99 protein-coding genes, 1 tRNA gene and 3 pseudogenes (2 of these 103 cut by a window edge) are annotated in these 115,343 nt (G+C 42.7%); 54 read left to right on the top strand and 49 right to left on the bottom strand.

The annotated features are described in order from the left end of the window. Positions 1 to 228, top strand: the 3' portion of a protein-coding gene (locus ACYQ28_RS11065) for a hypothetical protein (protein WP_460049908.1). It extends 87 nt beyond the left edge of the window; 228 of the gene's 315 nt are visible here — the last part of the coding sequence; its start codon lies off the left edge, out of view; the stop codon is at positions 226 to 228. Between the two features lie 128 nt (positions 229 to 356). Here ACYQ28_RS11065 and ACYQ28_RS11060 read toward each other — a convergent pair whose 3' ends face one another. From ACYQ28_RS11060 to ACYQ28_RS11020, 9 genes are all read right to left on the bottom strand, one after another. Beyond that, positions 357 to 1,136, bottom strand: a complete 780-nt coding sequence (locus tag ACYQ28_RS11060; RefSeq protein ID WP_460049910.1) for a putative metalloprotease CJM1_0395 family protein — start codon at positions 1,134 to 1,136, stop codon at positions 357 to 359. 89 nt (positions 1,137 to 1,225) lie between these two features. Then, positions 1,226 to 1,570, bottom strand: a complete 345-nt coding sequence (locus tag ACYQ28_RS11055; protein ID WP_460049912.1) for a hypothetical protein — start codon at positions 1,568 to 1,570, stop codon at positions 1,226 to 1,228. A gap of 355 nt (positions 1,571 to 1,925) precedes the next feature. After that, positions 1,926 to 3,596, bottom strand: a complete 1,671-nt coding sequence (locus ACYQ28_RS11050; protein WP_460049914.1) for a metallophosphoesterase family protein — start codon at positions 3,594 to 3,596, stop codon at positions 1,926 to 1,928. 303 nt (positions 3,597 to 3,899) lie between these two features. Beyond that, positions 3,900 to 4,307 carry a roadblock/LC7 domain-containing protein gene (locus tag ACYQ28_RS11045; RefSeq protein ID WP_460049916.1) on the bottom strand — a complete coding sequence of 136 codons (408 nt, stop codon included), beginning with the start codon at positions 4,305 to 4,307 and terminating at the stop codon, positions 3,900 to 3,902. A 143-nt stretch (positions 4,308 to 4,450) separates the two neighbouring features. Continuing rightward, entirely contained in the window at positions 4,451 to 4,843 is a 393-nt protein-coding gene (locus ACYQ28_RS11040) for a roadblock/LC7 domain-containing protein (RefSeq protein WP_460049918.1), read from the bottom strand. 3 nt (positions 4,844 to 4,846) lie between these two features. Continuing rightward, a complete protein-coding gene (locus ACYQ28_RS11035) occupies positions 4,847 to 5,374 on the bottom strand; it encodes a GTP-binding protein (RefSeq protein ID WP_460049920.1) in 528 nt (175 codons plus the stop codon). Further along, a complete protein-coding gene (locus ACYQ28_RS11030) occupies positions 5,367 to 6,053 on the bottom strand; it encodes a hypothetical protein (RefSeq protein ID WP_460049922.1) in 687 nt (228 codons plus the stop codon). The genes ACYQ28_RS11035 and ACYQ28_RS11030 overlap by 8 nt, the downstream gene beginning before the upstream one ends. Before the next feature lie 1,230 nt (positions 6,054 to 7,283). Then, positions 7,284 to 7,724 (bottom strand): VOC family protein, encoded by a 441-nt coding sequence (locus tag ACYQ28_RS11025; protein ID WP_460049924.1) that lies wholly within the window; start codon positions 7,722 to 7,724, stop codon positions 7,284 to 7,286. A 496-nt stretch (positions 7,725 to 8,220) separates the two neighbouring features. After that, complete coding sequence (locus tag ACYQ28_RS11020; protein ID WP_460049930.1) at positions 8,221 to 8,619, bottom strand: MAPEG family protein; 399 nt, start codon at positions 8,617 to 8,619, stop codon at positions 8,221 to 8,223. A 1,500-nt stretch (positions 8,620 to 10,119) separates the two neighbouring features. Here ACYQ28_RS11020 and ACYQ28_RS11015 point away from each other — a divergent pair. Next, complete coding sequence (locus ACYQ28_RS11015; protein ID WP_460049932.1) at positions 10,120 to 11,046, top strand: DMT family transporter; 927 nt, start codon at positions 10,120 to 10,122, stop codon at positions 11,044 to 11,046. A 350-nt stretch (positions 11,047 to 11,396) separates the two neighbouring features. Here ACYQ28_RS11015 and ald read toward each other — a convergent pair whose 3' ends face one another. Next, a complete protein-coding gene (gene ald, locus ACYQ28_RS11010) occupies positions 11,397 to 12,512 on the bottom strand; it encodes an alanine dehydrogenase (RefSeq protein WP_460049934.1) in 1,116 nt (371 codons plus the stop codon). A gap of 269 nt (positions 12,513 to 12,781) precedes the next feature. On the opposite strand from ald, the gene ACYQ28_RS11005 reads away from it, so the two are divergent. Further along, complete coding sequence (locus tag ACYQ28_RS11005; protein WP_460049936.1) at positions 12,782 to 13,261, top strand: Lrp/AsnC ligand binding domain-containing protein; 480 nt, start codon at positions 12,782 to 12,784, stop codon at positions 13,259 to 13,261. A 129-nt stretch (positions 13,262 to 13,390) separates the two neighbouring features. Here ACYQ28_RS11005 and ACYQ28_RS11000 read toward each other — a convergent pair whose 3' ends face one another. Then, positions 13,391 to 16,369, bottom strand: coding sequence for a TonB-dependent receptor domain-containing protein (locus ACYQ28_RS11000; protein WP_460049938.1), 2,979 nt, complete (start codon positions 16,367 to 16,369; stop codon positions 13,391 to 13,393). 830 nt (positions 16,370 to 17,199) lie between these two features. Here ACYQ28_RS11000 and ACYQ28_RS10995 point away from each other — a divergent pair. Next, the gene (locus ACYQ28_RS10995) at positions 17,200 to 17,664 is read left to right on the top strand and encodes a Tse2 family ADP-ribosyltransferase toxin (protein ID WP_460049940.1); all 465 of its coding nucleotides are present in this window, start codon (positions 17,200 to 17,202) and stop codon (positions 17,662 to 17,664) included. Then, entirely contained in the window at positions 17,664 to 17,876 is a 213-nt protein-coding gene (locus ACYQ28_RS10990) for a hypothetical protein (protein ID WP_460049942.1), read from the top strand. Before ACYQ28_RS10995 ends, ACYQ28_RS10990 begins: the two co-directional genes overlap by 1 nt. A gap of 398 nt (positions 17,877 to 18,274) precedes the next feature. On the opposite strand, the gene bioD is transcribed toward ACYQ28_RS10990, so the two are convergent. The 4 genes from bioD to bioB form a co-directional block, all read right to left on the bottom strand. Then, positions 18,275 to 18,955 carry a dethiobiotin synthase gene (gene bioD / locus ACYQ28_RS10985; RefSeq protein WP_460049944.1) on the bottom strand — a complete coding sequence of 227 codons (681 nt, stop codon included), beginning with the start codon at positions 18,953 to 18,955 and terminating at the stop codon, positions 18,275 to 18,277. 111 nt (positions 18,956 to 19,066) lie between these two features. Next, on the bottom strand, positions 19,067 to 20,737 hold the full coding sequence (gene bioC / locus ACYQ28_RS10980) for a malonyl-ACP O-methyltransferase BioC (protein WP_460049946.1): 1,671 nt from the start codon (positions 20,735 to 20,737) through the stop codon (positions 19,067 to 19,069). An 11-nt stretch (positions 20,738 to 20,748) separates the two neighbouring features. Next, positions 20,749 to 21,930 carry an 8-amino-7-oxononanoate synthase gene (gene bioF, locus ACYQ28_RS10975; RefSeq protein ID WP_460049948.1) on the bottom strand — a complete coding sequence of 394 codons (1,182 nt, stop codon included), beginning with the start codon at positions 21,928 to 21,930 and terminating at the stop codon, positions 20,749 to 20,751. A gap of 113 nt (positions 21,931 to 22,043) precedes the next feature. Continuing rightward, positions 22,044 to 23,138: a biotin synthase BioB gene (bioB, locus tag ACYQ28_RS10970; RefSeq protein WP_460049950.1), complete on the bottom strand. Its 1,095-nt coding sequence runs from the start codon at positions 23,136 to 23,138 to the stop codon at positions 22,044 to 22,046. Positions 23,139 to 23,304: 166 nt separating this feature from the next. Here bioB and ACYQ28_RS10965 point away from each other — a divergent pair, with 166 nt between their 5' ends. The 3 genes from ACYQ28_RS10965 (at position 23,305) to cysE (ending at position 26,129) form a co-directional block, all read left to right on the top strand. Beyond that, positions 23,305 to 24,090, top strand: a complete 786-nt coding sequence (locus ACYQ28_RS10965; RefSeq protein WP_460049952.1) for a phosphoribosyltransferase family protein — start codon at positions 23,305 to 23,307, stop codon at positions 24,088 to 24,090. Between the two features lie 50 nt (positions 24,091 to 24,140). After that, positions 24,141 to 25,127 carry a serine/threonine protein kinase gene (locus tag ACYQ28_RS10960; protein ID WP_460049954.1) on the top strand — a complete coding sequence of 329 codons (987 nt, stop codon included), beginning with the start codon at positions 24,141 to 24,143 and terminating at the stop codon, positions 25,125 to 25,127. A 180-nt stretch (positions 25,128 to 25,307) separates the two neighbouring features. Continuing rightward, the gene (gene cysE, locus ACYQ28_RS10955) at positions 25,308 to 26,129 is read left to right on the top strand and encodes a serine O-acetyltransferase (RefSeq protein ID WP_460049956.1); all 822 of its coding nucleotides are present in this window, start codon (positions 25,308 to 25,310) and stop codon (positions 26,127 to 26,129) included. A 119-nt stretch (positions 26,130 to 26,248) separates the two neighbouring features. On the opposite strand, the gene ACYQ28_RS10950 is transcribed toward cysE, so the two are convergent. Further along, positions 26,249 to 27,127, bottom strand: coding sequence for an RNA polymerase sigma factor (locus tag ACYQ28_RS10950; protein ID WP_460049958.1), 879 nt, complete (start codon positions 27,125 to 27,127; stop codon positions 26,249 to 26,251). A gap of 1,038 nt (positions 27,128 to 28,165) precedes the next feature. On the opposite strand from ACYQ28_RS10950, the gene ACYQ28_RS10945 reads away from it, so the two are divergent. The 3 genes from ACYQ28_RS10945 (at position 28,166) to ACYQ28_RS10935 (ending at position 30,829) form a co-directional block, all read left to right on the top strand. Continuing rightward, entirely contained in the window at positions 28,166 to 29,530 is a 1,365-nt protein-coding gene (locus ACYQ28_RS10945) for an aminotransferase class I/II-fold pyridoxal phosphate-dependent enzyme (RefSeq protein WP_460049960.1), read from the top strand. A gap of 11 nt (positions 29,531 to 29,541) precedes the next feature. Continuing rightward, complete coding sequence (locus ACYQ28_RS10940) at positions 29,542 to 29,970, top strand: cupin domain-containing protein (protein WP_460049962.1); 429 nt, start codon at positions 29,542 to 29,544, stop codon at positions 29,968 to 29,970. Positions 29,971 to 30,073: 103 nt separating this feature from the next. Further along, the gene (locus ACYQ28_RS10935; protein ID WP_460049964.1) at positions 30,074 to 30,829 is read left to right on the top strand and encodes a class I SAM-dependent methyltransferase; all 756 of its coding nucleotides are present in this window, start codon (positions 30,074 to 30,076) and stop codon (positions 30,827 to 30,829) included. A gap of 207 nt (positions 30,830 to 31,036) precedes the next feature. On the opposite strand, the gene ACYQ28_RS10930 is transcribed toward ACYQ28_RS10935, so the two are convergent. Both ACYQ28_RS10930 and ACYQ28_RS10925 read right to left on the bottom strand, forming a co-directional pair. Then, the gene (locus ACYQ28_RS10930) at positions 31,037 to 32,761 is read right to left on the bottom strand and encodes a hypothetical protein (RefSeq protein ID WP_460049966.1); all 1,725 of its coding nucleotides are present in this window, start codon (positions 32,759 to 32,761) and stop codon (positions 31,037 to 31,039) included. Positions 32,762 to 34,031: 1,270 nt separating this feature from the next. Further along, complete coding sequence (locus tag ACYQ28_RS10925; protein ID WP_460049968.1) at positions 34,032 to 34,499, bottom strand: GNAT family N-acetyltransferase; 468 nt, start codon at positions 34,497 to 34,499, stop codon at positions 34,032 to 34,034. Positions 34,500 to 35,131: 632 nt separating this feature from the next. Here ACYQ28_RS10925 and ACYQ28_RS10920 point away from each other — a divergent pair. The 6 genes from ACYQ28_RS10920 (at position 35,132) to ACYQ28_RS10895 (ending at position 38,733) form a co-directional block, all read left to right on the top strand. Continuing rightward, on the top strand, positions 35,132 to 36,010 hold the full coding sequence (locus ACYQ28_RS10920; protein ID WP_460049970.1) for a hypothetical protein: 879 nt from the start codon (positions 35,132 to 35,134) through the stop codon (positions 36,008 to 36,010). Between the two features lie 141 nt (positions 36,011 to 36,151). Continuing rightward, positions 36,152 to 36,496 (top strand): hypothetical protein, encoded by a 345-nt coding sequence (locus ACYQ28_RS10915; RefSeq protein ID WP_460049972.1) that lies wholly within the window; start codon positions 36,152 to 36,154, stop codon positions 36,494 to 36,496. 623 nt (positions 36,497 to 37,119) lie between these two features. Then, the gene (locus ACYQ28_RS10910; RefSeq protein WP_460049974.1) at positions 37,120 to 37,662 is read left to right on the top strand and encodes a hypothetical protein; all 543 of its coding nucleotides are present in this window, start codon (positions 37,120 to 37,122) and stop codon (positions 37,660 to 37,662) included. A gap of 109 nt (positions 37,663 to 37,771) precedes the next feature. Next, positions 37,772 to 38,191, top strand: a complete 420-nt coding sequence (locus ACYQ28_RS10905; protein ID WP_460049976.1) for a Tse2 family ADP-ribosyltransferase toxin — start codon at positions 37,772 to 37,774, stop codon at positions 38,189 to 38,191. Beyond that, entirely contained in the window at positions 38,184 to 38,399 is a 216-nt protein-coding gene (locus tag ACYQ28_RS10900) for a hypothetical protein (RefSeq protein ID WP_460049978.1), read from the top strand. Before ACYQ28_RS10905 ends, ACYQ28_RS10900 begins: the two co-directional genes overlap by 8 nt. 112 nt (positions 38,400 to 38,511) lie before the next feature. Then, positions 38,512 to 38,733, top strand: a complete 222-nt coding sequence (locus ACYQ28_RS10895) for a hypothetical protein (RefSeq protein WP_460049980.1) — start codon at positions 38,512 to 38,514, stop codon at positions 38,731 to 38,733. 62 nt (positions 38,734 to 38,795) lie between these two features. Here the strand turns inward: ACYQ28_RS10895 and ACYQ28_RS10890 are convergent, their stop codons facing one another. Beyond that, positions 38,796 to 39,404 (bottom strand): glutathione S-transferase family protein, encoded by a 609-nt coding sequence (locus tag ACYQ28_RS10890; RefSeq protein ID WP_460049981.1) that lies wholly within the window; start codon positions 39,402 to 39,404, stop codon positions 38,796 to 38,798. 108 nt (positions 39,405 to 39,512) lie between these two features. After that, on the bottom strand, positions 39,513 to 41,342 hold the full coding sequence (locus ACYQ28_RS10885; RefSeq protein WP_460049983.1) for a CRTAC1 family protein: 1,830 nt from the start codon (positions 41,340 to 41,342) through the stop codon (positions 39,513 to 39,515). 846 nt (positions 41,343 to 42,188) lie between these two features. Between ACYQ28_RS10885 and ACYQ28_RS10880 the strand changes: the two genes are divergently transcribed. The 7 genes from ACYQ28_RS10880 (at position 42,189) to ACYQ28_RS10850 (ending at position 50,560) form a co-directional block, all read left to right on the top strand. Beyond that, positions 42,189 to 43,760 carry an anthranilate synthase component 1 gene (locus tag ACYQ28_RS10880; RefSeq protein ID WP_460049985.1) on the top strand — a complete coding sequence of 524 codons (1,572 nt, stop codon included), beginning with the start codon at positions 42,189 to 42,191 and terminating at the stop codon, positions 43,758 to 43,760. Continuing rightward, the gene (locus tag ACYQ28_RS10875) at positions 43,757 to 44,374 is read left to right on the top strand and encodes an aminodeoxychorismate/anthranilate synthase component II (RefSeq protein ID WP_460049987.1); all 618 of its coding nucleotides are present in this window, start codon (positions 43,757 to 43,759) and stop codon (positions 44,372 to 44,374) included. The genes ACYQ28_RS10880 and ACYQ28_RS10875 overlap by 4 nt, the downstream gene beginning before the upstream one ends. Continuing rightward, entirely contained in the window at positions 44,343 to 45,416 is a 1,074-nt protein-coding gene (locus tag ACYQ28_RS10870) for a hypothetical protein (protein WP_460049989.1), read from the top strand. The genes ACYQ28_RS10875 and ACYQ28_RS10870 overlap by 32 nt, the downstream gene beginning before the upstream one ends. Before the next feature lie 101 nt (positions 45,417 to 45,517). Continuing rightward, entirely contained in the window at positions 45,518 to 46,318 is an 801-nt protein-coding gene (gene trpC / locus ACYQ28_RS10865) for an indole-3-glycerol phosphate synthase TrpC (protein ID WP_460049991.1), read from the top strand. Next, complete coding sequence (trpB, locus tag ACYQ28_RS10860) at positions 46,318 to 47,514, top strand: tryptophan synthase subunit beta (protein ID WP_460049993.1); 1,197 nt, start codon at positions 46,318 to 46,320, stop codon at positions 47,512 to 47,514. Before trpC ends, trpB begins: the two co-directional genes overlap by 1 nt. Next, positions 47,507 to 48,316, top strand: a complete 810-nt coding sequence (gene trpA, locus ACYQ28_RS10855; RefSeq protein ID WP_460049995.1) for a tryptophan synthase subunit alpha — start codon at positions 47,507 to 47,509, stop codon at positions 48,314 to 48,316. Before trpB ends, trpA begins: the two co-directional genes overlap by 8 nt. A 363-nt stretch (positions 48,317 to 48,679) precedes the next feature. After that, positions 48,680 to 50,560, top strand: coding sequence for a DNA recombination protein RmuC (locus ACYQ28_RS10850; protein ID WP_460049997.1), 1,881 nt, complete (start codon positions 48,680 to 48,682; stop codon positions 50,558 to 50,560). A gap of 98 nt (positions 50,561 to 50,658) precedes the next feature. Here ACYQ28_RS10850 and ACYQ28_RS10845 read toward each other — a convergent pair whose 3' ends face one another. Continuing rightward, entirely contained in the window at positions 50,659 to 51,258 is a 600-nt protein-coding gene (locus tag ACYQ28_RS10845) for an endonuclease dU (protein ID WP_460049999.1), read from the bottom strand. 417 nt (positions 51,259 to 51,675) lie between these two features. Here ACYQ28_RS10845 and ACYQ28_RS10840 point away from each other — a divergent pair, with 417 nt between their 5' ends. Further along, on the top strand, positions 51,676 to 52,230 hold the full coding sequence (locus tag ACYQ28_RS10840; RefSeq protein ID WP_460050001.1) for a TMEM165/GDT1 family protein: 555 nt from the start codon (positions 51,676 to 51,678) through the stop codon (positions 52,228 to 52,230). A 127-nt stretch (positions 52,231 to 52,357) separates the two neighbouring features. Here the strand turns inward: ACYQ28_RS10840 and ACYQ28_RS10835 are convergent, their stop codons facing one another. Next, positions 52,358 to 52,720 carry a hypothetical protein gene (locus tag ACYQ28_RS10835; RefSeq protein ID WP_460050003.1) on the bottom strand — a complete coding sequence of 121 codons (363 nt, stop codon included), beginning with the start codon at positions 52,718 to 52,720 and terminating at the stop codon, positions 52,358 to 52,360. A 351-nt stretch (positions 52,721 to 53,071) separates the two neighbouring features. On the opposite strand from ACYQ28_RS10835, the gene ACYQ28_RS10830 reads away from it, so the two are divergent. Both ACYQ28_RS10830 and ACYQ28_RS10825 read left to right on the top strand, forming a co-directional pair. Next, the gene (locus ACYQ28_RS10830; RefSeq protein ID WP_460050005.1) at positions 53,072 to 53,827 is read left to right on the top strand and encodes an AHH domain-containing protein; all 756 of its coding nucleotides are present in this window, start codon (positions 53,072 to 53,074) and stop codon (positions 53,825 to 53,827) included. 4 nt (positions 53,828 to 53,831) lie between these two features. Continuing rightward, positions 53,832 to 54,449 carry a hypothetical protein gene (locus ACYQ28_RS10825; protein WP_460050007.1) on the top strand — a complete coding sequence of 206 codons (618 nt, stop codon included), beginning with the start codon at positions 53,832 to 53,834 and terminating at the stop codon, positions 54,447 to 54,449. Between the two features lie 215 nt (positions 54,450 to 54,664). On the opposite strand, the gene ACYQ28_RS10820 is transcribed toward ACYQ28_RS10825, so the two are convergent. Continuing rightward, on the bottom strand, positions 54,665 to 56,776 hold the full coding sequence (locus ACYQ28_RS10820; RefSeq protein WP_460050009.1) for an AAA family ATPase: 2,112 nt from the start codon (positions 56,774 to 56,776) through the stop codon (positions 54,665 to 54,667). A 416-nt stretch (positions 56,777 to 57,192) separates the two neighbouring features. Between ACYQ28_RS10820 and ACYQ28_RS10815 the strand changes: the two genes are divergently transcribed. Then, the gene (locus ACYQ28_RS10815; RefSeq protein ID WP_460050011.1) at positions 57,193 to 57,624 is read left to right on the top strand and encodes a DUF6088 family protein; all 432 of its coding nucleotides are present in this window, start codon (positions 57,193 to 57,195) and stop codon (positions 57,622 to 57,624) included. 184 nt (positions 57,625 to 57,808) lie between these two features. Here the strand turns inward: ACYQ28_RS10815 and ACYQ28_RS10810 are convergent, their stop codons facing one another. After that, positions 57,809 to 58,630, bottom strand: coding sequence for a hypothetical protein (locus ACYQ28_RS10810; protein WP_460050013.1), 822 nt, complete (start codon positions 58,628 to 58,630; stop codon positions 57,809 to 57,811). Positions 58,631 to 59,226: 596 nt separating this feature from the next. On the opposite strand from ACYQ28_RS10810, the gene ACYQ28_RS10805 reads away from it, so the two are divergent. The 5 genes and pseudogenes from ACYQ28_RS10805 (at position 59,227) to tnpB (ACYQ28_RS10785) (ending at position 64,830) form a co-directional block, all read left to right on the top strand. After that, a complete protein-coding gene (locus tag ACYQ28_RS10805) occupies positions 59,227 to 61,623 on the top strand; it encodes a TnsA endonuclease N-terminal domain-containing protein (protein WP_460050015.1) in 2,397 nt (798 codons plus the stop codon). 3 nt (positions 61,624 to 61,626) lie between these two features. Further along, positions 61,627 to 62,664: an AAA family ATPase gene (locus ACYQ28_RS10800; RefSeq protein ID WP_460050017.1), complete on the top strand. Its 1,038-nt coding sequence runs from the start codon at positions 61,627 to 61,629 to the stop codon at positions 62,662 to 62,664. Between the two features lie 2 nt (positions 62,665 to 62,666). Continuing rightward, a complete protein-coding gene (locus ACYQ28_RS10795; protein WP_460050019.1) occupies positions 62,667 to 63,965 on the top strand; it encodes a TniQ family protein in 1,299 nt (432 codons plus the stop codon). Positions 63,966 to 64,180: 215 nt separating this feature from the next. Beyond that, a complete protein-coding gene (tnpA, locus tag ACYQ28_RS10790; RefSeq protein WP_460050021.1) occupies positions 64,181 to 64,477 on the top strand; it encodes an IS66 family insertion sequence element accessory protein TnpA in 297 nt (98 codons plus the stop codon). After that, positions 64,474 to 64,830 (top strand): annotated as a pseudogene (gene tnpB / locus ACYQ28_RS10785) (IS66 family insertion sequence element accessory protein TnpB). The gene tnpA (ACYQ28_RS10790) and the pseudogene tnpB (ACYQ28_RS10785) overlap by 4 nt, the downstream one beginning before the upstream one ends. 652 nt (positions 64,831 to 65,482) lie before the next feature. Here tnpB (ACYQ28_RS10785) and ACYQ28_RS10780 read toward each other — a convergent pair. The 4 genes from ACYQ28_RS10780 to ACYQ28_RS10765 are packed head-to-tail and all read right to left on the bottom strand — an operon-like array spanning position 65,483 to position 75,919. After that, positions 65,483 to 66,037: a hypothetical protein gene (locus tag ACYQ28_RS10780; protein ID WP_460050023.1), complete on the bottom strand. Its 555-nt coding sequence runs from the start codon at positions 66,035 to 66,037 to the stop codon at positions 65,483 to 65,485. After that, the gene (locus ACYQ28_RS10775) at positions 66,025 to 73,227 is read right to left on the bottom strand and encodes a PKD domain-containing protein (protein ID WP_460050025.1); all 7,203 of its coding nucleotides are present in this window, start codon (positions 73,225 to 73,227) and stop codon (positions 66,025 to 66,027) included. The genes ACYQ28_RS10780 and ACYQ28_RS10775 overlap by 13 nt, the downstream gene beginning before the upstream one ends. 54 nt (positions 73,228 to 73,281) lie before the next feature. Next, positions 73,282 to 74,691 (bottom strand): hypothetical protein, encoded by a 1,410-nt coding sequence (locus ACYQ28_RS10770; protein ID WP_460050027.1) that lies wholly within the window; start codon positions 74,689 to 74,691, stop codon positions 73,282 to 73,284. 4 nt (positions 74,692 to 74,695) lie between these two features. Continuing rightward, positions 74,696 to 75,919, bottom strand: coding sequence for a hypothetical protein (locus ACYQ28_RS10765; protein ID WP_460050029.1), 1,224 nt, complete (start codon positions 75,917 to 75,919; stop codon positions 74,696 to 74,698). Positions 75,920 to 76,816: 897 nt separating this feature from the next. On the opposite strand from ACYQ28_RS10765, the gene ACYQ28_RS10760 reads away from it, so the two are divergent. Beyond that, on the top strand, positions 76,817 to 77,050 hold the full coding sequence (locus ACYQ28_RS10760; protein ID WP_460050031.1) for a hypothetical protein: 234 nt from the start codon (positions 76,817 to 76,819) through the stop codon (positions 77,048 to 77,050). A gap of 176 nt (positions 77,051 to 77,226) precedes the next feature. Here ACYQ28_RS10760 and ACYQ28_RS10755 read toward each other — a convergent pair whose 3' ends face one another. Further along, positions 77,227 to 77,394 carry a hypothetical protein gene (locus tag ACYQ28_RS10755; protein WP_460050033.1) on the bottom strand — a complete coding sequence of 56 codons (168 nt, stop codon included), beginning with the start codon at positions 77,392 to 77,394 and terminating at the stop codon, positions 77,227 to 77,229. A gap of 359 nt (positions 77,395 to 77,753) precedes the next feature. Here ACYQ28_RS10755 and ACYQ28_RS10750 point away from each other — a divergent pair, with 359 nt between their 5' ends. Further along, complete coding sequence (locus ACYQ28_RS10750; protein WP_460050035.1) at positions 77,754 to 78,818, top strand: hypothetical protein; 1,065 nt, start codon at positions 77,754 to 77,756, stop codon at positions 78,816 to 78,818. Positions 78,819 to 78,838: 20 nt separating this feature from the next. Here ACYQ28_RS10750 and ACYQ28_RS10745 read toward each other — a convergent pair whose 3' ends face one another. Beyond that, positions 78,839 to 79,624: a 2OG-Fe dioxygenase family protein gene (locus tag ACYQ28_RS10745; protein ID WP_460050037.1), complete on the bottom strand. Its 786-nt coding sequence runs from the start codon at positions 79,622 to 79,624 to the stop codon at positions 78,839 to 78,841. Between the two features lie 152 nt (positions 79,625 to 79,776). On the opposite strand from ACYQ28_RS10745, the gene ACYQ28_RS10740 reads away from it, so the two are divergent. The 3 genes from ACYQ28_RS10740 (at position 79,777) to ACYQ28_RS10730 (ending at position 82,622) form a co-directional block, all read left to right on the top strand. After that, positions 79,777 to 80,538: a hypothetical protein gene (locus ACYQ28_RS10740; protein ID WP_460050039.1), complete on the top strand. Its 762-nt coding sequence runs from the start codon at positions 79,777 to 79,779 to the stop codon at positions 80,536 to 80,538. A 4-nt stretch (positions 80,539 to 80,542) separates the two neighbouring features. Then, positions 80,543 to 81,478, top strand: a complete 936-nt coding sequence (locus ACYQ28_RS10735) for a hypothetical protein (protein ID WP_460050041.1) — start codon at positions 80,543 to 80,545, stop codon at positions 81,476 to 81,478. A gap of 976 nt (positions 81,479 to 82,454) precedes the next feature. Next, complete coding sequence (locus ACYQ28_RS10730) at positions 82,455 to 82,622, top strand: hypothetical protein (protein WP_460050043.1); 168 nt, start codon at positions 82,455 to 82,457, stop codon at positions 82,620 to 82,622. Positions 82,623 to 82,754: 132 nt separating this feature from the next. Here the strand turns inward: ACYQ28_RS10730 and ACYQ28_RS10725 are convergent, their stop codons facing one another. After that, complete coding sequence (locus ACYQ28_RS10725) at positions 82,755 to 82,994, bottom strand: helix-turn-helix domain-containing protein (protein ID WP_460050045.1); 240 nt, start codon at positions 82,992 to 82,994, stop codon at positions 82,755 to 82,757. Between the two features lie 1,046 nt (positions 82,995 to 84,040). Here ACYQ28_RS10725 and ACYQ28_RS10720 point away from each other — a divergent pair. Next, a complete protein-coding gene (locus ACYQ28_RS10720; protein WP_460050047.1) occupies positions 84,041 to 84,229 on the top strand; it encodes a hypothetical protein in 189 nt (62 codons plus the stop codon). Positions 84,230 to 85,098: 869 nt separating this feature from the next. Here the strand turns inward: ACYQ28_RS10720 and ACYQ28_RS10715 are convergent. Together ACYQ28_RS10715 and ACYQ28_RS10710 are read right to left on the bottom strand one after the other, a co-directional pair. Next, the gene (locus ACYQ28_RS10715; RefSeq protein WP_460050049.1) at positions 85,099 to 86,166 is read right to left on the bottom strand and encodes a hypothetical protein; all 1,068 of its coding nucleotides are present in this window, start codon (positions 86,164 to 86,166) and stop codon (positions 85,099 to 85,101) included. Between the two features lie 613 nt (positions 86,167 to 86,779). Then, positions 86,780 to 87,493 carry a Fe(II)-2OG oxygenase family protein gene (locus tag ACYQ28_RS10710; RefSeq protein WP_460164707.1) on the bottom strand — a complete coding sequence of 238 codons (714 nt, stop codon included), beginning with the start codon at positions 87,491 to 87,493 and terminating at the stop codon, positions 86,780 to 86,782. Positions 87,494 to 88,012: 519 nt separating this feature from the next. On the opposite strand from ACYQ28_RS10710, the gene ACYQ28_RS10705 reads away from it, so the two are divergent. The 3 genes from ACYQ28_RS10705 to ACYQ28_RS10695 all read left to right on the top strand — a co-directional run bounded on the left by ACYQ28_RS10705 (position 88,013) and on the right by ACYQ28_RS10695 (position 91,232). Then, positions 88,013 to 88,810: a hypothetical protein gene (locus tag ACYQ28_RS10705; RefSeq protein ID WP_460050053.1), complete on the top strand. Its 798-nt coding sequence runs from the start codon at positions 88,013 to 88,015 to the stop codon at positions 88,808 to 88,810. Between the two features lie 9 nt (positions 88,811 to 88,819). Continuing rightward, positions 88,820 to 89,980 carry a hypothetical protein gene (locus tag ACYQ28_RS10700; RefSeq protein WP_460050055.1) on the top strand — a complete coding sequence of 387 codons (1,161 nt, stop codon included), beginning with the start codon at positions 88,820 to 88,822 and terminating at the stop codon, positions 89,978 to 89,980. Positions 89,981 to 90,065: 85 nt separating this feature from the next. Further along, positions 90,066 to 91,232 (top strand): hypothetical protein, encoded by a 1,167-nt coding sequence (locus ACYQ28_RS10695; RefSeq protein ID WP_460050057.1) that lies wholly within the window; start codon positions 90,066 to 90,068, stop codon positions 91,230 to 91,232. A gap of 97 nt (positions 91,233 to 91,329) precedes the next feature. Here the strand turns inward: ACYQ28_RS10695 and tnpC are convergent, their stop codons facing one another. From tnpC to tnpA (ACYQ28_RS10670), 5 genes and pseudogenes are all read right to left on the bottom strand, one after another. Continuing rightward, entirely contained in the window at positions 91,330 to 92,277 is a 948-nt protein-coding gene (tnpC, locus tag ACYQ28_RS10690; protein ID WP_460050059.1) for an IS66 family transposase, read from the bottom strand. Beyond that, a pseudogene (locus ACYQ28_RS10685) lies at positions 92,195 to 92,428 on the bottom strand (IS66 family transposase); the annotation flags it as partial. The pseudogene ACYQ28_RS10685 and the gene tnpC, both read right to left, overlap by 83 nt. Continuing rightward, positions 92,410 to 92,565 (bottom strand): hypothetical protein, encoded by a 156-nt coding sequence (locus tag ACYQ28_RS10680; protein WP_460050061.1) that lies wholly within the window; start codon positions 92,563 to 92,565, stop codon positions 92,410 to 92,412. The pseudogene ACYQ28_RS10685 and the gene ACYQ28_RS10680, both read right to left, overlap by 19 nt. A 19-nt stretch (positions 92,566 to 92,584) precedes the next feature. Further along, positions 92,585 to 92,908, bottom strand: coding sequence for an IS66 family insertion sequence element accessory protein TnpB (tnpB, locus tag ACYQ28_RS10675; protein WP_460164709.1), 324 nt, complete (start codon positions 92,906 to 92,908; stop codon positions 92,585 to 92,587). Between the two features lie 29 nt (positions 92,909 to 92,937). Beyond that, complete coding sequence (gene tnpA, locus ACYQ28_RS10670) at positions 92,938 to 93,234, bottom strand: IS66 family insertion sequence element accessory protein TnpA (protein ID WP_460050063.1); 297 nt, start codon at positions 93,232 to 93,234, stop codon at positions 92,938 to 92,940. A gap of 71 nt (positions 93,235 to 93,305) precedes the next feature. Between tnpA (ACYQ28_RS10670) and ACYQ28_RS10665 the strand changes: the two genes are divergently transcribed. The 4 genes from ACYQ28_RS10665 to ACYQ28_RS10650 are packed head-to-tail and all read left to right on the top strand — an operon-like array spanning position 93,306 to position 99,022. Then, on the top strand, positions 93,306 to 93,605 hold the full coding sequence (locus ACYQ28_RS10665) for a hypothetical protein (RefSeq protein WP_460050065.1): 300 nt from the start codon (positions 93,306 to 93,308) through the stop codon (positions 93,603 to 93,605). 17 nt (positions 93,606 to 93,622) lie between these two features. Next, positions 93,623 to 94,540, top strand: a complete 918-nt coding sequence (locus tag ACYQ28_RS10660) for a radical SAM protein (protein ID WP_460050067.1) — start codon at positions 93,623 to 93,625, stop codon at positions 94,538 to 94,540. Then, positions 94,524 to 94,907 (top strand): DUF6375 family protein, encoded by a 384-nt coding sequence (locus ACYQ28_RS10655; RefSeq protein WP_460050069.1) that lies wholly within the window; start codon positions 94,524 to 94,526, stop codon positions 94,905 to 94,907. The genes ACYQ28_RS10660 and ACYQ28_RS10655 overlap by 17 nt, the downstream gene beginning before the upstream one ends. An 11-nt stretch (positions 94,908 to 94,918) precedes the next feature. Then, entirely contained in the window at positions 94,919 to 99,022 is a 4,104-nt protein-coding gene (locus ACYQ28_RS10650) for an NACHT domain-containing protein (RefSeq protein WP_460050071.1), read from the top strand. A gap of 171 nt (positions 99,023 to 99,193) precedes the next feature. Here ACYQ28_RS10650 and ACYQ28_RS10645 read toward each other — a convergent pair. The 7 genes and pseudogenes from ACYQ28_RS10645 to tnpA (ACYQ28_RS10615) form a co-directional block, all read right to left on the bottom strand. Then, positions 99,194 to 99,775, bottom strand: a pseudogene (locus tag ACYQ28_RS10645) (IS4 family transposase); the annotation flags it as partial. Beyond that, complete coding sequence (locus tag ACYQ28_RS10640; RefSeq protein WP_460050204.1) at positions 99,774 to 99,854, bottom strand: hypothetical protein; 81 nt, start codon at positions 99,852 to 99,854, stop codon at positions 99,774 to 99,776. The gene ACYQ28_RS10640 and the pseudogene ACYQ28_RS10645, both read right to left, overlap by 2 nt. A 94-nt stretch (positions 99,855 to 99,948) precedes the next feature. Further along, a complete protein-coding gene (locus tag ACYQ28_RS10635; protein WP_460050073.1) occupies positions 99,949 to 100,335 on the bottom strand; it encodes an IS66 family transposase in 387 nt (128 codons plus the stop codon). Between the two features lie 99 nt (positions 100,336 to 100,434). Further along, complete coding sequence (locus tag ACYQ28_RS10630; RefSeq protein ID WP_460050075.1) at positions 100,435 to 100,542, bottom strand: hypothetical protein; 108 nt, start codon at positions 100,540 to 100,542, stop codon at positions 100,435 to 100,437. After that, complete coding sequence (locus ACYQ28_RS10625) at positions 100,515 to 101,117, bottom strand: transposase (protein WP_460050077.1); 603 nt, start codon at positions 101,115 to 101,117, stop codon at positions 100,515 to 100,517. The genes ACYQ28_RS10630 and ACYQ28_RS10625 overlap by 28 nt, the downstream gene beginning before the upstream one ends. Before the next feature lie 19 nt (positions 101,118 to 101,136). After that, entirely contained in the window at positions 101,137 to 101,460 is a 324-nt protein-coding gene (gene tnpB, locus ACYQ28_RS10620; protein WP_460164708.1) for an IS66 family insertion sequence element accessory protein TnpB, read from the bottom strand. A 38-nt stretch (positions 101,461 to 101,498) separates the two neighbouring features. Continuing rightward, positions 101,499 to 101,786, bottom strand: a complete 288-nt coding sequence (gene tnpA / locus ACYQ28_RS10615) for an IS66 family insertion sequence element accessory protein TnpA (RefSeq protein ID WP_460050079.1) — start codon at positions 101,784 to 101,786, stop codon at positions 101,499 to 101,501. A gap of 963 nt (positions 101,787 to 102,749) precedes the next feature. Between tnpA (ACYQ28_RS10615) and ACYQ28_RS10610 the strand changes: the two genes are divergently transcribed. The 8 genes from ACYQ28_RS10610 (at position 102,750) to ACYQ28_RS10575 (ending at position 109,963) form a co-directional block, all read left to right on the top strand. Then, positions 102,750 to 104,033, top strand: a complete 1,284-nt coding sequence (locus ACYQ28_RS10610) for a tyrosine-type recombinase/integrase (RefSeq protein WP_460050081.1) — start codon at positions 102,750 to 102,752, stop codon at positions 104,031 to 104,033. A gap of 636 nt (positions 104,034 to 104,669) precedes the next feature. Beyond that, complete coding sequence (locus ACYQ28_RS10605; RefSeq protein ID WP_460050083.1) at positions 104,670 to 106,109, top strand: DUF3987 domain-containing protein; 1,440 nt, start codon at positions 104,670 to 104,672, stop codon at positions 106,107 to 106,109. 418 nt (positions 106,110 to 106,527) lie between these two features. Then, the gene (locus ACYQ28_RS10600; RefSeq protein ID WP_460050085.1) at positions 106,528 to 107,253 is read left to right on the top strand and encodes a hypothetical protein; all 726 of its coding nucleotides are present in this window, start codon (positions 106,528 to 106,530) and stop codon (positions 107,251 to 107,253) included. A gap of 34 nt (positions 107,254 to 107,287) precedes the next feature. Beyond that, positions 107,288 to 107,758, top strand: coding sequence for a DUF5681 domain-containing protein (locus tag ACYQ28_RS10595; protein ID WP_460050087.1), 471 nt, complete (start codon positions 107,288 to 107,290; stop codon positions 107,756 to 107,758). Continuing rightward, positions 107,755 to 107,946: a hypothetical protein gene (locus tag ACYQ28_RS10590; protein ID WP_460050089.1), complete on the top strand. Its 192-nt coding sequence runs from the start codon at positions 107,755 to 107,757 to the stop codon at positions 107,944 to 107,946. Before ACYQ28_RS10595 ends, ACYQ28_RS10590 begins: the two co-directional genes overlap by 4 nt. Positions 107,947 to 108,189: 243 nt before the next feature. Beyond that, positions 108,190 to 108,672, top strand: a complete 483-nt coding sequence (locus ACYQ28_RS10585; RefSeq protein WP_460050091.1) for a hypothetical protein — start codon at positions 108,190 to 108,192, stop codon at positions 108,670 to 108,672. A 34-nt stretch (positions 108,673 to 108,706) separates the two neighbouring features. Next, entirely contained in the window at positions 108,707 to 108,856 is a 150-nt protein-coding gene (locus ACYQ28_RS10580; RefSeq protein ID WP_460050093.1) for a hypothetical protein, read from the top strand. Positions 108,857 to 109,300: 444 nt separating this feature from the next. Next, on the top strand, positions 109,301 to 109,963 hold the full coding sequence (locus ACYQ28_RS10575; RefSeq protein ID WP_460050095.1) for a hypothetical protein: 663 nt from the start codon (positions 109,301 to 109,303) through the stop codon (positions 109,961 to 109,963). 20 nt (positions 109,964 to 109,983) lie between these two features. Here the strand turns inward: ACYQ28_RS10575 and ACYQ28_RS10570 are convergent, their stop codons facing one another. The 4 genes from ACYQ28_RS10570 to dnaG all read right to left on the bottom strand — a co-directional run. Beyond that, positions 109,984 to 111,084, bottom strand: a complete 1,101-nt coding sequence (locus ACYQ28_RS10570; RefSeq protein WP_460050097.1) for a DNA-methyltransferase — start codon at positions 111,082 to 111,084, stop codon at positions 109,984 to 109,986. Positions 111,085 to 111,201: 117 nt separating this feature from the next. Further along, positions 111,202 to 111,278 (bottom strand) — tRNA-Ile (locus ACYQ28_RS10565). Positions 111,279 to 111,581: 303 nt separating this feature from the next. Further along, positions 111,582 to 113,456, bottom strand: coding sequence for an RNA polymerase sigma factor RpoD (gene rpoD / locus ACYQ28_RS10560; RefSeq protein ID WP_460050098.1), 1,875 nt, complete (start codon positions 113,454 to 113,456; stop codon positions 111,582 to 111,584). Positions 113,457 to 113,664: 208 nt separating this feature from the next. Next, positions 113,665 to 115,343 carry the 3' portion of a DNA primase gene (gene dnaG, locus ACYQ28_RS10555; protein WP_460050100.1) on the bottom strand. It continues 427 nt past the right edge of the window, so only the last 1,679 of its 2,106 coding nucleotides appear in the window; the start codon falls outside the window, past its right edge; it ends in the stop codon at positions 113,665 to 113,667.

Here is a 115,343-nt window from a genome sequence, read left to right as displayed (position 1 = left end):
AAAGAACATGCGCAAGGAGAGTCTGGCCAGTTTTTTGGGGTAAATCCCTTCAAATCTATGTCCAGTTCAAAACCACCAGAAGCACGAACCATGGTCAACGACGAAATTGCCGCCATTGAAAGTCGTAAAAAACCGATCAAGCCGCCCACTAAGAAAATACGTCGTGCCAAAAAGATTTTAATCAAAGACGATTTTGGACAACCATTGAGATGGGTGTGGGAAGAGTAACCAAGAAAAATCTTGACCTTTATACCAAGAAAACACGTTTTTTACAGTGGATCGCAAGCCGGTATAAAGAAATATGCTTTTCTTGTGTACGATTCAGAGGTGCAATATCTGCTGGTAATCAGAGATCACTAGGCTACTGCTGAGATGATTTCACCGATTGCGATCTCATCAAAACCTGAGTTTTCAACAAATCGCTCGATCGCGCGCTCGCTCTGCGAACTGGATGATTGGGCAGTCGAATCATTGCCCTGCTGTTGCTGCTGCTCTTCTTGCAGTCGCTGAGTAGCTTCGACTTTAGCTTGCGTAGCTTGAGCCGCGACCTGTCGATCTTGCGCAGAAGGCTCCGCAGGCGCTAAAGCCGCTCGAATGACCTGGTCAGCTTGACGAATGACCTCTTGAGCGCTGGCAGACTGATTCGGCAATTGAATAGTTACCTCTCCAGAAACTGCATAATTGGTCCCGTCCGGGCCGCGTTCGTACTCGTAAGTTGGAGCGCTGGCGTATCTGCCACCAACGGCTTGATGGGCCTGCTCATGAGTTCTTACTTCTAAATCTCGGGCCTTAAGTTTTCTGAGTGTGGCCAACTCTTGTTCGGTAAATCGAACACTGCTGAACTCACCACTTTCGTCACTGGTCTCGGTTTCAAGTTCATCACCGGAAGCTTCAGACGTCGATAATTCAGACGGACTCGTTGAACCCGTATCGCTTCTCTCTGAAATTCTGCCACGAACATTGGCATTACTACGATCCGGTTGCAGGGAGTTTCTGTTAGTCAGTGCAGGCTGCTGGATAGGAGCAAGAGTGGTACTGTCAGTTGCCACTTCTGGAACTTGAGATAAGGGCTGGATCGAGGAGTTCTGTAGATTTGATGATCCAAAAATAACGGGATTGGCAGGCTGAATATTCATAACAACCACCTACAACAAACGATGCTCAAATAATTGGAGATCCCCTTTTTTATTAAAACAAACCGAATCTGAACCCGAAAGTGCTCTCACTAGGCAACAATATCGATAAATCGGCCCGTATTTTCATTAGCGACAGAAATCACCTCCGCAGAAGCATTGAACACTTGCTGATTTTGCCGCTGCTCAATTAGAGCTTGGTTGATATCCGTTTCGGTAACAGGACGATCTTGTCGAGCGAAATCGAGCTCGGAAGTGGGCGGAACCACAGAAAACGTTGTATTAGCACGAGCGATGGTTTGAGCATTGGCTTGCAGGTCTTCGGAGGATGAACGAAGGCCTCTCGTTGCAGCCGAAATTGCGTCACCGCTGACTCGCTGCGGGTTTACTTCACGCAATGTGCTTATGGGACGAGAAAGATTACCGGGTTCAAACATAGCGTAACCAATATTAATCCTAAGATTTATTAATCACTTTGCGAGTGTTCATCAACGACACAAAGCAGCACGTAGTTTTTTATAGGAAACGCTGATTAACCTAGAGTTTCCAGCAACACAAGCAAGTGTCGCCAATTTCAAAAACGGCAAGTCATTGAAATTGTGAAGAAATTGGAAGTCGCACTGTCAATTTCTGTCCTCTGATCAAATCATGGATGGGTTAATCGGAGGTTTCTGTAGGTTAATTTTAGATCAAGCGGCAATAGGCGGCAAAATGTTTCCGCCTCATAAAAACACAACTTTAAGACTTTTTTTAACTTAGTCTTACGGTTTCAAAAATTAATACTAATAACGTTTATTTACCTTGCATCAGCCGCTCATAAAGAGCCGAGGGGAAATTCAGTCTACGCATATCTGAAACCGTGCGTTCAATATCGTAATCGGTGGAGCAGAATTCAATGATTTTATGTTGCTGATCATAGATGGCATATTCCGCTCTAACATCACCACCCCGAGGTTGACCAACAGATCCCGGACACAACAACGCTTGTTGAAAATCCTGCAAACGCTGCTCTCTACCTGCGACCTTGCCAAGTCCAGATTGATTAGAATCAGCGAAATTAGCTTGAATATGACTGTGACCGTGAAAGGCGAAATCCAAATTGCGTTCTTTTAGCCAATCTAAGTTGGCTTGATACGTCATTTGATAAACATACGCATAAAAAAAGTATTTATCGATTGGAGCACCATGAACCGCCATCCAAGAATCTTGATAAAAAACCGGTTCTAAAAGATTCAACCACTGGCGACGTGTTGCATCTATAGCTTCATGGGTCCATTTGATCGACCACAGCGCTAAATTAGAAAAGCCGCGAGAAAAATCCCCTGTGGCAGCACCATAGTCATGATTACCTTTGATTGACACACAATCTAGTTGCGAGAGGATATCTAGGCATTCATTTGGGTGTGGCCCGTAACCAACCAAATCCCCCAAAATTAAAATCTGATTAATATTTTTCGCTTTTAGCTCAGCTAAGACTTTTTCAAGAGCCGAGGCATTAGCATGGATATCGGCCAGAATGGCAAATTTAGGTGCATCTAAAACAGCCAAACGGGATAACGGCGAAGTTTGGCCGTCATAGTGTTTTGCAACCTGCACGTTAGTAATCGGTACAGCTTCTGATGTTTCCGATACCGATTCTTTCTGAGAATTGGTTGATAGGGTTGTATCATTAGACGGAACAGAAGCGACATTCGGGGTAATTCGATGAATCGATGCTTTTACACCGGCACTGAGATGATTTAACGTAGTTTCTAAACAAAGTTTTTCTAATTCATTAATTGCCGTCAAACTTCTAAACTGAGAATAAACAACCTGCACCATATGGGCTGAGTTATAAACTGTCATCAACGACGAGACCAGATGATCGGTAACTTCACCCCAAAACTCAGGATTAGGAAAATTTAACTGCCGAATCCAAACCACATAAAGATTAATAAAACTTGTAAACTGATCCCACTTATAAACGTCATCATCAACATAAAATAAGCGATTATTTTCATCTAAGCCAAAATTAGAAAGCCCTTCGTCCAAGCGGCTATCAAAATCGCGAGCCGTAGAAAAATACAGCAAAAAAAATGCTTTAAAAATTGCACTAACGGCTCGCCAATCTTTAGGCAGCAACGCTGGAATCAGTGTGTGCAGGGGTTTTAATTGCTGGGTAATACTCCCAACCACCAATTCATCATTAAGGGTCGTATAAAACCAAGTTTTGCTGGGATGATGTACCGATAATTTCAGCTCATGATCTTTGGCCGATTGCGCCTTACGTAACACATCCACATCGCGAAATACAAAATCTGTTCGCAATTTCACAATACAGCCATCGCCAACAAATAGATGCGTAGCTGGACGCCCAGTAAATTCGGCATTACTTTTTAAGATGACTGGGTTTTTAAACGCACTGAAAATATCTGCTTCAGAAAAAAATCGCTCGCCAGACAATGATTCCAGAAGAACAGTCATAAATATTTCCCTAAATACACGAGTCGTAGAGTTATAAATTATTATTAGTGGACTACTGAATATCCCTTAAATTCTATAAGGTATTTTAATAGCAAAGAGATTTTATAACCGTGATCATTGTTGCCAAATTAAAGAAATCAAAAATTTGAGGCAATAAAAAAGCCTGTAGCAAACTACAGGCTTAATCGTTAGTTGCAGCTCTCGTGAACCATAAAATATATTACCCCAAAACGGTAATAGCACTCACGAACCCGAATAAAAGCAACTTAGAGCTATGGTAATTTGGAAATTACCAGATCTGCATTACGGGCAAAGAGGAGATACAACCGGTAAAGCGGTGCGAAGTGCAGACCAACCCATACCCAAGTTTGCTTTACGACCAGTAATCAAAACCATTAAACAGTTTTCCTTACCAGGAACAATACTCATGAAATGGTAAGTGTGATCTGTACTCATTTGTACTTCTTTAATGGAATTGGTAACGGCTGTACCGCGCTGGTTTGAAAGCAGGGTTTCTACCGTGCTTACATTCTTACCACGAAACATATCTACTGCTGCTGCCGCAACCGCATCTAAATAACTTTGGGTGAAGTAAGGAACGTTGTGGTGAGCTGCCAACAACAAACCAGAAGAAAGATCGACAATTGCGGCACCAAGCGCATCACTTACATCGGCAACCAATTGTTGACAAGCAGTATCCAGTTTACTCATAGCTATAATCTCCAGTCGACGCGAAGCAATCCGCATCAATTCGGCATCTGCCGTAAATTATTTGTTTAATTTTAGTTCAATTTACAATTGATTCCAGTTTTAGCGAAATCAATATCCTTAAATTTACCAAAATTAGGGTTATTTTAAACTCTAATTTCTTTTTCGAGGTTTTCAGCAGCAACATTGGTTGCCGAAATTACCATCCCTAGATTCACGTTGTTATTTGCCAAGGTGGTAATAACTAATTTTTTACCCACACGGCGCATAACCAAAAAACCATTGGTGTTTTGGATGATGACAAAATTACATCCCACCTGCTGAGCCTCGATGGCAATTTTTTCACCCAATGCTAAACAAGAGCTAGTCATCGCCGCAAGTCGTGCATCTGACAGCTCATCCACAGCTTTCTTTGCTAAAGCGTGGCCGTCTGTGCTTGAAAGCAACGCAGCGTAAATACCCTTACTGGTCTCTAGCAAATTAGCCAAACTATCATCAACTACTTGCTTTTTGATAACGATCTGTTTTTTATCGGTCATATTTCACCCATATTCCAACATAGCCAGCAATGATAGCATGAGCTGACTCATATCCGACTTATCTCGCGGGTCCACCGCCATAATCGGGTAAAATAGCGCTTCTTTCTCTAAAAAACAGTACAAATCTTCAATGCACTGACCATTAAATTCGTTTATGCGGGTTACACCAATAACGGCGCTGGTTTCATCAATAAAAGTCTTGAAATTATCAATGTACATTTTCAAATCAGCAACAGGATCGTCGCGAGAAGAATCTACCAGAATAATAAAACCAATCGCCCCTTCGGCGACAATTTCCCACATGTGCCTAAATCGCTCTTGACCCGGCGTGCCGTATACATGCACGACATTACCATCGTCTAAGTATATTTCTCCAAAATCAAAAGCGACGGTTGTTGTACTTTTAATTTCCGACAATTCATCGGTAGTCTCAGACTCGGTCGCTATGGGTGGTCTATCACTTAAGGATTGGATCGCTGTTGTCTTGCCAACACCCGCCGTGCCGGTGATGACCAATTTGAGTTCAGACACTGGATCTTACTCCAAACTTCATGCGCAATTTCTCTAGAATTGGATTACCTCGACGCTTAGGCGGCTCAGTAACTTTAGTTGTCATTTGCGCAACCCGTTGTTTAATGTCCAAATACCCGCGCTTACTACAATTCGTAATGAACTGATGAACATTTTCTGTGTTGATTCCAGCCATCTCCGAAATTTCATCCACAGACACTACGCGCTTAAGCATAATGGCACAAATTCGGGTCGCTCCTGGCGTTTCTTTCAAGATGGACGGCTCTGGCCAACGCTTCAATCGGTATCCGGTTGTAACACCACTTGGCTCTGGAGAAGCAACAGTTACCGGCGGGACTCGTGTTTCACTGCGAGTCTCGACATTAGGTTGTTTCGAAACCTCGGCTAAACACCTCAGAATACCGGCGGCGCGCATTGGCTTGTTCAGACGAAGCTCCAAACCGCCAATCCCATCAAAATGGCCGAAGTGTATGATCTTTTGCTTAGAGGCAGTTTGATTTTTAATAAACTGCGCACCTTCAATAGAATCTACATCAACGATTAAAACTTCGGCAGGAACCGAACGAACGGGCACGACATCCCATTGATGTTCAGTTTTATTGGAAAGTAACGAAAGGAGGCTCGTAAAAACCATTTCGTCGTTTTTGTTAAAGCCGAGCAACTGAATAGTTCTCTTCATCACATCACTTAGTTAGGCGCAACGCGCATTGTTGATATAAACGTATTCGTCGACTACCGAGATAAACCTTCAGAATTACCGCAAAAAGTAATCTCAGATGGATAACCGTGATAAATCAAACAAATTCCTTTTTAGATGATCATCCACAGCTTGGTAATCAAGCTCGCCTACCGTAATTTCTTTTGGCTTAACACTCTCAGGCACAACACATTGCCATTCTAGTCTATAAACCGAGAAATGGTTTTATCGTAACAGATACTAACCAATTGGAATTACAACAATATATTTTGATTACCTTAATTCAAAGTTATAGAAAAAATTTTTACAAATCCCCTGACACAAAGCTCAAAATGTGATGCAGAGCATATTTTTTCATTAATACCTTAAATTATTGACAGGTCGATATAACTATTCGCCAAAACTCCAACCGAGCAAAAACATTTTCGGAATTTTAATTGTCGACTGACACCGTCAAAGATTCTCAAAAAAATACCAGCTAGTAATTTAATTTTCGAATTAAAAACCAAAGTAGCTAAAACCCTATATGAGCCAGATATAAGCCACAGCACATAAAACGAAACACTTTAAGTAGCGAATCGCTCTGCATGACCTCACTCTTTAAAACTCTGCGCAAAGTTCAATCTAAGATGTAATCCAGATTCCAATCTTTTGCATAATCCTACACAAAACTTGGACACTAATTTATAGGACATTCTTTTATAGGACACTCTGACCAACTCATCCATGAATTAATCACAGGAGCGAAATTGAAAATACGATTTCTAATTTCTTCACAATTTCAACCACTTACCTTTCTTGAAATTGGCGACACATCCTTGTGCCGTTGGCAACTCTGGGTTAATCAGAGTTGCCCATACTCAAAATAGAGTGATACTTCGAAAACCGGAGCAATTTTAAATTACAAATTTATTAAACTTGCTCACTAGAGCAACCAGCAAAACCGTCTAATTTCGTCAAACTCACCAACATAAAATTTAATAATCAAATTAATGACATTTCCTTATAGCTAAATAACCTGCCGTAGAAATTGCCCAAGTCATCTAATCATAAAAAACTTATTTGACGTTCCTGAAAGTTTATGTACAGACAATTAAACGCAATTAAAACACAAACAGAAGAGCGGCTTTGATTATTATTCAAGGCAGTCAGCAAAAATGCGACCAACACCTTAAATTTAGAGATTAAAATAAACATCGAAAATAATATTGATTACCAATGACCAATATTTTCCATAGACGCCCAAGGCTCTTGAATCTCTAGAGGCTCGCCTTTTTGCAATAGTTCGATAGAAATATTATCGGGCGAGCGAATAAATGCCATGTGGCCATCTCGGGGTGGACGATTAATTGTTATGCCGTTATCCAGCAGTTTCTGACAAAATTCGTAAATATTTTCCACACGATAGGCAACATGACCGAAATTTCTACCTTCACCATACACTTCAGGGTCCCAGTTATAGGTCAACTCAAGTAAAGGAGCGTCGGTGTTTTTTGTAGACTCAAGATCATTAGGTGCAGACAAGTAAACGAGCGTGAATCGTCCGCGTTCACTTTCCATTCGGCGAACTTCAACAAGGCCCAGTTTGTTGCAGAAAAAATCTAAAGACGTGTCAAGGTTAGACACACGAATCATGGTATGTAAAAACTGCATAGCGCTTCCTCATTATAAGCTCAATGAAATCACTGAGCTGTTAGCTTTATGAATTAACAAAAATACTGACAAGTAAACAATACAATTTACAACAATTGGCTATCTCTCTTGCCAGCAACCAAAACTGCATAAAAGACCATCCGACGACTTGAAAGTTTGCTGTTAAAGCATGACGTTCTCGGTATGAGAATCTTTAATTAAAGCTTCGTGATTTAACAGCCTCTAATTTTGGTTTTAAAAAAATACGTCTATTAACCTTAAGAACCTCTGATTAACTCATCCATGATTTAATCAGAGGGAAGAAATTGAAAATGTGATTTCCAATTTCTTCACCATTTCAATCACTTACAGTTCTTGAAATTGGCGACACATCCTTGTGAGGAAGCTCCGATCATAAGATCGCCTGACAGTAAGAACCTCGACAATAAAAGCCTCTGACTAACTTGTCTCAAACTTAATCAGAGGGCAGCGGCAAAACCGAAGATTGCGAAATTTCTTACACAATTCCCAATAAATGTAACGCAAGAATAATCAAACTCACCTGTCCGGTGGCGAACGCTAAAGTTCGAGCAACAGGAATTCCAACGGTATAAATTACTACGTGCGCCAAGCGCGCAAAAAAGTAGACGGCGCAAAGTGTTGCCGTTAGCTCGTTAGACATCCCAGTAACTTCAACGGCCAATGCCAAAGGTGCAAAAATAACCAAGCCTTCGGTTAGGTTTGCATGAGCAGCACGTGCACGAATTGCCCATTGATGCTGCATCACGGCACTGGCGCCGCCATTACCTAAGGTTTCCATCAAACCCAATTCGGCAATTCGGTTCAATACATAAGGCACCCAAAGTACAGCGGCAAGTAAAGCAGTTGCAGTTAACCAAAAAATTTCTGATGACATGATGATCCCCCAATAGAGATTTAACGAATTTCAAATGAACGAGATCAGAGTATCGCAAAAGATTTCGATTATCTACCTATCGGTAGGTAGATAGATCAAATAAACACAAAAATATTGTTTCCGGAGCCACGAGCTTCAAAAACCTTCGGTTAATCGAAGCCGAACAATAGCGTATTTGGTGGCTAAGAATTTGTGCGATCGATTAGATAGCCCTAATCGCGCAACATAAAGTTCCAGAAAGAAAAACAAGTCAGAATGAATATTCATCGACGTTGCTCTAGGCTCTAGGTTAGTAATACCTAAATCTGAATGCAGGAAATTTTCTCCGATGCATGATGTGCTGATAAATATTTCAAGGATGCCAAACCGTCCTGATAAACGGTCGAATTTAAAGCTTTATCTCTAAAGTTCTCATGCGCGCAGAAATACTATTAATACGCAACTTGATTATTTGTCTCGCTCAAGATCAACTACGGTCGTTGTTTAGGAAAAGCGTTGATAACCCAATGCTTCTAGCGACGCATGCTGTGTTAGCAATTTCAAGAACGGTAAGTGGATGGAACTGTGAAGATGTTGATCTGAGATGTTTAATGACTGAAAGCCTATTTTTAACCGATTCAACGACTTAAATTGCCGCTAAATTCAAGAGAAATATTCGCAGCGAAGATTTACAACAAACTAACCAAAATTAGACGATACAAGCTCAACATTCATGCTAATTCATTAAATTCTCTTACCCTAGTAACCACTATTTTTTAAGAATGGTCACTTAACTCGTCTTTGTGTACGAGAAACGACAGATTAATGAGTATTTACTTTAATTAACTCCAGCCTGCTCAATCATTAACTTCCATTCTAGATCGTACAATTTAAACCCATTTTAAAATTTCCGTTTGAATAATACATTCTAATTAATGTTACAAAAAAAGAATTAATTAATTCCTTCAAACTAATTGACACTTGCTAATAATTTTAAAAAATAACCATAGATAGCGCTTCTTTTCAAACCCAAAGCCTAGAAAAATTCACACAATGTAAACTTATTCTCAGTTGATGTAATAATAATATCGATTAACTAGAAAGATTTTCGTTACACAGAGTATACTAATTTAGTCAAATACAAGTGAGAACAATAGTAAGGTGTGCTAACGCTTACTTTATAAATACGTTCCCATCAAACACTATTTGATATTAGTTGAAATTTAGATGTTAACGATAAACCCTGTCCAACTCAGCGATTGTTTTTAAGGATTGAAAATACAATCGAGTCATCCAAAAGACTGCACTATCTTTAAGGGATTCTTCATAAAGTAGTTACTTTATCGATTAAAGCAAAATTGCCTCGATCGATTGGCAGGTTAGAAGATTAATATGAGTAAAAATTATTCGGATAACACAGCTGATTGGGTTCCAAAAATGATAATTCAGAATCCATTTAGCCCTTATGCTTCATGACAGTAATTTGAAATCCTGCCCTTACGATGTAGAGATACCTTTTCGATGCCAACCAATCCCCATGTTCAACCCATGACCCTACAGCAATGGTCTATTTTAGTTTCGCTTTCCATCATCTGGGGCAGCTCATTCTTTTTTGTCGAGATTATCGTTAAAGAAATACCGCCAATAACCTTGGTGGCATTAAGAGTATTGTTGGCTGCTATCATTTTGTCGCTGCTACTATTTATAAAAAAAACTCCATTAACGTTAAACAAAACCACAATCTACATATTTTCAGTAATGGGATTATTAAACTCTGTACTTCCATACGTATTGATTGCCTGGGGACAGCAATATATTAGCTCTGGATTAGCCGCGACACTCAACGCTAGCACACCTATATTTTCTGTAATCGCCGCGCACTTCTTTACCAGCGACGAAAAAATTACAACCAATAAACTTACAGGCGTGGTAATTGGATTTTTAGGTGTTGTGGTAATGCTCTCAGACAGCATCAATGAATCGGAAAACCTGATCATAGGAAAAATAGCGGTCATACTTGCAGCAATCTGCTATGCAACAGGCGCTATATTTTCAAAAAAAGCCAATCACAACAACATAACCCCGTTGCAGACAGCCACCGGGCAAATGACAGCATCGGCCATTTTTCTAACACCCATGGCATTCGTGTTTGAATCACCATGGACGCTTTCGCCACCCAGTTTATTAACCTGGGGATCAATGGCGGGATTGGTTCTGTTTTCGTCAGTACTCGCGTACATTTTATTTTTTCAACTGCTCACCAAAACCGGCGCAACCAATTTATTGCTGGTAGCTTTTTTAATACCGGTAAGCTCAATCGCGCTAGGCGTATTATTTTTAAACGAGATTTTAACCACCAAGCATTTGTTGGGAATGCTGTGTATCGGTGTTGGATTAACTATTTTAGATGGACGTGCGACGCAGGCGCTGAAAAAAAGACTGGCATAAAAAAAGCGGTATAACACAGTGTTGATAAAGCGACTTTGTATAGCGCAACATCTAACCAACGCCTGTGTATACCGCATTAAGCGTCAACACTAAGGGATTTAATCGGTCTACCCGATTGAGGTAAAACTAGAAAAGACTCTTTACGAAACGAAACTACGCCATTTAACACAGCGAACAACAACATCAATAAAGCGACCGTAAACTAAATTACCTATCGCTATTATCTACAAACAAACTTAATAGAAACTTAAGGAAACTCCGAAAAATCCAGAGCTTCCAGCGACACAAAAAATGTGCCGTCAAGGTTTCCCCGGATCAAATCATAAATTAATCCGGGATTTCTAAAAAAATTAAGCTAAAGCGATTTCTGGAGCAACGTATTCATAACCCAAAGCTTCTGCAACAGCTTGATAAGTCACTTTACCCGCGTGAACATTCAAACCTGCCAACAAATGCTTGTTATCCAATACGGCTTTGGCCGCACCTTTATTAGCAATTTGCAACGCAAATGGTAATGTGGCATTGGTTAAGGCCATGGTGGAAGTACGCGCAACACCACCCGGCATATTGGCAACACAGTAGTGAATAACGCCATCAACTTCGTACACAGGCTCAGCGTGAGTGGTTGCTTTAGAGGTTTCGAAACAACCGCCTTGGTCAATTGCAACATCAACAACCACAGAACCTTTTTTCATTTTAGCAATGATGTCACGGGTCAATAACTTAGGTGCTGCCGCACCCGGAATCAACACGGCACCCACCACCAAATCAGCCGCAATGGCTAACTCTTCGATGGCTTCAACGGTTGAATAAACACACTTAACTTTGCCGCCAAACTCAACATCAAGTTGACGCAAACGAGGCAATGAGCGATCAAGAATGGTTACATCTGCACCCATACCCACAGCGATACGCGCCGCATGTGTACCAACAACACCGCCGCCAATAACCAATACTTTACCGGGTGCAACACCAGGAACACCGCCAAGCAAAGTACCCAAACCGCCTTGTGCTTTTTCTAGATAATGTGCACCAGCTTGAATCGACATACGTCCAGCAACTTCAGACATTGGCGCCAATAATGGCAAACCACCAGCGGCGTCGGTCACGGTCTCATAGGCAATACAGGTTGCTTTAGAAGCAATCAACAATTCGGTTTGGGTTGGATCTGGAGCAAGGTGCAAGTATGTGAAAAGAATCTGACCTTCGCGCAGCATTTTGCACTCAACAGGTTGCGGCTCTTTCACTTTAATGATCATCTCTGCGCGCTCAAAAATCTCCTGAGCCGTTGCAATTACCGCAGCACCTGCCGCTTCGTACATAGCGTCGGTAAAACCAATTGAATCACCGCACAGAGTTTCAACAATCACAGAATGACCGCTTTCTACCAGTTCACGGACACCTGCCGGGGTAAGGCCAACGCGATATTCATGATTTTTAATTTCTTTTGGAACACCAATTAACATAGAAACCTCCGACAGGATTAAGACTTTTTAACTTTTATATAGGAGCCATTAAGGCGTTAAAACTATTCTAGAAGGTGTTATTCAGTCGATTTCATGGTATTTTTTTAATTATGAAGACCTTTTAACTATTTGAATTCACTTTTTGAAGGGCAATCCAGTAGAAATCACTGGTTTTCCAAAAGTCAGGGCTAGAAACCGTCTATAAAACCTTCTCAACTGACTTTACTCCGTTAAAACGTACATCTGTATTTAGAATAGAACAGCGCACCATGGCCGACTACGAACTCGACAGAATCGATCGCAACATCATCCGTATACTGCAAAAAGACGCCCGCATCTCATACGCAGAACTCGCCCGACAAATTGGCTTAAGCACCACACCCTGTGTAGAGCGCATCAAAAAGCTGGAAAAAGAAGGCGTGATTCGCGGCTACACCACGCTTTTAAACCCCAATTTTTTAAAAGCAGGCCTGGTCGTATTCGTACAAATTCGACTGGCACGCTCACCCAAAGACATCTTTGAAAAATTTCGCGACGCCGCCAAAGCCCTGCAAGAAGTTCAAGAATGCTATCTGGTCTCGGGTAACTTCGACTATCTACTCAAAGCCCGCGTTCAAGACATGAAAGCCTACCGACGTTTCTATGGAGAAACCTTGTTAACCCTACCCGGCGTTCAAGAGTGCACAAGTTATGTAGTAATGGAAGAAATTAAAGATACGTTAGAAGTACCGGTTGGCTATAGGGCCTAAATACTCTAAGCGCTGTGGAAACTTTAGGCTCGCCCATTCTGGATTAAATAAGATAAGAAAAATTAAACATACAATTAATAAAAAACCGGCCATTTAGGCCGGCTTTAATCGCTAGAACATTTTTATAAATTAAAGCTTCACATTAAATCTTACGTAACCAAATACGCCGGGTACGTCGTAGGTGGTTGCATCAAAGCCATTTAATGCACAGCTAAAACAAGTTGGTGAGTCTTCATCGGTAACGTTAAGCAAACCAGCAGAAATGGTAATTTCTGTGTCACTTGGTACCGACCAGCTCGCCGCCAAATCAACATACAAGGTTTCGTCTAGGGTATTTAATTCAGCCGCTTCGTTTGAACATAAACCTAGGCCAGCCAACCCCGTACAGTCTTCGGTAACTTCATCAATGTAGCGGAAGGTTGCCGCAAAGGCCCAGTTGTCGTAAAACAATTCAGCGGTAAGCGTAGATTTTAATTCGGGATACGCTTGCTCTGGATCACCGGTTTCGGTGCCTTCTAAATGCACGTCAATAAAGCCCGTAGAAGTTGGAACCTGCTCTACGTATTCATCTAAGAAGGTGTTTTGCCACGTTAATTTCACCTGACCAAAATTGTAGGTTGGGCTTAAATAGGTGAAGGTTAAATCGTAGCCCGAGGTTTCAATGCCACCAATATTGGTTAATTGATTTGAAAAACCGTTAATAACACCACCCGCGGTTCGAGTAATTCCGCTACACAAGGTTGGATCAAGGGTGTTAATACAACCTTCTAATTGCACCTGTGCATCTAAGGCTTGAATGGCACCTTCGATCTCGTGATCGTAATAAGTACCTTCAACGGTGAATTGTTCGATCCAATCTTGGTTATCCACCCAGTCGGCATCGTAAACAAAACCTAGAGTGAAGCTGTCGGATTCTTCTTGTTGCAGTTGGCGATTACCACCGGTTGTTACCGAAATTTGGTTGTTAAACTGCACATAACTGCCATCCACAGGAACACCCAACGCCTGACAGTTGGCAATGGTTTGAGAATCCGCCGGTGTAGAACCCGGTTGCGTGCCTAACAAATCAGAACACGGATCGGCAAGCGTTTGGTCGAAACGTGCCGCAGAACCGAATAATTCACCAATACCCGGTGCGCGCAAACCTTCAGAAACGCTACCGCGAATTAATAGATTTTTTACGGGACGATATTTAAATCCCACTTTACCGGTCGATTCAGAACCGAAAGTACTGTAGTCAGAGGTGCGAAGTGCCAACGATAAATCCAATAAATCGGCACCCGGTAGGTTTGCTAAAATGGGCACCTGCAATTCTAGATAATATTCTTCGACATCAAAACCGCCGCGTGTTGGTGTTGAAGGTACACCCGCACTTTCGCCAGCGACTACAACCGCATCGGGTTGGAAAAAACCATCTTGTTCTCGGTATTCAACACCGGCTGCAAAGGCAAATGCCCCGGCTGGTAAATTAAATAAAGTACCGCTGATGTTTGCACTAATATCGCTAAGCTCTTGCTCACTTACGTCTTTTTGCACAAACGAAATATAATCCAATTGCTCTTGTGTAATGGTACCCGTGCCATCACCCTGACCACCAAAGAAATTCAACGGCACACAAGGATCGGTACAATCTTCAATGGGGCCTAAAGCTTGTCGAATTCGTGCAGAGTTATAACCCCCGGTTTTAATTTGGTCGGCACGGTTTTGTGAACGCGAGAAATTAACATCCCAATAAAAATTACGATCGGCAAGTTCAAACTGCCCTTGCAAACCTGCACTCACATAAAAAGTATTAACGTCTTGCTCAAATACACGCGGGCCACCTTCTAAGGGTCTGCGACCAAAAAAGAACGGATTGGTATTAGCATCAATGGTAAAACCAAACGGGTTAAATGGATTCGAAGCATCAACCGAAATCGTATCCAACAAATTACCATTACCGGCTTCTGGGCCAATAAATAAAGGCTCCGGCGCCGCTTGGTTAGTGGATTTACGATTGTTAAACAAACCTTTTAATGTAAAGGTTGTGGTAGGCGTTAAATCGTATTGCGCTTGGGTATAAATATTGGTTCGCTCATTCGGTGCAAGTACTAAGTTAAATGGCGAGAAATTAAAACGATCAGCATTCGTGAATGGATGAAAATCATCATTTGGGCCACACGGGTTTGACGCATCGTATCGTGGCACACCGGTTACACCATTATTAATGGTACAGTCGACATCAATTCCGGTATTCGGATCGGTAAAAACAAATCGTCCTTGCGGCGTACCCGAACTGCCACCCAAACCGTTAGTCACAAATGGAATTGGTGTAGACGCTTGATCGCGATCGGCAGCCAATACGTCGTTAGAATTCACATAACCGATATTTAAAAATATACGGGATTTTTCGCCATGCGAACCAATCGATAAATTAATTTCGTTATTTTCACCGTCACCCTCATCGTAAGCTCCGGAATAAGCCTCAATTTCAAAACCTTCGAAATCTTTTTTGGTAATAATATTAACTACACCGGCAATAGCATCACTGCCGTAAATAGACGATGCGCCATCTTCTAAAACTTCAATACGCTCAATAATTGCTGTGGGAATGGTATTTAAGTCAACCGCTGACGACACACCACTGGCCGAAGAACCATTTACCCAACGCACACCATCCACCAAAACCAAGGTGCGATTCGAGCCTAAATAACGCAAATCAATTTGCGAAGCACCGGCACCAATACCGCCACCATCCGGCGGAAAGCCAAAGTTACCACTGCTATTAAAACGCGAGTTTAAACCACCACCCGAAGCAGTTAAACGTTGAAGAAAATCCCCTAAAGACGTCAATCCCGATCGATCCAAATCCTTTGCGGTAAGCGTTACAACTGGCGAACCCTGCGATAAAGGGTCTTGGCGAATACGCGTACCGGTAACAACAACCTCTTCCAGTGCTTTTTCTTCTTCACCGTCCTGAGCAAACGAAGGAATCGAAAGCCCCATCATTGCCGAGGCAAAAAATGGAATACACGGGCCAAATTTAAAAAACTTCGCTAACGACTTTTTAGCAAAATAATTTTTATTTGGCAGGGATTTATTTTTAAGATTCTTAAACTGAATCGACATTAACCGTCTCCAAGGATGGCCCCACAAACAAGCGAGGAATTTATCGACACAAAAAATCACATCAATGCCAGCAAAAACACATTGAAGTGACCTTCGCGAGATTTTATTCAGGGACGATTCATACAATGGCTTCCACCCTGTCACTAATGACAAGTGTGAACAAATAGTGTGAACTTATTGAAAAAAGCTGATTTTAAATCACAGAGAGTTAAGGAAGAGACGCTTAAGAAGAAATCAAAAACTCACCACATCAGAAAATTGGTCAATATTTTAAATACCTACTCATATAAGAGTTTAATCAGAATTATCTTCTATCCCACAATGTGCAAGACAACTTAAAACTGAATATCATAAACGGCACCGCAAATTAATAACATAAAGTTATCAAAATCAGGAGTTCAGGTAACGACAAAATTACGAAAAAGCTAGAACACTCTTACTTAATCCAGCTTAAAAATTAGCTTTATAAAAAACCAAATTCATTAAGTAAATCAGAAAAAACACTAATAAAGTTAATTTTTCACACAAACACAAAAAGAACATTTCGTGCAATAAAACTAACACAATACAACTTGCACAATAAAACCTAACCACTTAAAACTACATAACCATTCCAAAGAAATTAGTTTAAGACATTAAAGGGCACCCTTCTTAAAACTATTTGAATTATAAGCTTGTCACTAAAACTAACAACCGAATAAAAATTCACAAAAACGTGATTGCGTTAAAACACTCAACAAATTGTCATTGAAAAATAACGTCATAATAGATAGTTAAGAGGCCCTGAAAACTCGATAGACTCGCTGAATAACAACTTTGGAAATGCCACCATGAGTACAGTAATTCTTAAAGATGTGTTAATTCAATCTGGCAAAATTAACCAATATTTTGAAGGCGCGGTACCAGTTAATTTGTGGCGAGCCAGGAATAAAAAGACACAAATTCATGTTTTCGATTTCGTCGAAAAAAATACTGTTCTATCCAACGGTCGACCAAGACTAGCAGACATTCAAATCGTCTCGAAAAACGGCGTTAAATGGGTTTCTGTAAAGTATCAACCCAGAGGAATTAGTACATTTGATGAACCAGGATTACCCAAAGGTAAAGACTGGGAGTATTATAGAATTCCAAAAGGTACGGAGCTTCCTAATGGGTTGGCAATTGTCAAAGATCAATTTAATACAAAATTTCAGGCTACTCATTATACAATAGCTCCAGCATATGATATGCCTCTATCCCAATTTAAAAATTTACTTCATTTGTTAGCTCAAAGAATTATAAAGGAAGCAATATAATGGAAATACCAAATCACATGGCCCCAATGCTCATTTCTGCCGTTCGCGATGGCTTACTCTATCAAGATCAACTGTTGAAAAGCGAAACCTTAAGAAACAGAGCAGACTACGAAGAGCATATATTACAGCTATCTCAATTTCTTGAATTTTTAAAAGAAGAATATAAGTCAATTGAGCAAGAAGCAGGTATTCCATTAGAGAATTTACTGTAATAAACGCTTCAAAAACTCGGAATAATTCTCTTTCCACTTACATACGTTTAAATGTTTTTTATGGAGCCAGAATAGTTACACAGTTTCGCAATAGACAGACCAATCACAAAAATCGAAGAGGACATTCTGAGACAACCAAAATTTTCAGCCAAGATCGCCAAGTCCAACTAGTTCTTCTGATTCAAATATGCGTTAAAAATTCAGCAAGTTAAATCGAAAAAGCACAGTATATAGAAGGGAAAAGCGGAAAATAAACTCAAGCGTAAATTTACCAAATCGTAGTTTCATTAATGGCTACTGCCATTCATTGCAATTAATTATTAACAGTCTCAACCAACTATTAGCAGCAGAACGTCGTTTAACCAAAATTTCCCTGCCGTTAATATTACGCGACATATTCAAAGCAACATTTCTATCGAAAGATACTCACTCGCTTTTTGCGCATTTTCGCATTTAGGTACCACACCCAATAACGGTGCTTGTATCCTCTCGTAAATACTTTGAATATTTTCTTGTACACATTCAGCGTTGTCATCCATGCAGTTTGCAACCCAGCCAGCGATAGGCAAGCCTGCTTGGCGAATGGCGTTGGCGGTAAGTAGTGCATGGTTGATGCAGCCTAGGCGGATGGCGACCACTAAAATGACGGGCAGTTGTAGTTTTATGACGATGTCGGCGAGGGTTTCCCGTGGGTTTAGGGGTACAAACCAACCACCGGCGCCTTCCACAAGCCAGAGGTCGGCGCGGTTCATAAAGGCGCCTTGGATAAATCCGGTGAGTCGCGAGGTTTGCAATACTTTGTTTTCGTGGCTGGCGGCTAGGTGCGGTGCTATGGCTTCTTTTAACGCAATGGGATTTACCGACTGATAGGGCAAGCTCAAGGTCATAGAATCGATAAGTGCTAGCGCGTCTTCGTTTTTTAAAATGCCGTCTTGCTCAACACAACCTGCGGCGACAGGTTTTAATGCACCGGTTGTTAAACCTTGTGCTTTAGCTTTTTCGAGCAACGCACAGGTAATAAAGGTTTTACCCACTTCGGTATCGGTGCCGGTTACAAAGAATTTGTTGGATTTTCTCATAGTCACTAAAAAAAATAATTTTTGTTTAAAAACAGATGTCGCTCACATATGAACGACAGATTACTGTTATCAACAGTTTGCGCTATTAACATCAAGATTTAAATTAAACTGTCAACCAGAAAACGATAAATAATACACTTCGTAAGTAAGTGGTAGACCTTGATCTACTCGAAATTGTTCGTAACTTTCTTTTAAGCGCAACAACCTCTGCTTGCCACCCAAACCACCAGCACGATTTTGATTTACATTGTGCGCACCAATATCACGAATACTTTTAATTAATTCGCCAAATTCAGAAAAATACAGAGTAATAATTTCTGTATGAATACTAAAATCTTTAAGTTGTAGCTTTTTTGCGATATCAACAAGAACTTGGTCAGCAAGAAAACGATTTACATGTCGGTAGTCATCAACACTTTTCCATGCCGCTTTTAGTTCCAATAAGCTTTGCGGGCCAAGGGTTGAAATAAATGCACGTGCTTCTGGTTTTAAAATCCGATTAATTTCCGACAATAATTTTGCTGGCTGTTCACACCATTGCACCGACAAGCTGGAATACAAGGCATCAAAGCTATTATTTAAAAACGGTAATGATTCTGCATCGCCCACACTAAACAAGGGTTTTCGATAATGGTGCTGCGCAAAACTTGCCATGCCGTGAGAAATATCAACACCGGCAATATGGTGATATGAGTTGCTTAATTGATTCGAAAAAAATCCGGTACCAGAACCTAAATCTAACACATTGAGTTCGGTTTCTTGCAATGAATTATGATTTATATACTGGCGATATTGATGTAAAAGCTCGGCGCCAACTTGGCGTTGAAAATCAGCAACATCGTCGTATTTTTCTGCGCAGCGACCAAAAGATTCAGCAACCAGATATTTATTTCTGTGCGGCTGGTGTTCTTGCACAAAATCGACGATACGCTTAATAACCTCTTCTGGAATTTCTAAATGTAAGGCGTGACTGCCATTAAGGCTTACATATTTTTGTTCGCAAGGCGCTGCCTTAGAAAGATCCTCTAAATCAGCGATACAGGTTTTTGGAACCAGTTGGTCGCCTTCTGCTAATAGGTGTAAACCGGGCACAATAATCGAAGCATAATTCTTTTGATTATCTATACTGTGTAACCAGTCTAGAGTTTTTGATAAATCATTTGCTTCTAGCTGTTGTGAATAAAGATCACGCAGTTTTTTAAGTATTGTTTTTGACGTATTGGTGTTTTCGGAATTTGAATTACCCGCAACCAATTGCGCAAAGTGTTTTAAGGTTTTTTGCGCATTTTGTTGCACACTGTTGGCAAAGTTTTGATACACCAACTCGTCCATGGCATTTGGCCACTGATCCGATTGTGTAAACCGTGCATTAGCGGCCAAGGTAATTACGGCGCTCACTCGCTGTGGATATATATGGGCAATTTGCATAGCCAACATGCCACCCAACGACCAACCCAAATAAATACCAACCTTGGGTAAAACCGATAACAATGATTCTATGTTGATGGCTAAATGTTTATTCTCACCAAAACCCGGTAAATCAATAATATAAACATCAAAATAGTCACGCAGCTTTACACCAAAGCCTTGCCAAGATTGCGAATCACACCCCCAACCGTGTAATAAAACTAAGGGTTCGGCGCTGATGGGTTTTTGCAAGCATGCGTAAAATCCCGGTGCTAAATAACTCGGTTGATTTTTTTCCAATGTATTTTCGACGGTATTTTTCGGTGAGTTTAAAACCTGCTCGCAAGAGGCTTTTAAAGTTGGGGTAGACTTCATAAAACTTTTACTTAACGAGCAGAAGAAACAACAAAACGTTCATTGGCGTCAATCAATAAATTTACCAGTGAATCAATGTCTTCTAAAGAATGACTGGCGGTGAGTGTTACGCGCAAACGCGCCGTACCCGCAGGAACTGTTGGCGGGCGAATAGCGCCAACCAATACACCCTGCTCTTGTAACCACTGGGCAACCTTTAGAGTTGTTTCTTGGTTGCCAATAATAATCGGTTGAATGGCGGTGTGTGAGGTTAGTAATTCAAGATTGGTCTTTTGCATTTTTTCACGAAATACGCGAATTAATTCAGCAAGATGATTTCGCAAACCTGTGCCTTCGCGAATAATTTTGAGCGATTGGCGTGTGGCTGCTGCAACCGCCGGTGGTAACGCGGTGGAATAAATATAAGGTCTGGCGAATTGAATGAGAGTTTCTATAAGGGTTTCGCTACCCGCTACAAACGCGCCATAGGTGCCAAAGGCTTTACCTAGAGTTCCCATCAGCACGGGTACATCATTCGCGCTTAAATTCTCGGCTTCGCACAGGCCTGCGCCGGTGGCACCAAGCACACCAAAGCCGTGGGCATCATCAACCATTAACCACGCATTATGCTGCTGGCAAATTTGGCTAATTTCTCGAAGCGGTGCAAGGTCGCCATCCATACTGAACACACCATCGGTAACGACGATTTTGCGGTTGGCTTTTGGTGTGAGCATTTTTTCTAAGCTGTTTAAATCGCAGTGTAAATATCGCCGAAATTTAGCACCGCTCGATAAGCCGCCGTCTAATAAAGAGGCGTGATTTAATTTATCTTCGGCAACCAAATCACCTTGGCCGAGCAAAACATTCAAACACGCTAAATTTGCGGCATATCCGTTAGCAAATAATAAAGCACGTTCACGCCCGGTAAATTCAGCCAATTCTTGTTCTAATAAATGATGCTGTTCGTGATGACCAATCACCATGTGCGAGGCACCACTGCCTACACCATAACGTGCTGCGGCTTCGGTAAATGCTGTGATTACATCAGGATGATTGGCAAGACCCAGATAATCGTTGCTGGCAAAATTTAAATAATGCTGAGCATTAACCTGAACGCGACTGTTTTGGGCAGATAATAAAACTTTGCGTTGACGGTATAAATGCGCCTCGTGACGATCAAGCAGGGCTTGTTTTAATTGTTGCTCAATCGTCATGGCAATCTTCCGTCGCAGTAAAAAAGAGATAAAAGAAAATCTAATGAATTTGAAGAAACCTCTGATTAAATCGCCATTGCATTCATCAGAGATTTCAAACTGTTTTTAATTGCTCAAACGGCGGCTGTTACGCCGGAATTAATCGGCGTTTTTACTTGGGCGGCGTCATAGAAAAACGCTTCATTCTTTTGCGCTTCTATTTTTTGTTCTAAAGCCGCTTGTTCGGTGGAGTCATCTACGTGGGTTTCGCGTTGTTCGGGTTTTAGGTTTAAACGCTCAAACAATTGCATGTCTTTGTTGGCTTTAGGGTTTGGCGTGGTCAGGAGTTTTTCACCGTAAAAAATCGAGTTGGCGCCAGCCAAAAATGCCAAGGCTTGAGTTTGATCGTTCATGTCTTCGCGACCGGCCGACAAACGCACGTAAGACTTCGGCATTAAAATGCGCGCAACGGCAATAGTGCGAATAAAATCGAAGGGATCAAGATCGGGGTTATCGGCCAGCGGTGTTCCGCTCACACGTACCAACATGTTGATAGGGACCGATTCGGGATGTTCCGATAAATTCGCCAATTGTTGCAGAAGACCGGCGCGATCGTTATCCGATTCGCCCATGCCGACAATGCCACCGGCGCAAATTTTCATGCCGGATTTACGCACGCGATCAAGGGTTTCAAGCCGGTCTTGATAGGTTCGAGTGGTAATGATTTCGCCGTAATATTCTGGCGACGTATCAAGATTGTGGTTGTAGTAGTCCAAACCGGCGTCGGCCAGCTCTTGGGCTTGTTCGTCTTTTAACATGCCAAGCGTCATACAGGTTTCAAGACCCAATTCTTTAACGCGGCGAACCATGTCGGTAACGTAAGGCATGTCTTTCGATTTCGGTGAACGCCAAGCGGCACCCATACAGAAACGGGTTGCTCCGGCTTCTTTTGCGGCTTTGGCTTCTTCTACCACGGCATCAACGCGCATCAGTTTTTCGCGCTCAAGACCGGTATCGTAACGAGCCGACTGCGGACAATAGGCGCAGTCTTCTGGACAAGCGCCGGTTTTGATCGAACACAAGGTGCTCACTTGCACTTGGTTGGGATCAAAATAAGCTCGGTGTACACTTTGCGCTTGGAAAAGAAGATCCATAAACGGTTTGTTAAATAGCGCGAGGATTTCTTCTCGTTGCCAATCGTGGCGAATTGCAGGTTCAAGGGCAGACATCACCGAACTCCAGCTGTCAGTCATTAGATAAAATCAGAGCAAGGCAGTCTAAACGAAAGCAAAAAGCTGTCAACCAAGTTATAAAGTTTTGGTTTACTACTCTTAGATCAGTAAAATTTTTAACGTTAAATCAAGATGTTAACATCTCGAACACAAGGATGTATCTGTGCAAGCAACCCAAAGAAAGTGGTTCAGCATCACCAAGCGTTGGTGGCATAAAGCCACAGATCTCACATCGAATGCGGCCGCACAGTTTTTACAGAGTTGCGTTATTTGTCACGACGCTATTACCGAACACAACCGCTCCATTCACGCCCAAAAGATTTGCTCGCTGTGTTGGCAGTGCCTACCGTGGATTGATCAGCACTGCGGCACCTGCGGGTTACCGCTGGCCGTAGGTGCAATCCAATGTGGCGTTTGCGCCAATCAAAGGCTCAGTTACGAACGTTGCTTTTGCCCACTGCGCTACGATTTTCCCGTAGATGTATTGATTCGCAACTTCAAAGACGCCCGACAATGGCCGGTTAAATCGGCCTTGGTAGACCTTCTCAACAGCGCTCATCAAGAGCTGGATTTTAGTCAGTTCGATTTTATCGCGGCGGTGCCAAGTCACTGGCGCAAGCGCTGGCAACGGGGTTTTAATCACAGCTACGAACTGGCCGTTACGCTCGCGAAGCAACACAACATCCCGCTGGTAACGGATTTTAAACGCGTTAAATTCGGCCAAGACCAACGCCTGCTGACCCGCAAAGAGCGCTTAAAAAATCTCGAAAACACCTTTTTTTGTAAGCAAGATCTTAGCGGCCAACACGTTTTATTACTCGATGATGTGGTCACCACCGGCGCCACCATTGAGTCTGCCGCTAAAGCCTTAGTCGCGGCAGGGGCCAAACCGCCGGTTGTTTTGGCCATTGCGCGAACACCAGCTCGCCAAAAGCCAACAACTCGCTAGAGAATTCATCGTTCAGTCGTTAGAATTCGTTTTTGAATCGAGACACCTCTATGATTGACTCACAACATCCTTACAATTCTCTCACGCCAGATGCCGTGTTAGACGCCGTAGAATCGTTGGGTTATCTCAGCGACGCTCGCATACTTGCGCTCAACAGTTACGAAAACCGCGTATACCAAGTGGGAATTGAGGGTAAAAGTCCGATCATTGCCAAGTTTTACCGGCCTAATCGCTGGAGCCGCGAGCAAATTCAAGAAGAACACGACTTCGCCGAGCACTTGCTGGATCTTGAGATTCCCGTAGTGCCGCCGCTTAGAGACGACAGCAACGTGAGCCTTCATCACTTTGGCGATTTCTTGTTTGCTGTTTACGAACGCAAAGGCGGTCACGCACCAGAGCTGGATAATCTCGATTGCTTACACGTCATTGGTCGCTTAATTGGCCGAATGCATTCGTTGGCTAAGCAAGCGCCCTTCAAGCATCGCCCAATTCTGGATATTCAAAGCTTTGGTATCGAATCGCGAGAGTTTTTGCTGAGTAACGATTTTATTCCCAAAGAATTGGTGCAAGCCTACGATTCGCTGACTCAAGATTTAATAACGCAAATCCAAGCACGTTTTGGGCAAGTTAAGTTTGACAATATTCGCCTACACGGCGATTGCCACCCCGGCAATATTTTATGGCGCGACGACAGCGCTTTTTTTGTTGACCTTGATGACGCGCGAATGGGGCCTGCGGTACAAGATTTGTGGATGTTATTGTCGGGCGATCGCGTACAACAAACCTCTCAACTTGATGAAGTCTTAGACGGTTACCAACAATTCTGCGACTTTAATCACGCCGAATTAGTATTGATTGAACCCTTGCGCACTTTACGAATCATGCATTATTCGGCTTGGCTGGCACGCCGCTGGAACGATCCCGCGTTTCCAATGAATTTTCCATGGTTTAACAGCGCGCGATATTGGTCGGAACATATTTTAGAGCTGCGCGAGCAATTTTCCGCCATGCAAGAACCACCGTTGGCTTTGTGGTAATCGGCTTTGTGGTAGCAGTTAGCCGCCACCACAACTCAGCAATAGCGACCTTATCGACTAGGTCGCAAACAAGAACCATCATCGGCAAGAAATGTATATAAATTGGTCTAATTCTTGAAAAACCATCAAAAGGCCAAAACTAAGAGCAACCTCAGAGAAAATTACACTTGGAGCTTCAAGGTGATCGAAGAAATTTGGGAGAATATTCGTCGCGAGGCGATGATTAACGCCCATCAAGAACCCATTCTTGCGAGCTATTTGCACGCGACCATACTCAACCATACATCGCCTATGGCAGCGCTCAGTTACATACTGGCCAGCAAGCTTGACGGCCCAACTGCTTCAGCACTGTTGATCCGCGAAGTCATCGAAGAAGCCTTCGAAGCCAATGCAAATGCCTTCTCAGAAGCCGTCGCCTATGACCTAGACGCCGTGCTTAAAAGAGATTCGGCCTGCGACGAATTCTCAACGCCCTTTTTGTATTACAAAGGTTTTCACGCCTTACAAGCTTACCGAGTTGCCCATTGGCTGTGGAATCAAAACCGTAAGCCTTTCGCCTTGTTTTTGCAAAACAGAATTTCTGTGGTGTTTTCTGTCGATATACATCCGGCGGCGGTTATTGGTAAAGGCATTATGTTCGATCACGCCACCGGTATTGTGGTTGGCGAAACCGCTCGCGTAGATGATCACGTATCGATTATGCAATCGGTAACCCTTGGTGGCACCGGCAAAGAAAGCGGCGACCGGCACCCAAAAATCCGCCGTGGCGTTTTAATTGGCGCGGGTGCAAAAATTCTCGGCAACATTATTGTCGGCGAAAACGCCTTGGTTGGTGCCGGTAGCGTGGTACTCAAAGAAGTAGAACCACACGCAATTGTAGCCGGAGTTCCCGCCGTTAAAGTGGGCGAAACCGGACAGCGAAACCCTGCCGATGAAATGTGTTACGACTGGGAAGAGAAGGCCTCAATTACCCACGAAAATACCGCCAAACTTCCTCTGTAATAGCACATATCAAACGAAATAGCACATATCAAACGAGCAAACAAAAACGCCTTATTAAAAGGCGTTTTTTGCGAATTGAATTAAGAATTAAGAATTAAGAATTAAGAATTAAAGAGTTTCTACGCCGTGACCTGGGTGCCATTTGCGGTCGAGCGGTGATTCACCGAGGCAACGGTTGCGTGAACCCAATTAATGTATTTCTCATTATTTTCATCGCTGGGTACATTTCTTAATAATTCGGCGGTACGTTGCGATTCTTGTAAATCGCGAATCATTTTTAACACTTCGGGAAAACGCTCGGGATGGCTGCGGTCACTGGCGAATACCAAATTGTTCCGATTCAAGCGTCCCATATTCATAGATTTACTGACCTGTTTATGACAACGACAGCGATTTGACTCTTTCACCAAACCGCAATGTTGCATAGTTACTTCATTCACTTTAGAGCGCGCCCGAGATAATTTTTTACGGTAATTATCTTGAGAGATATTCATCACCTGGGAACCATCGGAATGATCCATTTCAAAAATTTCGCCCAGAATATACGTCATTCGTGCTTCGTCGTCTAAACACTGCAATAACGCCAAGGTGCAGGCAACCCTTACCTCTTGCAGTAATTGTTGATAATCTGGCTTATCAACTTCGGCTTCGTCATGGTCGTTAATATCAATATAAATGCCTTCGGCAAACTGTTCAAAGGTCAGTGAATTTTCGCTTTTTTTACTGTTTTTTAGCGAAATTAATAGATTGTAAGCCAACCTATACACCCATGTGGTAAATTTACTTTCACCTTTAAAACTGTGAATGTTTTTAACGATACGAATATTAATTTCTTGACATGCGTCTTCTGCGTCATGAGGATTTGAAAAAAACCGCAATGCAATGTTGTACATTTTATGCTGTAATTGAAGCAATACCTCATTTAATGCAGATTGATTCCCCGATTGAGCGTCTAACACAAGGGCATCTAAATCTGCATTGAGAGCTGAATTTTCCATATAAATACCTTTTTATTTTAAAATCCACTTACACAACAGAATATTTATTGTTATATTTTTTTAATTACAATGACTAAACTTATCTTTTAAAATCCTGTTTCTTTTAAAACCTTGTTGACTTTTTCATCTATTTTTTAAACCATCTTTGCCAACATTTTTTACTCATAACACTATTTACTCACAACGTTGTTCACTCACAACATTGTTCACTCACAATATTGCTACTATTAACTGCTATCTGCCCATACAAATTATTAGCAACCATTACTATTTATTAGCAACCATTACGATGCAATTTAAATTGCTAAAAAATCCCCAAACTGAGATCTCGAAATAACTCTAATGTTCAAAGTACTTTGGTTTTAAAATTACTTTGGTCTTAAAGCACTCTACCTCCACGAAATACAGCTCTCAAAGTAAAGCTGTTTAACGCTACATTGTAACGACTAACGGGTTAAGTTAAAAAGTTCTCTTGCAACTATTGCGTGAAATTACACTCGTAATTCTGCATCAAGCCAAAGGTTCCCACACCATAATGACAACTAAACTACCAAACCATAACCGTATTGGGGAGTGTCGATAAGATAAAACCAGTCTCATAGAGGTTTGCACCACAAACAAGATACTAAGATGAAGGAATTTGCATAATAATCTTATAAAAATGAAAGTCTACTGACAAACCAGTCTAACAATTCACATTTCCATAACTCACTTTAGTACCTATAGCAGAATGAGATATAAAAAATATTTTTAAAAACTGAACAGTTATACGTGTAACCATCATAGCTATAAAATACCGGCCACACTCAAAAATTGATCGCCTGACCAACACAATGAAATATTTAACTTATATCAAAAAGCAAATTTCAAAATTAGCCATTAAATACCCAGCTTATTACGATTATTTTAAAATTTAAAAATTCATTGGCACAAATTGAATTGGAGCATTATTTAAAAAATTTTCTGTCACAGAAAATATCATGAACGAGTCTAAGCTACTAAACCAATAAACCTCCAAAAAATTGGAGAACGATAATAATGACGGTAGCTAATAACACACTCGTGCAGAAAAAATCAGACGCGAACTTATCATCCTTCAGTTTTAAATCGCTAAATTTAGACCCTAAAAACTTTAATGTAGAAGACTTCTGGCAAGCCATCGATCATTTAGAAAACACAACCGGTGCGCAATTTATTCGCATGGATTTCGGTGTTCCTGGCTTAAGAACTCTACCCAATTGCATAGATGTACAAAAATCAAATATTTCTAATGGCATTACCGCTAGGGCATACCCGCCGCATATTGGCACAGAGTCTTTACGCAGAGAAATGTCGGTATTTATTAATGACCGCACCCATCTGCGCTTCACTAAAAAAAATCTTTTTGCAACCTGCGGCGGCACCCAAGCATTGTATGTTGCGCAGGCCTTAGCCATTGGCATTCAAAATAATAAAGATTCAATTTTATATTTAACACCGGGTTACCCGCCCATGTTAAGCCAAGGGAAATCATTAGGTAAAAAAATTCTATGCATCGATACTACATTCTATCGCGATAACGAACTCGTTGAACAAATACAGGAACACTTTGCACAACATAAAATAGCAGCAATTGTGTGGGCAAGCCCAAGCAATCCTTTATGGAGCATTTTATCGCCAAAAGAATTAGCAGCCATTGCACAACTTTGCGAAAAATACCAGGTAACACCCATTGAAGACATGACTTATCTGGGTATGCTCACTCAAGACAATGGCAATATTTTTAAAATTCCTTCCATTGGCCAATTTACGTCTAAATATTTAATGGTTTTTAGCAGCTCAAAAATACTGAGTTATGCCGGTGAGCGTATTGGTTTAATTGGTATATCCGATGGGCTACAACACGAAACCTATCCCGATTTAGAGCATTTATTTTCAACACAATCTATTCAAAAAGCCTGCGCGACATTTATTTTTAACACCACCGCGGGTGCACCTCATAGCGCACAACACGCCGTTGCCGATACATTAAAGAAGATTAACAATCGAGAAATTAATATTGAGCTAGAGCTAAACCGCTACTCAACTCGATCTAAATTTTTTAAAGAGTTACTAACAGCAAGTGGATTTACATTATTAGAACAAAAGCCGCCGCTAGCAAATCATAAAGTAATACCGCTCACTAACGTAAATCATTTAGACCCAACTCATTCAATATACTTACCCAATGATGGCTTTTACGTGTGCTTTTATCACAAAAACTATACATCGTTTGAGCTTACACTGAAGCTACTGAATTTAGGCATAACAGTGCTACCGCTCAGCAGCTTTCACAGTGGACATACTCAAGGCGTACGAGCGTGTGTGGGTAGAGCTTCAATTAAAGCGCTCAATCAATTTAAAAATCGTCTGCACAATTTTTAAGGAGTTAAATTATGGTTGCACCCGAGCGTCAAACAGAAAGCCAATGGAATATTCGCTCCATTGATGAGAGTCCAAAACTCAGTTTAGAAGGCTTTGTTATGCATCGTATTCTGGATGGCTCTGGCATGGACGGCGTAGGTTGTGAATATGTTGTTATCGAACCGCACCGAGTGCTCGATCCTCACATTCACAAAAAAGGCCACGCTATTATTTTGGTAATAGAAGGCAGTGGATTTGCTCTGATTGGCGAATCTCGTCGACCCATTCAAAAACACTCCATTATTAATATTCCGCCCGGCACACCACACGGTTTGGAAGCAGGGGATGTATCTTTAGTTGTTTATGGGTTTCAAGTACCGGGAATTATTGACAACAATAACGATGCCGATATCTATTTTTTGCAAGACAACCGCAAAGGCGAGGTAGTCGCTTGCACCTAATTAATTTTTTTTAAACCGTTCGACCCTTCTCTATTTAATTTTTTTACTCATTACTATTTAAAGTTTTTAATTAAATTTGCTTACTTAATTCTTGGAGACAAACATGCAAACTGCAATCGATGACTCACGTTTTAACATTATCGCTCAATCTTACGAATACGCCATTGCAACCTATCCAGATGCTCGTAAAGACGGCGACTGGTTAATGGAAACACTTGATGTTCAACCGAAGGATGTAATTTTAGAAATATCAGCAGGTACTGGATTTTTAACGCAAAAAATTGCAGCGCTTAATTTAAAAGGCACTTTATTTGCGCAGGACATTGCACCACGCACACTGCATTTAAATCGCGAAAAAAATAAACGCTTCGATCACATTCGTTACATTACCGATACCGGTGTGGTAGCCGACAACAGTTGTGATAAAGCAGTTTCGCTAGGCGGCTGGCATCACATGGAAGACCAAATTGGCATTACGCAAAATGCTATGAGTAAATTAAAACCCGGTGGCTATTTTTGTATGGGTGACTTCGCCGATAACTCCAGTATTCAACGCTATTTTGACGAAGTTGTTGATAATATTACTGAAACAGGTCACCAAGCATTATTCCCTTCGTATTCTCGCCTCCTCAATATTGGCCGTTTCGCTAAAGCATCGAGCACCGAAATTGCCGAATTCGACGTGGCTTTCCATTTTGATAATTCAGCTGGCATTGGCGAATTTTTCCAAAAAGTTTTCGCCTTAGATCAAGACCCAGAAGATACTTATAAAGATGTAGAAAAGTATTTTGAAATTAAACTCGATCGCGGTCAGTTAGCGGTTATGGTTCCTTACGTGTATGCAAAATACACCAAGTAAAATTACCTGGAGACTCCTATAAATTGGAGTCTCCTTTTAAATCTGGCGCCAATTAAATCCTCGGTTAAAAAAAGCCTTCGATAAAAAAGCCTTCGTATAAAAATCTACTTAAAAATAGTTACGCTATTGTTTTTCGATAGATGTAAATAAAAAAAGCCCGACATTTCTGCCGGGCTTTTTATTTGCATAATTTAATTCGAGATTAAATTATTCAGCAGCAACCACTTCAGACGCAGCAGGAGCAGCGGCGCTGGTACAAGATGGGAAGCTGAAGCTACATACACGGGTGTTCCATTGGAAGTTACCGGTTAGCTCAACGTATTCTTGGAAAGTCCAGAAAGTACATTGATCAACTGGGTCAACCGCAGTAGTTGAGTAATCACCCCAACGGCTTACACCAGTTTGTACACCAGTTCCGTCCACACACGTTGCTTCTTGCTGAAGGGTACCAGCAGGGTCAGTAGTTTCACGACCGGTGAAGCGAACAGATGGGAACAAAGAGTTGCTTGATGCAGTGTAGGCTAGACCAATGTTACCAACTTGGTCGAAAGTCGCAGCACCCATCCAACGGTGAATACCGTCGCCTGGGCCAAGGGTACCAGTATCGTCTACAGAGATCGCATCAGGATTACTGATATCAAAGGTCGCCCAACGCATACCCGCAACGTTTTGACCAGCGTTAATGGTGTGAGTTAAAACACCTTTCATGCCTTGACCTGGGAAGTTACGCGTAGAGAAACGGTACATGGTGAAGTTGTCTAGGCTGTCTAGCGAGCTACCAGGAGCAGGCTGAGACGCAGAACCAACACCACGCCAGCTTGGAACACCTTGCGACAATAATGGCTTAGCATCGAAGGTAGAGTTCGCTGGGTTATCCCAATCGGTACAGAATTCCCAGAATAGGTAACCGTCAGTACGTCGGCTTTCTAGAGCAGCGCCGTATAGACCACAGCTTCCGGTAGGCGCTGGAGCACCGCCATCAATGTGAGCTGGCTGAATGCCGTCTGGGTTAGCGTTAGTGTTAATGCGGAACACAACAAATGATGCATTTGGATCGCCAGCAAGCATGGCATCACGATCAAACGCTACCGCATCGATACCACCAAAGGTTGCACCGTTGGTGAATTGACGGAAGGTCGCGTGGTAAGCACTTTGACCTGCGCCGTCACTCCAAAGACCAATTTTTGGATAGTCGTTAAAGTCGCCAGGAACGATTTCATAGGCGTAACGAGTGTAAGGACCGGCCGGATCGTTAGTCTCAGAAATGGCGAAACATTGTAAGAACGGAGCTTGGTCAACCGCGAATTGGCTGAACACCCAACGGTCTGCCAAGTGATCGTAAATTACGATTGGGTCACCGCTGTTATCGGATTCACAACGACCGCCGAAACCTGCCCAGAAGCTATTGCCAGGGAAAGGACCGCCAACTACGGCGCCGGACTTGTTGTAGTAAGTCCAAACCAAGTTTGTGTAAGAAACCACAAACTCACGACCAACGTCACCAGTAACGTCAGGCGGAGCAATGCGGAAGCCTAAAACGTTGGCGTTGTCGTCGCTGCCAGGACCAGGAACGCTAACACCGCCAGTTGGTGTTAAAGGCGTTGGCGCAACGCCAGCCATTGGGTCAACATAGTTAGCGCTTGCAGCTGATGCAGAAACCGGAGTGCGAGCGTTAAATTTGTTAGGAACTTCACGGCTAGGACGTGGAGTTGCTGATTTTTGTACTTTTGGCATCTTCAACAATAATTCATCCAAACGCTCAGAAGTGCGATCGAACTGAACAGGTTGACGAACCATCATTTGATAATCCCCGGACTGTACCCACTCATTTGTGGACGCTTTTGCATCAGCTGCGAAGGCTTGACCAACCGCAGATGCTAAAAGCACACAGCCAGCACCAAGTGCCGCAACTTTGCTTTTATGGTTTAACATTTTAAGAGTAATCTCCAAACAGATAATACAGATTAATGCACGGTAATTTACAACCAAGGTTATAAAAATTTAGTTTTTATTATTTAATACAACTACTATAAATATCGCTGCACTTAATAAATGCAACGAACTCTCCTGAAAAAAACTTCCAATACGCCGTATATTTTTATTCAAAAATTGAGCACGAATAAAAACCACCCACATTACAAAAAGTAAGCGTTACTTTTGGCGCGAAAATCAGCAAATAAAAAAATATTAAGATAAAAAAGCGAATTAACTCTGAGCGTTTACACCGAAAGAATTGGTTAATAACCCAAATAACAAACAGGCGGTTACAAAAACAGCAGCATCAAAGCACCACAATATTTATTTTTCACAAAAACTGTCTTGAAAAACATTACTCAGACGGAACATTGTTCAGAAGTAAACGAACAACCGAAAAAATCTCGCAGAATATTTTTTGGTTTAATTTAAAAATTAAATCAACCCCTTAGAAATAGGCATCTCATTACTGCTAATACACAAAACAAAATCAAGCAGCCTAGCATAAGTAACAGCTATCCACGAACCCAAAAAATCACTTTAAAAAAGTTGAAACCTCACGCTCACAAGCATTTTATTTTCGCAAAAAAATTTATATCAATTCACCACAACAATTCACATTGCCAAAAAATTCATTACTGACAAAACAAACAGTCACAACTTATAAAAAACACAAACTTATAAAGTCAGCATCACACAGATAAATAAAGATGAGAAATATTTTTAACAACAAACCCTTCGACCACTACACTTGCACCGACGCGATTTTAGATACACGACTAAGACATATTGATTGTCCTTAAAACTTCTAGCAATGTAGGAACGCGTTGCCAACTTCAGAAAAAATAAGCAATTAACATGGTAAACAGATTGAATATCGCATTTTAACTTTTGCACTCTCGTTAAATCAGGGAAAAGTTGATCAGAGTTTTTTATAGTAAGTATTTACTTAGTCAATTTACGATCAAACATTGAAATTTAGAAAGAGTACAAAAAGATCATGTGAAGAAGATGGGATGAATATCGGATGAAGAAAGTGAGATGAAGAAGATGAAATAAAAGAACGAATAAAACAGACGATACAAACCAACGCTCTACAGAATCTCTGATCATTCACACCGCATTATCAAAGATAATAAAAACAAAAACTAGCGCACACGAATTTAATCCAATAAAACGCCGTTACCTGCAAAAGCAAAATGTAACAGCGCCGAACAGACTCAAAAACCTATCTTTTGACAGGAATTTTATAGGTCATAAACTTATGATTGTATAAAGTTGTTTCATAAACAGACTCCGAGATTTTTTTCAAAAACCGGTACTCGGGGCGCGTCTCCAAAAAGTGAATAAAAACGAACTCATGTTTGAACTCCTCTGCCCAAATCATTAGCTGCTCAAAAATTCTGCGGCCCAATCCCCAAAACTTCTGATCAATAACAATGGCTATTTCAGGATTACCATTCTCCAACTGAATACCACACCAACCCGCCAGCTGCCCCTCAACCAAAACCGCCTGCACACGACAACCCGGTTGCGCATTAACCTGCTGTTTACCATCAATCCATTCCTGCAAACTGCTATCGGTAAATTCATCGTGACCCATCAAATGAGTACGAATATTTTTTTTATTTAACAAATCTTTTAAACGTTTTTTGTTGACCACATCTAAATCGACAAAACGAAGCTCACTTACCATATAAATAAAATATCCAAATAAAAAATACGTAACCAATTGCCATCTAACGCATAGAACTATGAATAGGCAATATAAGAACCATCCAAGGTACCTTTAAGAGACAAAAATACCACAAACAAGACCAAATGCGGAAATTCATTTAAACCAGCTGGTTAAATAACACGAAGACCTTTGGAGGTTAATACTTTAGTTTCAGACAAAAAACGTGACGAACTCAGCTATTCAAGCACCGAACATATCATCGGATTTTAAGCGTAAAAAAAATATAATTAATTCTCATAAAATCATTAAAAAGCTACCTACTTTATGGATCTTATATGCAGTTACGAAGACCATAACAATCGAATTAAAAATCTCGATACAACATTGAGAAGTAACTCCCATTATTTTGCCTCTCAAGAAATATATGGACCTTGCAACTTTAATACTGAAAACGTTAGTCTTACTTTATAGACAAACTGATCGTAGATGCTTAATGATTTTTCAAAGAAAATATTTACTACGGTTTTAATCGAAATTGATGCGCAGCTAGATTATAAATCAGCAATCCAGATATCAATCGTTTCGATCCAACAATTTTTCAAAAATAGCAGTATTACTTATCATAAACTCATTCAAAGGAGTGCATGGAAATGATCTCAGAGCAAGAAAAGAAGGCGTTAAAACAACAAATGAAATCAAATCAACATGAAATATTTGTTGTATCAATTGAGGAAATGGACGCCATTGTAAGATCTTCCGCTAAAAGGAATTTACCGAAAATTAAAAATGTTTGGCAGAAAATAAAAGGCAAAGCTGAGGCCGGAGCAAGTTGGTACGCCTCAGCAGATGACCTGAGAACTCTAAGCAAACTCATAGGTGACCTTGGCGGGTTTACAACAAAAACCTACGTTAAAAATTATGGTGGAAAACCTCACATCGTAATAAAAGGTCACGCAGGCTTACGAAAAGTACTAACAAGCACGAAGTACGGAATCAAGAATCCTAAAGTGATCACTATGGGGTTAGGAAAAGCAGGAGCTATACATGCGGCAAAGTCTGGCGGCATTTTATCGATCGTCTTATTAACTGCCTATAGAATTGCAGACTATTTCTTGACAGATAAGGCAACGTTAAACCAACTTATTGGTTCTTTAGCAACCGATGTCGTTAAAGTTGGTTTGGCCACTGGTGCATCCATTGTAACAGCATCTGCCTTAGTAGGATTCGGGGTGACTTTGGCGATTGGTCCAATGATAGCAGTAATCGCCGTGGGTGTGGTGGCCTCTATGGCATTGAGTGAAATCGACAGTCGATATGGTATAACTGACAAAGTAATTCTAGGCTTGGATGAATTAAACCAAGATATTGAATCTAAAATAAAACAAACAAAGCAAGACATGTTTGACAAAACAAGCGCTGCTGCTGCTAAAATCATTGACTATGCAGTTGATTCAGCAAAAATTATTCTTATTGATGGGGCTAAGCATCAACTCAACAAGTTCTTATCTGGAAAGCCGAGAGTATTTTAAATGACGTACAAAAATAATGGATCAATAGTTACCAGAATATCAAGTTTTTTATTTTTTGTTGTTTTAACTATTGCGTCACTTTCATGGTTTTTCGCTAGTGCTTATAGCACTCTCCACTCCGTTAGTTATAACGATGAGACTGTGTATTTTAGTAAGGGAGCCATGTACGCCTTAGGCGCCGGAATTATATTGTTGCTGTTAACTCTACTGGGTTCTTATCAAAATATAAAAAAAGTTGAGTTATCAGCAACGCAATCAAAATGGGCGACACGAACTTTTATTTCCGCAGCCGTGTTTATGTTCGTATTTCCAATTGCCGCCCACTTTATGGTGAACAAACTTATATCCAAAAGCGGATACTTTGAATGCAAAGAACTGAGTTACCAATGGCTTCTTTATAAAAATTTAGTGTACACAAATAACGAATCAACTTGTGCATTATTAATTCAAGAAAAACAACTAACAAAGCACTCAAGAAGTCACTAAAACAGATCCTTTCTCACCTATTCATCAGAAAAGTCGATAGCTTTAAACTTGGCGCCTTTAATTCCATTAAAAATAACGACTTAGTTATTGGTGTCAACGAAAATTTCGAATGAGAACCTTTACCCACTCCTCTCGTAAACACTTCAAAGAAGTATCTGCCTCAAAATCAACTTAACCGAATTAGCCTACCAGAAAGATCAGATTAGATTACCAGTAGAAAAATATCGTATTGTTGATAACATCGAGAGATTAGCAATATAAATTCATATAACTAACCACGGAATTAAATTCGAGCTAAAGCCGCTAAGGTATAATTTATATCTGCTCACTTGAAAATAAAACCGTAATAAACTACAGACATTACATCAAAACCTCTGGCAAACAACTCCAACCTCATTAATAACAATTATGAATGAACTTGAATTAAAAGTAATTGAGTATCTAAGTCGATTCTCAATCGTCGCTGAAAAGATACATGAATCAAATAATAAAACGCCCGACTTCCTAATAAATCAAGAAGAGAAAATATTGATCGAATTAAAAGAAAAAATAGACCAAGATGAACTTTATGAAAAAAAGAAGAAATACTAAAAAAATAGGGAATTTATCAATACAATAGTCATATGGGGTATAATAACAGAATTTCCGGGATTATCGATTATGGAATCAACCAGTTAGAGACCCAGAGAATACATACAAAAAGTGATTTTTGCTTACTTTTTATAGTTGCGAGCGGAGTTGCCCCCTGCAATCAGATTCAACGAATAATATCTACTCTTTACGGAAGAAAAGCTATTGTAGATTACGACTCAATTTCTGAGACTGCAGTAGATTGTTATTATGCGTATTACAGCAGTTTCTTTAAACACAAGAACACTCTTGATGGCGTCATCTTGGTAGCCGACAGAGTAACTTTTTTATTGGTAAATAATTTTTCGTATAGATATAAAAGGTTTAAATCCTCAGCTTTTTATTCACGATTTACAAATAAAATAAGAATTATTGGCCCGGTTGAACTTGAAGCAAATGGAACGATAATGATTGCAGATTGTGATCTCCCGAGAAAAGAGCAAGAACGTGTAAAAAAATATGTTTTTTCAAAATATAATATTAAGCGAGGCATTATGATTGATTTTCCCCAGAATACTATTGAGTATAAGATTTAAACATAGAAAGCTTCATGTAATACTTAGTGACAATCCTAACGCCACATTCGGCAGCAAGCTTCCGTAAATCGTCATTAACTTTTTCAAATATCAATTTAAAAGGCATAAAATGATAAGTCCTGAATTACTATTTATCGAAGATTTCGAGGAGTTACAACGACCATTATTTCGAAGCGGAAATGCAGATAATCCGAATTTCAGTCGAAATCGTGCACTAAAAGACATATCTATTTATGATAAGAATGGAATAACCTATGTGAGAGCAAATGGTAATGGGTTTTCAACTTTTGATCACATTACAACAGGAATGAAACGCCAGGGTAAAAATGTTTGGAAAATTAAGAAAGGCGCTATAATTCCCGCAGGGCTCAAAATAGTACATGACAGAACCCCGATGAAAAAAGGCCATTTTATGATAGCACCGGATAAAGACATGCCATTGATGAAATATCTCGGTCTTCTTCAAGAACTGGGGTCTGATACGACAAAATGCGTAAAACTTACACCATTGGAGATCAGTAATGGATAAATTAGATGGCTTGTCTATTCCCATGATTATGGGAGATTGGCGATTGGTTATTTTAGCACTGGAGGAAAAGTTAGCATCAAGTATTGCCATTGACTTAGACTCTTTAGATGAAAACGAAGCCGCGGATGTTGCCGAAGATATCGATCGTCTTGAGGGAGTTATTAGTTATTTAAAAATGGAGTTTGAAAAAGAATACGGCCCAAAATAAAGAAAAAGTCAGTTTTCAATTAGTCCAATTTTTGATATGCCTAAAAGCCGATTTATTCAACTTTTAGATCAATTAGCCAGAAACGCAGACAGTCAAAAACGGAAACAAGCTAATGGGTAATTTAAACCTATCGACATTAATGGTGAGTATTCAAGCCGTTCAAAAGCAGATTGAATATTTTGAAAGATTACTAGAGTCCGAGACTGTGCGTGACAAGGCTGAGATTCAAGAATTGCTTCTTAGTTATGATCACATCGCTGATGATTTGAAAGAATCGTATCCATCACAAGGTGGTGAAGGCAGTAATTTTCCAGAATACGAAGATTTACTGTAGATATACCTTTAAAAAGGTAGGACATATCAACGAAAAGATAAAACCGGCTTGCGCCGGTTTTGTTACATTTTAGGTGGTAGTGATTTTTGAAAGCCTTGAATATCGAAGATACGGCGATACCATTCTTCTGTTTTTCCGGTTGGTTTTACTTCTGCAAAACCAAGGTGGAAAAGGTTTGAGGCAACAGATAGATCTGCGATGGTTGGACGATTACCGACCAAGTAATCGGTGTTAGACAAAGCGCCTTCTAGAATACTGAGTAATTCAGGAAGATTTTTTTCGCCGCGTTCAATGGCTTGTTGATCGCCATTGGGTGCAAAAAACACTTTGTTTAATACGATATCGGTAACGGTTGGCGCCAATCGAGTTTGGTTCCAGTCTAACCATTGGTCTACTTTTGCTCGAAGTTTAGCGTCGGTTGGGTACCATTGGGTAAGATTATGCTCGTTGCAAATAAAACGCAAAATAGCATTTGATTCAGTCAGTCTAAAATCGCCGTCTTCTAAAATGGGAATTTGGTGATTGGGGTTAATTTTTAGAAATTCCGGTGACATATGTTCGCCTTCCATCATTGCCACACTTCTAATTTCATAAGGAATGCCTGCTTCTTCTAGCAAAGAAACTACGCGACGACCGTGTTGTGAATATGGAAAATGATAAAGTTTGTACATAATTTACTCCTCAGCAGTTAACATCATAAATACGCACATAAATGCACGTATTTATATAAATTTATTTACAACAATTAAAAAGATCTTAAATTTCTGTAACCAATACTTTTATCGACAAAGCAGGCTTATGGCTTGTTGATAATTACTAAATTTTTCTAATTTGGCTTCCGATATAGGCTTGTCACAACCTTCAACTACGGTAATTCTTTGATTCGCTTTCACACGTTTTACCAACTGTGTTTTACCGTTCGGCCAAGTAATTTTTAACGCTGCTCGCTTGGTATCTGCCAAACCAAAATGTAATAAGCGCTCATTGGCTGAATACACACTGGTTCCACCAACGACTTGTTGATATTGCGTAGGTAAAGTTGATTTTTTATTGAGAGTAACAAGTTCTACTTTTGCGCCAACAGCATTTAGGTTATTGCCATTTTGGCCAATTAACCGCAGCTGCAACCAATTGTTGTTTGATGTGCTAGTGTTTACAAATAAATGGCCAATACCAGTTCCAGGAATAGCATCCGTTAAATTACCAACCGGATATTGCGGCGTATTCACCACATAAAAATCCATTTTTCCGTCTTTGTTCACATCGGCTTTTGCAGTACCACGTGCATCTAACCATGCGCCATTGGCATCAACATTGGCAGCACCCGACGCCTCAGAGACATCAATAAAAGTTCCGTCACCTTGGTTAAGGAACAACCGTCCGGGGCCAGCGCCATTAGGGCCATCACCAATAACTCCAACCGGAGCAAGGTTTTGCGCTAAATAAATATCTTGCCAGCCATCGTTGTTAATATCGGTAAAAAAAGTACCCCAAGAGAATTCCGTAGGAATTTTCACTCCGGCCTCTTCGCCAACATCGGTAAAGGTACCGTCACCGTTATTTCTAAATAAGGTTGGCCAAGGAATGTCCCAGGTTTCTGGCGGTGGCACAAATATTTCTGGCCGACTAGGATCGCGTGTTACCCACAAATCACTGATGTTTGACGCATAAAGATCTTGAAGGCCGTCGTTGTTGTAATCACCAACGGAAAGTCCCATCCAAGCACCGTAATTATGTAGGTCACCGGTATTTTCAATTTGCGTAAAATGGCCCAAACCATCATTACTGAATATTGAAATAGGCCCTTGTTCGTGACCCAAAATAATGTCTGTATCGCCGTCGTTATCGAAATCGAAATTTGCGATCGACCATGTTAAAAAGTCTTCACCAATACCGGCCTGCTCGGTTACGTCGGTAAAGGTTAAGTCGCCATTATTGCGATAAAGATGACTGCGCACGGTTGGATTGGTGCGATTAGCTTGGCGGTCGAACACGTCAAAATCGATAAATCGGCCAACTACAATATCGAGAAATCCGTCGTTATCGATATCGATAAAACCTACAGACGTACTGGTGTCGGATTCCGCAATACCCGACTGAGCATAAACATCGCGAAAGGTACCATCTCCATTGTTGATATAAAGCGCATCTGGGCCGTTAGCCTGCGCCACACCGTCGCCTAGCACCGACATAGATGCAACGTAAAGATCGTCAAAGCCGTCGTTGTTCACATCACCAACGGCAACACCGGTAGTAAAACCAAGGCTATCAACACCTGCTGCTGCCGCTACATCAACGTAACGGCCATTGCCCAAATTTTTATATAAAGCATTGGGTTTGCCAAAACCGTTAGATACGTAAATATCAACCCAAGTGTCGTTATCAAAATCGATAAATCCCATGCCCGGCATAAATGATGATCCAGACATCTCAAAATTAGGTGCGAAACGCTCGCGTATATCCTCAAAAGCAAGAGATTCTATCGATGGTGCTGCAACACTACTTAGCGACATTAACGGTGTCGCTAAAATCCCTACTGCAATTAAGTTTTTATTAGATTTATTTTTTTGATGGTTGTTATGATTATATTTGAAGAGGCTATGAAGCATGGTCTACTCCCATATTGAGCAATAATTTTTATTCTGTAGTCGATGAAAAGTACCGAATGTGCAAAAACTCATCTATTTATCTCCGTTACTTCTCACACGACCTATTTATGTATCTGCCCGGACACTGATTTAGACCCAGCCATAAACCAACCTGTGACAAAAATTTTTTATGTCACACACTAAAAGCACCCTCAGTCTAAAAAGAAGACGCAAAATCCAAGTTGCTTTGATTTTTGAGCAAAGAGCGACCAACCATTAATAACGTGCTACTAATGTTTACACCAACTGGTAGAGCGGTTAGTTAGAGGCTTCTATATCCATTAGGGGCCCTAGAAGATCCATTAGAGGCCCTAGAAGATCCATTAGAGGCCCTAGAAGAAATTATTACTTGATGTACAAATTAATAACGATACGCAGTGGTAAGCTAAAAAATTAACATTAATAAAAGCTTTTTATAACAGTTTATAGAAAACTCTGATTAACCCAGAGCTTCCCGAGACACTGGGATGTGTCGCCAATTTCAGGAACTGTAAGTGGTTGAAATTGTATAGAGATTTGAAATTACACTTTTAATTTTTTACTTCCGAATTATTCACGGATGAGTTAACCAAAAGTTTCTATAGCCACTACAAAAATAAATGTTTATCGGAAACTCTGATTAACCTAGAGTTTCTCGCGACACAAGGATGTGTCGCCAATTTCAAGAGCTGTAAGTGATTGAAATTGTGAAGAAATTGGAAATCACATTTTCAATTTCTGTACTCTGATTAAATCATGGATGAGTTAATCAGAGGTTCCTATCGATAAACACATATAAATTAATACAGACAAATAAAGGTATTCGACATGTTTGATATAAACCGGTTGTCGAGTAAAAAATTAACGGCCCGAGCAATCGAAAGGACCGGTTATTATCAAGAACAACCACTTGATGTGTTTCAAACGCTTGTAGAAAATAATCAAGAATCTGTACTGCTTGAATCGGCAGATGTCACCAGTAAAGATCGCCTTAAAAGCATACTCATTATAGATGCGGCACTAAAAATAACTTGCAACGACCTAACTATCAGCGTCGTAAGCCTGTCGAACAACGGCGACAATTTATTAAAATCTTTGTGTGATTATTTGGTTGATTACCTAAGTGAAGCCACTGAAAAAACCGCACGGTTTGAGTTTACTCGCGCAGACGCAAATTTAGATGAAGAAAAACGCCTGCTGCACAGAACAGTTTTTGAACCACTTCGATTGTTTTTAAACGCCATAACTACCGAAGATGGCGAAGAACCCATAATGGTCGCAGGTGTATTTGCTTACGATTTAATTGGTAATATTGAGCGTTTACCGCAGGTAGACGCTGATTTTAATGATTGCCCCGATTACATTTTTTATGTCAGTGAAACTCAAATTATTATCGATCACCAGCATAAAACCACTAAAATAATATCGCATATTTTTCCAAACAATGGACACATCGAAAATAATGCCACTGTTGATAATCGCAATCTTTATATCCAAGAAATTTGTCAGCAAGACATTCACTATAACCGAAGCATTAAATCTATCGATTGCGAAGAAGAGAGCAACGTTTCAGACCCAGACTTTAGCGACACCGTTAAACGCTTAAAAGACAATATTATTGCTGGCGATGTATTTCAGGTGGTTCCATCAAGAGCATTTTATGTACCTTGTTATAACACGTTTAATGCTTACTACATGTTAAAAATCACCAATCCCAGCCCCTACATGTTTTATCTCAAAACCAGTGATTTTGTCTTGTTCGGCGCCTCTCCCGAAAGCGCTTTAAAATACCAAGCATCAAACCGAGTTATAGAGGTTTACCCAATTGCAGGAACACGACCCCGTGGTAAAACCCAAAGTGGCGAATTAAATTCTGATTTAGACAGCCGCATTGAATTAGAACTTAGACAAGATAATAAAGAACTCGCCGAACACATGATGCTGGTGGATTTGGCCCGCAACGACGTAGCCAGAATTAGCGAACCTGGCACACGCTGTGTACCTGAATTACTCAAGGTCGATCGCTATTCTCATGTGATGCATCTGGTAAGCCGAGTCACCGGCACTTTAAATTTAGATCTCGATACACTTCACGCTTACCAAGCCTGCATGAATATGGGCACCTTAGTGGGCGCGCCCAAAATACGCGCCGCAGAACTTATTCGCATTGTAGAAAATAAACGTCGTGGCAGCTACGGCGGTGCCGTTGGTTATTTTGATAGCAACGGTAACATGGATACCTGCATCGTAATTCGCAGCGCCTTTGTTAAAAACAACATTGCCTGTATTCAAGCAGGCGCCGGAGTTGTGTTTGACTCCGACCCACAGTCTGAAACGGATGAAACGCGACACAAAGCGCAAGCTGTTATCAATGCCATAAAAACTGGAGGCGGTGTATGAAAATTATTTTATTGGATAATTTCGATTCATTTACCTACAACCTGGTCGCACAATTACAATTGATGAATCACGACGTCATTGTATTTCGTAATAATGTGCCAGCAACGAAAATAGCCGAACACTTATTGGATGAACCTGAAAAACGCCTACTGATGCTAAGCCCCGGCCCAGGGAACCCGACAACCGCCGGTTGTATGTCGGAGCTAATTAATTTGGTGGTTGGCAAGGTACCAATTATTGGTATTTGTTTAGGTCATCAAGCATTGGTGCAACATTTTGGCGGTTTAGTTGAACGTGCACCCATGGTGGTACATGGCAAGGCGTGCGATATCTATCACAGCTTTCATCCTATATTCTCAGGCTTATCGTCCACCATAAAGGTGGCCAGATATCATAGCTTAGTTGCCACGGCGATTCCCCCCGATTTAGATATTATCGCGGTTTCTCAAGATTCATTAGTGATGGCCATTGCGAACGAATCCAAGAAAGTGGTTGGATTTCAATTTCACCCAGAATCGATCTTAACTATCTACGGGCAAAAACTGCTTGAAAATACCGTTAATTATTTAACTTTGGAGCAACATGAATCCTCAATGGCTCAAGTTGCTGTTTGAAGACCATTTAAATATAAGTGCCAGTGAATCCCACGAGATACTACACGGTGTTTTTAATGGCGAGATTGATCCTCACGAATTAGCAATTATGCTCGTCGCCAATAAAATTACTGGACAAACAGAACCAGAATTTGCTGCAAACATAAAACAGTGGCTATCTCAACAAAACTACAATGCTAGCTTTCAAGATGTTAAACATCCCATTGTAGAAGTTACTGTTTTCGAACATAACAATAAAACCATTAACATTACGTTAACGGCAAGTTTGGTGGCCGCCTATTTAGGCGCCTATATTTTTATTCGCGATTATACAGTAAATCAACACAGTTACATTGGCCAGCAATTGCACAAGGGCTTTTTAGAAAACCGCTTAACTGAAAATTCTGTATTTAATTATGCTCTTAGTAGTCTAAACCAATTCAAGTTTGGGTACATACATTCAAACTCTCTACACGAACGGCACAATAGACGCGAGAAATCGGTCTTAACTAAGGGGCATAAAAAGGTCTACAAACAAAAAATTGTCAATCACGCAAGCAAACATCAAAACTATATCGAAGGAATTTTCTCAATACTGGATAATCCGCTACGGGCAAACGTATATTTTATTTGTATAGACGATCCTAATTTAATTAAACCTATTGCCGAGTGCTTTGCCACCTTTTCTATAGAGCGAGCGTTCATTGTCTATAGTCCCGGTGTTTCGGGTTTTTCACTGCATGCCGCGACCAAAATAACCGAAATTAATCAAAAAAAAGTGGTGCAGCACAATCTAACACCACGCTCGGTCAATTTATCGGTAAAACCTTGGAGCGCCATTATTTGTAACAAACCCCAAAATATAGTGCTCACCGAAAAAGCAGTTTTAAACGGAAGTGCAGATCTAACATTTAAACAAATAGTTGCCGCTAACGCCGGGTTATTATTAGTAGCCGCCAAAGTTTTTAAAACGCTGCCTCAAGCTACACGTGCGGCGCTCGACGTCATTAACAACGGTGAGCCGGAACTATTCTTAAGAAAACTCGTTGGAGCCTACGATTAGATTTATTCGTTTTTACAACAAGAATCTCTAGCAACTGAGGCTTAGTTACTGATTAGTTTTGAACGCGGTAAAATCATTAACTTTTAGTTTTTGGAAAAATTATGAACGGTAAAAACACGTTATTAAAAATTGTATTTTCAAAACGAGAACACGTAAAACAGCTAAAATCGAGTTATGGATTTATAGATCCAAAACCTAAAAGACTGTCTTTTAAAATTTTTGACGCCCTCAAAAAACCCAACCCTACTTTTATTTTGGAGTGTAAAAAGGCAAGCCCTTCAAAAGGTATAATTCGCCAACACTTTCATCTACCGGATATCATTAACATATACAACAAACACGCCAGTGTAATCTCTGTATTAACCGACGAAGAATATTTCCACGGCAGCTTTCACAATTTAGCCGCGGCGAGATCGTTAACACGCTTACCTATTTTGTGCAAAGATTTCATCATCGATGAATATCAAATAAAACTGGCAGCGCTTCTAGGCGCGGATGCGATTCTGCTGATGCTTTCAATTTTATCGGATGATCAGTATCGGCGTTTGCATGCCCTAGCCGATCAATTAGGTTTGGAGATCATTACAGAAATCAGTAATTTCGATGAATTAGAACGTGCAAAAATACTGAAACCCAAAATTGTCGGCATAAACAATCGTGATTTAAGAACACTGCAAACTGATATCAATAAAACCGTCGAACTTTCCCAACATATAGATCATCGCAGCGCCATAATTTCTGAATCAGGCATTACAGATTATCAAGATATTTGCAAGCTAAGCGCCCACGCTAATGGCTTTCTTATTGGCAGTCATTTGATGATGCAACCAGATTTAGAAAACGCCTGCGATAATTTATTGTATGGAACCTATCCAATTTCTCAACACGGGGCTTTGCGTTAATGTTACCTCTGATAAACCCTTATTTTGGCGACTACGGCGGTATGTTTGTACCGCAAATTTTAATGCCGGTTCTGCTTGATTTAGAACAGGCCTTTATAGAAGCCGTAGAAGACCCAGCATTTAATCAAGAACTTAGCACCCTATTAAGTGAATATGCCGGTCGACCAACGCCATTAACCTTGTGTAAAAACCTAGCGGAAAATACACCCGCAAAAATTTATCTAAAGCGCGAAGATCTGTTGCATGGCGGCGCTCACAAAACCAATCAAGTATTGGCGCAAGCCCTACTCGCCAAACGCATGGGTAAAACATCTATTATTGCTGAAACCGGTGCTGGTCAACACGGTGTTGCTACGGCACTCGCCTGCGCGTTATTAAATTTAAAGTGCCGCGTTCATATGGGCGCAAAAGACATAGAACGACAAAGCCCCAATGTTTTTCGCATGAAATTAATGGGTGCAGAAATAATTCCCGTAACCAGCGGATCAGCCACCTTAAAAGACGCCTGCAACAGTGCCTTTAGAGATTGGATAGGTTCCTACGAAGATTCACACTATTTATTAGGCACCGCGGCCGGGCCGCATCCCTACCCCACCATTGTGCGCGAATTTCAGCGAATTATTGGTAAAGAGGCCCGCGAACAAATTATCAAACAGGCGGGACGATTGCCAGACCAAGTTATTGCCTGTGTGGGTGGAGGCTCAAACGCAATTGGTATATTTGCCGATTTTTTAGCGGATAAATCCGTACAATTAATTGGCGTTGAACCGGCTGGATTAGGCGTAGATACTAATCATCACGGTGCTGCCATTATGAAAGGTTCTACCGGTATTATGTTTGGCATGAAAGCGCCGGTTTTGCAAAATTCCGACGGACAAATTCTTGAATCTTATTCGGTTTCTGCCGGTTTGGATTTTCCCTCCATCGGCCCGGAACACGCCTATCTTCGCGACGTTAAACGCGCAGAGTACGTAAGTGCTACCGACAAAGAAGCCATCGCAGCCTTTCAACTATTGGCCGAAAAAGAAGGTATTATTCCAGCACTGGAATCTTCTCATGCACTTGCTTATGCGCTAAAGGTCGCGAAAAAATGTACCACTGATACGATAATAATCGTGAACATTTCCGGCCGCGGCGACAAGGATATTTTTACGGTACAAAAAATTCTCGAATCTGGGAGTATTCAACATGCGTAATCGCTACGATGAGGTTTTCCAGCGTTTAAAACATAATAACGAACTCGCATTTGTGCCTTTTGTAACGCTAGGTGATCCAAACTATGAAACCTCGTTACACATTATTCAGGCATTAATTGATGAAGGCTGCGATGCGCTAGAATTGGGAATTCCGTTCTCAGACCCTCTAGCCGACGGCCCGGTTATACAACAGGCAAATCTTCGCGCACTTAAACATCACATCAATACGCAACAATGTTTTCATATCATTGAAAGCATTCGCGCCTTAAACCCAAACATTGCAATTGGCCTATTGGTGTATGCGAACCTTGTTTTTAAAACCGGGCTAGATCAATTCTACCAGATGGCAACAAGCTCCGGCGTGGACTCTATTTTAGTAGCCGATGTACCTATTCACGAGGCAGAACCCTATTTAAACAGCGCCAATAAACATCACATTGCGCCGGTATTTATGATTCCACCTAACATTGATTTGACCAGCTTAGAAAAAATTGCCGGTCAACAATGTGCGTACTTTTATTTAATGTCGCGCCCCGGAGTAACCGGCGCCGAACTCGCTGCAACCATGCCTAAGCAGGAATTTATCGAAAAAATTAAATCCATCACCAAAACGCCTTTGTTGTTGGGTTTTGGCGTAAGCACGCCCGCGCAAATTTTGCAGGCAAAACAGGCTCAACTAGACGGTGTTATCAGTGGCTCATCGGTGATTAAATACATTGATGTGTTTCAATCGAAAGCCGAAATTATCGAATCGATTAGCTATTATGTTCGACAAATGAAACAAGCAACTCGCCAAAACTGATTTAATAATCCCTGGTTTAATGTTGTATTATAAGCTCGATTAAATCAGGGATGAGTTAATCAGAGCCTCCTATACGTGAGGCAGAAATGTTTATAAATCCACATGTTATTTAATTCCTAATCCAAAAACCTCTCCACATAATCTGTCCAGCTCTCTAACGTCTTTCAATTCTTCGGCAAAAGACGTTTCATTAAACGCAACCTTTAACCGATTAGGAATCGCTCCTTCAAAAGGCTACAATGTCTGCATTGATACGCCTTGTAGGCTTGGCAGCGTCGATAAGAAGTTAGTCGAAATTCAGCTTGAAATAACCCCAAATGCGCTCAACAATGCGCTTTTATGTAAGAAAACTGTGGAGTTAGTATGGAAACCCTAGCCGGGAGCCCAAATGTGTATTTTTTTGCGATAACCGTGTTGTTATTGTTAGGTTGCACGTGGTTATTAATCACACTGTTAAAACAGTCGAAGAAGCTCGCCAGCGCGGTAAGTGATTACGAACAAAGTAACCGCCAGTTGATGTTACTCACGGAAAAACACCAAGCACGCGAGCAAGAATTACGTGCAGCGCAGCAAGAGCTGCAAGGGTTAAAGATTACCGAAGGCCAACTGCAAGAACGCTTAAATGCCGCCAAATTTGTTGAGCAACAACTTAGCACTGAACGCGCAAACCTAAACGATAAAATCACTCAATACGAAGCGCAACTTGCCCAGTGGCAACAAAATCACCACAACACCGAAAAACAACTTCAAACCAGTTTAGCCGAAAAAAAATCTGTTGAAGCACAAGTCGTTGAGCTACAACAACGTCACAATGAAACCTTAAAAGAACAACGCGAAGCCAGAGACGTTATTAATCAATTAAAAGATGCCTTAGCGACCGAGGGTAAAAAATTACGCGCCATTGAGAGTCGCGAAGAAGAAATTAGTAAACAAATCACTGAATATAAAAATGCAGTACTACAAGCACAAGAAAAATACGACGCTCTTTTAGGCAAGTACCAACACTTGCAAAGCCAGTACGATAAATTAGCAACCGAGCAAAGCGAACGCGAAGCTAGCCATAAACGCGAACTAGAGAATTTTGAGAAACAAAAAAATAGTCTAGCGGAGCAATTTAAACTGTTATCTAACGAGATTTTGGATGCTAAGACCAAGGCCTTGCAAGAAAACAGCAAAATTTCGCTACACGCGGTAATGAATCCATTTCAGCAATCGATTGATAGCTTTAAAAAAGAAGTTCAAGAAATTCATCACCGGGATTCAGAACAGCAAGGTTTATTACGCAAAGAGCTGCAACAACTTAAAGAATTAAACCAAAAAATCACCACAGAAGCACACGAGCTTTCTACCGCATTACGGGGCCAAAAAAAACTACAAGGCAACTGGGGTGAACTGGTATTAGAAAACGTGCTGGATCGCAGTGGTTTGCAACTGGGTAAAGATTACCAACGCGAAGTGAGCATTAAAACCGAAGAAGGTAAGCGCAGACCCGACGTTATTGTGTATTTACCACAAGATAAACATTTAATTATTGATGCCAAGGTTTCGTTAAACGCCTACACCCGTTTTGTAAACGCCGAAGACGATTTAGAACGCGCGCAAGCATTAAAAGAACACGTACAAGCCGTGGGTGATCGCATAAAAGAATTAGCTGACCGCGACTATTACAAATTACCAGGTTTAAACTCACCAGAAATGGTATTTATGTTTATACCCATAGAATCGGCATTTGTTGAGGCGCTAAAATCCGACGAAACACTGTTCCAACAAGCCATTGAAAACAACGTACTGGTCGCCACACCAACAACGCTATTAACAAGCTTGAATATTGTGCGCCAACTGTGGCGTTACGAAGATCAAAATAAACACACCGCAGCGCTTGCCAACAAGGCAGAAGGTGTCTTTAAAAAGCTTAATACTTTTTTAGCCAGTTTTGAGAAAATTAAAAAAGGCATAGATACCGCCGCCGAAGCCTATAGTAAAGCGGAAAATCAATTAATAAGCGGTAAAGGAAACTTAGTAAAGCAAGTTGGTGAATTTAAAAATTTAGCGCCCGCCATTAAAGCAGAATTACCCAGTTATTTTGTCGAAAAAGCCGAACTAGAAGTAGACTTTATTGCTGTTGACGAATCGCTCGAAGAAACCGAAGACAGTAAAAAGCCATTAGCCATTGAAAACCCAAAGGTAAATGCGCTAGCGTCAAAAGACTCTAACAATCAAGATATGTTTGGCGAAGAGCAATAACCGAGCTGCTTTAGGAACTTATCATAAATTTATCAGCCTCTGACTAGTCTATTTTATGTCTAGTCAGAGACTTCCAATTTTTTCCTCACACATTTCTATTAAGCACGTTTACCACTCTGACCGGTTTTTACGGCCGAGCCTATCAAATGAGCCAAGCGAAGGGCTTCTGGCACGTTACCGGTATCGGTTAGCTTTATAAGTGCTCTTGCGGCAGTGTCGCTGCTGCAACCTGCACATTGAAAATAAAAGGCGTCGTGTTGATAAATTTCACCTGCCTTTAAAACCAATTCGTAACGGCTTGTATAATCATCAAAGTTTTTTAAAGCGTCATTAATGGCCGTTAGATTGGGCATTTTTCGCATAACAGCAATGCAGGGTAAATTAAGCGCGGTGCTTAATTTAGGTAAATCGATAATATTAAAACCACCAAAAGCAATACCATCGGTTAGCACTAGGTGTAGCTGCGAATAAAATTTACTATTGATGAGTAAATCAATTAACACCTCGGTTGCATTAGTACCGTCTTTTTCTAATTCTCCCCATAACATACCTTCAAAACGTGTATTCGAACAAATAATTCCCGAAAGATTAACTACAGAACCTCGCGTTTTTTGAAAGGGAGCATCGTCAAAACCGACCACACGCAGTTGTTTATCTTTGTGTAATGCTTTTTGTAAAGCTTCTTCTAATTTATGCACGCAATACCTTTGTTTATGCACATTATACCTTTGTGATTTCAATTGGTTCTGAGTTTTCTCTTCAAGGCTACCTTACCTATAGGTAGCTCCGATTTTACCATCAAATTTACCAGATCTTATTTTGCGCAATTTCGTAATAAAATAAACGCCTAACTTGCAATTCGGCTCAAGTTTTATAAAATGGCGTCCTCCTTGGGGGAGTAGTCTTCTCGTAGTTAGGGTTAATCACATAAAGTGATACCGGTGTTTTTAATACCAAACCCACAGCAGAGAGAGGCAGTCAACATACTTGAGCCCACAATGGCTTATGGCTGCATCGTGCCCATACCGGCATTGACAAGACCTAAGGTAAGTAACGACTCCATTGGTGGGAGGTCGTTGTTTACCTTATGTTTTTGTATCCCACCGGAGCTTTTTATGGACGCCTTTCTAATCTCTACCACCACCGTGGCACTGGCCGAAATCGGTGATAAAACCCAACTCCTCTCGCTGTTTTTAGCTGCTAAGTTTCGCAACAAGTGGGCAATCATTCTTGGTATATTAGTCGCGACCCTTTTAAACCACGGCGTTTCTGCTTGGTTTGGCGACTTTATCGCTCAATATTTGCAAAGTAATTTAGGCCAATGGCTGGTTGCCGGTAGCTTTATCGTATTGGGTTTGTGGTTATTAGTGCCCGATAAAGATGACAGCGAAGATTCTGGCATGCAAAAATACGGCGCCTTTGTGGCCTCAACCGTATTATTCTTTTTGGCCGAAATTGGTGATAAAACCCAAATTGCCACCGTATTACTTGGTGCACAATTCGAATCTGTATTATGGGTGACCATGGGTACGACCCTAGGTATGTTACTCGCCAACGTACCGGTAGTATTTGCAGGCGAATATCTAATGCAACGCATTCCACTTAAAATTACCCGCTTTATTGCCAGCGCCGTATTTATTGTCGTGGGTATTGTGTACGCGTTTGTTTAATCAAAGAATGTTTAACCAAGAACTTTTTAAACAAAAAATCGTTAAATAATATTTATAGAATTCTTTTATTACAGATAAACGGAATTTACTAAGCACATGGATGTGCATCCTGTAAATTTAAACCGGTTTAATTTTCCGATCTTAATAACCGATAAGCCTTGCTAAGCATTAAGGCATCGTCTTTGGCACGGTGCAAATTAAACTCTTTGGCTTCAACAAACTGTTGCCGATAACTCTCAAAACTAAGCTTTTCTTGGTCGCTCATTAATTCATACACGGAGTGAACATAAAACGATTTTGTTTTACCTACAGCGAAATACAAAATATTAATCCAATCATCATCCCACTGCGGTGCGTCGCTATAAACCACAAATTCGTCGGCTAAAAATGCATTAATTTCATCAACCACAATACCTGCGTCAATACCCTCTTGCAGTAGCGTTTCGCGTTTAATTCCGTGAAGACTTTCTGCTTGTACACTCCAATACATCCAATTCGATTCGGGTTTTATTAACCAAGATTTATTTATACCCCCTTTCACCAGTGCGACTTAAATGGGATAAGAATCAAAATTCAAACCGCTCGCTTCTATATCTAAAAATACATAATCTTCCAGTTTAAGCCTCCTAAATTATATTTAGCCTACCGACCTTTCAGTTTTACACGGTAAATTTCAAATAAAAGTTATTACAGATAACTTCCAATATAATTAAAAATATACAGTGCAAATTATTTTACATTCGCCATTCTCACGATTCCATTAACCGATAATTAGTTCACACTTTTACTGGAAAATATTTGTGACATTACCGGATTACCGATAATTGATGGAGCAATTGAAATGACAAGCTTTCAACCTAGGCAGGTACTGAATCATATTATTCAACAATTTTTAAAAAAAGCTCAAAATATCAAACCTGAAGATTCTAAAAACATATCCATCTTGTACAACCATATTAAATTGATCGCCAAATTAGAAGATCGAATTGCAAATCAAAGTTTAAAAAAGTTCCGAGCGCAAGCTGGTCAAATGTCAACTCGTGAATTATCATCCGAAAAAGGTAAACCAAGTAAACTTCGTAATAATTTAAATAAAGTAGGTATTCCTGTACCAGATGGATGCCACGCTCATCACATAGTGCCATGGAAAGAAGTCCTGGCTTATCCAGCAAGACTGGTTTTAGCAATGCATAAAATACGAATTGATGATGAAATAAATGGAGTAGCGTTACCATCTAGTAAAGTTGCGCTCGACAACAATGCCGTTGCAAAATCTCATACTATGCGCGCACCACATCTGAATCTCGGCAAAGAAGCCTATATCAATGGCTGGATTAATAGAAAAATCAACCCCAACAATACACCGACAGAAGAGTCTTTGAAACTTCAGTTGCGTATAATACAATTTAGATTTGAGACCTGTGCTCACCCAAAATTCATTTTTAAAAATTCCGAAACGTTTAAGAACATGGACGCTCAAGCGGTTATTGATCTGGACGACAAAGGAATCGAAGCAATAGAATACGATGACGACGGTAATAAAACCGCCCAGTTTTTAGCAGCTAACCCTCAATTTAGTGCTAACAAAAAAGGTTAAAACAATGTTGTATGAGGTTCAACTAGATTACTCGAATTATCTTCAACCCTCTCCCCACAAAATAATGGATGAGTATTGTGACGAGCCTTATATCTTTCAACAAGTACTCTACTTGTGTGATCCCGGCCCTAAAAAATACGTTGGCGATTGGAAGAAAGTTAAAATTCAGTTAGAACCGGAAGGTAGTAATCTGTTACAAGCTGACATCTCTGGCCTAATGGGCAAGTTATTCTTTAGTGATAAAGCACTGGAACGCTTAAAGAAAAGTTCTACTCTAAAAGCATTTTTTGAAGATTCAGCATCAGGTGAACTTATTGAGGTATTTTACGAACACAATAACCAATTAAAAACTGGGTTTTTCTTTAATCCATTGGTTACTGTTGAATCGAAAGGAGTTACGGTCGATAGTTTGGAAGATGAATACGCGAACATTTTATCTGTTTCACCACGAGCCGAGCACTTTTCGGAATTATTGTTTAAAACCGAAGAAAATCTAACTGCCGTTTACTGTACTGAAACATTTAAGGCTGCAATCGAAGAAGCAAAACTAACGGGTTTGATCTTTAAACCTGTAGAAAGTCAAACATCAACGGTCTCGATTATAAACGCTCCTGAAAATTAAAAATTAATAAGAAAAATACAACTCTTGGTTTCGGATAATAAGTGCAATTTTCTTGAAAAGAGGCCAGCTGGTATAGTCGGCCATTACTGTCGATGGATGAATAACTAGCCTCAAATTGACATAGAAAAATACGTGATATTTTTCTATGTCTAAGAGTAATTCAAGCCTAACTTAACACGGTTTGTTGGAAACAAGATGAGTAAATTCAGAGACATCTAATCGAGAATCTCTTCTATCATCTTATCACACGCATTAATTACGTATTGAGGGATAAGATCGTATTTAGTCGGATCAAGCTGGCAAATATATTCATTTTCGATATGGTAAGTCTCATTGATAAATTTTTTAATCACAGAGTTATTAGCTTTTTTTCCCATTAAAATACGGCAAAGCTGAAGCTTCTCATATCCATTTTCACAACTGAAATACAAACTCTTAATCTGGGCGGTATTTAGCAATCTTTCTAAAAGCGCGTCGTATTCGAAGCCGTCAATAAACCTATTAATCTCACTTCTTCCTGCTTCTAAAGCATTGTCGCTCATCAGAGGGTACTCTCCTTCTTCGTTCGCTGGCTCTCGATAATCCCGCGGCTCTGTCCTTTTATGGAATAGGTTTGATAGCACCTGATATGCGTCCCCTTTGTCGTCAAGAATTTCAAAGCGTCTGCGTAGATATATTAATTTGGTTATTTCGCTACAGTCTGTACTAAGAATTCCCGTGCAAATCTGGGCAAATGTTTTGATATCTTCTTCTTTAATTTGTTGCTCGGTTATATTTCCATCTTGAAGGCGTAGGTATGATGCGAATACTTGACCCTTAAATTGCTTTTTAACTGCTTTTACAGTGTCGATAATTGGTTCAACATCGTGTGTCAGCAATAAAACTGTTTTGTTTTTAAGGCAATGCTCTGGTTTTCGTTTGAATAGCATTTCCAAAATTGCATATTTTTTGTTCTTGTCAAAAGATGAGATTGGATCGTCGAGTATGATCAAATTTGGTTTCTTGGATAAACACTCGTACATGAACAATACGATAGAAAAAGCGTTACGCTCTCCGAAGCTTAAGTGCTGAGTACCACCGCTTATGTGTATAGAGTGATCCACATGCTTAAGCTTTAGCTGCGACTGCTCTCCTTCTCCAATGATTTCAACTATATATTTGTAGCCTGCATTTATTAGGAAGCTATTTATATCCGTCTGATGTTTTTCGATTAGTTGAGTGATCTTTCTTCGCTGAATATTTATCTTACCTTGCAGTGGGCCAGCCTGAAGTACAAGGTCGTCGATCGATTGGTTAATTCTGTCGGTTGCTTCTCTCGTTTTTTCGGAATTGAGTGTGTCAAAGAACTGAAGGTCTATCTTATAGGTTGGTAGTTTCGCACCAACATTTTCCCCTTCTTGAAAGTGGAAGCTTGACAGTGCTCTTGTTCTTTCTAGTTTTTCGATTAGATCGTCTATTTGAGATTTGATGTTCACTATGAAAGTTTCGTGTTCTTTCTCGATACCGTCTTTTAGTGAAGAGATAATGTCTAGCTTATTCCGCGTATCTTCTGAGAAGAATTCGCCTAGGTCTTGAATGATACTAATGATCTTGACTAGATTGTTAATTAAGTTTTTATTGTATTCCTTGCCTACCTTTTCAATTTGTTCTTTTTTTTCAGTGGCGTCAGACGAGCAAAAAGGGCAGCTATTTGATAACTCTGAGAACTCTTTGTGCCCCTTGGTTTGCCAATCTATCCAGCTGACACTTTTTTTGCTTTGAATGAATGGCTGGTAAACTTCTAAACTAGCTGGAATATGCTCGATCTTATTTCCACTGGACAAACCTTTCATACCGCTGGAGGCTTTAGATAGGCCGCCATTTGCGGTAACTTTGAATGCATCACTCAGAGCTTTTAAGTTTTTTATTAGCTTTTCAAGGTCAGGATTATTGGTGAATTGTTCTTGGATATTTCGAACAAGTTGATTGATTTCTTGCTCGGTTGCTTTGTAATTGTCATCCCTGATTAGAATGTCGAAGCTCTTATCGAGAAGTTCATCTGGTTTGAATGTGAATTGGTTGACATACGCCTCATTAAAACACATTGTTGCGCCGATGCCTTCTATGCCAGTAACAGTGGGCTGATTGCCGTCAGGATTACTTTCTCTGTATTTGAATGGCATTAGCTCATTTAGAGAGTCTTTGCTATCCATTTGACTAAGTCGAATTGCATTTGCAAGCGTACTTTTTCCTGTGCCATTAGGAGCAAATTTGATGTTTAGCTTATTGTTGCCTATTGAAATTGTTGCCAAGTCAATGTTGTTGCAGTGTTTGATACAAACTTCCATTTCGCCTTCCTTTAACTCCCTTTGTTTATTTTATCGTTTTTAGCTTTAATGGAGCCCTATTTGGCCTTTCACATCAAAGCGGGGAAAATATCAAAGCTATTCGGGTAATGTAACCTAGGATTTTATGTAGATCTTTTGGAGAAGCAGTTACTAGGACAGCCGAAAAAACAGAAATATGAGGCTTTGAAATACAAAAGAGGGTTTCAGAAATGGTTATGTTTTCTAACACTTTTATTTAGAAGGTTAAAATGGTGGGTGTTATTTCCAGCATAGTGTGTCCGCTTTCGTTCATCATAGATTGTCCGCATACAATGCAGGGTTTTACTCTTTTTCTGTATAACCCACCTTTTAATTATCTTTAGTTGACCCTAATGTTATAGCAATCTAGTCTAGTTCGGGATTGATGGAACCTGATCATGACGATGACCGTATTAGCAAAAATCCAAGATAAACTACTTAAATTTAAGCTGGGTAAGCCAATACTTTATAGGGAGTTAAAGGAATTTGGGTCTAACTCCTCTACTCAAAGAGCAATACGTCATTTATGCCAGCGAGGGGATTTGGTGCGGGTTATGGTTGCCTTCTATGTTCGTCCAAAGCTTCTTGATTCAGTACCCGGTGTTGCTATTACATGTAGTCCAGAAGACTTGACTCTAGCTTGGGCTGGAGAGCAAAACCACATCCTGACTACAACAAGCTTTGAAGAATCCTACCGTCTTGGGTTTCAAACCCAAATGCCAGTGAAAAAGCTATTTTGGACGAGTGGACTCAATAGGGCCTTTGTTGTGGGTAACTCAACAATATCAGTCAGGCACGTATCTAGCTTCAAGCTTTTATGGCATGACTAGCCGGTTGGTTATTTATACAGGGCATTACTAGACCTCCCTTACGAACACACTAAAGAAAGCGAGATTCATAGTGCGTTGCGAAGGCTATATGATTCAGAAAATGAAATACGATCGGCGTTGAATTAAATGGTTGGAGTTAGGCTGCTACGTAACTGGCATCCAAAATTACAATCTGTCCTAGGCCTCATGGATCCTTAATTTCGGCACATGTTTGTATTTCTTCAGGCAGTTCTACCCATCTCGGGTCTTGTTTATACCAAGGTAAGATAATTATCTCCTGATCTATATTCCTTTGTATTGCTTCCCAGTTAGCACTTACACGCTGCTCTGAAAAAGTTACCTTGCGATGCAAGTGAGTGATGAATTCTTGCAGTTCAGCTGTAAAACCGTGGAATATTTTGAGTTGAGCAATCGTGGGAAGCATTCGGTATAGATGAGCCAGGCATAATGCATGCTCTTCAGCTTTTCCCTTTATTTCAGCTTCTCTTAGTAGCGCGAGAATAGCAGTAAAGCCATTTAAATCACCTCTAAGAGCTAATCCCAAGACATCATTGTGAGTCGGCGTTGGAATCGCTGAGTAGGGTTGTTCGGTATCAAGGGTATTGATAATGGTAGTGAGATAGGCCTCCCCCTCCACAGTTTCAATTGATTGCGGAGGGGCATGCTGAAAATCGGAAGAGAAAAACCAGTCGATTTCGAACCTGTCTGGTAGGCAGTTTTCGTTGAGATAGCTACGTAGCACTTTCCGAATGTTCTTCTCTGAAAAGAGTGGGAATATCTCAAGATCAAATACTTCGATGCTGCCTTGTATGTTCTCGAACTTTTCCGCTGATTGCCGAGTTGCAGCTACCTTTCCGGATTTCCACTTTCTGTAGAGCTTACTGCTTTCTCCATACTCTGGAGTAAAGCGTTCCTCAATATGGATTTTCGAGGGTGCTAAGAAATAAAGATTTCTAAGCCAAACCCTTGAACGAAATATGCGCCACTTTTTCTCAGAAAACGCCATAAGTTACGACCTTGTTTAAGTCAAGGGTCAAATTTTAACACTTTATATTTTGGAGGAAAATTTGACTCCAGACAAAGCTGCTCATATTCGTTAGCCTACGTGAGACAAACGAAGACAACCTGGGACAGCTTGTCCACTTAGCCTGCATGTGAGAAAGATGACGAAAACAGAATCGGTGTTAAGACAAAAATACGGTGAGATTATGACTCTCGAAGAGGTTAGTTCAATCTTGAGGTACCCATCTGTCGATGCAGCTAAAAAGGCACATTACCGAGGAAAGCTTCCAGTCAAACTTGCAAAGTTTCCTAAGCGGCAAGGGTGGTTTGCTTCGACTGCCGATGTGGCGAGATGCATTGACTTCCTAACAGTTGAATAATCCGAAAATTTATTATTGGGAGGTAACATGTTGAATTAGAAACAAAAAAGCCGAAATCAATAACTTGACTTCGGCCTTTAGGGAAGGTGATACCTTCAGCTTCGTAAACTAAGTATCGCCCCACCTAATGCCGTTAGTCAAGAATTCATTATCAATTTTTACAGTTGAGGGTTCGTGTCGCCTGATTTTCATCAGCGACCGGCCTCGCAGAGGAATACTTATGCTTAATAAAACTGAATTCTGGCGATACACCAATATAACTCATCAATTTTGCGAACCGGCGAAGGAATATATCGGTGACACAAGATCATCAGAAGCATCGAGAATGGTAGGTACACGAGCAGTAAATAACGTGTGCTCGTTTATAGTTTCGAAAAAAATGAACCACACAATTTCTACTGAAAGTCGTTCTGCAGAACGGTCATTTTTGTTGTTGAGTGAATATGATTCACGAACATTAGAAATTTGGGATCAGCCTGAACCTATTAAGGTACAAAGAACTGATAAGAATGGAAAAAAACGGTCTGGTAGCTATACGCCTGATTTCTTGGTGTTGACTGAAACCGGAGCAATTATCGTAGAAGCTAAAACTTCAGATGAAGTTGAAAAACAATTAAAGAAGAAGCCTGAAGACTGGAAACGTTGCCCAGATGGACGATCCGTTGAATACCTACCAGCAAAAGAAGCGTTTTCTAAAATTGGTCTCCGGCACTCCGTATATATTTACGATCCTTCGGATAGGTACCGCATTGCTAACTTAGAGCTAATGATGAGGTCTAGGGGGGCTGATGAGTTATGTCCAATAGTTGAAGAAAAGATTTTCCATAAATTTAACAAATCATTTGCGTGGAATATGCATGATCTGAAACGCGATCTTGGATTGTCGAGCTATCAGCCAATTATTCAGTTGGTTGATGAGAATAAACTATTTTTTAAAATAGATCGTGAGCTTCTAAGCGACCCCAAAAGCTGTATTTTGGTTATGTCGAAAACTCTATTGGATGCAGCTCATGAACTATTTGGTGTTGAAAAGATTTATTGTGACGAGATGCTTGGGGAGCTATCTGTTTCTAGATTCCCTTCTGCAAAGACGGCAAATGATGCGCTGAAACGATTAGAGAGAGTAGAGGGTGGAGAGTCGAGTCGAAACGTGAGGCGTTGGAGGGAGAAAATTAGAAAAGGTAAAGAGCTTGGACTAACACCTTTTCAGTCGCTCGTTTCACAGAAATATTTGTCTGGTAATCGAGAATCTCGAATAAGTTCGAGAGTAATTGAATTCGTGATGAAATATATTTATGACATCCACGCCGTTAGTGCAGGGCTCTCTGATTATCGGAGCTACTTTAAATACAAAGATTTAGCAATCCTGGAGCATCCAAAGCTTGATCCCGTATCTAGGAACACTTTTAATCACAGGTTAAAACTCATTCCAGAAAATATTATTGCGGCAAAGAGAGGTGGGAAGCGAGCTCGAAACGCAAAGTCAGAGCCCTCTAACCCAATTAAGCGTTCACTTAAACCTCAGCTTGCTTGGCAGTCTGCGGCAGTGGACCACTACCTGGCTGACATCTATCTCATTTACTTTTCGAGTCGAGGAGTTGCGAACGTGATGCGTCCTTGGGTGTCGGCGATGATTGATCTGTCTTCCTCTGCTGTTCTAGCGGTAACTATATCATTTAAGTCACCGTCAAGAGCATCCGATGCCAAGCTTATACGTGAATGTGTAAGGAAGCATGGAAAATTACCTAATGAAATTATTGCGGATCGTGGAAGTGATTTTACATCTAAATATTTTGCATCCTTGATGGCTCATTACGGGGTTGATTATGTGCTAAGGCCTGCAGGCCATTCGAGGTTTGGAGGAGAAGTCGAAGGTTTTTTTGGTGAGTTTAAAAAACAGTGGTTAAGCCAGCGCGCGGGAAATTTGGCTGATTATGAGGAAGTGAGAGCGGTGGATGGTGAGTTTTCTCCGGAAAAAAATGCGGTCTTGAGACCATATGATTTTTATCGTGAGATAAATGAATTCTGTAATTGGAGAGACAATAAAAGTCGTGGGAATTGTACTAAGTCATCGGCATTTAAGGTAGATGAGGATCAATCTGGCTTCCCATTTCTAGGTATTGAGATCAATTACGATAATGATTTTATGTTGGCCACCGCTGTTGAGTCCAGAGAATATAAAGTGGATTTGCAAAGGGGAATACATCTCAATGGAATGTGGTATTGGCATCCAGATGTTGCCAAATCGAGAGGCAAGAAAAGTAAGTTGGAGGTACGTCTAGACCCTGAAAATCCACACGTAGTTTATGCGCTCGTTGATAATAATTGGGTGACTTGCGGTAGTTCAAAACTAAATGCCTTTTCCTCGAAAGACAAAATTTCTCAGTTTGTTGAAGGGCTTGAACTAATTGAAAGTATGCCGGAAAAAAGATTGATCAAAGAGGAAGCCGACCTTGATCTAGCAAGAGTAATTCGCGAGATGGATAGTGTCTCAGAAAGTGATCATGGTGTGCCGTTTATAGAGTTTGATCAAGGAGATAAAGAAACTCCACCTTCAGTTTTTGAACAAATTAAAGAATCGCAAGTGAAGTCTTTAACTATCGAGTTGTGGGGGTAGGCTATGGATTTTAATTTTGATTCCTTACCAAATTTTGATGTCAAAATTACGCATCGAAACTGGCAAATGGCTTTAGCTGAAGCGTTTGCGCTCATCGTGTCGGCAAGCCCCGGTGAAGTTGTTTGTATAACAGGTCCATCTCGAGCGGGTAAGTCTAAGCTGATTAGTGAACTGCGCCTTTTATTATGCGGAAAAGATATGTTTCATCGAACGGGTAAAATGCCGTCAGTAGTGGCGGAGGCTGTGAATACAGGACCAAACGGATCATTCTCAACAAAGTCATTTACTTTGCATATGTTGAATGCGGTTCGCCACCCTATGTTCTCTGAGTCAGTGTCGGATCTTGAGGAGTCGCTGATCTATCACAAAACAGATCGGTCGACCGAGACAAGCTTGCGTATTGCACTTGAAAGAGCGTTTGTAGTTCGGGGAACAAAATACCTCTTCATTGATGAAGCTCAGCACGCTAAATATACAAGCAAGGCAAGTATGGGGGCATATGCCGTAATGGATTCGTGGAAGTGTTTGGCGCAGACCTCAAAGCTAGTGTTGGTATTGGTCGGTGCCTATCCAATAGTGGATATTTTGCAAAATTCCCCACACATGCTTGGAAGGAAAAAACAAGTTCATCTTCCGCGCTATCGGCCTGTTAGTGAGGATGTAGAAGCGTTTTCAGAGATCCTTGCGAGCTACGACTCAATTCTAGATTTGGATGGAAGTGTAAAGTCTTTGACTCGATTTGGAGATTTGATTTACGAGGGAACGTTTGGCTGTATTGGTCTTGTCAGAAGCTGGCTTTCACAGGCATCAGCAATCGCCAAACTGGAAGGCTCTGGAATTACCAAGGACATATTGGTGCGCACTAAAAAACCAGATACGGATCTTGTCTCAATTCGGGAAGAAATTGAATCGGGAGAGGAATATTTTGATTCTCTTGATCAAAATGAAGCAAAAGTGAAACGTAAATCTTCAAGGGCAAAAAGAAAAAGTAGGCCATTCAAGAGGAAGCCAGAGCGAATCCCTCCAGGAAATAGGATTTAGTGATGGTAGTTAAGCTATTGCCTGTTGCTTTGCGAAACGCGGGAACTGCAGATGCTGAGTCATTAGTATCTTATATATACCGATCTTCACTAGAGCATGGGGTATATGTTGGTGAGTTTCTACGTTTTGTGTATCGACAAGGAATTGCTGAAATCGGGGGCCCGGAAGGGTACCCCCGCATTCCTAGGTCGATGCAGTTTGGTTTGCTTGTTCGTCCAAATAAAACCACAAAAATGATTGCCAAGATCTTGGAATTAATGACGGATCAAAATATGCAATCAAGTTTACTTGGGTTTTTAGATTCTTCATTAGGACGGTCCGCAGGTGAAGTGAGTGATGATCTAAGGTGGTGCCCAGAGTGCTTTTCAGAGATGAAGAAGTCTGGAGAGGACGCGTATTTAAAGCTTATTTGGCACCTGTTAGCTATTAAGCATTGTCCTGTTCATAGGACTCCTCTTGTCAAAAACTGTGAAAATTGTGGTTGCAATCAAAAATCATTTAAACGTAACTGTTCTGTTGATATCTGCCAGCAGTGTGGTAACGATTTGTCAGTGCGTAAATATTTAGATTTCGATGAAATAGCAAATTCATGGGAAACCTCTAGTGGGGATATCCTTAAGCTCTTCGACGATTTAGCAGAGAATGAGTTTAAATTAGATCGAACCGGAGTTCCCAAGTCCATGGAAAAAATATTCGACTACTACGTGAGAAATGATCGAGAGGATGAACTTTACGAGATGATACTTAAGGATGAATTACGCTCAGTTATGTACAAACAAGAGGTAATCGATCTGAAAAAAGTTCGAAGATTCGCCTACGGTTGTGGAATGGATATTTCTGACATTCTCTGGGGGATGAGTAATATGTCGAGCGAAGTTCTGCATCCCAGTTGGTCTGCCGATTTGCCACCTAACTTGCAGAGGGTTAGCCATAAGAACAGAAGGAGTCATTCGGAAGTTTTAGCGCAACTCAGAGCTATTATCGAGTCCGTCTCAACCCCTCCATCTCTCAAAAGCTTAGCTAGAAAGGCTGACGTATCAGTTGGTTACCTCGAGTACCGTTTCCCCGACTTAGCAAGGGAAGTGGTGAGTAACCACAAACAGCATAGAGATGAGGAGCTCCAAAAAAAGCGTGATCAGGCTAAAGCAAATGCCTTGGCATTTTTTGTAGAGGAGCGATATTTCGAGCACACAAAATCTAGAAAGGAGGCTTATCGAGTATTGAGAGAAGAGACTGGGTTGCCGAAGTTTATGTTAAAGCAGGCTATTCAGGATGCTTTTAGCAAAATTTACACGGAGTAGCTCCATCGGTACGAACACTCTGCACGATTGACTTTTCGAAATTTTGGATGATTAATTAATTTGTAGTAACTTAAACCGCCCTGAAAGACATTGCGCTATTCACAATAGAAGGCGGGTTAAATAGGGGGCGATGGTAAGCGCCAAACCAACCACACTCTACACAGCCCGCAATAAAGAAGCTAACCTCTCAAACCAATTAATCTTGGAGGTTACCCATGGCCCAACGCTCTCGTCAGCAATGGCAATCGCTCATTGAAGAATTTGAAAACAGCCAGCTCACACAAACCGCATTCTGTAAATCACATAACCTGAACCCCAAATATTTCAGTCTTAAACGCAGTAAATTAAAGCGTGAGAAAGTTAACGACCAAGCGGCATTTTCACCCGTAGTCGTTGCTCCGTCTGCGACAGTGAATGTCCCAATAGAACTCTTTGTGGGTTCGGTCATAATAAAATTGGCACCGTCAATCACACCCGATTATTTGGCACAATTGATTCGGTCGTTGGCATGATCAAGTGGCGCAAGGATATTCCCATTTACCTGCACAGAGCGCCAGTGGATTTCCGTAAATCCATTAATGGTTTGTCGGTGATTGTCGTTGAGGCTTTGCAGTTAACAATCACCGAACCGAGCCTGTTTGTGTTCTGCAATAAAACTCGTCGTCAAATTAAGGTGTTGTATTGGGATGTCACCGGTTTTGCGCTGTGACAGAAGCGGTTAGAGCAGGATCGGTTTAAATGGCCGAAACAACAAAACGCGGACATTATTTCTCTCACCCATGAGCAGTGGTGTTGGTTGTTACGTGGGTTTGATCTGACAAAAATACATCCGCATACACCGATTTTTTATCGAGATGTGATGTGATTTTTAGTACAATATCGCCATGAAAAATACGGCGGATTTAGAAAAAGAAAATACTTTTCTGCGCGAGCAATTGACCAGCAAGACTTATTATTGCCCGTTATGGAGGCTGTGCAACGTGAAGCCTGAGTGCTGCCCGCAGACGCGATAGCGACGCAGTGGCGGACTCCCCGACCGGCACGATGTCAAATGTAAGGTCTGACCCCTTTGGTTTGTCGCAATCAGTTTATCACCTGGCCAGCCTTTTTTCTCTATATATCAATTGCTTATAGCTTAAGGAAGTGCCATTCAGGTCTAACCCCTATGGTTTTGTGGCAAATTTTATGGTGGGACTATGCAACACTACAACATAGATAAATTATTAGACTTACCAAATTGGCCGACCAAAAGCGCCTCTATAAAGTTATTCCTAATTACCACGAAAGCTAAGCCACTCCTTTGTGTAAGCACACCCTAACTGCTAAGACCAGTTATTCTAGTGGCCTGGATAGACAAAATTAGCACTTTCCTGAGTCTTTTCGGCCCTCAACCGGAACGGCAATTGGTATATATGGATCAGATATGCAAGTATCGCAGCACCAAAAAGTTACTGTTCAAACGTTGGCTTAGTAATAGTAGTAATTAGGAAGTTATTTTCGTTCACAATGTATTTTATTCACCAAGGCTCATAAGGCACTTCAGTTAGTTCTGCGAGTCCAATTTTCGACAACACCTTAATCACCAATCTAGGATAACCAATTGAGCTATCAATAACTTCGTTATTCTTTAATTTTATAGATGTGTAAACTCCTTTTAAATGGCCAAACATGACCCCTGCATATAATTCAATCTTTGCATTAGAAATATTTTCAACAAGCTGACACAGCGAATCGACATCAATCTTAATCGTCGGTTCAGTTCCCGCGCAAGCTAATTCACTTTGAGAAGTAGATACCTTACAACCGATAAGACCTGCGACACCTCTATAACTTTCTACAAAAAAACCTATAGCATTTCCAGAAAACCATATAGTAACACCTAAAGATTTTAAATTTCTGGGTATTATTTTGATTTCACTATCAACCACATATTCGTATTTATTGTTTTTTTCTAAGTCTTCATTTACAGCAATGTCAATTTTGTTAGATGAAAAAAATTCTGTCCTCTTACCAAATTCACAAAAAAAATCTTTTATGTAGCCTCTGCCCATAGATTTAATCAATTTTGGCATCTGCAGTCTTCACCAGACGCAGCCCCTGTGGCACCTCCTGCAAGTCCTCCTCCGAGTGCGAAAGAACCGTTGAAGTCGCCGGCAGGTAATGACACAGGCGAATCCCTATGCCAGTGACTAGGAGTATTTGGCCTGCCACCATGCGCACTAAAATGTTGTCTTTGTGTATTGCGATTAAAAGACCATCCGAACCTAGAGTTACCCCTGTTAAATATGCCCGGCCTAGGAGGAAAACTGCCAAATCGTCCAGCCGCATTTGCAGACCGGCCGAAGAGTACCCCACCGGGTCCGGTTGATGAAAGAACTGCTCCAATTGCTGCAGTTCCAGCGACGTTTCCCCAACTTATGCAGTCCCAGTCGCCTCCGTTTTCCAGTAATTGTGCAGCTAAATCGATTACTCCGCTAATAAAACCTCCAACTATCGGTACCAGAAACCATGCTAATTCTCCATCGGGATCGTAATACATCATGGGATTCCCACTAACATACCCAAATGTATTGGTCCCAGCAACCAACCCAATAGGATCACTTTGTACATACCGCCCGAGGCGCGGGTCATAATCCCGGTAATGGTTATAGTGCAAGCCGGTTTCAGCATCAAAATATTGCCCAGGGAAGCGCAAGTTAACAGTAATGCCATTATCGTTAGCCGGCGTTTGACCAAAGGCTGTACCTTCCCAGTTCCAAACAATATTTTGCGCGGGGTCGGTAGCAAAACGCGTGGTCATTAAATGGTCGGTATGCAAAAAGCTCAGTTGCTCTGCGCCGCCTTGATTGTCAATTTGCGCAATGGGTTCAGTGGTGGCCCAAATATAATCTTTTTCCACCACGCCGGTTGTGCTGGTCTCACTAATCAGCATGCCGTACATATCATAGTGGTAGATCGTGGTGGTGTCGTTGCCGCCCTGGTCGAACACGGTTTTGCGCGTGCGCAACCCTTCGTCGTTATAAATATATTGCGCGATGAGTTCGCCATCTTGCAACACTTGGTAGAGTCGGTTAGCGTCATTATAGGTGCGGGTTTGCACGTTTTGCACGGTGGTGAGGTCGTCGCGAAAGGCGCTTAAGCTCTGCAACTGGTTGCTGCCGGCGCGGTAGGTGTAGGTCTCGCCATTGGTTTGCGCGTTGTTGTCGGTTTGATTGCGCGACAGCCGGTTATGGTTTAGGTCGTAATCAAATTCAAACGGCGCGGCACCGTCGATGGCATCCCCGCTGAGGCGATCCAGGGCGTCATAGGTGTATACGCTGGTTTGCGGCGTTGTGGTGCGGCTAAGCATGTTGCTATTAGCATCGTAGTTATACAGCCGCTGGTCCAGAATTAAGCTTAAATTGGGGTTAAATAACTGTTGAGAAATCAAGCGGCCTTGTAAATCGTAGCCTCGCTCATCCACTAAGCCATTGCCGTACACGCTGCGGATCATGCGGTTATCGCCACGATAACGCATGTCAGTAACAACGGATGTTTGCACGCCGTTTACCTGGGCAGAAACCGATTCAATGCGCCGCACGCCATCCCGGCCAATGGATACCACACGCCCGGTTGGGTAGGTCATTTGAATTAAATTATCGCCGTCATCGTAATTGTATGAGGTGGTGTAGCTTATCCCCAATTCCACTTTGATCATTTGCACCAGGTTGCCAAAGGCATCATAGGCGTAGCTGTAGCTACCGCTTTCATCAATGCGCCCGCACAGCCGGCCAAGCCCAAAGGGGCAGTTATCGTAGAGGTAGGTCACATCTTCGGTTTTACCGGCGATGGTGTTGGGGAAGCTTTTGCTTACTGGCCGCTCCAGCTCATCGTAGCTGTAGGTCATAGTAATGCCACGTCCATCGGTCATGGTGATCAGGTTATTGGCCTGGTCATAGCTGTAGCTGAGGGTGCCGCGATCCGGGCTGGATTCGGTGAGTTTTCGGCCCAGCACGTCATAGGTAAAGCTAGTTACTACGCCGTTGGGGGCAATCACCTGGGTAATACGGTCGTTGGTGTCGTACTGGTAGCGGGTAATGCCGCCCAGGCGGTGGGTATTGGCAATTAGCCGGTCTTCGCCGTCATATTCATTGCTTTCAAAGGCGCCGTTAGGATCAACCCATCGGTCCAGGTTATTGTTACGGTCGTAAAAATATTGATTAATGGAATCCTCTTGATTTACATGAGGAGCCCGCGATTCAATCATGCGGTTGCGATTGTCATAGGCATTGCGCACCATTAATGCCAGAGAGCCATCACTGCTGCGGGTATCCACGGCAATTAAATTATTGTAGCCGTCATAGCCGTAATTAATGGTCTGATTTAGGTTATCGGTCACCCGTGTAACCCGGCCTTTTTCATCATAATTAATAGAGATGGTGATGTTATCGGGGGTAATTAAGCGGGTGGTTTGACCGGCTTCATCATAAAAATATTGCGTGGTACGGCGATTACCAGGGCTGCCTTGGGGTGGAATTTCTTCAATTAAACTCAACAGACCCTGGCTGTTATAGCTGTAGAGCACCTCCAATAAATTAGGTGTCACCATGCGGGTCACCAAGCCCCGGCTGTCATATTCCATGGTGGTGGTATGACCCAGGGCATTGACGATGGTCTCCACATTGCCGCGATCATCACGGTTAAATTGTGTGGCATGATCATTGGGGTTAACAAATTCGGTCAATAAACTGAATTGATCATAGTCATAATCGTATTCAGCTTGGTTAAATTCCTCCCGCACCTGGGTGGCTTTTCCGTTGACATCAAATTGCCGGTTAATGACCGATTGATTGGGCCGCGTAGTTTGGGTGGCATTACTGTTGGCATCACGCTGGGTTAGGGTTACCCGGCCAACCCCATCCACATAGCGCAGCGGCATGTTGCGAGCATCACTCTCGGTTACGCTGATATTGCCGTTAAAATCTACTTGGCGGTTGTTGATGTCTTCCACCAACATGGGGGCTGGGGCTGGGTCTTCTTCGGTTGCGGCCATCTCCGGCGGAATTAAACCGCGCACGTCCGCGACTTCTAGGTTCATGAAGCTGCCGTCGGGCTGCATGGTTTCTTGAATGCGGCCGGCAAAATCGAAGCGGTATTCTTTGCGATTACCACGTTGGTCCACCTGCACACTCATCAGATGCGTGTTGGGCATATACTCAAATATCCGCTCATCATCATTAGGCTCAATGATGGACACCAAATTACCCTGGGAGTCGTGCTCAAAGCGGGTTACCCGGTTCATAGGGTCGGTGATGGACTGAATGCGACCGTTGGCATAGGCAAAGTTATATTCCATGCCTACCGGGTCGATAATAGTTTCGATCCGATCCAAACCATCGTAAATATAGGTGGTCACATTACCATTGCGATCTATTTTGCGGCTTTGCCGGCCCAGGCTATCAAACCGGTATTCGATGCCGGAGCGCATGCGCCGGCTAAAGGTGCCATCGGGCAATTGGGTTAATGTGGTGTAATCCCCCGGTGGCGAGATATAACCGCCCTCAGAGTCAGGCATATAAAGCAGGCTGGTTTTGGTGCCGGTGGTAAGCAGCACTTTTCCATCATTCTGCTCATACACTTTTTGCAATCCGGCCAAGCTCCAGCCCGCGCCAAATTCACTGTTGCTGCGGTTATCGATAATGACCTCACCGGGAACTACGGTAGAACGGAAGGAAATGGGAAATTGGCATTCCACAGTTAAATCAAATTGATGCACGCCGGTGGCCAGGCTCTCGCCATCAAACTGAATGGCAGGGCGAGATGTTCGGAATTGACCGCGGATATCCGGCACTACTTGCACCTGGCTAAAGCGTTTATCGGTCATGGCAACCCCGCCGACGCTCAGCTCTAACGACATGGTCTGCGGCGGTGGTGCCTGGTTACCAAAGCCAGAAACAACCGGAATAATGGGCCGCACGTCGGCGTTGTTGGAGTTGTATTCCAAGCGAATGGAACGGTTTTCACCCAAGGAATAATAACTGGGTAATTGGTGGTATTCGCCTAAATTACCAGTTTGTTTGTCAATCATGCAGCCGGCATTGGTGCAATTTGCTTTTTCACAACATGGAGGTAGCGGCTCCTGATTATCTGGGGCTTTAGGATTTTGCGAAGGCTCCTTTTCGTTACGAGGCATATCTGGATTGGCCACCGGCTCCTGGGGTAGAACCCCGTGCCAAGAATTACTAAACACCACGCCGCCAATGGAATCAATAGTACGGCCATCGGCACTTACCAAACCCTCACCAACCTTTTCAAATTCACCGGTATCGTGATTTAAGGCAAAGAAATCCATGCGCGAACCGGGTGGAAAATTCTCCACATTTGGAAAAGAAATCGGCACCGGTTCTGGGTAAGTCACTCCAAAAGGCTGTATGGAAATATAGGTACTTAAGCCCAGCCCTTCCGGCAATGGTTGCGGTCCCTGGTTGGGATTGTCCACGCGAGTGATGGTAATGTCACCATTAAATAATTCGCCGGTGTTATCGTTAACCGCAGAACCGGCTGGAATCGTCAGGCGTACCGGCTCAGAAATACTCAAGCCATCGATGAAGCGGCTACTGGTTATTGTGGACGTGGTGGTTGGGTCCACAGAATCGGTGGCCGCGATATCCAGAGGCAGCAAAAATACCGGCGTATCGAGTTGGTTAACGGCTCCAGCTACCAGACGCACCACTTCTGGCACTGTAGCAAACCGGCCCAGAGCGGGATCCACGGTAGAGCCATCAATCAGCAAACGGGTGTTGCCGCTGATACTTAAGTCATCAAAAAAGAAATTGCCATTAACATCCGACCGGACTCGTGATTCGCCCACATGTAGAGTAACACCCGGTAAAGGCTTGTTGCCATCGCTTAATACCTGTCCCGATAAGCGCGTAGTACCATCAGCGGGAGGCACCGTAATGGTAACAGCTTCGCTGTCGCTAAAGCGGCCATCGGTAACGGAAAAGCTCAAATTAAATACGCCCACTTGCCCAGCCTCTGGCCGAAAACTCAGTAAGCCGGTGCGGGCATTTAAACTGAAATTCGGCGGCAATGGCATGGGCGCTACGCCAAAGCTTAAAATATCGCCGTTAGGGTCACTGGCGACAAGTTGCATGGTAAACCTTTGCCCCAATTGGGCAGTTTGATTACCAATGGGTGCCAGCACTGGGGACTCGGCATCTGCGCCAGTTACGGTGATTTGATAGGTTTGTATCACCGGGGCGTTCACACCATCGCTGACACTTAGACGCACATCTACCTGGGTGTCATTTGCCGGAACCCAGCTTACCTGTCCGGCTTGATCCAGCGTTAACCCTAGCGGCCCTTGTAATAAAGAATAACTCAACGGGTCGTTTTCTGGGTCTTGGGCAATGACTTGATAGCGATAGGGCTGGTCGATTTGTGCAGCAATTACCGGTGTGGAAGTAATACTTGGCGGATCATTAGCAAGTGGTGGGACAACTTCAATTAATACTGTATCCGCCGGGCTGGATAATTGGCCGTCGCGCACAATCAGCTGGGCGACAAAATCCCCTGTAATATCCGGTGTAAATATTGGGGAGCCACTGGCTGGGTTTTGCAACACAGCGTTACTATTGGTGGGCAAAAAAATTAAGGACCAGAAAAAATCTAACGTATCACCATCCGCATCAAAAGACGTTGTACCATCCAACGTTATTGGCTCACCCTCAAAGACTTGGAGATCTGAGCCCGCATTGGCCACTGGGCGACTATTAACTGTAGAAATAACGGCTTGATCCGGTGCGCTAACCTGGCCTTGTTTTTCAATAATTAATTGCACCAAATAATCACCGGGCTGGTCAATAATAAATTGCGGGTTAAAGGCCTCAGCATTAGTTAGCTCGGCAGTGGAATCTTGCGGCGCATGCAATAAATGCCAATGATAGGTAATAAGCGCGGCATCTGGGTCACTGGCATTGCCGGCTTCCAATTGCACAGTTTGATTTATTTCTACGGCAATATCCGGCCCAGCCTTAGCGATAGGCACTAAGTCGCCGGAGGTGAGTAGTATTCGCTCTGGATTACTGTCTACGCTGCCGTCATTAACAATCAAACGAAAAATATATTCGCCGTTAGCATCGGTGGTTAATATCGGGCGCAATTGATCGCTGGTGGTAAAATCCAAATTAGACCCTTGCGGTGCGCTTTCTAACTCCCATAAAAAGGTTAGTGGGTTGCCGTCTACATCGCTTGACCCAGCACCGTTTAGTTGAATCGTTTCTCTGGCAAAAACTTGTTGATCCGTGCTGGGATTAGCCTGCGGTGCAGTATTTAGCGTGGAAATATGAACACTATCCAAGGCCATATCTTGGCCATCACTCACCTGTAAGTTAACGCGGTAATCACCGGCCTCATCAATTACTACAACTGGCCTCAAAGCGGTTGGGTTTTGGATGGTAGCCGTGCTGCCTTGGGGAGCGCTGATAATCTCCCAGAAAAAACTTAACCGATCGCCATCGCCGTCTGATGATCCTTGTCCATCCAAGGTAACGAATTCACCAATTTGTGCGGATTGATCCAAGCCAGCATTAGCTATAGGTGGCTCGTTAGGTTCGGGTTCAATTTCAGGGGGATTTACCGTAACAAGTAGGCTGTCTGAGGCGAGTGCGCCATCATCATCTTGCACCGTAACCAAAAGGGTAAAATTTGTTTCTTGCTCCACAACCGGCGCCACAAAACTGGCCATAGCCATATCATCATTCACAATGGCAATAACACCGGATACTTCCCGCCATCTATAGGATGAGATTTGGCCATCACTGTCCGCAGCCAGGGCGAATAAATTCACCATAGCTCTGGACTCAACGGTTTGATTTTCACCCGCGTCAACGGTTGGTGAAATATTAACGGCTTGCACCACCACTCTGGTGGAGTCTGTGCTGCTATCACCATCATCATCCGTAGCGGTTAAAGTAAAACGAAAGGTTGTGTCCTCCAACACATTGGGAGCGATAAAACTGGCATTGCGTTGGGTGCGATTATTGATCGTAATGGTGTCGGTATTTTCGGACCAGAAAACTTCCGCGATTTCACCATCGCGATCGGTAGCGGAGCCATTTAATTGAACCGTATCGCCCGCAATAACTGTTTGATTGTTTCCTGCATCTACACTCGGCGGGTTATTATCCGGTCCTTTTCCACCGCAACTACTGATCGCAATGGCTAAACATAACAAAGCCAAAATTTTCCAATGGTTTAGATGACGTATTATCATGGTCATTGCGATCCGTAGCAGTGGATTAACGGAGTGGTTATTTAAATGGTATTTTTCGTTTTATAAGGGCAACCTGCTAGAGGGCACGGGATAGACCTTCCCGCTTACCGTGTGCAAATTGACGCCTGCCATGCCGTCAAACCCGCTTTTTAATTCAACTTGTACGATTTCTTCACCGTTGGTGAATCGGGACAATTGTGCGGTTTGTCGAGCATTGGGAGCGAAAGCGACTGATGCGATTAAAGTGCTTGACCCTCGCGGTAAATTGACTATCACACTAGCTGTTGATTGCTCCAAGGTACCGACTAAGGCGTCACTGGTAACGTTAACAATGAAATCATTTATTGGGATTATGATCATCCGTACCGTAGAACCAACCGGGACGTTGGAGGCTTCGAATTCAACGGCGACTCTACTAAGGTTTGCTGGTAAAACCAGATCATTTTCACCCGTAGGATTGAGGGGAACTGCTTGTCCAGCGATTGTTGCAATTCGAATTGTTGGGAAAAGCCCTAGGAATAAAGGTCGTGGCGCAGAAGATGAAAAAACTCCCTCAGGAAAAACATTACCCGAAAATTGAATATTTTCAGCCTCTATTCGTGCTCGGCCGGGGCTTCCGTCACCGCCTTTCGCTCTAGAATCCGTACCACCAATAGTTCCCCCAATTCCACCACTTACGTTGATGATTCCACTACCGGACAAGGTTGACGTGACAATTCTAATGCCGCCACCACTACCACCACCACCTCCAGAAGCAGTGCTTATATTCACTATTGATTCATCAGACGCACCGTCTCCACCAACTGCTGTAATTAAACCATTCAACGTTAACGTTCCTGATACCGCTAAAAGCATGGCACCACCTCCTCCTCCTCCTGCTAAACCAACTACACGCGAGGAAGGAGTGCGCAAAAATCCTGCACCACCACCTGAGCCACCAAGTAATGGTTGTAGCGCTCTCGAACCATATTCTGATCCTGCATTAATTGATGAGGAACAATTTTCATCAAGACCACGGGAGAAGAATCCTGCGCCCGCACCGGGGCATGCGAGTCCAACATCTACTCCACCGGTAGCACCACCAGGCCCCTGACCAGTACCGCCTCTGAGCCCTAGCGCTTGAGCTAGGCCGCCAGCGTACCCTCCTGCTGGAGGGATACCAAATTCACCACCATTAATACCGCTCATATCAATGGTGCCGTCAATAACTGCATCACCTTGCACAAGAACAAAAGCGGGGGTATTAGCACTATTACCGAAAAAACGCACCGTTACACCTTCAGGAATATTAATAGTCGCATAGTTAAGAATGCCATCATCAGGGATAACGATTGATATATCTGCTGTGGGATTTAAATTTCCATCAGCACCTGTGCTACCGCTATCAAAGCCCAATGCCAAAGGGGCGATTAACAATGCCGCCAGCGCGGCGATGAGTTGACGCTTCATCAGTAAGCTCCTGAAAATCATTTAATTATTGAAAAATTAATGTGGGTGCCAACCCATTGCGACTGAGGGCGTTAATACCAGTGAATGATTGCAAATTAATACTGCTTTGGGCGCGGCCAATATTTGCAGCGATTGTGACTGTTATAGTGAGTTCCCGGCCTTGCGAGCCAACGGAAAATCCATCCAACGTGATACCAGTCGCAGGAGAAAAAGTAATGTCGGCAATATCTTGTAATCCAACGCCGGTAATAACAAAGGTGCTCTGTTGTCCTCTGGGTAAAGTAATATCGGCAGTGTCGTTCAATAACGAACCAAGAATGATTTCCAGCGATGGACCGAAAAAGTTATTGAAATCACTGCCAAGCACTCCGACTTGCAGGCCTAAAACTGAATTCGTAGGACCTAGGTTGACACCAACCTGTGGGCCAAGCACCTCGTTCATGATGCTCAAATTCACACCCACCGGTCTGGACAATATGTTATCTGTGGTTAAATCACGGAATTCTGGGGAATCAACCTCAAACTGAGACAAATAATCGGCGAAGGACTGGCTGACGAAAATTGGAAAAGAAAAGGAAAATAAATTCTCGGTTGATTCAATAAATAACGAAGTATTACCTGTTGATTGCCCAGCTATAGGAATATCAATCAATTGTGAGTCAGAAGCGAGAGAGAAATCTTGAACAGAAGAAAACGCAACATTAGAGTCATCAATATCGACGGAAAATATTTCCGATGCTGGCCTTTGCTCCGAAAAACTAAACTGGAAATTTTTAGGTGTAGAGTTGGGCAAAAGTACGATAGGACTGGGTGACACTCGGACCTCTGGAGCACGTCCAGCAACGGTAAACTCACTGGTGATAGCACCTAACTTGTTGCTAATTGTTAGCGTGATTTGCCCGATTTCTGCTAAAGTATTAGCCGAAATTAAAAAGCTCAGCCGATCAAAATCACTGTCTACATTAGAAATGCTAACACCCAGCGTTTCCGTTTCCACGCTCACCGATAATAAATTCTCCCCAGTGGCGCTAACAAAAACGGAATCACCAAGGTTAACAAAGAAAGGAGAAAGCGTATCAATAACAGGAGCGCCAGACTGTCCTTGTGTGAACACCTCAATAATATTGCCAGAGCCGTCATACCGATATTCGATAACCTCTTCTGTTTGCGCAAAAACTGCAGGAGAAATTAATGCAAACAAAAATATCAACAAATAAAATTCTGGCAAACCTAACCGCAATTCACGCATCCCTATGCTCTCCACATTGAGCTTATAGTTATCGTTGTTGATTGATCGCCATTAAATCGGCTATACACATTATTATTGAAATCCCGAGCACAAACAGGCCAGCACCATCACGCGTGCACTTTCGAAAAAATTCTATTAAACGCTGAAAATATCGCTAGAAGCTAGTCGTATAATTGACCCGTAATCAATAGCTACAGGTATATTCAAACGACTACATTGATTATTAATTTCGAAGATACCCGAACCCTAATATTGATTCAAGTTAAGGTATTTTTATGGAAAACCTAGTCATATAAGTAAATTAAAACCAACTTGGATTTACTTATAACCTCCACATGACAACGCAGTGAAATATGCATAAATTTTCAGAAATGATGCCTTCTAAATTATCCACACATCCATTTTTATAATTATTTGCGCCTTTATTTATTACCGATTGAATGGCTCGGTAAAAGTTTTTACGTCATTTTATTAGAAGGAAATTTTTTTGAATAATTTTGGCTAAAAATAAATAATCGCTTTTTATCTGGATTAACCACAACTTTTTCCAATTTCTCTTCTTTTAATTCTTGTTCGAATTTACATTAAGAAACAACATATAAAATTTCGTTGAAATGGTTTGATAGGGAGGTGTTTGTTAAATTCAGCCATCGTTGATAATCGTTAGCGTTGGTTATTAAGGTCTTGACGACCAAACCAAGCCTATCCATTCCACAGCAAAACTGTATTTTGTTCTTCGTCACGCTTAAGGTAGGTATTGTTTTATCCATTGAGGCGAGGTTTGTGACGTTTTATGTATCATTCCATTAAGATAATCAGCTACCCATTGGTAGTGCTGGCTATTGTCGTAGATATGGGAGCTTTCAAAAGCTTTAATATGCGCTTTTAAATTGACCAATGAACGAGGGTGATGCCTCGCAATGTTATTGGTCGGTATTGCATGCCCCCAAGCCTACGCCGCTTAGAAACTCGCTCCTCACTCAGTTGGGCGCCGGCCAAGCTAACATAGATAAAAGTGGTTCTGAATCCATCCGCTTTGGCTTGCTTGGCGTACTTGAGGTAGGTTATTCCGGAAATCGTAGATTCCACAATGAAGGATTTACCGTCGTTGATATACTGCTTAACCAGTGACAACGCTCTCTTACCGGCCGCAAGTTGCTCCTGAGAAGGACCCTGTCAACTCCAGTCTGGGTCAATCACATGAACTGTAGGGTATCGTTTCTTGATCGTCGCAGACATTGTGGACTTGCCCGCTCCATTTGGTCCTGCAACCAACCAAAACTGTGGTCTGGACATACACTATTCCTTTAGTGTTTAGGTGGGTTCTGATGAATTGATTTACGCTTTACCGCTACCATTGCTTCTTGGTAAGCTTCATCACCCAGCCTTTTTCGGCCCTCATCGGTTTCAAGCTCTCGTGCTAACTGCTCTAGTTGAATTTCATCTACTGGCCGTGGTTTCTCTTCGTGTTTCATGGTGAATCCTCCTGTAGGATCAATCACACAATGCGAAATATGGGTAATGTGGAAGACGGTTTATTCTAACACCGGCCAACCACAGGATGTGGATGCCCTATAATTTAAAAGAAATTGTGGAATGGCAGCTATGTCTTGTTTATAAATAAAGATCATCTGTTAACTGCTGATTTTTTACAAATCACCCATTTGTCAATGTAGAAATTCGCAGGCCTTACTCTATAAATCTAAAAAGCTATACACCATATTAATTATGGAGGTACTGAGCCATAAAAACAAAGTATCGCGATATTTCTGCGCTTGATTCACCATTCGACATCAGTAAATTGACCACTCCTGAGTATCAGAGTTATTACACTATGGTAAATGCGCGGATGCAGGAGGTGGCGCGAGCTATTACCGCTGGATATGGACTACCGAATCACATCGATAACGTAGTCTCAATAATTGCTAACGGTCACCAATTCAATGCCAGCACCTATCAGAAAAACAACACTCTTGTTGTTTCTATTAATGCCTCTGTACCAATATTGATCAGAACACTGTTTGATCGCTTATTGGCCCAGCCAAGTGTATTCCCAGAGTTGCCAATTGATACACCCGACGCGATTAGTTATTCACCACTTTTTATGATAGATCCTACTAGCACAGATCAGTTGGAACGTATCAACATTCACATCAGTGAAGATCGCTATTCTGCATCACGCGTTCTGGGTGATTTATGTGTCACGTATGTATTTTTGCATGAGTATGGCCATTTACTTTGTGGGCATACTCAAGCGATACGGAATATCTCGGAAGAGACAGGCCTGCTCGAGCTATTCGAATTAAATCAACCGCCAAATAAAGATTATATTGAATTAAGACAATATTGGGAGTTTCAAGCAGACTCTGTTGCCGCGGGTTTACTGATCCAGTACCTAGACGATATTGTCTCACAATCCCAGGCCCATCAAACTTGGATTTTTGACATAACAGGTTGCGAGCAAAATGATCAAAAAGGATTAGCTACTCATGTTTGCGCAATAGCTATAGCTGCTTTAAATGTATTATTTCTCTACACCGACCAATGCACTTTTCAAATCAAGGTCGAAAAGTATCATCCCCCCACTCAAACACGATTATTTTGTCTACGTGATGTGCTGTGTTCACAGATGGCTCAACGTTGGCAGCTCGACCCCAATGACATCGTAGCAACTTATTTTGACTACTACTTGGACTCTTTCCATGATGGGCTGGCTTCAATTGGCATCAACGTTGATGCCATCAATGAAGAATATATGGAAGGTTGTTACAACATATTCCGCACGCTCAAATACAGCAATGATCGATTACGGCATGTATCAGAACCATGGAGTTGGCTAAATGCCAAAGAATGGGGTAACCCTAGGGAAAACAAGGGCCATACTCATGACAGAGAATAGCCCGAGCCTCACAAGAGATATTATTGTGTCGCAGAGACCAAGATACTAAACTCAATAATTACCACATCCCGATAACCTGGTAGTGTCGGATTATCTAGCATGACCGTATCGACATGGTGAAATACAGCCCTATCGTTCACAAGAAAAAATTGCATCGGAGCCAAAGTAAATGAAACGAGGTGGGATTTGGAGTTATTGTAAATTGAATTTTCACCACCTTTGATGTTTTCAAGATCTAAGACAGCCACATGGACCCAGCACGCATCGTCCTTGTGAGGAATAGGCGGAGTCGCCTTAGCATGATACTCAGCACGAGGCTTAAGACGTATCAAATGTGCTTTCCAAGCAATACCATAGTTTGCATTTAGATTATGGGGCTTGGCCGACATATAAACAGCTGCAACATAATCCAACAATACCTTATTGTCTTGGTCGGGATTAGCTAACGCAGGCAGACGACGAGCCTTTCCTGGAAACTCAGTATTCTCTCGTTGTGAATGAATCATTGACTCACTCAAACCTATTACTAGATCATCTCCTACCTCCTGCAAAACACCTGTGGCAAAGGCCCTGAATCTCGTAGCATCAGCATCATAGGGGTCAGGCTGTAAAAAGCTAAATATTGGCTTCAGTTGATCGGCAAGTGGCTCCAAAGCAGCATTCAACTGCCACAACTCACCTACCGAAAATCCAAGACTATCGACAGCAGACCAACCGGCCAAATTAAACAATACCGGAATCGTAGCATGTTGCTTCTTATCTCTAAGTACGCTTGGTTGCTTTTGTTTTCGAATATCAGTAAACATAGATACCTCTTGAGTCGTCAGAGGGTTTAAGGCCATAAACCTGGTTAAATTTTAGGGTTTCCAGATTGCGCAGGATCAAGATAACGTTCCTGTGACAAGGTGTACGTATACAAAAATGACAAAAGTGACAGCACTGCTATGTTGGAGAAAAAATGAGCGTATTGCTGGATACTGAAAAGATTAAATCTTGTGCCAAACAGGTGGGTATTCTTTATAAAGCCCAACTTGATAAAAAAATGAGTGATATTCGAGCCGAAGTTGACGCAGGCGGCTCAGAGACGCGTGCAGGAAGCCGCGCGTGGGATGGCATAGCCATAAGTGAAAGCAATGCCCGCCTACTTGCTCAAGCATTGGGAGTACCTCATTTTGAGGCATTGAAGCACGATGAACCCCATCCTTGGATTGTCTTGAGAAATAACACTTCCAGACACAAGAAAATCATAACGATGGAGATCGAAAGCACTAATCGCAATCGATTATTTGAACTTGATATGGTAGAACCAAATGATGGGCACACGGTTAAGATCAGCGACAGATGGAGACTGAACCTAACTTTTAAGTCTGGCTACCACGCCTTAGTGGTAATTAGAAATGAAACTAAACATATGGTCATCACACCCAATGAAGCTTTTAACTTACCATCGCAATGGCAAAACAGTCAGCTAAGCCTTCCTTCTGAAGAAACTTATCTACGCTTCCCGGAAAAGGAAGGAGGCGGCTTCCGTGAAATCATCGTCATTGCATGCGATCAAAATGTCTTTCCAAAGATTAGCCTTTACGATGACAATATCTTTTCAAGTGATAAGAGAAATTCTCTAGCAACAAAATTGCTTTCTCCAGCTCTACAAGAAAAGTATTGGGTAGATAGCTATGCTTTCTACATACAAGACTCAGCTAAAACGTCACAGGAATAACGGATTGGTAACGAAAGACCAAAAGCACTTATTTGACTTAGATGAAGATCGTAACAATAAAAAGCCTGTTACCAGAATACGGGCAACTGAAGAGAGCCTGACTATCGCACAATCAGTTGCAGACGATCTAAATATTCAGATGGATGAGGAAAAAACTCGCTCACTTGCAATGAATCTATTGGGGATTTACTTCTCTGACATTACGCGTGTAATTAAAATCCAAGACCCCTCGATGATATTTGATCACTTTGTAAGTGATGATATTTCAGCTTACTCCGGTTTTACAATTGATCGACAAGCTATCATTTTCTTTGATCAAAATCTTGATAACTGGTTATTTTCGATTTTCCAAATTTTTTCCATTCGAGCTTTTTTTGTTGTAACTGATGATGTCAGAAAAGATACAAATGAAATTTTGTCCCTAATATTAAGCTGTCTAAAACAACCAAGTCTGCATCTCAATATACGCGATCGCTTGCGGCCCTATATGTCCGAATACTACAACGCTTTGCCCGTCATCAACTGCCTAACCATGACCAGTAATGCTTTTATTATTTGCCACGAAATTGCTCATTTTCAGCTCAAACACAATGGGAAGGCCAATAACTACGATCAGGAATATCAAGCAGATCAAGTTGCTTACAAACACCTACTTACTCTTTGCAACACTCCCAACGAAACTAATTACCTGAAAATTACACCCAATTTTCTATGTACTCCCTGCCTATTGATGCGATGTTTTGATTTAGTGGAGCGGTTCTACGCTAAGGAAGCCGGAGCGTGTAAACTGAGAGAAAGCCACTCCCACCCGCCGTCTGAAAAACGAGGCATAGCTCTTGAAAGAGCCAATTCGAAAACATGGAGTCCTGAAGCGTGGCATCTGTACGATGGGTTTAATGCAACCATAGACGAGCTTGCTTCTGACCTTGAATTACCCTAGGAATATAGCGTTCATCCTATTTTTACTGCCTCACACTTACAGAGACTATCCACGAATAGCAAATTACTATCGATAATTTACCCATTTAGAGATTATTTGAATTTATTTGAGTTGGTCAAATAGGATGCAAGTAGATGACTTTCGTGAGTCTTTTTCCGTTAGTAGATCTAATGCGTGATGTGGATCTATTTCCAGCGCTCTGCAGTATTGAACCAGCTCATAAATATCTATTCGCCTTTCCATACACTCAACTTTGTGCACAAAAGTATGTGGCTCACCAATAATTTCCCCCAAATAACGCAGGCTTAATCCTTTGGCTAGACGCGAGTCTTGAAGCCAGCGGATTACGCAACGGTATCTTTCAGAGGATATGGTTTATTTCATCGTACCTATAATGGGTACAGAACGAGACACAGTCCTAGCCTACGCGAAGAGACAGGAGTCGTATCAATCAATGAAATTTTCCATTGATCAGCACACAGGTCAGTGCACGCAGTGCCAGACACCAGTGCATAAGGAGGCCGTGGTTTGTACAGACTGTGGCGCTCGTTGGGGAAGTTCGAGAGGGCTGACGCGGCAACAAATCTACGATTTAGGTAATTTCTGAGTAAAACGGGGGTTGCTGGCTGAATTAATATTATTTGTCTGCAATTAAAAATCGTTGATATTAATTTATGCATCTTAAATAAAAAATAATGATAATAATGATAGTTTATTGAGAAATAGATGTTTTTTTATTCAAAAACCCCAAGGAAAGCGAGCACGAATAGGTTAACGAACGACTCAATCGGGAAGGTTTTATGGCAGTCTGCGGTCAATGTAACCTCACTCTCAATTATCCTTTGGGCAACCATAAGCCACTGTAACAACGATCTGGAGCGAGAAAACTTCCACAAAAGTTGCCATTCGCTCTGAATTTGACGACGCTTCTAAGTTGTTGACTATGGAATTCCACAACCCCACTTGGAGAAGCACCATGGCAACACATCGAGTCGGAGATTCCTATCTATCAGACGCTGAATACACTCAACATCAGATTGAAACCTGGCTGGCAATTGTTTTTGTGGCGGGAGCGCTCTCGCTGGAATTGCCGCTCACTGGGCATGTCCGGGTGATTGGCCAAAAGGGGTCCGCTTTGTATTGATCATAGGGGCGGCGTATGGAGGCGGCACTCTCGCAGCATGGCTTAACGCGGAGACACTCTGGCTATGCCAAACCGCCCTTACGTTCTTTATAGGCTACAAACTGCCGCATTTTTTATGAAGTGTAATCTGGCTTAGGACGCCTCCTGGACGATGCGGATAGCAATATGCGGGTCTTGCTCCAGTGCTTTGCAGTATTGGACAAGTTCGTAGACGTCTATTCGCCTCTCCATGCTCTCCACTTTCTGAACAAAGGAGTGCGGTTCACCAATCCGCTCACCCAAATCGCGCATACTCCAGCCCTTTGACTCTCTCGATTCTCTGAGCCAATCAACCAGTTTTCGGTAAGCCTTTGATGAAATAGATTTCTGCATGCGTACCTATTATTGGTACAATGCGTAATGTACCCAAAACGGGTACGAATTCATTCAGGTACGGCAATAGACACCTATAAATAGAATCTTGGAGGAGAATCTAGTGATTTTTGAAGCAGACCGACATCGTGGAAGCTGTGATCATTGCAAGACAGAAGTCCCAATAGATGCTGTCGTCTGTTCCGGCTGCGGCGCTAGGTGGGGAAGCTCTACGGGTAGAACCAGACAGCAAGTCTATGATGAAGGAAAGTCCACCGTGAGGACAGGGTTTATCGTGGGAACCGCTTTACTAATGTTCTTTCTGTGGACTGTCTACTTCGAGTCTCCTTGGGCGATCTTGTCTATGGTGCTGGGATTTCTTGGCGGTCCGATTTGCTTGGGGTTGATGTGGGGCGGATTCCGCACTATGAGAAAAGCAAAAACCAATCTCTCAATACAGTGGTGGCGAGCCGGATAAGTGAAACGATTGTCCGAGGCCCTTCGGTTCGCGCAAACTGGCGGCGCTTGTTCTTGACACCATAGTTTGGCCACTTTTCACTATATATCCTAATAGCGCTTCAAGGTGAAGTGCTTTTTACCTTAGCCAACCACTCTGGAAGTTAACACTAAAAACCAATGGAAGCAGTCCTTTGTTCAAATCGAGAAGAGAGGCTACAACTATAAGCATTTGAGAATATATAAAGTAAATCCAAAATCGGGGGCATTTGTGGATTAGCAGCAATTAAGTGCGACGGGCTTTTCCAAAGCCAGACTCTGGAAGACTAATGTCTAGGAAACGCACATTGAGCGTCAACGGAGAGATCAAAAAAGAAAAAAGGCGGTTTTTGCGGTGCCTTCGTCGCTGTTTCAAACACATGCCGACGGCCCCCCTATTTAAGGCAAGCGGAAATTGATGAACAGGCAAAACCCTCAAGTACCCACAGCAGTGACTGTTAAAGCCGGGACCTTTAAACTCAAGATGCCTCACGCACAGACTTGACATCAGGCACCTGCATGATCGACTATTTAGCAACCCATGAAATAACTTGCGCTAACGGTGCTGCAAAATGCGCTCTAACATCCCAATTGAAAGCAGAGACTTGTTCAAGCTCAGGCTGGCGGAAAAAGACGCTCAGAGGGAGGAGCTATTTGGCAACCCTAACTCCCAAGACTTTAAGTCTTATATTGAACAACAGGTTCACAAGAAGCCAAAGAGACTTTCGATCGGCAAACCCGCTTTTGCGCCAAAATTTTAACATCTCTACCAGCTGCTTCGAACAGTTCCCCCAGTCATTAATCATGGAATGGAGTCTGTGGAGCGCCCGAAGTGGCCAACCATAAGAGCAAATAGCTTCATGACTTGAAAGCAACAAGCCCCCCAACTGACTCAACCTTAAGCACTACCAAAAGTTTCAGCTTTCAGCCCCTCACCAGTTTCAGCTTTCAGCCCCTCACCGAATCGCTCTTAAACCGCTTGATACATCCATTGTGTTGCACCAACACGCTTTCACTCTCTCCTTTGAACAAAGGCTGGACGGCTAGCCCCAGAGAGAGCAGCCAATTGAATTTCTTCCAATACGTGATAGTTCAGCTCTCCTCAAAGTTATTTCTATAGCTGCTCCAGAATTGATCGCATATTGATCTTTGGGGCCAATTTATGGCGTCAAAGTGCAGCCAATCTATGGTGCCATGAACATTTTTTATTAAAGATGTTAGGTTATTATCAACCTTTTTTCATTGGTGACATTATTACTAATTTTAGGAATAACTTTTTACTCAGAATCGCTTTGGGCGGTTCCTGCAATGGTTGTAGGCTTCTTAGGTGGTCCAATTTGCTTGGGTTTAGTGTTGAATGGCTTTCTTACCATTAGAAGGGCGACACATGTGGTAATAACTTGGCGGAGGAATGGTTGACTTGTTGAGTGCCACCATCTCAAATTGAGGAGCACCCAATTTTCGTAGTGTCCTAAAGCCGGACGAGTGCTCATCAAGAAAACCGGCTAACTGCTCAATGACGGAGCATGATTAATCGTTGCCCGCTCATTCCTACACAATAATATCAGACCGAAATTGCGCCGACAGGTAGTGGGACATCAGTGAATTAATCAGTGAATTAATCAGTGAATTAATCACTGAAAAGTGCGTGCCTATACGCAGCATGTGAGGCTGCGGCGATGTGAAACGAATAATAGTCAGACAAAAGCTCTTCTACTTCGACTTCTAATGTTTTTCGCCATCGGACATCAGTAAAATCTCGAAACTCACCTACGATCGGATAATGCAACTCGTAATGAGCAAGAATCGATAAGCAACCAATACAAATGTTATCGGACGTACTGTTGTCGTAACCTTTGATGTTGAGGGCACTGGTAATGCCGCTCATGATTGAAGAGAACCTGAGAAATGGAGAGGGGTAGCGGCTTTTCGAATATCCTTCTGCTAGTTTTCTGGTCTCAATGGTCGACAGAGCGTACATCGATAATGACCACAGACTAAAAACAATATTTCTGTCGAATTTATTCAAAGACCACTCATAAATACTAGGTGTTTGGTTAGCTGCTAGATTGGCTATTAATAACCCACTCAGCCGATCTGCATCGTACTCATAAACTGCTACCGGAAAACGCCCACTTAAAGGTTCCTTGCTAATTTCGCCAAATGACAATTCATCAATCTGAATACTATCGAGCGTAATTTCTTGACTCAAGAGCCCCAGATGGCCGCCCAAGATGTGCGCTATTTCGTGGTAGAATACGGCGATCAAAATAGTTTTAAATATGTATCGACCAAACCCCGTTTGTTCTTCTAAAAACTGCTGGTCGGCCTGCACAAGTAGCTCTAGAACTCTCTCGACATTATCAGCGGTAAAATTCGTTGCAAATATTCTTTCACCAGCAAATGAATTTTCCTGCTCGGCATCCAGTGATGCCATAAAACAGCAAAGCCGATAAGCCCAAATAAAAGTCCCCCATTCGATGGTAATCCGGTACTCCTGTGTTGAGGGGCGCCATTTAACAGAGGCATTAATAGTTAATTCGGAACCAATAATAACGTCAATCATCCCTGACCGCTCAACTGGATAGGCTAATAACGTCTGTTCACCCAATCGTCGCAGTAGTTCCATCGTTTCCTCGACAAAAGCTTTAAATCGTCTGGGTGTGCGTGATAAAAAATGCTCTAAAGAACTTTTCATGACGTATCCGATGGGATAAGGAAATCGAGAACAATGTTGTATTCACAATATGTCGAATTAAACGGTAACTTCCTGAAACAAAAAACTCAACTTATGCAGCCAGTAACAAAGCAGTTATCTTAATTCGCCTGTAATACGCGAATTTATTCCTCCATTATTATCTGAGACGACCAATGAATGTATAAACTAACGCGCGCGAAGCCATCCGTTGACTGTATTTCCTGATCTTCCAGCCTTTTCAAAAATTTCCCGTACATCATGAGAAAGAGATTCCCATGATAGTTGAATATTCTTATCGGAGAAGCGCCCGCCAATTGAACAGCGGCGTGACTCACTCTATCCTACAGAGCTCTGCGGATTCTAAGTACTGAAACGATGGCAGCTAAACAAGTCGCCGATGAACGGTATCTCCTGAGATGTTGTACAAAGTCAGTATTGTGCGCAGAAACACTAAAAAACTACTAAGAAGTGTGACTCAGTGTCACTACTTATTGCACGACTGGATTGAACTAGGTGAGTATGAACAAATTGTTGACCGTGCCAATCTATATCTAACCAGTATCAACAAAGGAGCATCACCATGGTTTGATGCTCTAAGTTACTATCAGAAAATCTAAGAATTTTGGTAGGCTAACATTGCAGGATCCAATTTCGAAAAATCGATATCGAACACTCGCTCTGCGGACTGATTAAACAGCCTAAAACCATCAAGCCGACTCCCAACAAACACACGCTGGACCCATCGTTGAGTTCGTTCGTATTCATCAAATACCGGAGTAAACTCCGATCGGCCATGTAGTGCTCGACCGTTATGTAGAGCCACCATTGTACCGGGAACAACCTTTAGACCTACTGCAACAGCAGTGACCGCCTCTTTCAATTCCGCAAGTGCCTCTTCAGCCTCCACATTCGCAGGGCGCATCATGTCACCATAGAAAGCAGCAACAATCTCCTCCCGTCCGAATGGCCCAATGACAACTGGTACCGGTCCAATTACGTTTGCATCAGCCTGATCGTTTCTTTGGCGAATAGGTAACGCCAAATAGAAACTAGAGGATCGCAGCGTTCTCATAGCTCTATCACTCACCAAACAGCAAGCTCTTGAGCTTATCGCCACCATTGTCTCTGGGCCACCGAACTTTTGTGCGCTCACTCCTGCCAACAATAACGCCTTCGGAGATAAATCGTATCCTGTAATCGCAAAGCGAAGTGCAGCATTTTCATAATGAAGCCCCAATTCCAGCTTCGAACCGTTTCCCGTAAGCTTCTCCATATCTTGGCGAGATGCAATGAGGTCGTTGACTAGCCGATGTCCCTCCTTCCGCACTCCATATGGCTCGCCGAAATATTGAGCGAACGCTAGAAGGCAATGTTCACTCAAGGAGCTGCCTTTAGCCTCACTAGCCTCAAATCCCGGTACTGGGGACCAATCAACCGCTTCGTAAGGCAAATTGTAGAAAACTGTAACACCTTCACCAGTGTCCCCGCTGGCTATGTCTTTCAACAATCGTTCGTCTCCAGAAGAGAAAAGGTCGTGACAGGTTTTGGATAAACGGGATAATCGTATGTTTACATCCCCGGATAAATATCCGTCATATGACAGAAGCTCACCTAAACCATCTCGAAGTGTATTACTGAGCTCAACGTACTCAACACCTTGAGTATCGATATCTCTCTTTAGTGCGGGAGCTCTTGATTGTTTAGTAACAAAAGTCGATCTAGTATGCATGACAGTACCTCGTTTCGTCTGAGTATGCTTGATTGAACGAGGCCAGTATCGAGTTATTGGGGTTAACCCAGTAGGTACAAAAAATCGCGAAAATCGTGACTACTGGAGGATCACGGCTTGGAAACTCCATATCTGAAATTTATTGTTGGACTGATTAGGATTAGCACGAACTATGACACTAATCAGAAGATTGCCCTGGAACTTGGCATCACAGAAGCGACTCTACGTGGCTATTGGAATCTGGACAAAGTTATGGTACCGAGTGTACCAGATCGAAACCTCAAGGCATTTCAAGAATTCTTTGGACGCATAATTAGTTTTGAAGTGACCGAAGAATTAACTAGACAATTACTGCAAGGGACACCCATAAACTTTCACAATGCCCTTTGTCCGATATCCGGAAAGTCTTGGCGTCGATTTATTTCTGATAGTCGCGCTTTGCAGCCACTTCAAGTAACAGTAGTGCCACTTCCCAAAAGCTTAAAATTTGGCGATATTGATCAGCCACCGCCTTTTAAGCCTGATGCGGTTGTGAAGATGTTCCAGCAGTTTTCATTGTCTGCGGCAATGAAATGGAACGGTGAATGTGTGTTGATAGCGGAATACAAAGGCGAGTGGCATTTGTTCGACCTGTTTGGCGACGGGAATAGGGTCTACGACGTCAGCCCTCCAACAATTCATCTTCCACCGTTAAAGGATGGTGAATTGGAATATCTATCTGAAAAAACCTTTTCTGGAGTCTACAGGTATTACATCATAGCCTGTCGCAATAAGTTATCATCAGTACTAAGAGAAAAACTTCACTGCGCTAATCCACCGTCGCAGGATGTTTTGGACTTTCTTGGGGCTCAATTTCTAGCAATAAAAGCGGGTGAATGTCAGGTGTTTGGAGCATCTATTTTAGTTGAAAGGTAATAGATTCAAGTGACGGCAACAATTAAAGGAATATATGGCTATGGACTAGATATCTCTACGTTAGATGAGGCTGTTCAGGAGTTATATCTTCTGGCTCAAGATATGTTTCAAGGGGCATTCAGTGCGGCTCGGATAAAACAAAATGGTGGAGAAACCCTATACCCACACATTCTTGAGTTTCCCCTCGATCCAGAGTTTAACGCAGCTTCAAAAGAATTGCCTAATGGCGGTTGCGCCATCGCTATTAACGCCTCCGTTCCCTATCTTATCTTCGCAGCGTGCTTTATATACTCAACCAGCATTGATGTACTGACGGGCCTTCCCAAGCTGACTAATAACAAATTACCCCGCTATGAAATTCAATATGAATTGATCAGGACCCTGAAAAGATTGCCAACAAGCGGTGAAGGTTATTCAGTACTCTTTGAGAAATTGATCGCTCACAAAGATTATCAAAGTGCCAACCTTAACTATTCAATTTTTTTATACGCAATATCTATTCGCTTTGTCTTAATGCACGAAATCATGCACGTAGTTTTGGGCCATACGTCGTACCTTCAAAACGAGCTGGGACTGAGAGAATACATAGAGTTCTCATCGTCTGACAGAATGTCGCACGACCCAGAATTTTTTCATTGCTTGGAGTTTTTAGCGGATCGCCATGCTATCCGTGGAATTGCAGAAAAAATGATATCTCGAGACCCAAGATATCAAGTTGGAGCGGAACAAGAGCTTATAAGAAACGCTACAGTCTCGAGAGATTCATATGTTCTGAGGGCAGTTATGACTGCACCAACATTACTCTTTCATTTATTTCCATATAAAGACGGGTTACTGGAGAAGCCAATAACTACACATCCAATACCCTATATTAGAGCTCAATGGATATGTATGGAACTGGGACATGAATTCCAATCATCAAATATGTTTGAAGCAGATATATTGACCCCAATGGCATACACAGTCGCAAATTTATCGAGCAATTTTCGCTGTCCCGGTAACTGGGCCAACGCTACACAAATGGATGCTGAATCGAGCAAGAACGGTAAACTACAAATTTCAGATATTGCTTATGAACGAATACTCCAGTTAAGCGGAAAATGGAGCTCACATATATACAAAGAATATGGACCAAAATTTCGATCCAATGAAGGAGAGTTGATTCCTTAAGTGTGAATAATAGCGAAAATGTACATTAAGAGAGTCGACGACTCTATATATCACCCTCGTATTACATCCTGTGGGACTCAATACTATGTCTGCAACGCTAACCAATGCCCTTACGTCTGAACATAGCTCCAATCGAGCGCAGATAGCGTTCACAGATTTTTTCCAACAAGCTGAATTATCCATTTTTAACTATTCATCAATGGACCACAATCTCCAAGCACTCTACGAAATACCACAAAGAACAAGTTATTTACTTTTGCGGGAGTTTTGTCTAAAAGTCAATCGTCCGGAGTTGATCGAGCTTTGCGTAGTTGACTACCTTGATGACCATGAGGTACAAGCCTATGCAGCCAGCGATAAAGGATTTCATCACATAGGTGTTGCCTATTCGTTACCTATTTTATTACAAGCACTTTTCCAGCAACTGCTTAAAAACACGAACCCTTTCAGTTCAAATGAACCGGAGGATGTTCCGGCGCAATTTTTTCCCGAAGCATTAAAACGAGCCACCAATATCCAAGAGCGCCATCAAGACATCGAGCAACTACTGATCAATACTATGCCAGAAACTAAGTGGCAAAAGCTGATGTCAACTAAACTGGCAGAGCTCGCGGTCCTTTTCTGCTTCGCGCACGAGATTTCCCACATCGTTTGGGGACATAGCGCTCTATCTTGCAAACGCGGGCTGCTGGGAGTAGCCGAGTTTGCCGGCCGTAAAGAAAGCGAAACTAAGTCCAAGAAGGTCAGCTACAGACTACATCAAGCCTGGGAATTACAAGCCGACAGGACCGCTATGGCTTTTCTTTTCTCCTATGTAAATAATAATGTCGCCTACAAGAAGCGCTTACTAGGTGCCCTGAAATGCCACTCTGGTGACAATCCGACTGAACAGTTAATGGCAAGAGTTACCTATGCAGTTAGCTTTGTCTTTTTCTTATTTGGGCAGCGCCAATCGTCGGTAAATTCTAGAACAACCCATCCTTCATCTCTTACTCGCCAAACCTATGTTATGGCACATATTGTCACTTTGCTATTGCATACGGACCCGACCAGCAACGAAGATCGGGTCACACAAGTAATACAGACAGCCGCATTACGAGCTGAAAAAGCCTGGAATCGCCTTGGATTTAATTTCGGTAGCTATAGTTCAGATATGGATGACTTGCCGACCGTAGTGCGCCACCTTTCACGGTATGATTCGTTATCAAAACACTTTCTTGGGCATTATCAGTGGGCTGACTTTATCCGATAATGTGATTGACGCGTTTATGTTCCAAAAGAACACAATGACGACACTAAGTATTCTTTATCATACGTAAATTAAGAGTAAACGCCAATCCAACCACGTCCTAGATTAATTGCACGTTCCAAGGTAATAATTTCTCAATATCTTCAACGCTTTGTGCATTAGGCAACCCTTTAAATATCAACGTTAAATAATCGTAAATATTTAAATGATTGGCTTTCGCCGTTTCAATGACACTGTACAGGTTAGCACTGGCCTTAGCGCCTGCCTGACTTTTGCTAAATAGCCAGTTCTTCCGTCCAATCGTGAAGGGGCGAATGGCTCGTTCAGCGGCGTTGTTGTCGATGGGGTAATGGCCGTCTTCAACATAACCGACCAAACGATCCCATTGGTTGTGTAAATAGATTAACGCCTTACCCAACGTAGATTCACGCATGACCGTGGCCAGACTTTTGTCTTTCCAGGCTTTGAGTTTTTCGATGATTGGAACCGCCTCTTGCTGGCGGATCCGATAACGTTCATCGGGTGGTTGGTCTTTGATTCGCTTTTCTATGGCATACAGCTTTTGAATAAAGCTAATCGCTTGATCGGCTTTTCCGGTTTTCTTCTGTAGCTTCTGTGCCTCAACAAATTTTCGTCGTGCATGGGCCATACAACCCAAGCGTTTTATTGAGTAGGTATCACAGGCTTTTTGATAGGCTTCGTAGCCATCAACCATCAGTGTTTTACTGGTGCTGTTGAGTAATTCTAACGGCAAAGTTTGTGATCGGTTGTCTCGATAATGATAAACACACGCAGGACGTGACCCAAAGGTGGCCATTAACCATAAATAACTTTTGCTTTGCGCCGGTTTACCAGGCTCGTCGAGGACTTGCAGCGTAGTTTGTTCACCCCCGTCCCTGGGGTTCACCGCTGCGCGGACAACTGAAGCGGATGACTTTGATCTGAGCTGGCACAATATCCAATTGTTCGTGATCGTCGCTGCCGATGACTTTGAGTTCTGTACCGTCTTTAGGACAGACTTTCTCCGTCTCAGAAATATCGTGAACAATCTCTTCGCGTGGATAGTGTTCGGGAATGCTAACGCGAGGGCGCGCCTTGCGTTCGTGGCTTTTTACGGTAGTAGTTTTAGAGTTTTCGGATTCTTCTTCGCTAACTAATTCTTCCGCTTCATTAAATAAACCTAATTGATCAGGTGATATTTTTCAGAAGAAGGCTTGTATCGTTGATTTAGAAGTTGTTTGATTTTTTCTTTGAGCGCGGCATTGACGGACTTTTCCTGAGCCAGTTGCTCACGTAAAAGATTGATTTCCTTTTGTAAATCCGCCGTATTTTCCATGGCGATATTATACTGAAAATCACACCACATCTCGATAAAAAATCGGTGCATGCGGATGTATTTTTGTCAGGTCAAACCCACGTAACAACCAACACCACTGCTCATGGGTGAGAGAAATAATGTCCGAGTTTTGTTGTTTCGGCCATTTAAACCGATCCTGCTCTAACCGCTTCTGCCACAGCGCAAAACCGGTGACATCCCAATACAACACCTTAATCTGACGATGAGTTTTATTGCAGAACACAAACAAACTGGGTTCGGTGATCGGAAACTGCAAAGCCTCAACGACAATCACCGACAAACCATTAATGGAATTACAGAAATCCACTGGCGCTCTGTGCAGGTAAATGGGAATATCATTACGTCACTCGATCATGCCAATGACCGAATCAATTGTGCCAAATAATCGGGCGTGATTGACGGTGCCAATTTTATTATGACCGAACCCACAGAGAGTTCTATTGGGGCATCCACTGTCGCAGACGAAGCAACGACTACGGGTGAAAATACCGCTTGGTCGTTAACTTTCTCAAGCTTTAATTTACTGCGTTTAAGACTGAAATATTTAGGGTTCAGGTTGTGTGATTTACAGAATGCGGTTTGTGTGAGCTGGCTGTTTTCAAATTCTTCAATGAGCGATTGCCATTGCTGACGAGAGCGTTGAGCCATGGGTAACCTCCAAGATTAATTGGTTTGAGAGGTTAGCTTCTTTATTGCGGGCTGTGTAAAGTGTGGTTGGTTTGGCGCTTACTCTGATCGAATCAGCTGCGCTGGATGTTCACGCCTATACCATCTTGGTTAATAACCGAAAGTACGGTGATAGCAGAGTCCGCTCGCCAGCGAAAGAGTCTTTCTTGCGGGATATTGCTCGTTTACGGGGTGGTGACAATGACTTTGTAGTAGCTGCCACGCTGGATATTTCCACACTCAGAGTTTTCCAGAGCCGAGCAAAACGCTGGCCAGAGGATGGCGACAAATTTAAGCCAGTGCCTGAAGGTTTCAGGTTGTTGGGCGACAGGAAAAAACTACCGCCGAAGTAATCACATATGGATTTTAGATGTCAAAAGTAAGATTAGGGCCCGATGGTGTACACATTTTTGATCGAGATTCAGGCAGTAATGTCCTGTTAGACGAGATTGTTCCACCAAGAGACCGTTGGACTTTTAGTCCAAGGCAAGTTTCGATCGCATTAACTAATGCTTGTGATCTCGAGTGTACCCACTGCTATGCCGCGAAAACGCCGGCAACGTTGAGCTTCGAATCTCTAAAACAGTGGATGCTTGAGCTGGATAGCGCAGGCTGTTTTGGAGTTGGTTTTGGTGGGGGAGAGCCAATGCTCTACCCAAAAATTCGAGAGCTTTGCCAGTTTGGAAGAGCCAATACTAATCTCGCGATAACAATGACGTCACATGGTCATAGGCTTAGTGCCTCGTTAGTAGATTCACTTAAATCATCGATTAATTTCCTCAGAATAAGTATGGACGGCGTTCACCGTAATTATGAAAATATAAGGGGTCGCCCTTTTCCTACATTGCTCGAAAAACTAAGACTGATCAAAGGGGAGATTCCTTTTGGAATTAACTATGTTGTCAATGAGATAACTGTTGATGATTTAACAAAGGCTGCGGAGATTGCAGAAGAGTTTCAAGCTAGAGAGTTCCTGCTTCTCCCGGAGGAGGCTCATGGTCGAGGGAGTGTGGTTGCGGAAAAAACACTCAATACACTTTCGAATTGGGTCGATTCTTATAGAGGCAGCTTGCAGCTATCGATAAGCTCTTTGCATTCTGAGCTAATAAGGCACGAACCTCCGTTACCAAACGAAGTAGAAGAAATTGCATTTGCGCACATTGATGCCAATGGCATCTTGAAGAGATGCTCTTTTGATTTTTCTGGGCAGTTAATAGATGACGAAGGTGTAATTAGTGCATTTAAAAAATTAGTCAATCGGAGGGGGCGGCATGAAAATTTGGAATAGCTATGGGGCTGAGCATTCTTTAAATCTAGTAATTATTGGGCTTTTTAAGGAAGAGCATGAAGCTGAGGAGTTTGAAACCCTTACTAACAAAGTAACAAGCTTTCTGCACGAAAACTCGGAGTTTGATGTAGAGGCCGATAGATTTGATAAAAAAACTCTCGCTTTTCTTGGTAAAGAAAACCTCTTTTCACTGAGTCCGCAGCAGCTAGGGCATCTACTATATGATGTCCATCTTACTCGTGATGGCAACGAGGTTCGAATTAGCTCAGATGACGATGTGAACGCATTTATCAGTCTACTGATTCATAAAGGGGCAAAAGTAGAAGTTTTTTCGGCTCATGAATACCCAGAAAACGAGAGAGATTAAGGTTTTGTCATATGCTTGATTGGAGCCGTTTTCAAGATTTGCCTGGTGCTGATACGGATAACTTTGAAAAACTATGTCGGGGAGTGGTTAGGCGAAATTTTGGCAGTTTAGGGTCGCTGCGTGAATTGAAGAATCAGCCTGGAGTAGAATTCTTTATAACTCTAAACGGCGACCACCCACGGATAGGAAAAAAAGGTGAGACCGTTGGTTGGCAGAATAAATGGTTCACTTACAAGGCAAATGGAGAGCTGACAAGTTCGGCGAAACAGCAAATTCTACATTCTTTAAATAAAACCAAGGAACACGTATCTCAAGTTAACCATTGGTTTTTGTGGACTCACAAAACCCTAGCCAAATGTGATCAAGATTGGTTTAGTGAGCTCCAACAAAGCTATGACTTTATTTTGCATCTTTGGAATCAAGATGACTTGGATGATTTATTATCCGGTCCCGCGTTGGATTTGCGGAACTCATATTTTGGTGAGTTAGCACTGACTGGTGAAATGTTATCTGACCAGCATGAGCGATCAATAGCGCCTATAAGAAGCCGCTGGCTTCACGAAGTTCATCAAAGAATGGACGCTGAGCTCCAAATAAGAAAAGTGTTGGGAGAAAATGAAGCTTGGGGCTCGTTTAGAAGCATTGCTAAGAATCTAGAGGAGGCCTCTGATGAAATCAAGTCTAGTCTTGATAATCAAATGTACGAGCGTTGGCGAGATGAGTTAAGAATATTTCATGAATGTTGCGCTAACTTGATCCTGAGCTGCAAGATATTTGATAACGATATTTGTGGCGATGATATTCAAGATGTAATGTCCATGATTGACGAAGCTAGTTCAAGCTCAAGGTTGGGCGTTCACAAAACCTTAATTCAACTTCGTTCAAGCAATCTACCATTATCTTTGACGTTAACTAATGCCTTGGCTTACATAAAAGACGTAAAAGATTTGTTTAAATCTGCTATTGAGTTGCTTTCACAGCAGTTGATCGCCGTTGTGGCAGATGCCGGAGGCGGGAAAACTCAATTAAGTGTTGAACTAACCGCGCCAACTCCAAATAGACCAGCTGGAATTTTTATTCTAGGACGAAGCCTTAGAAAGGGTATGACGCTCGATGACATCGCAAATAACTTTGTTTTTTACCAGAAGCAGGTTAATAATTTTGAAGCATTAGTGTCAGCAGTAAACTCGGTTGGAGAAAGGGTAAATAGACGGATTCCAGTTGTTATTGACGGGCTAAACGAAGCGCAAGATCCTAGGGAGTGGAAGGATTTGTTGGAGTCTGCGCTTCCCGTTATTAAAAAATACCCAAATGTGGTAATGGTGTGTACATTAAGGACATCAGAAAAAACCTCTAAGCGGAATTATGGTGGAGCTGTCAGAAAAAAGGGGAATAATGATAGAGAAAGTAATGCGCATCAGTCTTTACCTGAGTCGACTTACGAAATTCTGTCCCAAGGTTATGGTGAGGGTTTAACATTTAAAGCGATAAGTGACTATTTCAAGCTTTATAAAATTAAGGCAGATCCAGTCAGCGCGCCATTGAGGTTTTTTTCTCACCCGTTGAATCTCAAGATATTTTGTGAGGTTACGAATCGAAAAGCACAAAGTGAAGTTAGAGTTTCGCATTTTCCTTCATCTATCTATAGCCTCTTCAGAGAGCAGATGAATCATACAGCAAGCTCAATCGCCAGCTTTACAAACCTTTCTCAAAAATATCAGTTTGAAGATGTCAAAAAAGCAATCTACTTTCTGGGTCAGTGTGGTTGGCAGCAAAATTCTAGATCCATATCAGAAGAAGAGTTTAGGAATAGATTTAATCACCAAGTGAACGACTGGGATTCGGATATCGTTAATCTTTTGGCGCAAGAAGGAATTGTTTTCAGAGATGAAGGTCAAGAAAAATATACTTATGAATTAACGCCTGTCTATGATCGATTGGGCGGGTTTATTATTGCTGAGTATCTTTTAGATAAAAACTCAGGAATACAATTAGATAAGTGGATCTCTGAATCAGAGATTATTGATAAATTATTTGGAGATGTGTCAAACCAACATCCTCTCTCTCAGGATATTCTTCACGCGCTAGTTGTATTGATACCGAAAACACTATTTCAACAACAACTATGGAAAGCTCTTCCCGAAGATTATCAACCCATTGCCTTAGCACTTACACCTTTAATTGATTCTGGTGATATCTGTTCTGAAACATTGGATAGTTACAAGTCCCTAATAACCGATAATGGACTATCAATAAAAGATATTGAACAGTTATTGGCTTTGAGGTATGCGTTAGAACACCCACTAAATGCAGAGTTTTTCAATGAAATATTGCTGGACTTATCTGTCGATGAAAGAGACCTTTCTTGGACTGAATATATTCGAAATCATAATGAGGAAATTGTTAGTGCAATTAACGAGCATTTAAAAAGTATAAAGTCTGGGGCCAAATTTAACCCCGAAACCATACGCCTAAGGATGATTTTTTTATCTTGGCATCTGACATCGACAGTGATCGACTTGAGAAATCGTGTTACGGAATTGTTGTACTACTTAGGTCTACAGGAGCCTAGTGCATTATTCTCGTTAACTATCGAGTTGTTAGGTGTAAATGATCCTTATGTTTCGGAGCGGCTGTTGGCTTCTGGTTATGCGCTTTCGACAGTTCTTATCAATTCATGTGACCACAAGGAAGCGGTCCTTGACTACGCGAGAAGTCTGTTGCAGCAAATATTTGCTAACGGTGCTTCTCACGCAACGACACATTTATTAGCAAGAGAATATGCTAGTTGCACTATAAAACTAGTTGCGTTCCGTCACTTAGATAGCATTCAAGACCTAGATCTGAATGTCGTCTGCCACCCCTTTCCGGAGATACCAAGACGAAAGTGGGGATGTGTTGACGTTAGTAAGGAGGAATACTCCCGTTATAATTCTCCTTTAGGAATGGATTTTGAGAATTACACAATCGGGCATCTTATTAAAGACCGCGGAAACTATGATTATTCTCATCAAGGATATAATACTGCAAGGGGAAATATTCTATGGAGAATAAATGATCTTGGGTGGTCTTATGAAAAATTTGAAAAAACTGAAGGGCTAATCGAATCTCAGCGGTATAGATACTCGCGCACTAATCGATCGCCAGTTGAACGGTATGGGAAAAAATATTCGTGGATTGCGTATTATGAGCTAGCTGGACAGCTCAGCGATGAAAGTAAGTTGGAATACTACGACGAAGAGCGATTCGCTACTGATATAGATCCATTTTTTCCTGAAGTTGTCGAAAAACAGGAAGTTCATACCAATGAATTTCTCTTGGATGAATCTGTGGCGACAAAAGAATGGATTTTGGATGCCGCTCTTCCGGATTTGGCTGGAATTCTAGAAGTTCATCAAGATGGAAGCGATTGGATTCTTTTGCATGGGTATGTTTCTGAGCAGTCTAAAAAGTTAGACCGAAATTTCTATTGCGCTATAGATACAGCGTTTATTTCAAATCAACTTTTTGGCCAGCTTCAAGAGTACGTTGCTGACAAGAAAAATGTAGTTTGGCCACATAGATATAGTAGCTCTTGGGTTTACTCCGGTGAGTTATATTGTGATGTGTTGAATGAGTTCGACGGAGAAGCTGAGCTTCGAGTTCAGTTAGGCACTGAAATCAAAACGTATGAACAAGCTGAGGTAGTTCTTAATGATGAAATATTTATAAAAGGTGGCTTTTTTGAGCGCGAAGTTCCAATTGAGAGCAACTTGAACATCCTTTCAGCGGTCTTTAACTATTACTGGAAAAACTCCGGTAGTTCGACGGATAGTGTTAACCGACAGGCGCTGACACCCCGTGTCGTAAAAGAACTAGAGCTTGGATTCAATCCTTCACAATTTGTCTATCTTGATAAAAATGGTGAAAAAGCGGTACTAAATATCAACTTGCAAGGTGATACACACAGTAATTACCGTGACCTCATATATCTTAGAAAGGACTTGCTCGAAGAATTGGGTAAAAAGTTGGATGTGAAGCTTATTAAACATGTAGCTGGTGAAAAAAGGTACGCTAGGACCGAAAGCATCTCAGGAAAGGATTCGTATCGCCAATTTGAGATAATCAGTTTCTGATTCAAGCCAATCAAAGGCTGGTTATTATTTGATCGCCGCGCCGTGCGAAGCGTTTCAGGGTATATTTTTATAAACTTATGGTAAAAATAGACTTATAAACTTGTGGTTAAATTAAGCTCTGACGTGCCAAAAAAGGCGGCATGTTTATCATTGCTGTCCCACAGTTTGTAGTCATAAAACCATCCTCATTTGAGGATGGTTTTTTTGCTTGTCTGGCAGCGGAGGGTTTAGTAGTTGTGCCAACGGTTTTCTTTCAAATAAACTCACCTGCAATACCCTCATAATCCTCTGAACCGTCCAACCTGCTTTGGCACAAAATCGCGTAAAGGACACCAGCAAATAGGCGATCATTGCGATCCATAGCTGCGTCAATATTGCATTCTTCGATCGACCAACAAAATGCTTAATTTTCAGGTTTTGTTTTATTGTTTTGAAAAAGATTTCTACTCGCCAACGATCCTTATAAATGGCCGCCATTGTCGCAGCTGAAAGAACAATATTGTTCGTCAGAAATTGATAAAAACGCCCACTTTCGGGATCTCTATAACCCACTCGACGGAGCCTAGGCGCACCGCGTTTTTTCGCATGCGCACTGGTGAGTTCAATTAATTGATCACTGGTAACCCCTTTGTTTGGCAGCACAACCTCGCGCCGCTCTATCACTCGATATACCGTCTTCGCTCGCAGACGCGTTACAAACGAAACCCCTTGGTTCGTAAGACTTCCGAGTAAACGCCAATCCAACCACGCCCTAGATTAATTGCACTTTCCAAGATAACAATTTCTCAATATCTTCAACGCTTTGTGCATTAGGCAACTCTTTAAATATCAACGTTAAATAATCGTAAATATTTAAATGATTGGTATCGCCTCTTGCTGGCGGATGCGATAACGCTCATCGGGTGGTTGGTCTTTGATTCGCTTTTCTATGGCATACAGCTTTGAATAAAGCTAATCGCTTGATCGGCTTTTCCGGTTTTTTTCTGTAGCTTCTGTGCCTCAACAAATTTTCGTCGTGCATGGGCCATACAACCCAAGCGTTTTATTGAGTAGGTATCACAGGCTTTTTGATAGGCTTCGTAGCCATCAACCATCAGTGTTTTGCTGGTGCTGTTGAGTAATTCTAACGGCACAGTTTGTGATCGGTTGTCTCGATAATGATAAACACACGCAGGTCGTGAGCCAAAGGTGGCCATTAACCATAAATAACTTTTGCTTTGCGCCGGTTTACCAGGCTCGTCGAGGACTTGCAGTATAGTTTGTTCACCCCGTCCCTGGGGTTCACCGCTGCACGGACAACTGAAGTTGTCCAAATTGGCTCTCGGCCAATTTGTCATCCATATAAATAAGTGATTGCTGCTGGATATGCTCTGTGAGTAAGTTAATTAGTGGCTGTACTAACTCGCCACACTTTACCATGACCGCCATGGATGGCGGAAATGCAGGTTTTGCAGGGGTAATAAACCTGTCCAATTGGCGAGATTAGTTCGATCTAGCGCGACGCCAATACGCTTAAACATGTCGCTTTGGCGATACAACGGTAAGGCATCAGCGTATTATTTTGTGTAGCAACAAACGCTAACAAACCGGGGCTGGCGATGCTTTTTTCGATGGGCTGTTTGGGCTTGGTTGCAGTTACCATGTGTTGATTGCAACAAGGACAAGCGTACTTTAATCGAACATGACGGATGACTTTGATCTGAGCTGGAACAACATCCAATTGTTCGTGATCGTCGCTGCCGATGACTTTGAGTTCTGTACCGTCTTTAGGGCAGACTTTCTCCGTCTCAGAAATATCGTGAACAATCTCTTCGCGTGGATAGTGTTCGGGAATGCTAACGCGAGGGCGCGTCTTGCGTTCGTGGCTTTTTACGGTAGTAGTTTTAGAGTTTTCGGATTCTTCTTCGCTAACTAATTCTTCCGCTTCATTAAATAAACCCAATTGGTCAGATGATATTTTTTCAGAAGAAGGTTTGAATTGTCGGCTGAGAAGTAACTGAATTTTTTCTTTTAGACTAGCGACAACAGCTTTTTCCTGCACTAATTGCTCACGTAAAAAATTGATTTCTTTTTGTAAATCCGCCGTATTTTCCATGGCGATATTGTACTAAAAATCACACCACATCTCGATAAAAAATCGGTGTATGCGGATGTATTTTTGTCAGGTCAAACCCACGTAACAACCAACACCACTGCTCATGGGTGAGAGAAATAATGTCCGAATTTTGTTGTTTCGGCCATTTAAACCGATCCTGCTCTAACCGCTTCTGCCACAGCGCAAAACCGGTGACATCCCAATACAACACCTTAATCTGACGACGAGTTTTATTGCAGAACACAAACAGACTCGGTTCGGTGATTGTTAACTGCAAAGCCTCAACGACAATCACCGACAAACCATTAATGGATTTACGGAAATCCACTGGCGCTCTGTGCAGGTAAATGGGAATATCATTACGTCACTCGATCATGCCAACTACCGAATCAATTGTGCCAAATAATCGGGCGTGATTGAGGGTGCCAATTTTATTATGACCGAACCTACAGAGAGTTCTATTGGGACATCCACTGTCGCAGACGGAGCAACGACTACGGGTGAAAATACCGGTTGGTCGTTAACTTTCTCAAGCTTTAATTTACTGCGTTTAAGACTGAAATATTTGGGATTCAGATTATGTGATTTACAGAATGCGGTTTGTGTGAGCTGGCTGTTTTCAAATTCCTCAATGAGCGATTGCCATTGCTGACGAGAGTGTTGGGCCATGGGTAACCTCCAAGATTAATTGGTTTGAGAGGTTAGCTTCTTTATTGCGGGCTGTGTAGAGTGTGGTTGGTTTGGCGCTTACGTTATAGCATTTGTGATGTGGATTGAGGTTATGGTTATAAAAAGGCTTTAATGACGGGGAGCCTGCCTTATATTTACGCTTCGTTCAGAGTTGTATATATGGATGCCAATATTACCTTCAGGTAATGAGCGGTTATTCCCAGGACGCGACGTGTTCCATCTGGGCTTTAAGTGACAATCATGGTTGAATGATACACTGCATGGGTAGGGCTCTAACTGAGCTGGTTAAATGATGCGATGAATTTTTATTTGGAGGCTAGCGCTATAATTGCTGGGGAAAAATTAACTAAGAGGGTTGCTTGAATGGGTTGCCAGCCATTGATTGCAGGAGTACAAAATTCAATATAAACCTAGTGATGATGCGAAATACCTTTGGGGACAATTAAATAATTGTTCTGGTAAGGAGCCAGAGGTTGTTTTTGCTAATTGTGTTGGTTTTGATTCTTATGGGAAAAACCGAAAAGTGTGTATGTAAGGTATGCCGGACAATTTAACTGAACTAGTTTACCATAAAGTGTCCGAAACGGACAAACTATGCTGGAAAGAACAGTGGGCCTGCTCGGACTTGAACCGAGGACCTAACGATTATGAGTTTCTCGTTCCGGCATTCTACCACGTTCTACCTGCTTCTATGTAAGCATACGAACCCTTATAAATCAGCTATTTGCGACCATTTTTAATACTATGCGCTATTGCGTAGTTCAATGGAGCTTGCTTACACTACTGCTTACATGGCCTTTCAGGCGCATGAAATAGGAGCGGCCGGCGACTGCGCCAACAGTCCCGACCGCGTGACCGACGTTCCATAAGCAGGAGTAACGCCGATATGAATATTGTAACCACAAGCCTTGTCCGATGGCACAGCAATCGGGAGGGGCAGCAATGAAGCTCACCAATACCAAAGTCAAAAGCCTTCCCATTCCCACAGACAAAGATCAGGTCTTCCACTGGGACAGTGAGACTCGTGGCTTCGGGCTGCGCATTACATCGAAGGGAGTTAAAAGCTGGATTGTTCAGGGGCGCGTGAATGCCAAGACTCGGCGCTTCACCCTTGGGCCTTTTGAGCTGTTATCTGCCGACGATGCGCGTAAACGTGCGCAAGCCAAGCTCCTCGAAATGTATGACGGGAAAGACCCGCAGGTTGAGAAGAAAAAGCAGAAGGCTCAAAGCGAGACTCTACGCGAGGTGATGGAAGATTACATTCAGCACAAGCGCACCAAGAACGGCCCACTGCGCCCCAGTAGTAAGGACGATATTCGGCGATGCGTTGAAGGCACGTTTTCCGACTGGGCAGACAAACCTGTGGTCACAATCAGTCGCGATGCCTGTATCAAGAAATTCCGCGAGCTATCCAAGACCGCTCCTATCCAGACGAATCAGTCATTCCGCAACCTGCGGGCGCTGCTGAACTGGGCGCGTGAGAAGAACGCCACCGCTGATGGCACCTACCCAATTCTGCCCGTCAATCCAGTGTCGCAGATGTTTAAGAAAGGTGGGCTGGTGCAGTGGAATCCTGAGAAGGCACGCGCCAGCCGTATTCCCAAGGATAAAATCGGCGCGGTGTGGGCGATGCTTGAAGACCATGCCGACCCTGAGAATCATATAACCACAACTTGCATCAGTGCTGACCTGATCGCCTTTATGCTGCTGACAGGCTGTCGAGTTTCGGAAGCGTGCAAACTGACTTGGAAGCACGTCAAGCTCGATGACAAAGTGCCTACGTTCCACCTTGAGATAACAAAGAACCACAATCCTGTGACGCTACCCATCAGCACGGCGCTGCACGCTGTACTGACTCGCCGCCATGAAGGGCGCTTCAAAGGGAATGATTATGTGTTTCCCGCTATGCGTGGCAAGAAAGGTTATCTGAGTGACCCGCGAGCATTATTCAAAACTGTATCCGATGTGGCGGGCGTACATCTTCACCCTCACGCCCTGCGCAGAACCTTCGAGGATGTTGCGCAGCTTGTTGGCGTTGATTCGGATAAGCGCAGGCAGTTACTCAATCACCTTGCCAATGATGTGCATGGGCAGAACTACGCCAACAACCCCGACCCAGCAGTGCTAATGCCCGCCATGCAAAAAATCGGTGACTGGATAACGAAGCATGGAGGCATAGCGCGTGATGCTGCGAAGGGCGATAACGTGGTTGCACTTCAGGTGTAGATTGAAAACATCACATGTAGTGTTCTCGCTACATGTGAATTCTATGTTGTTGATTTTATTGCGTAATCTTAAAGAAAGTGCTTGCAAGCCTGTAGAAGAACCGCTAGCTTAAAAGCACTTAATCTTCGCTACAGTAATAGCACATGGGTGCGGCGAATAACTGATTGTCCTGAGAGGGAGAATCGTTAGCCGCGCCCATTTTCATTTTATGGGTCTGCGGCAAATTTGCAGGACAGACTCATGGCCAGAATAGATACCAAACAAGCAGCTAAATTCCTTTTCGGCGACGACGGAAAACCCGGGACGTTAGAGCAATGGCGTTACCGGAAAGTTGGCCCCCGCTATATCAAGCTGGGCAAGCTAGTCAGATACGAAGAATCTGACTTACAAGAATGGCTTGATCAGCAAACCCGCACTGGCACTAGCCATCAAAACCTACAGACGTACTGAACCAATAATGTCTACGACTATGTTCAGTCCGTTCTTTTCCGAAGCGTGCCAACCCTTTGCCGTCATTCCTGGCGCGTCGAGTAACTGCACCTGTAAGCCACAAATGAAAAAGGGCTACTGGAAAGCATTGCTCGCACAATGCTGTGGCGTGTTCCAGCAGCCCTTTACTCGACAGGAGTGATAAGTATGACGAGTGATAAAACTATAGGGCAGCTACCAGACTCAATGCTAGATAATAGCGCCGCGCACAACGGCACACAGGCCAAGATCGAGTGCAGCCCGACTCTTACTGAGGGTGAGCTGCCAATGCGCTGGCCTGTGGGCGATGCTGGGGCAATAGCGCAAGCCATTTACAAGGCCAGCTATTTACCACAGCAAGAGGTGGCGATTGTTGCGACTCTAGCGCTGCTGTCTGGTATTGCTGGGCGAGCGTATCGAACACCATCTGGCGCAACGCTCAGTCAATATTATTTGCTGGTTGCACAAACTGGATCAGGCAAGGACGCCATTCATAAATTAATTCCCCAAGTGTTAAGAGAGGTTGGCATTCCTCAAGCCAATCGCTTTGCCGTTGCAGAGCGCTTTGTAAGCGCACCGGCACTTCATAAAAGAATTTTAGACTGTCCCGGTTTTTTGGCTTTGCATCCCGAGTTTGGAAAACGACTCTCGATAATTGCATCTCCACGCTCCCAAGGCAGTCATGACCAGCAATTTGGTGACAAGCTAACCGAGGCATTCGAGAAGGAATACATGGAAGGTATTACTAGGGCGAAAGCCGAAGACTGTGTTGCTGGGGTCGAGTGGCCTGCGCTGTCTTTTTTGGGAGAAACAACACCGCAGACATTTTATCGAGCGCTGACCATTGAAATGATGGAAGACGGATTTTATTCGCGGTTTTTAACTGTTCAAGTCACATCAGAGCGCCCAATTTCAAATCGTAATGCTCGTCTTGATCTGTGGGGCGATGCTTGGGACGCACTGCATCCTCTCATTGCTAAATCAATTGACATCAACGACACGCACCCGCTAAGACCAATCAAGGTTGGCTATGTCGATTTTGTGCCTGAAAATATGATGGATGAATTTGAAGAAGAATGCAGGCAGAGAATTAACTACTCAAACAGCCGTGATGACGTTTTTGGCGCTGCTGTATGGAACAGGGCGCATCTAAAAGCGTTAAAAATATCTTCACTTCTTGCAGTTGCAGAAAACTGTGATGAGCCAGCTATTAGTCGGCAACATGCGGCATGGGCGATTGATCTAGTTCGTCGGGACGCTCAGACGTTTATGGAAAAAGTCGAGTCTGGAGATGTTGGCGACGGTGACGATGTTAGGCAGAAAAAAGTAATGGAAATTTGCCTCAAGGTTATACAGGGGAAAATCAGAGACAAAAACCCAAAGCTATTTGCTGATCGAGTAATAACGCGCCGTGTCTTGCAGAGCAATACGTCACGACTTGCCCCATTCAAAAACCACCCATTGAAAGCATCCAAAGCGCTTGAGGAAACAATAAAGGCGCTGATTAATTCTGGCGCGTTGATGGCCGTAGACAAGCATAAGGCAGTCGAAGCATGGGGAGAGCATGGCTTGTGTTATCGCGTTCTGGATATTGATGACCACAGTTAGCGGTAGCAGGTTGCACTACCGCTGTAGTAAACGAATCGCGGCAAACCCCTTGAAAACATTGGGGCGTAGTAACTGTAGTAGGGGTAGTAGGTAGTGCGTTTCCCATAATCCTAAACGCCAAATATTAGATATTGGGATATACGGTGTACTACACATACTACAGTTACTACCTTTTAACTTAATCCCCTGTTTTTATTCCGTTTTCTCTGTAGTAGGTCATCGGCTTTGTATGTACTGCCGCTGCTACCGTCGCAATGTGGTCAGCTTCGTGTGCAGAACCAATAACCCGTAGTTGTATGGGCGGATTTTGTTTTTCACTGATACATGATTGTTTTTAAAAAATAATTTTGTAGGTGTTTTTTGTTTCGTCGTAGCTTAGTAAGCGTTAAGTAACAACTCGCACCCAAAGGAGCACAAAATGCCTACGACAAAGATTAAACGCGCAGTAAGTCCGACACTCCATCCCGCCAATATTACTGGCATCCCAGGCTATGAAGAACACAAGGGATATGTCTCCACCTCAGTGACCGCGATGGATTCTGCCTATCAAGCTATTGAACACGTTATTGAAGCGCGGAATAAATTGTCACGCGACGAAAGCCGCACACCGAAAGCGCAAGTGTTGATGGCGGCACAAATGGCTGACAAGTATTTAGAGAAGCTTCAAAAAGAATTTGCATCATGCTGGGATAAGTTGACCGCTGGAATAAATCACACTGAAAACGAATTGACCAAGCCGCTAGAAGACTACGCCGGAAGCGGAAGCATCAACTCTGAAATACGCGCCCATTTCAAAAACATGAAACCGGGTGAGCGTGTGCAGTTTCTTTTTGAGGCAATGGAGCGCGGAGACGAGCGCACTTTGAAAAGTGTTCTTGGTGCGCCGAGCTACCTCAGCGGAATGAGCGAGGCAGAGGCGAAGCACCTGACTCGTAATTACCACACTAAGAATAATCCGCAGTTAGCCCAGCGATTGGAAGTTATGAAAAAGACCCGCGAAAAACTGGAGCAAGCCAAGCCGATTATTTTGGCGGAGATGGAAAAGGCAGTTGGTGCAACTCGCTTCGAGCTGGAGAAATTAAAAGCGGCCAGCAGTGAAGCAGAAGCAGCGCTCATTCTGAAAGAGTTCACCTGTGCCGAATAATGATCGCGTCCTGATGTAATCAAAGGTTTCAATTATGACTACAGCAAACACAGAACCGGATTGGAAACAGAACTGGAAGCCTGATCCAGATGCACCTACTACCGGCAATCCCGGCTGGCGCAAAGGCATGAAAAGTCCAAACCCTTCTGGTCGTCCAAAAGGTATTGTTGATAAGCGCCAAAAGGTGACGCAGGCGATGCTTAACGACGCTCACGAAATTGCAAGTGTGGTTGTGGCCAAAGCCAAGGAAGGCGACTTGCACGCTGCATCACTGATCTTGTCGCGTGTGCTGCCAACGCTGTCAGCGCAATCTGAAAAGGTGCAATTCGACCTCGACACATCAGCACCGCTTGCCACACAGGTTGAGCAAGTGCTGTCGGCAATGGCTGACGGTGAGCTGTCCACGGAAAATGCCGAGCGCATTATCAAGGCGATTGGGGCGTTAGGTGCAGTCCGTCAAATGGATGAACTGGAGCAGCGCCTTGCTGCATTGGAGGGGCGATGAACATTACACCCAAACCCATCCCAGCGCAAAAGCTGCCGCCTCCGTCTGGCACTGACCCTGTGTATCTGCAATCGCTGATTGATAAGGCGGTTGAGCAGTTGCTTCTTGCTCAGGGCGTCGATGGCGAGTTGCCGTACTGGGATTATATCGACAAGTGCAAATTCCGTTTGGCGGCGGTGCTTGCATGAGTACGACATTCGAGTCTGAGTACGTGTGGGACGGGTACGATGAATTTGAGTCTATCAAGCCCGCTCCACATTACCGGATGACAAAGTCGTTCAGTAAAGCGTGGTCGGCGATTCAAAGCACAAACGGACTGACCACAGTAATAAGACTCGAAAGCGGAGAGCTGCATACCGTTGAAGGTCGAGCAGAAATAATCGGGGTTTATGACCCGTCAATTTCAATGAAACAATTTCGGAGTGATACAGATGAAACTTGATAAAGAAATGGCTGGGCAATTGTACATCCCTACCGCAGGCATGGAGTCATTCGACGTTGTGAATCACCGAGAGGTGTTGCTCACGACTGGCTTGTATGAAGTGTTAAGAAAAACCCTATTTTTTCGCGATAAAGGACAGCTTCACTGGTCTGATGATCCGTCAGAGTTGACTGAGCTTGTATATCTCGTTCAGCGTGAAGATGGTGTGGTCAAAGTAGTCAGAGCGGGGCTGATGGGCGTTAATGCTTACGAGATACTGAAAGAGCATCTTGACCCTGAAATTCAAGCAGAAGTGATCGAGTGCAGAATCAGTTATGCACTGTGGGTTAAGTGCCGCGATTCTGAAACTGGAGTGCTCGCCTTTTACGCCTTTCATCATCCCGATTGGGAAGTGCGCAAAGGCTTAGCCATCGGACTATTGGAGCGTGAAAATGCGCACACGAATACCTGCCAGCACACTGAAACGACTTGAGGCGCTGGAGCAGAAGCAGGGCAAGAATCGACCTGTGATGATGCTCCCTCGCTTGGTGTATGACGTGGATGAGTGGGAGGCGATAGCTGCACCCATGCAATTCCGCTTGAAGGAGAATGTCGTTGAGGATACGGCTGTCGATTACAGCGATCTTCCGAAATTAGAATTGGTGTCGAGCCGATAACCCGCCTAGGGTCGTGCCATAGGAGTGAGTCGCACGTTAATCCAACCTCTCCAGTCAGGGCGGCTTGACCCTTGGTATCACTCAGCCGTGACCTGTCCCTAAACGCCTAGCTCACGCTGGGCGTTTTTGTTTTGGCTGTGCGGCGATAGCGGGCGGCACAGGCGACGATCGGCACGTGACCACCACTAGGGCAAGGGTGAGCGCTGTATAGCCGAAATAGGGAAAGTCCAAACCAATAAGTATGAATCAGTGGTTCTAGCGGGATAGGCGGTTGTTTTTATTTGGATTACTTGCTCCGAAAGGTATCGGCGCAAGCAATATGTAAGCGGTTAAGTGTCTATCCCATGATTGGCATTTTCGTTCGCGTGAGAGTATTAATACTCTCGTACCTTTCCTATGTTTTTCGTATGACATATCATGACCCTCATAAATAAGGGGTCATCTATGCAGCTACAAATTATTGATTTTCTTGGGGCAAGTGAAGCAATAGCCAGCACTTATGCACAGCAGTGGGTTGAGTTGGAGAATGTACTTTCAAATATGCCCTTGCATTTAAAGGCATCTGATCAAAGAGGTAAGCAAGGCGCGCCTATTTTTGACCCCGTTGGTACGAATGAATATATCGCGTCTGCTTTGCCCCCATTGGGGTGGATGAAAAACATTCCCATTCCTGAGGATTTCAAATTTCTAGGCACGGACATAGATTTTGGCAAAGGCGGGGTTGTTACTGAAATTCAGTTTTCTAATTATCCCTTTCTGCTAAATAACACTGTCCGCTCTCAGTTATTTTTTAATGCAGGGACTGTATTCCACCAAAATTCAACTGGATTGTTAGTAATTGTCACAAAGGGAGGGATGTTTCCTTCCTCAAATAGTACCTTGTACTTTGAGCAAGCGGTAAATCAACTTACGGCGCTTGCAAATAACAAGGTATTTACGGTTCCTATCAGGCTTGTAGGTTTACTCGAAAATATGGGTAGACACTCTGTGGTATGGACGGAGTATTCAGCAGCCAGATATTCACGTACTGTTGCTGATCGTTCAAATCGCCATGTCACCATTACCCCCGGACGAGCTGGGAAGTGTAATATTTCCTTAGATCCATGAATCTCCAGAGGTGCAGGTGCTTATTCATCAAACAGAGGCAAGGGCTTGGGCGGAACAAGCTCTTTAAGTGGCTTTGTTGATTTGCCATTCAGGTCTTTTGCTTCGGGTATTTCTCTACCTGCTATCTTCGCTTCAAACGCATCTGCTTCATATTGGAGCCTCTCTTCTAGCTGTTGAGCGTGATATTCTTCCGGGTATATCTTCGCTTTGCTACCATCTGAGGCAACTTTGCCAATTTGAACATCAAAACGGAACTTCTCAATAGGCTCACCTGTGCGTTCAACGTAAGCGCGAAGAGTTTTTAAATTGGGGAAGTAACCGTTACCGTCTGGCAGTCCGCTCAAGCGTCGCATTGCAACGGAGTGATAATTCTCGTCAAGCTCTGCGCCTAAGAATTGTCTTCCGTGGTCCTTGGCCACAACTGCGGTGGTTCCTGTGCCCATATACGGATCTAGAACTACACCGCCTTTTGGAGTGGTTGCAAGAACTATTCTGGCGATGAGTCCTTCTGGGAATTGAGCAGGATGAATGGTTTGCTCTTCATGGTTATGTTTGACGTTTTGGAAAACCCAAACATCACCAGGGTTTTTGCCTTCAGGGTTGCAAGAAAGCTCACCCTTCTTTTCGCCTCGGTGGGATTTTTTGTTTTGCCATTTCTGAGGAACGCGAATTGCATCGAGATCGAAGTAAAACTCTGCTCCTTTTGAGAACCATAGAATTGTTTCATGGCGCCCGGAGAACTTGTTTTTTGCATGCAGCCCATGTTGTCGCACCCAGACAATGCGATTCCGAGGAAGCATTCCTAGGTCTTCTAAAATGGGGAAAAATTTTATGTCCAAAGGGACCAGGGTGCTTTTGTGAGAGAAAGAGCCCACTTGCCAGAATATTGAGCCGGATGGCTTTAGCACACGATGACACTCTTTGAGGACCTCTCGTTGGTCGTCAAGGTAGTGTTCGAGTTCGCGCTTTGCCTCGTAAGCCTTCCCGATATTGTATGGTGGAGAGGAAACCACGAGATCGACGGACTCGTCATCAAGAGAGCGGAGTAACTCGAGACAGTCTCCATTGAAAATAGTATCAAGTTTGGTGATAGGCTTCTTTGGGTGCTTCTTATTACTCATCAATATCTATACCGTGTAGCTGTTGGATGTGAGTGCTACTTTCACGCTAACAAAAATTCTACGATATTATTTTGTGTTTCAAAAACGAAAGCCCCGACGTGCGGGGCTTTGAAAATTTGGTGGGCCCAGCTGGACTTGAACCAGCGACCTGCCGATTATGAGTCGGATGCTCTAACCAACTGAGCTATAGGCCCGTATTTCTTTTTACTGCTTACTTATCTATTACTTTCGTTTTTCAGCTAAGTTGCTTACTTGCGGTAAGCGGTTGTTACTAAACCGTTTTTACTACTTCCTGCCCCGTTAGCCCATTCTATTATGAGTCGTGTGCTCTAACCAGCTGAGCTACAGGCCCATTTAAACCTTCTTGGTTTTTGCGAGTTGTTGGTTAGGCCAACAATGCAAAAAATTTTGAAGTGACAGCCGAGGCTGTTTTGAAATGCGGGCGCCATTATAGGGCGCCCAAAGCTTGGTTTCCAGCTTTTTTAATACGATGTTGTTTATTCGTCCAAAAAGCTGCGAAGGTGGTCTGAACGTGATGGATGACGTAGCTTGCGCAGGGCTTTTGCTTCGATTTGTCGAATACGCTCACGGGTTACGTCAAACTGTTTGCCCACTTCTTCTAGGGTGTGGTCGGTGTTCATGTCGATACCAAAACGCATGCGCAGTACTTTGGCTTCGCGGGCGGTTAGGCCTGCAAGTACTTCGCGGGTGGCTTCGGTTAGGCCTTGGCCGGTGGCGGTATCAACCGGTGAATGCACTGTGGTGTCTTCAATAAAGTCGCCCAAGTGCGAATCTTCGTCATCACCAATGGGCGTCTCCATGGAGATTGGCTCTTTGGCAATTTTTAGCACTTTGCGAATTTTATCTTCAGGCATGTCCATACGTTCGCCAAGTTCTTCTGGCGTTGGTTCTCGACCCATTTCTTGCAGCATTTGCCGTGAAATACGGTTTAGCTTGTTAATGGTTTCGATCATGTGCACCGGAATACGAATGGTACGTGCTTGGTCGGCAATGGAGCGCGTTATTGCCTGACGAATCCACCATGTGGCGTAGGTTGAGAACTTGTAACCACGACGGTATTCGAACTTATCCACCGCTTTCATCAAGCCGATGTTGCCTTCTTGAATAAGATCTAAGAATTGCAAACCACGGTTGGTGTATTTTTTCGCGATAGAAATTACCAAACGCAAGTTGGCTTCAACCATTTCTTTTTTGGCGCGACGTGCACGTGCTTCGCCAATCGACATGCGACGGTTGATTTCTTTAATGGCACTTAGGTCGAGGCCGGTTTCTTCTTCTATTTGTAGCAATTTGCGCTGGGCGCGCATGATATCGACTTGCACAGCGCGTAGGTTTTCTGAGTAGGCGCGACCTTTACCAATAATGCTTGGTATCCAGGTTTCGTCTTGCTCGTTGCCTGGGAATTCTTTGATGAAGTCTTTACGTGGCATTTTGGCCTTGCGCACACACAACGTCATGATGTTGCGTTCTTCTTGGCGAACACGCTCTAGAACACTGCGAACATAGTTATATTGTGGCTCGAACTGACGAGGCGCAAGTTTGAAGAATTTGAAGATTTCACCCAATGCTTCGAGTTCGGCTTCAACTTCTTTGCTTTCACGGCCATGAGCTGCCAAAGCAGCGTCAGCTTTAATCAATTGCTCGCGCAGTAACGAGAAGCGTTGTTTAGCTTCTTCGGGATCTACGCCGCCTTGGGTTTCGTCGTCGTCATCCGTTGAAGGAGATTCTTCTTCATCATCGTCGCTGTCTACGTCCGCCGTTGTTGTTGTGGTTTCGGCTTCTTCGTCGTCATCGACGTTACTCGGAACGATTTCAGCGGCAGGAACGTCTTCGGCGGGATCTAACCAGCCAGAGACAACATCGACCAAACGACGCTCTTCTTTTTCTACTAGATCGTATTCTTCAACGACTTTTTGTACTGCACCGGGCCAAAACGCCAAGGCATGCATTAACTCACGCACACCTTCTTCAATACGTTTGGCGATAGCGATTTCGCCTTCACGAGTGAGCAGCTCTACGGTGCCCATTTCGCGCATGTACATACGTACTGGGTCGGTGGTGCGACCAGCTTCAGTTTCTACGGCCGCAAGTGCAGCGGCAGCTTCAGCAGCAGCGATTTCGTCGGTAGAGGAGTCGTTTTCAGACATGATCAACTGATCGGCATCGGGTGCTGTTTCAAACACCTGAATACCCATGTCGTTAATCATTTGGATAATTTCTTCGACCTGATCTGGATCGGAGATATCGTCTGGCAAGTGATCACTTACTTCTGCGTAGGTCAGGAAACCTTGCTCTCGTCCGCGCGTGATCAGTTCTTTAATTCGGGACTGTTGCTGGGCGTTATCGGTCATTATTAACCTTATTTAAAACCAGTAGAAACGAAGAGCGTTAAACGCTCAATTATAGCTTGAATATTGAGATTTAATCTAAGAAATCAACTGTTCAAGCCGCTTGCAGGTGTTTGCTTACATCAAAACAAAACGGTTATTGCTCTAGCAACCTCCTACGCTGATTGTTCGATGTGTTAGTTATGTGTGTTTCTATACCGCTGTGCACAAGCTAGTGCTTGGTTGTTCCGAGATTTTGCTCTCGTAGTTTTTCTGCTTGCGCAGATTGTAAAAGTTGCTTTTTTAAATTTAATATTTCAATGCTGAGCTGCTTTTGCTCTTCTAACGTCAACGCTTGCTGATAAAGCCTATCTTCAAGATGACGAATTTTGCGCTGCCCTAACCAATTTTGTAACTGAAATGCACAGGAGCGAAATTCTTCGCTTGGGTTGTATTCAATACGTCCCTGTGACCCTGCTAACAGATCTGTCGCTGAAAGCTCGGCCAGCAGTTTAGAGCGTGATTCACCAAAACGTGCCTGCCAAGCAATGCAAATCTTTTGCGCATTATCAAGCTGGGGGCGCTCTCTTAATAAACCTATAAGCTCTGCAATTTGCGCCAACTCGGTTTGGTTATCGAGCGTTAATAAATTCGTCAGTTCTACTTGTCTTGCAAGTTCTGGGTGCTGAACCAACAATGCCAATAAACGACGCACCGGCTGTAGCGCAAACTTGCTAGCACTGCCTGAACTATGTCCGCCCTGCTCATCATCTTTACGCTTGTCATACGATGATGTTTTACCGGGCTTCGGTTTTTTAGGCTCATATTGCGTATACTGGCTCGACTCATAATCTGCCGGGCTGTATTCTGGCGTGTCAGGCCAATTATCCATTCGCTGGTTTTCAGCATTTGCGTGTGCTGACCCAACTCGCGGGTCTTGTGGCAAACGCGAATCACTGGTTAAATCCGGCGTATCTTCCGCAAGCTTTGGTATCGACAGCAGCGCCAGTTCATCGAGGTTTTCTCGACTCAGCCCCGTGTGTTGAGCCAACTGGTTTTGCATCAACTCTCGATAAACGCCTTCGGGCAACAAGCTCAATAGCGGAGCCATTTTTTTACTAAGACTCGCTTTACCCTCTAAAGAGTTTAGATTAAGTCCAACTCCGGCAACTTCGTAGAGGTATTCTTCTAATGCGACGGATTGCGCGACCATGTTCTCAAAGGCTTGCGCACCCACTTTTCTGACTAATGTGTCAGGGTCTTCACCTTCGGGCAGAAATAAAAATCTTACGCTTCGACCATCTTCCATAGCTGGAAGGGAATTCTCAAGCGCCCTCTTGGCTGCATTCCTACCGGCTTTATCGCCATCAAAACAGAACACCACTTCTTGGGTGTATTTAAAAGCCAGCTTTAAATGTTCCTCGCCACAGGCAGTGCCAAGTGTTGCAACTGCGTAGCGAATGCCAAATTGTGCCAGTGCTACAACGTCCATATACCCTTCTACCACCAATAATTTGGGGATGTCGGTATAGGCTTGACGAACATTGGCAAGACCGTACAACTCTTTACCCTTGTGAAAAACAGTGGTTTCTGGCGAGTTGAGATATTTCGGCTGTTTTTTGCCGGGGTCACTCTGCCCGGCATCTAATACTCGACCACCAAAACCAATCACGCGCTTTCGCACATCGATAATTGGAAACATAATGCGGTCGCGAAAACGGTCGTATCGACGCTGGTTTTCTGGATTTTCGACGACTAACCCAGCATCAAGCGCCAGTTTTATTACTTCTTTTTCGCTGAGTCTCGCATTGGCGTCACACAGGTGCTTGATGAGTAGATCCCAACCCGGTGGCGCCAAACCTAATTGAAACTCTTGTACAACTTGAGTACTTAAGCCGCGCTTTTTAAGAT

The sequence above is a fragment of the Sessilibacter sp. MAH1 genome (genome assembly GCF_054658315.1).
Note: the sequence above shows the minus strand (reverse complement) of the source record. Positions and strands in the feature narration are given on the sequence as shown.

Excerpts from the sequence above, each read along its gene's own strand:
- ald (WP_460049934.1), bottom strand. The coding sequence starts at position 12,512 with ATGTTAATTGGTGTTCCAAAAGAAATTAAAAATCATGAATATCGCGTT.
- ACYQ28_RS11000 (WP_460049938.1), bottom strand. The coding sequence starts at position 16,369 with ATGTCGATTCAGTTTAAGAATCTTAAAAATAAATCCCTGCCAAATAAA.
- ACYQ28_RS10695 (WP_460050057.1), top strand. The coding sequence starts at position 90,066 with ATGTCTGCAACGCTAACCAATGCCCTTACGTCTGAACATAGCTCCAAT.
- ACYQ28_RS10880 (WP_460049985.1), top strand. The coding sequence starts at position 42,189 with ATGTTTGATATAAACCGGTTGTCGAGTAAAAAATTAACGGCCCGAGCA.
- ACYQ28_RS11050 (WP_460049914.1), bottom strand. The coding sequence starts at position 3,596 with ATGACTGTTCTTCTGGAATCATTGTCTGGCGAGCGATTTTTTTCTGAA.
- ACYQ28_RS10740 (WP_460050039.1), top strand. The coding sequence starts at position 79,777 with ATGAGCGTATTGCTGGATACTGAAAAGATTAAATCTTGTGCCAAACAG.
- ACYQ28_RS10895 (WP_460049980.1), top strand. The coding sequence starts at position 38,512 with ATGGGTAATTTAAACCTATCGACATTAATGGTGAGTATTCAAGCCGTT.
- ACYQ28_RS11055 (WP_460049912.1), bottom strand. The coding sequence starts at position 1,570 with ATGTTTGAACCCGGTAATCTTTCTCGTCCCATAAGCACATTGCGTGAA.
- ACYQ28_RS10680 (WP_460050061.1), bottom strand. The coding sequence starts at position 92,565 with ATGGAAAATACGGCGGATTTACAAAAGGAAATCAATCTTTTACGTGAG.
- ACYQ28_RS11060 (WP_460049910.1), bottom strand. The coding sequence starts at position 1,136 with ATGAATATTCAGCCTGCCAATCCCGTTATTTTTGGATCATCAAATCTA.
- ACYQ28_RS10755 (WP_460050033.1), bottom strand. The coding sequence starts at position 77,394 with ATGAAACACGAAGAGAAACCACGGCCAGTAGATGAAATTCAACTAGAG.
- ACYQ28_RS11020 (WP_460049930.1), bottom strand. The coding sequence starts at position 8,619 with ATGTCATCAGAAATTTTTTGGTTAACTGCAACTGCTTTACTTGCCGCT.
- ACYQ28_RS11015 (WP_460049932.1), top strand. The coding sequence starts at position 10,120 with ATGCCAACCAATCCCCATGTTCAACCCATGACCCTACAGCAATGGTCT.
- ACYQ28_RS11040 (WP_460049918.1), bottom strand. The coding sequence starts at position 4,843 with ATGACCGATAAAAAACAGATCGTTATCAAAAAGCAAGTAGTTGATGAT.
- ACYQ28_RS10835 (WP_460050003.1), bottom strand. The coding sequence starts at position 52,720 with ATGTATTGGAGTGTACAAGCAGAAAGTCTTCACGGAATTAAACGCGAA.
- ACYQ28_RS10625 (WP_460050077.1), bottom strand. The coding sequence starts at position 101,117 with ATGGAAAATACGGCGGATTTACAAAAAGAAATCAATTTTTTACGTGAG.
- ACYQ28_RS11030 (WP_460049922.1), bottom strand. The coding sequence starts at position 6,053 with ATGAAGAGAACTATTCAGTTGCTCGGCTTTAACAAAAACGACGAAATG.
- ACYQ28_RS10800 (WP_460050017.1), top strand. The coding sequence starts at position 61,627 with ATGGATTTTAATTTTGATTCCTTACCAAATTTTGATGTCAAAATTACG.
- ACYQ28_RS10875 (WP_460049987.1), top strand. The coding sequence starts at position 43,757 with ATGAAAATTATTTTATTGGATAATTTCGATTCATTTACCTACAACCTG.
- ACYQ28_RS10960 (WP_460049954.1), top strand. The coding sequence starts at position 24,141 with ATGATTGACTCACAACATCCTTACAATTCTCTCACGCCAGATGCCGTG.
- ACYQ28_RS10630 (WP_460050075.1), bottom strand. The coding sequence starts at position 100,542 with ATGTTTAAGCGTATTGGCGTCGCGCTAGATCGAACTAATCTCGCCAAT.
- ACYQ28_RS10930 (WP_460049966.1), bottom strand. The coding sequence starts at position 32,761 with ATGTTAAACCATAAAAGCAAAGTTGCGGCACTTGGTGCTGGCTGTGTG.
- ACYQ28_RS10660 (WP_460050067.1), top strand. The coding sequence starts at position 93,623 with ATGTCAAAAGTAAGATTAGGGCCCGATGGTGTACACATTTTTGATCGA.
- ACYQ28_RS10840 (WP_460050001.1), top strand. The coding sequence starts at position 51,676 with ATGGACGCCTTTCTAATCTCTACCACCACCGTGGCACTGGCCGAAATC.
- ACYQ28_RS10820 (WP_460050009.1), bottom strand. The coding sequence starts at position 56,776 with ATGGAAGTTTGTATCAAACACTGCAACAACATTGACTTGGCAACAATT.
- ACYQ28_RS10905 (WP_460049976.1), top strand. The coding sequence starts at position 37,772 with ATGATAAGTCCTGAATTACTATTTATCGAAGATTTCGAGGAGTTACAA.
- ACYQ28_RS10600 (WP_460050085.1), top strand. The coding sequence starts at position 106,528 with ATGCCTACGACAAAGATTAAACGCGCAGTAAGTCCGACACTCCATCCC.
- ACYQ28_RS10590 (WP_460050089.1), top strand. The coding sequence starts at position 107,755 with ATGAACATTACACCCAAACCCATCCCAGCGCAAAAGCTGCCGCCTCCG.
- ACYQ28_RS10890 (WP_460049981.1), bottom strand. The coding sequence starts at position 39,404 with ATGTACAAACTTTATCATTTTCCATATTCACAACACGGTCGTCGCGTA.
- trpB (WP_460049993.1), top strand. The coding sequence starts at position 46,318 with ATGTTACCTCTGATAAACCCTTATTTTGGCGACTACGGCGGTATGTTT.
- ACYQ28_RS11045 (WP_460049916.1), bottom strand. The coding sequence starts at position 4,307 with ATGAGTAAACTGGATACTGCTTGTCAACAATTGGTTGCCGATGTAAGT.
- ACYQ28_RS10810 (WP_460050013.1), bottom strand. The coding sequence starts at position 58,630 with ATGGCGTTTTCTGAGAAAAAGTGGCGCATATTTCGTTCAAGGGTTTGG.
- ACYQ28_RS10825 (WP_460050007.1), top strand. The coding sequence starts at position 53,832 with ATGTTGTATGAGGTTCAACTAGATTACTCGAATTATCTTCAACCCTCT.
- ACYQ28_RS10830 (WP_460050005.1), top strand. The coding sequence starts at position 53,072 with ATGACAAGCTTTCAACCTAGGCAGGTACTGAATCATATTATTCAACAA.
- ACYQ28_RS10945 (WP_460049960.1), top strand. The coding sequence starts at position 28,166 with ATGACGGTAGCTAATAACACACTCGTGCAGAAAAAATCAGACGCGAAC.
- ACYQ28_RS10725 (WP_460050045.1), bottom strand. The coding sequence starts at position 82,994 with ATGCAGAAATCTATTTCATCAAAGGCTTACCGAAAACTGGTTGATTGG.
- ACYQ28_RS10585 (WP_460050091.1), top strand. The coding sequence starts at position 108,190 with ATGAAACTTGATAAAGAAATGGCTGGGCAATTGTACATCCCTACCGCA.
- ACYQ28_RS10940 (WP_460049962.1), top strand. The coding sequence starts at position 29,542 with ATGGTTGCACCCGAGCGTCAAACAGAAAGCCAATGGAATATTCGCTCC.
- ACYQ28_RS10605 (WP_460050083.1), top strand. The coding sequence starts at position 104,670 with ATGACGAGTGATAAAACTATAGGGCAGCTACCAGACTCAATGCTAGAT.
- trpC (WP_460049991.1), top strand. The coding sequence starts at position 45,518 with ATGAACGGTAAAAACACGTTATTAAAAATTGTATTTTCAAAACGAGAA.
- ACYQ28_RS10750 (WP_460050035.1), top strand. The coding sequence starts at position 77,754 with ATGGTAAATGCGCGGATGCAGGAGGTGGCGCGAGCTATTACCGCTGGA.
- ACYQ28_RS10655 (WP_460050069.1), top strand. The coding sequence starts at position 94,524 with ATGAAAATTTGGAATAGCTATGGGGCTGAGCATTCTTTAAATCTAGTA.
- bioD (WP_460049944.1), bottom strand. The coding sequence starts at position 18,955 with ATGAGAAAATCCAACAAATTCTTTGTAACCGGCACCGATACCGAAGTG.
- ACYQ28_RS10920 (WP_460049970.1), top strand. The coding sequence starts at position 35,132 with ATGATCTCAGAGCAAGAAAAGAAGGCGTTAAAACAACAAATGAAATCA.
- ACYQ28_RS10745 (WP_460050037.1), bottom strand. The coding sequence starts at position 79,624 with ATGTTTACTGATATTCGAAAACAAAAGCAACCAAGCGTACTTAGAGAT.
- ACYQ28_RS10850 (WP_460049997.1), top strand. The coding sequence starts at position 48,680 with ATGGAAACCCTAGCCGGGAGCCCAAATGTGTATTTTTTTGCGATAACC.
- ACYQ28_RS10720 (WP_460050047.1), top strand. The coding sequence starts at position 84,041 with ATGCGCTCTAACATCCCAATTGAAAGCAGAGACTTGTTCAAGCTCAGG.
- ACYQ28_RS10935 (WP_460049964.1), top strand. The coding sequence starts at position 30,074 with ATGCAAACTGCAATCGATGACTCACGTTTTAACATTATCGCTCAATCT.
- ACYQ28_RS10575 (WP_460050095.1), top strand. The coding sequence starts at position 109,301 with ATGCAGCTACAAATTATTGATTTTCTTGGGGCAAGTGAAGCAATAGCC.
- trpA (WP_460049995.1), top strand. The coding sequence starts at position 47,507 with ATGCGTAATCGCTACGATGAGGTTTTCCAGCGTTTAAAACATAATAAC.
- ACYQ28_RS10570 (WP_460050097.1), bottom strand. The coding sequence starts at position 111,084 with ATGAGTAATAAGAAGCACCCAAAGAAGCCTATCACCAAACTTGATACT.
- ACYQ28_RS10760 (WP_460050031.1), top strand. The coding sequence starts at position 76,817 with ATGAACGAGGGTGATGCCTCGCAATGTTATTGGTCGGTATTGCATGCC.
- ACYQ28_RS10815 (WP_460050011.1), top strand. The coding sequence starts at position 57,193 with ATGACGATGACCGTATTAGCAAAAATCCAAGATAAACTACTTAAATTT.
- ACYQ28_RS10870 (WP_460049989.1), top strand. The coding sequence starts at position 44,343 with ATGAATCCTCAATGGCTCAAGTTGCTGTTTGAAGACCATTTAAATATA.
- ACYQ28_RS10775 (WP_460050025.1), bottom strand. The coding sequence starts at position 73,227 with ATGACCATGATAATACGTCATCTAAACCATTGGAAAATTTTGGCTTTG.
- ACYQ28_RS10730 (WP_460050043.1), top strand. The coding sequence starts at position 82,455 with ATGGCAACACATCGAGTCGGAGATTCCTATCTATCAGACGCTGAATAC.
- ACYQ28_RS11025 (WP_460049924.1), bottom strand. The coding sequence starts at position 7,724 with ATGCAGTTTTTACATACCATGATTCGTGTGTCTAACCTTGACACGTCT.
- ACYQ28_RS10910 (WP_460049974.1), top strand. The coding sequence starts at position 37,120 with ATGGGGTATAATAACAGAATTTCCGGGATTATCGATTATGGAATCAAC.
- ACYQ28_RS10925 (WP_460049968.1), bottom strand. The coding sequence starts at position 34,499 with ATGGTAAGTGAGCTTCGTTTTGTCGATTTAGATGTGGTCAACAAAAAA.
- ACYQ28_RS10715 (WP_460050049.1), bottom strand. The coding sequence starts at position 86,166 with ATGAAAAGTTCTTTAGAGCATTTTTTATCACGCACACCCAGACGATTT.
- rpoD (WP_460050098.1), bottom strand. The coding sequence starts at position 113,456 with ATGACCGATAACGCCCAGCAACAGTCCCGAATTAAAGAACTGATCACG.
- bioF (WP_460049948.1), bottom strand. The coding sequence starts at position 21,930 with ATGACGATTGAGCAACAATTAAAACAAGCCCTGCTTGATCGTCACGAG.
- ACYQ28_RS11005 (WP_460049936.1), top strand. The coding sequence starts at position 12,782 with ATGGCCGACTACGAACTCGACAGAATCGATCGCAACATCATCCGTATA.
- ACYQ28_RS10795 (WP_460050019.1), top strand. The coding sequence starts at position 62,667 with ATGGTAGTTAAGCTATTGCCTGTTGCTTTGCGAAACGCGGGAACTGCA.
- ACYQ28_RS10780 (WP_460050023.1), bottom strand. The coding sequence starts at position 66,037 with ATGCCAAAATTGATTAAATCTATGGGCAGAGGCTACATAAAAGATTTT.
- ACYQ28_RS10610 (WP_460050081.1), top strand. The coding sequence starts at position 102,750 with ATGAAGCTCACCAATACCAAAGTCAAAAGCCTTCCCATTCCCACAGAC.
- tnpA (WP_460050021.1), top strand. The coding sequence starts at position 64,181 with ATGGCCCAACGCTCTCGTCAGCAATGGCAATCGCTCATTGAAGAATTT.
- ACYQ28_RS10765 (WP_460050029.1), bottom strand. The coding sequence starts at position 75,919 with ATGCGTGAATTGCGGTTAGGTTTGCCAGAATTTTATTTGTTGATATTT.
- ACYQ28_RS10900 (WP_460049978.1), top strand. The coding sequence starts at position 38,184 with ATGGATAAATTAGATGGCTTGTCTATTCCCATGATTATGGGAGATTGG.
- tnpA (WP_460050063.1), bottom strand. The coding sequence starts at position 93,234 with ATGGCTCAACGCTCTCGTCAGCAATGGCAATCGCTCATTGAAGAATTT.
- tnpA (WP_460050079.1), bottom strand. The coding sequence starts at position 101,786 with ATGGCCCAACACTCTCGTCAGCAATGGCAATCGCTCATTGAGGAATTT.
- ACYQ28_RS10990 (WP_460049942.1), top strand. The coding sequence starts at position 17,664 with ATGGAAATACCAAATCACATGGCCCCAATGCTCATTTCTGCCGTTCGC.
- bioC (WP_460049946.1), bottom strand. The coding sequence starts at position 20,737 with ATGAAGTCTACCCCAACTTTAAAAGCCTCTTGCGAGCAGGTTTTAAAC.
- ACYQ28_RS10770 (WP_460050027.1), bottom strand. The coding sequence starts at position 74,691 with ATGATTTTCAGGAGCTTACTGATGAAGCGTCAACTCATCGCCGCGCTG.
- ACYQ28_RS10995 (WP_460049940.1), top strand. The coding sequence starts at position 17,200 with ATGAGTACAGTAATTCTTAAAGATGTGTTAATTCAATCTGGCAAAATT.
- ACYQ28_RS10650 (WP_460050071.1), top strand. The coding sequence starts at position 94,919 with ATGCTTGATTGGAGCCGTTTTCAAGATTTGCCTGGTGCTGATACGGAT.
- bioB (WP_460049950.1), bottom strand. The coding sequence starts at position 23,138 with ATGTCTGCCCTTGAACCTGCAATTCGCCACGATTGGCAACGAGAAGAA.
- ACYQ28_RS10595 (WP_460050087.1), top strand. The coding sequence starts at position 107,288 with ATGACTACAGCAAACACAGAACCGGATTGGAAACAGAACTGGAAGCCT.
- ACYQ28_RS10950 (WP_460049958.1), bottom strand. The coding sequence starts at position 27,127 with ATGGAAAATTCAGCTCTCAATGCAGATTTAGATGCCCTTGTGTTAGAC.
- ACYQ28_RS10805 (WP_460050015.1), top strand. The coding sequence starts at position 59,227 with ATGCTTAATAAAACTGAATTCTGGCGATACACCAATATAACTCATCAA.
- ACYQ28_RS10885 (WP_460049983.1), bottom strand. The coding sequence starts at position 41,342 with ATGCTTCATAGCCTCTTCAAATATAATCATAACAACCATCAAAAAAAT.